We start from the raw sequence: 111,259 nt of genomic DNA, 5'->3' as shown, positions 1-111,259 counted from the left end.
GCAGGTCGAGCGGAAGAGCACTCTCGAGATCGAGCCCGCGCTCTCGCACGTCGCGACGCTCCTCGACGCTGCGCGGACGCGCTCGACCGGCTACCGCGTCGAGCAGTGGACGCTGCCGACGCCGCCGGAGCACGCCGCCGGCTACGCATGGGCGAAGTCGCGGATGTCGACCGACGTGCCGACGGCAGCGCTCGAGATCGACGAGGAGACCTGGGACGTGGAGCGACTTGCACGCCACGACGCGCGCTTCACCGACGCCGGCCAGACGGTGCTGGTGACGGTCGCGATCCACGAGGAGAGCGGCGACGTCGTGGCCTTCAACGAACTCGTGAGCGGCGTGGACGAAACGGCGACGACGCACCAGATGGACACGCTCGTCCTGAAGGAGCACCGGGGACACAAGCTCGGCCAGCTCGTGAAGTGCGCCGGGATCCTCCGCTGGCATGAGATCGCGCCGCGCTCGGGTCGCATCCTGACGTTCAACGCCGAGGAGAACCGTCCGATGCTCGACATCAACGAGGAGATCGGTTTCGTCCCGCGCGCCTACATCGGCGCGTGGAAGAAGACGCTCGACGCCTGACCGCGTCGGGTCGACGCGCACGGATGCAATGGATGCCGCGCGGCACACCGCCGCGTGGCATCCATCCCCGGCGTGTCACGGACGATCCATTGCGTTCGTGCCGCGCCGGGGCGCTGGGGTCAGCGTCGGCGCTGGCAGCGCGGGCAGAAGTGGCTCGAGCGATTCGTGAAGCTCACTCGCACGATCGGGGTGCCACAGCGGTGGCACGGTGCGCCGGTGCGGCCGTACGCGTTGAGGGAGTGGGCGAAGTAGCCGGCCTGACCGTTGACGTTCACGTACTGGGCGTCGAAACTCGTCCCGCCCTCGGCGAGGGCCTTGTGCAGGACCGCACGGACTTCGACGAGGAGGCGCGTCACGGTGCGCGTCGCCAACGACCCCGCGACCGTCTCGGGGTGCACGCGAGCGCCCCACAGAGACTCGTCGGCGTAGATGTTGCCGATACCGCTCACCACGGTCTGGTCGAGCAGGACGCGCTTGACCGCGGACCTCGAGCGCCCGAGCGCCGCGCGGAACGCGCCCTCATCGAATGCGGCATCCAAGGGATCCCGAGCGATGTGCGCGACCTGCGACGGAACGAACGGTCGATCGCTCCCCCAGCCACCGGCGGCAGCGTCCGGCGTGGGCAGCAGGTCGTCGACGGCGAGCGACCCGAACGTGCGCTGGTCGGCGAAGACGACGGCCAGATCGCCGTGCAGCGGATGACGGATGTCGAACCGGACCCGTTCGTGACGCTCCGCCGGGGCACCGGAAGCACGGAGCAGCATCTGCCCGCTCATCCCGAGGTGTCCGACGATCGCCCGCGCGGAGTCCTCCAGCGGAAGCCACAGGAACTTTCCCCGCCTGACGACCGCCGAGACGCTGCGGCCGGTCAACGCTGTCGCGAAGGATGCAGCGGATCCGGGATGCCGCGTGAGCGCACGCTCATCGGCGACCGTGACCGCCTCGATCCGGGCGCCTGCGAACGCGGGTGCGAGGCCCGCTCGGACGACCTCGACTTCGGGGAGCTCAGGCACCAGCGCTCACGCGCGTGCCGAGAGCTCGCGCCAGACGGCGAGGGCGCCTGCCATCTCGGCCTGCTTCTTGCTCGAACCGACGCCTTCGCGGGCGATGTCGCCGACTGCGACGGTCGCGGTGAACACACGGTGGTGATCGGGTCCGGCGGCAGCGACGGTGTACGCCGGCGGCGGGAGCTCCATCCGCGCCGCAAGCTCCTGCAGGCTCGTCTTCGGATCCATCGCCGCGCCGTATCGCTCAGGGTCGGCCATCAGCGGTTCGACGAGACGGAGGACCAGCGCCGTCGCCGCATCCGGTCCCGCGGAGAGATAGGTCGCCCCGATCAGTGCTTCGGTCGTGTCGGCGAGGATCGAGTCCTTGTCGCGTCCACCGGTCTGGTCCTCGCCGCGGCCGAGGCGAAGATACGGACCGAGGTCGATGCCGCGCGCCACCTCAGCGAGCGCGATCGTCGACACGACGCTGGCCCGGCGCTTCGCCAGTGACCCTTCGTCGAGATCGGGGTGCCGTCGGAACAGGTGGACGGTGACCGCCTGGCCGAGAATCGAGTCGCCGAGGAACTCGAGCCGCTCGTTGTGGGCGATTCCACCGTTCTCGTAGGCGAAGGAACGATGCGTCAGGGCAAGCGACAGAAGCTCGGGGTCGATATCGACCCCGAGCTTGTCGGTGAGTGCCGAAGCACCGGTGGCGTCAGTCACGACGCGCCGATCAGATGTCGGCGACCTTGCGGCCCTTGTACTCGAGGAACAGCTCCGTGCCCTGCGAGTCGGTGACGACCTTCGCCTGGTGCGGACGGCTGTAGACGACCTTGCCGTTCTCGATGGTCTTGACGAGCGTGGGGGCCTCGGCCTTCCACTGCGCGCGACGCGAACGAGTGTTGGAGCGGGAGACCTTCCGCTTCGGGGGGTTACCTGCCATGGTCAGCTCTTCTCTGTGTTATCGGCGGCGGGGCGCGCTGCCTCGTCGTCGTGGTCTGGGGTGTGGGCCGTCAAGGCGGCCAGCGCATTCCAGCGCGGGTCGATCTCCGTCTCCGGCACAGCGTTTTCGGTCAGCTTCTCGCCCGTTCTCGGGTCGAGGCCCGGGCAGTCCGGCTGACACACCGGCTGGAACGGAAGCGACAGGACGATCGCATCCCTGACCAGAGTTTCAAGATCCACGTGGTCGTCTTGAACCTGGAAGTCAGTCGCTTCGTCACCAGAATACCCGAAGAGCTCCTGAAACTCGACTTGGAGGGGGCGTGTCACGTCGGTGAGGCAGCGGCTGCACACACCCTCGTAGGCGGTGTCGACCTCCGCGGAGACGAGGATCCCCTCGTGGACCGACTCCAACCGGACGCCCACTTCGATGTCGTGGTCGGCCGCGACGTACACGAGGCCTTCACCCCAGCGCTCGGGGGCGGGGACGACGAGATCGAACTCCCGCATCTCGCCGGGCTTCCGGATGAGGTCGCGGACGGGGAGGACGAACGGACCGCTCACATGCTTTCTCACCACACCACCATGGTACGCGGCGCGTGCGACGGTCAGGCCGAGCGATTCCCGGTGTCGAGGAAACGTGCGACCGCAGGCGGGACGAACGGCGACACGTCTCCGCCCAGTGACGCGACCTGCCGGACGAGGGAGCTGGAGACCAGCGCGTGTGCCGGATCAGGGAGGAGGAACACGGTCTCGACGTGCGCGAGATGGCGGTTCACGATCGCCATCGGCGTCTCGTACGCGACGTCGACCTGCGAACGGATCCCCTTCACGAGCACGCCGGCGCCGACATCGGTGGCGTAGTCGACCAGGAGCCCCATGCTCCACGCAGCGACCACGACGTCGCCGTCGATGTCGCTTTCGGCGATCGACTGCTCGAGCAGCGAGAGCCGCTGCGCGATCGGGAGCATCGCCTCTTTGCCCGGGTTGTGGACCACCAGCACGTGGAGCTGGTCGTAGAGCCCCGCCGCCCGACGGATCACGTCCAGGTGACCGAGCGTCGGCGGGTCGAAGGACCCGGGGACGACTGCGATGCGATTGCTCATGCGCCGAGCCTAATCGCGGCGCCCCCATTCGCGGCGAGGGGCTTCCGCTCAGTTCTTGGCGAGTGCCGCGCGCTCGGCGCTGCTCACCCGTGCCGAGATGGATGCCGCGAGCCCCGGGTGCTGCTTCAGCGTCGGGTCACGCTCCAGCACACGCTCGGCCTCGGCGCGGGCGATCGCGATGAGGTCGGCGTCCGCGACGACGCGGAGGAGCCGTAGTGACGATCGCACGCCGGATTGCGCATCCCCGAGGACGTCGCCCTCGCCGCGGAGGTCGAGATCGATCTCAGCGAGCTCGAAGCCGTCCGAGGTGGCCGCGACCGCTTCGACTCGCGTGCGGGCGGGTGTGTAGGGGTCGGCCTCAGTGACGAGCAGGCACAATCCGGGCACGCTGCCTCTGCCGACGCGACCGCGGAGCTGGTGCAGCTGCGAGACACCGAACCGGTCGGCCTCGAGGATGACCATCGTGGACGCGTTCGGCACGTCGACACCGACCTCAACCACCGTGGTGGCGACGAGCACGTCGATCTCGCCGCGCGCGAATGCCTGCATCACGGCATCCTTCTGCTCACCGGGCATCTTGCCGTGGAGGATCTCGACGCGGATGCCGGCGTAGTCGGGGTGGGACGCCAGGAGCTCGGCCGCCTGCACGACCCCCCATCGCGTGCGTCCCTCCCCCGCCTCCGCGTCTTCGGCGGGTGCCTCTTCACCCGCGGGCTTCGACGCGTCGATCGCGGGACAGACCACGAACGCCTGGTGGCCCTTCGCGACTTCCTCGGCGACGCGGGCCCAGACGCGCGCGAACCACGCGGGCTTCTCCCCCACCGGTGCGACGAAGCTCTCGATGCCGGGCCTGCCTGCGGGCAACGTGCGGATCGTCGAGACGTCGAGGTCGCCGAAGACGGTCATCGCAACGGTGCGCGGGATGGGCGTCGCCGTGAGCACCAGGACGTGCGGCGACGTGCCCTTCGCGCGGAGCGTCTCGCGCTGCTCGACGCCGAAGCGGTGCTGCTCGTCGACGACGACGAGACCGAGATCGGAGAACGTCGTCGATTCGCTCAGCAGCGCGTGGGTACCGACGACGATCAGTGCCTGCCCGGCGGCTGCTCGCAGCGCGGCCTTCCGTCGCTGGGCTGCAGGGAGCTGGCCGGTGAGGAGCGTCGGCATGAGCTCAGGTGCCAGCTGCGGTCCGAGCATGCGGGTGATCGAGCGGAGGTGCTGCGCGGCGAGCACCTCGGTCGGGGCGATGAGCGCGGACTGGCCACCGCTGGCTGCGACCTGCAGCATCGCGCGGAGCGCGACCAGCGTCTTGCCCGAGCCGACCTCACCCTGCACGAGCCGGTTCATGGGCCACGCGCCGACGAGGTCCGCCGCGATGCGGTCGCCGACCGTGTGCTGGTCGGGCGTCCGCTCGAACGGCAGCGCCGCGTCGAACGCCTCGAGCTGCCGGCCCGCGGGACGCGGGACCGCCGCCATCATGCGGACGAACTGCCGCTGCTGCAGCAGCGCCGCCTGCAGCACGAACGCCTCGTGCATCCGGAGAGTCCGCTGCGCGGGCGCCACCTGATCGGGGAAGTCCGGCGCGTGCACCCGGACCAGCGCCGTACGGGCGTCGAGGAGCTCCTGCTCCTGTCGGAACGCCTCCGGGAGCGGATCGGGAACGGGGCCGAGGTGACGGAGCACCTGATCGACGGCGCGCTTGACCATCCAGCTCGGGAAGGTGCTCGTGGCGGGGTAGATCGGGATCGGCATGTTGCGCCACGCCTCGGCGTTCATGCGCGCCGATGCCTCGTCGTCGAACAGGTCGTAGTCGGGGTGCGCCAGTTGCAGGGTGCCGCGATACTCCCCCACCTTGCCCGAGAAGACGCCCTGCCGACCGGGTTGCAGATCCTTCAGCCGCCACGCCTGACCGAAGAAGGTCAACGACATCGTGCCCGCGCCGTCCGAGATCACGACCTCGAGGAGTTCGCCGCGACGGCCTCGCATCTGCCGCGAGCTCGCCGAACGCACTTCGGCGACGATCGTGACCATCTCACCGACCGGAAGCGAGTCGATGGGCGTGAGCTGCCCGCGGCTGGCGTAGCGCCGGGGGTAGTGCCCGAGCAGCTCTCCGACCGTCTGCACCGAGAACGCACGCTGGAGCGACTTCGCGACCTTCTCACCGACGGCCTCGACGAGGAGGGTGTCGAAGGTGAACTGCGGCATGCCCCGAGTCTACGAGCGACCACCGACGCGGACGCCGGTATCGTGGCGGGGTGACGAGGATCATCGCGGGAGCCGCCGGATCGCTGACCCTCGGGGTCCCCGACGCAGGCACCCGGCCGACGAGCGAACGGGTACGCGAGTCCCTGTTCGGCGCGCTGGACGCCGCGGATGCCGTCTCGGATGCCGCGGTCCTCGACCTCTACGCCGGCTCCGGCGCGCTCGGGCTCGAGGCGGTCAGCCGCGGCGCGGCATCCGCTGATCTCGTGGAACGCGCGCCGAAGGCGGCCAAGGTCGCGGAACAGAACGCGCGCGCAGTGGGTCGGAGCGTGCCGCAGGCCGCCCTCCGCGTGCACCGAGCCGCCGCCGATGCGTTCCTCCGCCAAGGCGCCACGCGCTGGGATCTCGTCTTCATCGATCCGCCGTACGACCTCAGCGACGATGAACTCACCGCGACGCTCACGCTCTTGACGCCTCGACTGACCCCGGACGCGCTGGTCGTGCTCGAGCGCTCGAGCCGGTCGCCCGAACCATCACTCCCCGCCGGACTCGTCGTGGAACGCTCGAAGCGGTACGGCGACACGACGCTGTGGTGGGTCGGGGCCGGCTGAACGCGGTCAGCCTCGCGCCGCGTCCCAATCGCGGTACGGATCCCAGCCGCCGCGTCCGGTCGGGACGACGCCACCGACGGTGACGGACGCGCTCGCCCGCGGGCGCACAGCACCGATCACACGGAAGCCGGCCGGCACGTCCGCGGCGGCGAACGTGGCCAGCAGTGCGTGGTCCTCGCCACCGGTGAGCGCGTCAGCGTCGAGCCTCGACGACAGCTCGAGGGTCACTCCCGAGGCATCCGCCATACGGGTCGCGTCGAGCACGAGCCCGTCCGAGACATCCATCATCGCCGTCGCTCCCGCCGCGGCTGCGATCGGCCCGAGCGAGATCGGCGGCGCCGGGCGAAGCTGGGCGGCGAGGTCAGCGCGCTCACCGGCCGAGAGTGTGTCCAGGTCGACGGGCACCGGTGTCCCTGTCGCGTCACGGAAACGCCCGAACAGGATCTGCAGCCCGCGGGACGCAGCCCCGAGCGCCCCCGCCACGGCGACGACGTCGCCGGGGCGAGCGCCGGAACGGCGGACGGGCTCGCCCTCGAGGACGCCGAGCGCGGTCACCGCGACCGTGAGCGTGTCCGAAACGGTGAGGTCGCCGCCCTCGATCGCGCAGCCGGGCGCCAGTTCATCGCAGGCGGCGCGGAGTCCGCCGGCGAGATCCTCGACGAACGAGACCGGCATCGATTCCGGCACCGCGAGCGCCACGAGGAGCGCAGTGGGCCGAGCGCCCATCGCCGCGACGTCGGCGAGGTTCACCGCGGCTGCCTTGAAGCCGAGGTCGGTGCCGCTGGACCACGCCAGGCGGAAATCGGGCCCGTGGACCAGGGTGTCGGTCGTGGCGACAACACGCTCTCCCGGCGTCCGGAGCACCGCGGCGTCGTCCCCGGGGCCGACGATCGCGGCCGACGAGCCCTCCAGCACCGCGAAGATCCGACGCAGGAGCGTGCCTTCGTCGACGTCACCCACGCGCTGCTCGCTCACGCTCCCACGGTAGCCTGGAGCGATGCCCCGCCAGCGCGCCGCCCTCGTTCCACTTCTGCTGGTGCTCGGCGCAGCGCTTCTGTCGGGATGCACCTCGACCGTCGCGCTGGAGCCCGCAGACGATGCCGGCGACCCGCGCTGCGCCGACGTCATGGTGCGCCTCCCCGACGTCCTCGAGGGTGAGGACCGCCGCTGGACCGACGCGCAGTCGACCGCCGCGTGGGGCGACCCGTCCGCGATCATCTTCGCTTGCGGCGTGACACCGTCGGGGCCGAGCACGCTCCCCTGCCAAACGGTCGAAGGCGTCGACTGGATCGTGGACGATTCCGAAGCGCCGCTGTACCGGATCACCACCTACGGCCGGGTGCCCGCGATCGAGATCCTCGTGGACTACGACACGGTGTCGTCCAGCGAAGCGGTCAGAACGGTCAGCGCACTCATCACGGACGACTTCGACGTCGAGTCGCAGTGCACGACCCTCGAAGATGCCACGCCGGTTCCGGACGCGCCGTGACCCGCGTCAGCGTGCGAGGTCGATCAGTTCGCTGATCAGCGCCGGGTAGCTCAACCCGCTCTCGATCCAGCACGTCGGGAACATCGAGATCGGCGTGAACCCGGGCATCGTGTTGACCTCGTTCACGAAGAACTCCGTGCCCGTGTAGAAGAAGTCCACCCGTGACAGGCCCTGCCCGCCGACCGCTTCGAACGCGCGCGCGGCGATCCGCTGCATCTCGGCGAGTTCACCCTCGTGCAGATCAGCCGGGCACACGAGGTCGATGCCGTCCGCGCCGAGGTACTTCGCCTCGAAGTCATAGAAGTCGCGGCCCGACACGACGATCTCGCCGGCGACGCTCACGCGCGGCACGCCGCCGTCCCGTCCCTGCAGCACGCCGCATTCGACCTCACGACCGACGATCGCCTGCTCGACGAGCACCGTGCCGTCTTCGGCGAACGCGGTCTCGAGGGCGGCATCCAATTCGGACCAGTCCGAGACCTTCGACACACCGACGCTCGACCCGGCGCGTGCCGGCTTCACGAACGCGGGGAGACCGAGTCCGCGGATGCGGCGATGCCACAGGTCCGGGGTGCGTTCCAGATCGGCACGGGTCACCGTGACCCACGGCACGACCGGAACACCGGCGGCCTGGAGGATGCTCTTCGTCGTGTGCTTGTCCATGCCGATCGCCGACATGAGGAGGCCTGCACCCACGTAGGGCAGATCGAGAAGTTCGAGGAAGCCCTGGACCGTGCCGTCCTCGCCGAACCGGCCGTGCAGGATCGGGAAGACGACGTCGATGTCGCCGAGCGACTCGACGCTGCCGTCCGGATGCCGCACCTGCAGTTCGCGCGTCAGCGTCGAATCGGGCCAGATGATGCGCGTGCCGTTGTCGACGACCTCGGGAAGCCGCTCGGGATCGAGCGCGAACTTCTCGGGTCGGTCCTCTTCGAGGACGAACGCGCCGTCGCGGGTGATCCCGACGGGGATCACCCGGAAGCGGTCACGATCGATCGCCCGCAGCACCCCGCCCGCGGTTGCGGAACTGATCGAGTGCTCGCTCGATCGACCGCCAAAGAGCAGCACCACCGCCGCCTTGTTCATTCGAAGTCCTCTCGCCGGTGGGCTCGTCGTCGTCTGTCGTGAGGTGGGGCGCGATGTCGCGCGGATGCATGATGCCGTCGAGCACCATCTTCACCTGTTCCACGATGGGCATCTGCACGCCGGCCTCGCGGGCGAGGTGCAGCACTGGCGCGACGGAGGCGAGTCCCTCGGCGGTCTGGTCCATCTGCTTCACGACTTCGTGGAAGCTGTAGCCCTGACCGAGGAGCCGTCCGGCGGTGTTGTTGCGACTGAGGGGCGATTGACACGTCGCGATGAGGTCGCCGAGGCCGGCGAGGCCCTGCAGGGTCTCGGGCTCGGCGCCCTGCGCGACGGCGAAGTCGGTCATCTCGACGAGACCGCGCGTGATGATCGACGCCTTGGTGTTCTCGCCGTACCCGACGCCGTCGACGATGCCGATCGCGACCGCGATGAGGTTCTTGAGGACGCCGCCGAACTCGGTGCCGATCACATCCGTGTTGACGAAGGTGCGGAAGTACTTGTTCCGGGCGCGTCGTGCGACCGCTTCGGCTGTCTCCTGGCTCGACGAAGAGATCACGGCTGCGGTGGGGTGCTGGCGCGCGATCTCGAGGGCGAGGTTCGGACCGGATGCCACCGCGATGCGGTCGGGGTCGCAGCGGAGCTCGTGCTCGAGGACTTGGCTCATGCGCAGGCCGGTGCGCTTCTCGACCCCCTTCATCAGGGAGACGATCGGCGCATCGCTGCCCGTCAGGAGCGGGCGGACGCCCTTCAGGTTCTGCCGGAGCGCCTGGCTCGAGATCGCGATGTAGACCTGCGTCGCGCCGTCGAGTGCTTCGGCGAGGTGATGGGTCGCACTGAGATTGCGCGGCAGGTTGATGCCGGGCAGGTACTGCGAGTTGCGCTTGCCCTCGCGGATCTCGTGCGCCTGCTCCGCCCGACGAGCCCACATCATAACGTCGGCGCCGCCGTCGGCGAGTACCTTGCCGAACGTGGTGCCCCAGCTTCCGGCACCGAGCACGGCGACACGGGGCATCGGCGCGTCGCGCCGATTCGATTCCCTAGGAGTCAAGGCGTCCGGTCTCCTTCTGGCCGTGCTGCGCGGGGTTCCAAAGCGCGGCGGGCGGCGTCTCGCCGCGCAGCTCGCCGAGCAGCGCGGAGATGTCGCGCATGACGACATCGGTGGCCGCAGCGAGCGTGCCGGGCACCGTGCCCGTGAAGGCGCTCAGATCGACGGGTGGTCCGAGCAGCACGCGCACCCGGCGACGTGGCGGCCAGAACCGCAGCTTGCCGTACCGCGGGAGGATCTCCTGCACACCCCAGGTCGCGACCGGGATCACGGGGATCGGCGTCTCCGCGCTCAAGGCGAGTCGCACCGCACCGGTCTTGCCGCGCATGGGCCAGAGGTCCGGATCGCGGGTGAGCGAACCCTCCGGGTAGACGATGACGCCGCGGCGATCCGCGACGAGCGCGCGGGACTGCTCCAGGGTCTGCTTGGCCGCGGACGCCGACGATGCCCGGGCCACGGGGACCATGCCGGTCGCGCGGAGGATGGCTCCCAGCACCGGCACCTTGAAGAGGCTCTCTTTGGCCATGAACCGAGGTGCCCGACCCAGCCGCCAGGTCGCGACCGCGATGATCACCGGGTCGAACTCGCTGTAGTGGTTCGGCGCGAGGACATATGGCCCCTCAATCGGGAGGTGCTCACCGCCCTCGATCTCGATCCGCGCGAACCATCCGGTACCTGGCACCACGATCGCAGCGGCCGGCCAGAACGCGCTCGGCCGGGTCTTCTCCGCGGAGGCACGGCGACGTTCGGTCACGGGGTCAGTCTGTCACGTCGAAGTCGGCACCCAGGGCGGTGAGCTTCTCGAGGAACTTCTCGTAGCCGCGGCGGATGATGCCGATGTTGCGGACCGTCGACTCACCCTCTGCGGCGAGTGCGGCGATGACGTAGCTGTAGCCGCCGCGCAGGTCGGGGACGACGACGTCTGCAGCATGCAGCGGGGTGGGGCCGTTGATGACCGCCGCCTGCTCGAGCGCTCGACGAGGGACCCGGCGGTCCGAGTTCGCGATGCCTTCGGGGTGCACGACGATGTCCGCGCCCATCTGCACGAGCGCCCGGGTGAACCCGAGCCGGTTCTCGTACACCGTCTCGTGGACGATCGACTCGCCTTCGGCCTGGGTGAGTGCGACGATGAGCGGCTGCTGCCAATCCGTCATGAAGCCCGGGTGGACATCGGTCTCGACGGTGACCGGCTTCAGTGCGCCGCCGCGACGGAAGCGGATGCCGTCCTCAGCGATGTCGAAGTCACCGCCGACCTTGCGGAAGACGTTGAGGAAGGTGAGCATCTCCTGCTGCTTCGCGCCGGCGACGAAGATGTCGCCGTCGGTCGCGAGCGCGGCACACGCCCACGAGGCGGCCTCATTGCGGTCGAAGATGCTGCGGTGGTCGTAGCCGCGCAGCGACTCGACGCCCTCGATGAAGATGACCCGATTGGGCTCGTAGGAGATGATCGCGCCCATCTTCTGCAGCACCGCGATCAGATCCATGATCTCGGGCTCGATCGCCGCGTTGCGCAGCTCGGTCGTCCCCTTCGCGCGCACGGCGGTGAGGAGTACCTGCTCAGTCGCGCCGACACTCGGGTACGGCAGCTCGATGTTGGCGCCGTGGAGGCCGTTCGGGGCCGAGAGGCGGATGCCGCTCGGCTGCTTCTCCACGATCGCGCCGAAGGAGCGGAGCGCGTCGAGGTGGAAGTCGATCGGACGGTCGCCGATGCGGCATCCACCCAGGTCGGGGATGAACGCCTGGTGCAGCAGGTGCAGCAACGGGCCGCAGAAGAGGATGGGGATACGCGAGGCGCCGGCGTGGGCATCGATCTCTTCGAAGTTCGCCGAGACCGCACCGCTCGGGTCGAGCTTCAGCACGCCGTCCTCGAGCTCGGTGACCTCGACGCCGTGCACCTCGAGGAGCGAGCGCACCACGTGGACGTCGCTGATCTCGGGCACGTCCCTGAGGATGCTCGCCGTCTCGCCGAGCAGAGACGCCACCATCGCCTTCGTCGCGAGGTTCTTCGCCCCCTTCACGTCCACGCGGCCCACCAGGGGGCGTCCGCCGCGGATCGTCAGCGTCTGGCCGAGGCTGTTGCCTCCGGCCGGCGTCGGTGCCGAGTCGCTCAAGAGTGTGTTCATCGATGAGACCTCATCTGTGTATCGAGGATTCGTCGGGCGCGCTCCGTTGTGCAGGGCGCGATCCGGCTTATCGGACGGGGAGTGTCCGTGGCCGCCACGCCTCTCGGCGCGCCTCGAACTGCGCGATCTTGTCTTCATTGCGCAGCGTGAGCCCGATGTCGTCGAGTCCTTCGAGGAGCCGCCATCTAGTGTAATCGTCGATGTCGAACGTGGCCTGGAGGTCGCCGACCCGCACCGAGCGTGTCTGCAGATCGACTGTGACCTCGCGACCGGGCTCCGCTTCCAGCGCGGCCCAGAGCGCTTCGAGCACCGCCTGCGTCACGACGCCCGTGACGAGCCCCTGCTTGCCGGCATTGCCGCGGAAGATGTCGGCGAACTTGGTGCTCAGCACGACGCGGAAGCCGTAGTCACGGAGCGCCCAGACGGCGTGCTCACGGCTGGAGCCGGTGCCGAAGTCGGGACCAGCGACGAGCACGGATGCCTCGCGGTACGGCTCCTGGTTGAGGATGAAGTCCGGGTCCTGACGCCAGTTGGCGAACAGCGCGTCCTCGAAGCCGGTCTTGGTGACACGCTTCAGGTACACCGCGGGGATGATCTGGTCGGTGTCGACCGCCGACCGGCGCAGGGGCGCGCCGATCCCGGTGTGAGTGGTGAACGCATCCATGGTTCAGACCTCCGTTCCGACGCGCGCGTCGAGATCGCTGGGGCTGGCGAGTCGGCCGAGCACGGCGGTGGCAGCGGCCACCTGCGGCGATACGAGATGGGTACGTCCGCCCTTGCCCTGGCGTCCCTCGAAGTTGCGGTTGCTGGTGGAGGCGCACCGCTCCCCCGGCGCGAGCTGGTCGGGGTTCATGCCGAGGCACATCGAGCAGCCCGCGAAGCGCCATTCCGCGCCGAACGCGGTGATGATCTTGTCGAGCCCTTCGGCTTCGGCCTCCAGGCGCACGCGCGCGGAGCCCGGAACGACCATGACGCGGACGCCCGGCGCCTTCTCGCGCCCTTCGATGAGCGACGCGAACTGGCGCAGATCCTCGATCCGGCTGTTCGTGCAGGAACCCATGAACACTGCGTCGACCGGCACCTCTTTGAGCGGCGTGCCCGGCGCGAGGTCCATGTACTCGATCGCACGCTCTGCAGCGGCCCGCTCGTTCGGGTCGGTGAAGTCCGAGGGGGTCGGGACGACGCCGCTCAGCGACACGCCCTGCCCGGGGTTGGTGCCCCACGTGACGAAGGGCTCCAGCTCGTCGGCATCCAGGAACACCTCGGCGTCGTACACGGCGCCCTCATCGGACGGCAGGGTCCGCCAGTAGGCGACCGCATCGTCCCAGTCCTGTCCGGTCGGCGCGTGGTCGCGCCCCTTCAGGTACGCGAACGTCGTCTCGTCGGGGGCGATCATGCTGGCGCGCGCCCCCGCCTCGATCGACATGTTGCACATCGTCATGCGCCCCTCCATCGAGAGGGAACGGACCGCGGAACCGCGGAACTCGAGCACGTACCCCTGGCCACCGTTTGCGCCGATCTTCGCGATGATCGCGAGGATGATGTCCTTCGCGCTCACGCCCGGCTTCAGCTCGCCCTCGACCGTGATGGCCATCGTCTTGAAGGGCTTCAGCGGCAGCGTCTGCGTGGCGAGGACGTGTTCGACCTCACTTGTGCCGATCCCGAACGCCATCGCGCCGAAAGCGCCGTGGGTCGACGTGTGCGAGTCGCCGCATACGACGGTGACGCCCGGCATCGTGAGCCCGAGCTGCGGACCCACCACGTGCACGATGCCCTGCTCCTTGTCGCCCAGCGAGTGCAGGCGCACACCGAACTCCTCGGCGTTGCGGCGGAGCGTGTCGATCTGCGTCCGGCTCGTGAGGTCCGCGATGGGCTTGTCGATGTCCCACGTCGGGGTGTTGTGGTCCTCGGTGGCGATTGTCAGGTCGAGGCGACGCACCGGACGACCTTCGGCGCGCAGGCCGTCGAAGGCCTGTGGGCTGGTGACCTCGTGGACCAGGTGCAGGTCGATGTAGATCAGGTCGGGCTGACCGTCCTCGCCCTTCACGACGAGGTGGTCGTCCCAGACCTTTTCGGCCAGGGTGCGGGGGCGGTCGGGTACGGAAATGGTCATGCTCTCTCGTTCTCCAGGAAGTGGATCAAGCCCGCACTGCACACCGCGACAGGAGAGGGCTCAGAACGAGGTCCCGTCGCGGCCGCGAAGAAGGAGGCGAGCGATCCGCATGAGGCGACATTACCACCGGCATCGATCTTCGGTTCGCCCTGGCACCGTCACACAATTACGCTATACCGCGCCCCAGCCCGCCCGAAGCGCTGCAGACCATTGGGACGCGAAGTCCATCACGTCATCGACGCGCGCCGCCACACCACCGAGAGCCGATTGCATCGCGTCCATGCTGCGGTGAGTCTGAGAACGCGGCTCGTAGAGCTCAATGCATTGCTCGACTTGAGCGCACATCAATAGGACACGAACCCCGATCTCGAGCGACATGTCATACATGTCCTCAACCCCCCCCGACTGCGGAGACACAAACGAAGGCGCAGACAACAGCGCACGACTGCGTTCGAGGATTGATTGGGCAACCTTGGGACCCTGAACAAGCTCGGGCTGCGGATGTAGGCCGAGATCGTGGTCCAGCAACCGTTGGACGTGGTGACCGATTAGATGCAGCATGCTCAGCGTCGCACTCAACCTATGTGTCAGCTGGAAATCGAGATACGAATTCTGACTGACTGCCCGCGCCTCCGGCTCGGCGACAATGAGCGGGTTGGCAGATTGGTGGCTCAACCGGGATTCAAGAGCCTGCTCCAACTCGCCAATCGTTTGGACACCGAGAGAAACAACGGGACTCACGTCACGCATGCTGATCGCGGCCTGAACTCGGGTAGCGGTGCTCTCGGTATCGAGGAGTTCTCTGACTCTCGCTTCACCAGCGTGACTCGAACGAAGTGGTACTTGACGATCGATCGTCGGCACCAGAACCAAGAAGCGGGCAAGGAGCCGGTGGGCTTTCAGAAGGGCAACGATCCCAATTGAGGTGGAGACGAAAGAACCGCTGACCGAACATATGAAGTCGCCGGAGGACATCGAGTGTCGCTCGGACAGGAGAAGTTCCCGAAGCCACCATGACCCCGGTACGACGTCGGCAGCCCCGTAACTCGCCAGCCAAGCGCCGGAGACGTCCCCTTCCCTCTCCGTTATCGACGAGTGGATAATTCGTCGGTACGTTTCGAGACTTATCCCGGAACCTCCGACAGACAACTGAGCCGCCTTCGTAGCCGACAAGAGGCGAAAGAAGCTCCGGGGCACCGAAATCTTTGCGCCGACTAAGTGGTCCTTCAACAGATGGTCATCGAGTGACCTGCCGTGCACGGCGTCGAACGGCCCAACCCGAGTGGTAAAGCCGTAAACCGTGGCCCCGTGTTCGACGAGTCGAAGCACCGCATCCCTATCTCCGGAAATCCGTTCTTCTGCGTCGCGCCAGGTCTGCGGCTCTTCACCGTGAATCGAAGCTAAAAGGACGTCGTCGAGAGCGCTCACTTGAATCGCCTCGAGAGCGCGCCAGCGCCTAGAAGTGAGACGAGACTGACGGCGAGCACGACTCCGGATCCAATGAGCACACCGTCAATATCCGAGAACCGGATGACTTCGAGTAGACCTCGGCCCTGCGAACCCGCACTGCCTTGGCCAACCACGGTGAATGAGAGGTCAACCAAGCCGATCACAAGACCAAGAGCAGACACAAATGTAAGCGCAAGGAGCACTCCTTCGACCGCCTTCTGATAGCGAGAGACAGCGAGTTGATCTACAACTTGCGCATGCGCCATCGCAGCAGAAATGTCCGACTCTGCCTGCGCCCGTGTGGCCGGGTAGTCCCAGGCAGCCAGGGTCGCGCGGGCGACCGCACGCGGCCGAATGCGGGTGCCATTCGAGACCTGCCCCCACGATAAGGTGTGGCGCTGAAATTCAGCGCTCACTCGCACGAGGCTCTCCAACCGCTTGTGGGCCCCCGCGGCCGACGTACTCGTATACAGGTCGTCGAAATCACCGCGAGCCGTCTCCATCAAGTCGGCCAACTCGCACCAAAGCGCCTGAGCCTCCGCTAGCCCCGCGAGGATCTCAATGTGGATACTCGGCGCAAGCGCGTCCCAGCCGTCAAGGCGCCCGCCTCCCCAACCAATGGCCAGCGACGCACCGTCTCCGATAGAGACCTGCAATCTATCTGCCGCAGGCCACACATCGGACTCAGAATGGTCCATCGAGAGCTGCAGACGCGCTACCCAGCGGAGGGGAGCTTCACTCGAATGCGCTTCACCTGCGACCCGCGCCACCTCGTCGAGGAACATCTCGAGGTGATCCAGATCACGCCTTGTGTCTGCCACGTCGACAACGAGAAACAGCACACGGTAGCCGTGGACAACTGCAACTTCTCTGAAAACGACTGTTACGTGCTCCTCCACCCAAACGCTGGACGTACGTGGCGGCATATCCAACCACTCAACGTGCGGCCGCCTGTTGACCTGCACGCCCGAATACGGCGCGATAAGGAGATATCTCACATCCGAATCGTATCTAGGTCTTCATGACCTCGCGGAATTCGATCACGCCCGCTAGCCAACCACAGGGCTCAGACAGCGTCCTGGGGCGGCGTAACGCGGGGACGCAGTGTATACGCCCCCGCGTTACGACTCAGTGGTCGCTGCGGTTGGATGCCTCGGGGTCGCCGTCTACGGACGCAGGCGTACCCCTCTCGTCGGCCACCGCTGCAGCCGCGTGCACCGGCTCGCGCAGGCCGTCGCGGCGCACCGCGACGAGCGACGCGATCGTGGCGACGGCCATCGACGCGATGATGACACCGAGCGAGAGCCACGTGTTGATGACCGGCACCCATTCGATGTGCTCGCCGCCATTGATGAACGGCAGCTCGTTCTCGTGCATCGCGTGGAAGACGAGCTTCACGCCGATGAAAGCGAGGATGAACGCGATGCCGTAGTGCAGGTACTTCAGGCGATCGAGCAGGCCGCCGAGCAGGAAGTAGAGCTGACGCAGACCCATCAGCGCGAAGATGTTCGCGGTGAAGACGATGAACGCGCTCTGGGTGATGCCGAAGATCGCCGGGATCGAGTCGATCGCGAACAGCAGGTCGGTCATGCCGAGCGCCGCGAACACGATGATCATCGGGGTGAAGAACTTCTTGCCGTCGATGACGGTGCGGACCTTCGCGCCGTCGTACTCGTCGCTGATGGAGATACGGCGACGCAGGAGTCGGACGACGAAGCTGTCCTTCTTCACTTCCTCATCGTGCTCCTCGCCGGGGAAGGCCTGACGCCATGCCGTGTAGATGAGGAAGGCGCCGAAGAGGTAGAACACCCAGCTGAACTGCTCGATGATCGCGGCGCCGAGCAGGATGAAGATGCCTCGCAGGATCAGCGCGATGATGATGCCCACCATGAGCACCTTCTGCTGGGCCGCGCGCGGGACCGAGAACTGACTCATGATCAGCACGAACACGAAGAGGTTGTCGATCGACAGGCTGTACTCGGTGAGCCAGCCCGCGACGAACTGCCCGGCGTACTCACCGCCGGCGAAGATCCACATCAGCAGCGCGAAGATGAGCGCGAGGGTGACGTAGAACACGACCCAAAGCGACGATTCCTTCGTCGAGGGGATGTGGGGGCGCTTGATGATCAGCAGCAGATCGGCGACGAGGATCAGGGTCAGGACGACGAGCGAACCGACCTCGAAGGCGACAGGGAGCTCCATACGAGCCTTTCACGAGGAGGATGCCGAGAGTCTCTCCCCCGCCGGTGTCGGCGGCGCGCGCCCGGACTACCGCAGAGGGAGGTCGTGATGACGGACGCGCGAGGACGGGATACTCCCTCTCGATCATCAATCGTACCGGGCGAGGCGATGTGAGACGATCACCCCGATACCGACACTCCCCTGCCGAGAGAACGATTGAGGACCCGATGGGCGATGCGGTCGAACGCACCGACGCGGAACTGGTCGCTGCCGCTGCCGGCGGCAGCGAAACGGCATTCCGCGAGATCTTCCGCGCCTACGCGCGGCCGGTCTACTGGATCGCGCACGGCCTCGTCGGCAACACGGCGGATGCGGAGGACGTCATGCAGGAGACCTTCCTGGCAGCGTGGCGCAAGATCGGCTCGCTCGACCTCGTCAGTGAGTCGCTCCTCCCCTGGCTGGTGACGATCTGCAGGTTCCAGAGCGCGAACCGGATCCGACGGCAGCGACGCGACCGAACCCACACCGCGGCCGCCCTGGACGAGGCGCTCCCCTCGACCGTCGATGTCGAGGAACAGGTCATCACGCAGGCGCTCGCAGACCGGATCGTCGACGAGCTCGGCACGCTGTCGAGTCTCGACCAGGAGGTGTTCCGGCTCTGCGCGACGGAGGGGTACGCCTACCAGGCCGCCGCCGAGCAACTCGGCGTCTCACACGCCGTCGTCCGGAATCGTCTCTCCCGCATCCGCACCCGCCTCCGCGCGGTCGTCGAACCGGAGGGAACATGAACACCGATCAGCTCGAGCTCCCTGAGCTCAGTGCCGCGCGACTCGACGCGATCGAGCGCGAGCTCTTCACCCGCATCCGGCACGACGCCGCGCAGCAGGGCACCGCACGTCGGACTCGCCGCCGTCGCGCGTGGCTCGGTGCCGGAGCCGCCGCCGCGATCATCGTCGTCGCCGCGGTGATCGGTCCGGCACTCAGCGGTGGGTTGGGGCTCGGCGGGTCCTCGACCGGCGCGGCAGACAGCGCGGCGGAGCCCGCGGTGGGCCAGGAGATGTCCGGTCCGGCCGACGGCGACCTGTCCACGGGCGATGAAGGCGCGAGCGTGTACGAGGGGTCCGCAGGCGGAGCCGAGGCGCCCGCCGAAGAGGAGTCAGCAGGGCGCGAGGTGATCGCCACGGCGTCCGTCACGCTGGAGACGACGGATGCCGCCGCGGCATCCGATCGCATCACGGCACTCGCAACCGATGCCGGCGGATATGTCGAGTCGCTCAGCCTGCAACGCGCGGAGGGAATCGCCGACGAGTCCGCCGGTGACATGGCGATGGAACCGTACGGCGGCGACGCGTGGATCACTGTGCGCGTCCCGGCAGCTCAGCTGACCGAGGTGACCACCGCGCTCGCGAGCATCGGCGAGGTGCGCTCGTCGGAGATCCATCGCGCCGACGTCACGACGGAGGTCGTCGACTTGCGGGCACGCGTCGCCGCGCTCGAGGCGTCGGTGGACCGGCTCCGCGAACTGATGGCGGATGCCGCGTCGACGGCGGATCTCCTGACGGCCGAAGACGCTCTCGCCGAACGCCAGGCCGAGCTCGACTCGCTGCGCGGGCAGCTCGCCGTGCTCGACGACCAGGTCGCCCTGTCGAGCCTCACCGTCTGGCTCACCGAGCCCGCACCCGTCGTCGCCGCTGACCCGACCGGGTTCGGCGACGGTCTCGGTGCCGGCTGGAACACCCTCGTCGCGACGGTGAACGGCATCGTCATCGGACTCGGGTTCCTGCTCCCATGGCTGGTTGCGATCGGCATCGCCGTGGTGCTGGTCACCGTGATCGTGCGTGCAGTTCGGCGTCGCCGCAGTCACGTGGACAGCGCGTCGGCCGAGGTCGAGTGAGGGACGCTCAGCCCTGAAACGACGAAACCCCCGACCGTGATGGTCGGGGGTTTCGTGTTGGTGACCCCAGCGGGATTCGAACCCGCGTTACCGCCGTGAGAGGGCGGCGTACTAGGCCGCTATACGATGGGGCCGTACTTTTTCGCTGACCCCCGGGCTCCGGAGGCAACCGTAAAAGTATGCCACGGCGTCGATGGAGAAACAAAATCGGGCGCCGCTTTCGTGCGTCCGGGCGCGTCGCTTGCCCGGGAGAGGTCACCTCGGTTGACTGAACGCATGCGCGTCACGAAGCACGAACATGCCTGCTTGCGTCTGGAGACCGGCGGGAAGACCCTCATCATCGATCCCGGCGGGTTCACCCTCCCCCTCGACGATCTCTCCGAGCTGGCGGCCGTCGTCCTCACGCACGAGCACCCCGACCACTGGACGCCGAAGCACCTCGAGCAGCTGCTCGCCGCCGCTCCCGGCACGCCGATCTTCGGGCCGGCCGGGGTTGCCGCCGCGGCATCCGAGTTCGACATCACCGTCGTGGCGCCCGGCGAGGCGATCGAGGTCGGCCCGTTCCGGCTCGAGTTCTTCGGCGGCACCCACAATGTGATCCACGCGTCGATCCCCACCATCGAGAACGTCGGCGTGCTGGTGAACGAGACGCTGTACTACCCGGGTGACTCCTACGCGGTGCCCGGCGACCGGGATGTCGCCCTGCTCGCCGCGCCCGTTGGGGCGCCGTGGTTGAAGATCGGCGAGGCGATGGACTTCGTACTCGCCGTCCGCCCCGCGCGCGCGTTCGGCACCCACGACATGACGCTCTCCCGGATCGGCCTCGACATGCACCGGTCCCGACTTCGCTGGGCGACCGAGCAGGGCGGCGGCGAGTTCCTCGACCTCGAGGCGACGGAGTCCGTCGACGCCTGAGCTGTACTCGACGCACAACGACGGATGCCGCGGGGGTTCACCCCGCGGCATCCGTCATTCGGTCGACCGTGCGATCAGGCGTCGTGGTCGGTCTCGAGGAAGGCGACGAGCCCGTCGAGCGCAGCATCGGCGCCCTCGCCCTCGGCCTTGATGGTGACGACCGTGCCCTTGGTGGCGCCCAGACCCATGAGGGTCAGGATGCTGCCGGCGTTGAGGTCGGGGCCACCGGGGACCGCGATGGTGACAGGGATGCCCGTCTCCTTCACTGCCTGCACGAAGAGCTTCGCGGGACGGGCGTGCAGTCCGGAGCTGCTCGCGACGGTTGCGGTCCGTTCGGCCATGGGGTTCCTCCTAGGGGTGTGCTGCGACGACGCGGGATCGCGATGCGGCCGCGAGGTCGCCTTGGGTTCAAGTCTGCCCGAAAAGGTCAGACGGTGACGGCGGCCGCCGGGATCTCGGCGACCGGGGTACGGCGAGCGAAGCGCTTCAGGACGACGACGAGCACGGCGCTGACGATGGTGCCGACCGCGATGGACAGCGCCCAGAGCCAGAAGTTCTCGATCGCGAAGAAGACGAACACACCGCCGTGCGGGGCCTTCGCGGTCACCGCGAAGAACATCGATAGTGCACCCGTCACTGCGCCGCCGACCATTGCGGCCGGGATCACACGGAACACGTCGGCTGCGGCAAACGGGATCGCGCCCTCGGAGATGAACGCTGCGCCGAGGAGCCACGCCGCCTTGCCGTTCTCACGCTCCGCACCGGTGAAGAGCTTCCGCCCGAGCACGGTCGAGGCGAGCGCCATCGCGAGCGGCGGCACCATACCCGCGGCCATGACCGCGGCCATGATCTGGAGGTAGCGGTCGTCGCCGGCGATGCCCGCCGCCAGGTTCGCGGTCGCGAAGCCGTAGGCGACCTTGTTGATGGGTCCACCCAGGTCGAAGCACATCATGAGGCCGAGCACGACACCGAGGATGATGACCCCGGCGCCCGTCAGGCCGCTCAGCCAGGTCGTGAGCACGGTCATGAGCCAGGCGATCGGCCCACCGAGGACGAGCAGCATGAGGCCCGACGCGAAGATCGAGGCGAGCAGCGGGATGATCACGACCGGCATAAGTCCACGAAGCCAGCGCGGGGTGTCAAGGCTGTTCAGCCACCATCCGGCAAGGCCGGCGAGGAGACCGCCGACGATGCCGCCGATGAAGCCGGCGCCCATGAGCCCGGCCACCGAACCGGCGACGAAACCGGGCGCGATGCCAGGGCGGTCGGCGAGGCCGTACGCGATGTACCCGGCGAGGGCGGGGACGAGGAACGCCATCGAGGCGTTACCGATGATGAACGCGACCGAGCCGAGGTACTGGCCCAGCGGACCCATCGGCGAGGTGATGTTCTCGGTGGGAAGGTTCCACAGCGAGTTGCCGAGGACGACGTTCTGCGCGTTGTCCGTGACGTTGTAGCCACCGAGCAGGAAGCCGAGCGCGATCAGCAGACCACCACCGGCGACGAACGGGATCATGTAGCTGACGCCGGTGAGAAGCGCCCGCTTGACGCTGCCACCGAGCGACGGGCGCGCAGCCGCTTCTGCAGACGCGACAGCCGCGGTGCCGCTCACCCGAGTGGCCTTCGGATCGGATGCCGCGGCGGTCGCCTCGGCGATGAGCTGGGCGGGCTGCTCGATGCCGCGCTTCACGCCCGAGCGGACGACCGGCTTCCCCGCGAAGCGCTGCTGCTCGCGCACGTCGACGTCCACGGCGAAGATCACCGCATCGGCGTCGTCGATGATGGCCTGGTCGATGGCCTTGTAGCCGCTCGAACCCTGCGGCTCGACGACGAGGTCGACGCCGGCCGCGGCGCCCGCGGCGGTGAGGGCGTCTGCGGCCATGAAGGTGTGGGCGATGCCGGTGGCGCACGCGGTGACGGCGACGATACGGACCGGACGGGCCTCGGTCGAGGTCGTCGATGCCGCGGCGGCGGCGGCTTCACGGCGGGTCGCCGGAGCGGCATCCGTCGTCGCTGGCTCATCGACGATGGCGCCGCGGACGATCGCGAGCACCTCGTCGGCGTTCGTCGCCGCGCGGAGACCGGCGGTGAAGTCCTCGCGCATGAGGCTGCGAGCGAGACGCGACAGCACCGCCAGGTGCTCCTCGGCGGCCGTGTCGGGCGCCGCGATCAAGAAGACGAGGTCTGCCGGACCATCGGTGGCGCCGAAGTCCACGCCCGGCACGAGGCGGGCGAACGCGAGCGACGCCTGCGTCACGGCGGCACTCTTCGCGTGCGGGATCGCGATCCCGCCGGGAAGGCCGGTCTCGTCGAGCTCTTCGCGGGCCCAGGCGTCGGCTGCGAGGGCCGCGGCGTCATTCGCCCGACCCTGCGTGGCGATGCGCTGGGCGAGCGCCTCGATGACGGCGCGCTTGTCGGCGCCGAGCGGTTCGTCGATGCTGACGAGCTCCGCAGTGATGATGTCAGTCACGGTGACCTCCGGTGGTCGTGGTGGTGTTCGGTGTTTCGAGGGGGACGACCGGCACATCGCCGGTCGGCAGGTCTTCGGGAGTCGGCGCGACGGTGCCGTCCAGTGCCGCGGCGGCGGACCCGTATCGGATGCCGCTCCGCAGTGCGTCGGCGGGCGTCTCTCCGGCGATCGCTGCGAGCAAGTACCCCGCGAGCGAGCTGTCACCGGCGCCGACGGTGCTCCGTACGCGGGTCGGCGGCGGTGTCCCGTGCCATGCGCCGTCGGCGGTGACGAGGACTGCACCGTCGGCTCCAAGGGTCACCAGCGCAGCACCCACACGAGTGGGGACGAGACGGCGCGCGACGGCAAGGACCGCTTCGGGGAGCGGCAACGAGGTGTCGAGCGCAGCACCGACGAGGCTCGCGAGTTCGTCGTCGTTCGGTTTGATGAGGTCGGGGCGCCCGTCCGCAACGACCGCCGCCAATGCGGGGCCTGAGGTGTCGACGGCGATCGCCGGCGAGGCGGTCCCCCAGCGTGACCGCACGGCGCGGATGACCTCGACGTAGAAACCGTCGGGCAGCCCCGGTGCGAGCGAGCCGGCGAGCACGAGCCAGGTGGCTCCCGCGGCCGCCTCGACCACGGCTGCGGTGATGGCTGCGGCATCCGCGTCGGTTCGCACGGTTCCCGGAAGATTCAGCTTCGTGGTGACGCCGTCGGCGTCGGCGATCGTGAGGTTGGCCCGCACAACACCCGCGAGTGGCACGCCGTGGTGTGCGACCCCGGCGTTCGTCAGCAGTGCACCGAAGGGGTCGCCCGGATCGAGTGGGAGGACCGCGAGTGTCTCCGCTCCGGCCGCGGCGAGCACTCGCGCGACGTTGATGCCCTTGCCGCCGGCGTCCTCGCGAGCGCCGAGCGCGTGCTGCACCTCGCCCGTCCGGAGCGGCTCGGCGAGCGACACCGTGCGGTCGAGCGATGGATTGGCGGTGAACGTGACGATCATGCGACGACGACCTCCACGTCGGCGTCCGCGAGCGCGAGCGCGAGCGCACCCTGCGGGGGAAGATCGGTGATGAGCACGTCGACGGCGTCGAGCTGCGCGAACGACACGAGCAATTCGGCGTCGAACTTGTCGGCATCGGCCACGACGACGACACGGCGGGCCGCGGCCACGATCGCGCGCTTGACCGCAGCCTCGTCGGGGTCGGGTGTGCTGAGACCGAAACCGACCGAGAGCCCGTTGGCCCCGATGAAGGCGATGTCAGGTCGGAGTCGCCCGATCGCGTCGACCGTGTGTGCTCCGACGGCGGCAGCGGTCAGGCCGCGCACGCGTCCACCGATCACGGACAGTCCGACGCCGGGGATGCCCGCGAGCGTCTGCGCGACCGTCATGGCATGGGTGACGACCTCGATCCCCGCGCGTGGGCGACCGTCGGTCGCAAGCAGCCTCGCGATGGCGGCGGTCGTCGAACCCGCATCGAGATACACCGCTCCATCGAGCTCCTGCCCGAGTAGCGAGACTGCGGCAGCCGCGATCGCGTCCTTCGCGGGTCCGTGCTGCGACGCACGCTCCGCGAGCGAGGGCTCGAGGGTGCTGGCACGGGATCGGCTCACGGCCCCGCCGTGCACACGACGCACGACGCCTGCGGCCTCAAGAGCGGCCAGATCACGGCGCACAGTCTCGGTGGTCACGCTGAAACGATCAGCGAGATCGGGGACCGACACGCGACCGTCGGTCGCGATGAGCTGCTCGATGAGCTGCTGCCGCTCCGTTGCGTACATGTGGTCCTCCTTGAACAGACCACACATTACAACACATAACAACAGGACCGCAACGGTTGTCGCGGGCGCTGCGGGGCCTGCTTGGAGGACGTCCACAATGGGACTCAGCACCAGCAGGCTGACACTTGGTGCCAGCCGTCAGACTCTCGCGTCGTGTCGTGACGCACGGCATGCCTGCTGTTACCGTCGATCAGCTCGTGAGCGGAGCGCGTCGACGATGACACGCTCACCCGACCCTCGAGTACCCGAGGAGGCGGACCCCCGCCCGATCACCACCTCGCCGGCGACGCTGCCGGTGCGCACCATGCGGGAGCCCTCGATGACGAGATCGCACATCCATCAGCACGGACTGGGAATGAAGGTGATGGTCGGCGTCCTCGCGCTGCTGCTCGTCGCGATCACGACCTTCTCACTCCTCACCATCGCGAAGCTCACCGACGGCGCGGGCCGCCTCGACGAGGGCGCCGCTCTCGCACGAAGCGGGTCGCAGCAGCTCGCGAGCGGCGCAGACGAACTCGCCACCGGCGCCGGAAAGGTGTCCGACGGCGCCGCCTCGTTGGAGGAGGGTGCTGCCACGGCAGCCACCGGCGCGTCAGCCCTGGCGAACGGCGCCGACAGTGCGGCCGACGGAGCCGGGTCGCTCGCGACCGGTGCCGGGACGCTCGCCGCGGGCGCCGTCACCCTCGCCGATGGGACGACCGCGAACCGTGACGGCGCCGCGAAGCTCCGTACCGGCGCGACCGAAGCGGCCACCGGCTCGACGCTCCTGGCCGACGGCGCCGCCGACGTCTCGGACGGCATCGACGCCGCGAAGGACGGCATCCAGCGCCTCGACGCCGGCGCGGCGACGCTCGCAGACGGCGCTGCCGCGGCCGGTGACGGCGCAGCGCAGCTGTCAGCGGGCCTCGGCACGGCGTCCAACGGGGCCGGCCAGCTCGCCAGCGGCATCGGCACCGCAGCATCCGGCGCAGGTCAGCTGGCCGCAGGCCTCGGCTCGGCCGCGAGCGGCGGCGCATCGCTGAAGGCCGGCGCCGCCACCGCCGCCACCGGCGCCGCGAACCTCAGCGCGGGTGCGGCGTCGCTGCGGGATGCCGCTGTCGGAGCGGTCAGCTCCACAGCAGCCCTTCCCGGCGGCGCCAGCGCGGTCGCCGCCGGCGCAGACAACCTCGCGACGAACCTGACCGCGCTCGCGGCGACGGTCGCCGACCCGGCCCTCAAAGTGCAGCTCGAAGGGCTCGCTGCCGGCGCCGACGATCTGGCCACCAGCGCGGGCACCGTCAGCGGGGGCGTTGCGTCCCTCCACGGCGCGCTCAGCAGCGTGACGACGAACGTGACTTCGCTCGCGAACGGCGCCTCCTCCCTCGCCGCGGGCGTCGGCGCGGTCTCCACCGGCGCGAGCGACCTCTCCGCAGGCCTCGACACGCTGGCGACCAAGTCCGGTGAGCTCGCCGGCGGTCTCTCGACGGCGGCGACGAAGTCCGGTGAACTCGCGGCCGGCCTGGACACCGCGGCGACGAAGTCCGGCGAGCTCGCCGCCGGTGTCAGCCGTATCTCCGCCGGCGCCGGCGAACTGTCCACCGGCCTCGACACCCTCGACCGGAAGACCGACGCGCTCGTCGCGGGCGGTGCGCGGCTCGCAGGAAAGGCGGGCGACCTTCGCGACGGTCTCTGGACGATCCAGGCCGGGACGCAGCGCCTGTCCGACGGTTCGCTGCGGCTGCATTCGGGCGCGCACAACCTCGCAACGGGTGCCGGCACCCTCGCCGAGGGCGCGGACTCGCTCGCGACCGGGACGACGAAGCTCGCGACGGGGGCGGGTGACCTGTCGGCCGGGCTCTCCGACCTCTCGGCCGGTGCGGGGGAACTCGCCACCGGCACGACGACGCTCTCGGACGGGGCGTCGACGCTCGCCGAAGGTTCGGGATCGCTGAGCGACGGCAACGCCCAGTTGGCCGACGGTACCGGCGAGCTGGCCGCAGGCACGTCGAGCCTCACCCCGACGCTGCTCCCCTGGCTGTTCGGTGCGGTGATCGTCGGAATGATCGCGATCGTCCTGTGGATGTGCCACCGGATCGCGCACAAGCGGCGCCTCGCCACCGCGTGAAGAAACGACGACGCCCCCGGCCGCGATCGGCCGGGGGCGTCGTCGTGCGCGGGTGAGGCTCAGGCCTCGCTCATCGCGAGGACCTCGCGCTGACCACGTGCCGCGAGCGCGGCGCGGCGAGCTTCGATGCGACGCTCCTGCTCGGCCTGCGCGGCGTCGATGGTCTCCTGGTCGAGCGGCACGCTCTCGACCTTGTTCACGCCGTTGTACTTCTCGATGTAGGCGTCGAGCTCGGGGCCCGACTCCCACGACGTGATGAGGCAGTACCGGGGCTCGTCACCCGGGTGGTACGCGGCGTGCCAAAGGCGCTGCGTGTCGATGACCAGCTGTGCGCCGGCGGGCAGCGCGATGCGGGTCTCCTCGCTCGGGTCGGTGCGGTTCTCACGCAGGACGAAGAAGCTGTCCTTGTCGTCGGTGAGGTTGAAGAAACTCCGCACCACCCAGCCGGTCCCGTCGGGGTTCAGGCGGTTGTTGTCGTCCTGGTGCAGGTTGTACAGGCAGTCGGCGTACGTGTTCGGCTGCAGCTCGATGATGCGGCAGCGTCCCACGTTGGAGCCGGGCTCGAGGGCGCGCTCGGTGAGCGTGGGCGCCTTCGCGGTCTGTTCGGGGATCCAGACCCCGTCCTTGTCGGTGCGCGGCGGCTGGTGGTTCCAGAACCCGTTGCACTCGATCTCGCCCTTGGCGGATGCCAGGGGCGCGAACCGGGTGTCACCGGACGACTTCCAGTCGACGTACTCGATCGAGAGCCACTCCTGCGGATCGATCTCCTTGCCATAGCTGTCGAGGACGACGTAGCCGGTCTCCTCGAGTGCAGCGCTCTTGATGTAACCCATGCGGATCAACCTTTCCGTCGGGCGAGCGAAGTTTTTACAGGCCCGACTGAGGCAAGCCTACAAAGCGCTCCTCCGGCTGTCCTGGCACCGGGCCGTGAAAACCTGCGGCCGATAGGATCGATGGCGCTGCGAGGGAACGATCCGGAGAACATGAGCACTGCCACGAACGTCGAAGCCACCGCCGTCAACACGATCGGTTGGTTGTCCGCCCCCGAAACGACCATCGTTGTCCCCGTCTACCAGCGGCAGTACCGCTGGGACATCGGCGGGTGCGAGCAGCTGCTCGGCGACATCCGGGCCGTCGCGGAGAGCGCCGCATCCGACACCCACTTCATCGGATCGATCCTGTCGACGGCGAGCACCTCCGCGGCGGACGACGCGCACCTCGTCCTCATCGACGGCCAGCAGCGCATCACAACGCTGATGCTCCTCATCGCAGCGCTCCACCACACCCTTCGCGACGACGACCCCGAACTCGCCGTCGAGCTCGAGCGGGTGCTCCTGCGCCATGACGATCCGACCCGCACGAAGCTTCGCCCGCACGAGGCGTGGGCGGAGGTGTTCGAGGACGTGATCCGCGGTCGCTCTGCGGCGGACGGCGCGCTCCGCGAATCGCGGTTCGACGACAACTACGCGTTCTTCCGCAGCCAGATCCGCCCCGACGAGGCGGCATCCATCTGGCATGGCCTCCGCAAGCTCGAGCACGTCTCGATCTCGCTCGGGCAGGATGCCAATGCACAGCAGACATTCGAGAGCCTGAACTCGACCGGTGAACCGCTCCGCGACCACGAGCTCATCCACAACTACGTGCTGATGGGGCTCTCGCACGCCGAACAGCGCGAGATCGAGACCGAGTACTGGCTCCCGATCGAAGCCTGCACGGGCGAGCAGATCGGCGCGTTCTGGCGCGACTACCTCGTCATGCTCACCGGCCGCGAGGTGCTGGTCGAGGGCGAACGCGGTGTCTACGACGCCTTCCGCCACGAGTTCCCCCGGCTCGGGCTGGCCACGCTCCGCGAGCATGCCGCGCAGTGGCGCGAGCTCGCGGAGATCTATCGCACGCTGCTCATGCCGTCTGAAGCACCGGATGCCGCGGTCGGCGCGCACTTCGCCGCACTCAACGTGCTCGGGCGCGGCATGTACCCCCTCGCGATGCGGCTCTCCCGCGACCTCCGCGACGGCGAGATCTCGGCCGACGACTTCTCCGCCTCGCTCGACGACGTCGAGTCGCTCCTCCTACGCCGCACAGTCATCGGGATGCCGACCGACCGACTCGTCGCACGCTTCTGCCGCGCCGCCGACGAAGGTCGCGATGCCCTCCGCCTGGCGATCGCGCGCATCACCCCGTCGGACGAGCGCACCCGCGTCGGCCTCCGCTACGGGGAACTCCCCCACGCCCCCTACGTGCTCGCGAAGCTCGCGGGCGTCTCGCTCGACGATGAGCTCGACGTCGATCACGTCCTCCCCGCAACGCCCGCCGACGATTGGACCGGCGACGGCGAACGGCGGTGGGGCGACTACACCGACGACGAGCAGAACGCCCACCGTGCACTCGCGCAGACGCTCGGCAACCTGACGCTCCTCGAGCCCGCGCTCGCCGAGCAGGCGTTCGACGCGCCCTTCCCCGCGAAGCGCGCCGTCTTCGGCCGCAGCGACGTCGCCCTGACTCGCGAACTCGCAGCGACCGACACCTGGGGCACCGCCACCATCTCCGCCCGGACCGAAGACCTCACCGCCCGGTTCATGCAGACGTGGCGCCGTCCGGCGATCGTCGGCATCGACGACGACAACCTCACGCCCGTCCTGGACGCCAGGAAGCGTCGCGGCTGGCCGCGCGGCTGGCAGCGGGAGTTCGACTACGTCGAGTACCGCGGCGAGCACTGGGAGGTGCCGGACGTCAAGTACCTCTTCAACCGCATCTTCAAGCGGCTCTGGAACGACTCCCGCGAGAGCGTCGTCGACTTCAGCGCGCGGCGCGGCGGGCCGGTCTATCCGGCCAAGGCGTGGAACGGGCAGTGGGACGAGCTCGCGCCCGGCCAGTACCTCTACATGGGGTGGGACTCGAAATACATGCTGAGCGCCGTCCAGGGCGTCCTCGAGGAGGCCGGCTGGGCGAGCGACGTCTTCGTCAAGTACTCCTACATCGGCGAGGCGATGCGCTGACGGTCAGTCGCCGTCTCCGTCTGCTCCCGCGGCATCCGTCCCGACAGTCTCCGGATGCTGCGGCATCAAGATCTCGATCGACGTCACGCCCGCGGGTGCATCACCGACGAGCTCGGGGCGCCACCGGTCATCCGCGTCGAGGTGGGATGCCGCGCCCTGCCGACGGAGCGGCTCACCGGGCAGCCCGGCCCACTCGGTCGGATCTTCGGGTCGTTGCGTGAAGAGGCCCATGGGGCCATCTTCCCGCACTGCGCCGAATCCGTCACGCGACTCTTGGACAACGCAAAACCCCCGCCGGAGCGGGGGTTTTCACCTTGCTGGGGCACCTGAACCCGAACCAAGAACAACTGAAAGTCGTCTGGGCCTCGACTCCCCCACCCTGCAAGGGCAGGAAACCGCGAGATTTCGCGGGTTTCATGGGTTGAGTCTACTGGCCGGTGCGGAGGCACGCGGGCTCAATCTGGGACTCTCAGGGGGTTTTGGGGTCCCAATCTGGTCCCGCCGGGTGCGAGGCAAGAGCGGACGGCGAGGGGAGCATTCGGTACTGCTGGAGCGCCTACGCGACAGATTCTACGTGGACCATGGCCCCGTTGAGCGCGTCGGCGAGGTTCGCGTCATCGAGGACCACGAACGGCGCGTTGCCTCCGAGCTCCATCGCCGGGCGAACGACCGTCCTCGCCGCCTCCGCGAGCAGAATTCGCCCGACTTCCGTGGAGCCGGTGAAAGAGAGAACCCGAACCCGGTCATCCGCGAGGATTCGTGAGACTGTTCGACCAGCGGAGGTGGTCGGGACGATGTTCACTCGGGTACGCCGTGAACCAGACGTCGGTCGTCTCGATCGCGCGCCGCGCATCGGGGCGGGCGTACGGGTTGCGCCACATCGACGGGTTCGTGCCGTTCGCCTTGCGGGGGTCGGAGGCGAGCCGACGCAAGGATCCCACGCGCATCTGATCGCGCGGGCACAGCCGGCGCGGACGAGCGGGATACCGCTGCCCGTCGTAACTGATCTCGCTCCTCGCCACCCTGGAAGGGGTATCGGCCGAGCACGGGTCGGCGTCGCGCGCGGCCGACCGAGCCGAGCCGCGCTCCGGGGGCTCGCCGAGGACGTTTCGTAAACGTTTGCGCGACCTCGGCACGTTCCGTAGCGTCATGCGACGTAAACCTTTGCGTGCCCTCGGGGCACGCGTGAGGACACGAGGCAGCGCGCAGCCGCACCGCCTCGGGCAGACCCAAGGACGGGAAGGGACGATGGCGACCATCCGCGACGTCGCACGCCACGTCGGCGTCTCTCCGGCGACGGTCTCTCGCGTCATCAACGGCGTGCCCGGCTTCAGCGCCGACACGCGCGAGCGGGTCGAGGCAGCCGTCGCAGAACTCGGATACGAGCCCGACACTCTCGCGCGCGGTCTGCGCACGATGCAGAGCGCCGTGATCGGCGTGCTGGCCACCGCCGTCTCCGATGCCCTCGCCTCGCAGGTGATGAGCGGCATCGAAAGCGCCGCGCGCTCGCGCGGCTACACCGTGATGCTCGGTCGCGCCGGTCTCGGCGCCGAGCACGCGCCGAGCTACCTGCGCAGCTTCAAGACCTATCGCGCTGCCGGCGTCGTGGTGATCTCCTCCGCGATCACCGGCGACATGCGTCGCATCGCCGGCGCCCGGCTGCCGCTGATGGCCGTGGCCATCCGCAACGGCGACGTCTTCCCGAGCCTCGCGATCGACGACGAGCAGGCCGCATATGACGGCACGCGGCGCCTGCTGGAGCTCGGCCACCGCGAGATCGGCCTGCTCGCGGGTGACGAGAGCTCGATGCTCGTGAACGCCCCGCGCGAGCGCGGCTATCAGCACGCCATGGCAGAGGCGGATGCGCCGACCCTCGTCGAGCGCGGCAACTCGCTCTACGACAGCGCTCCCCCCGCCCTCGGGCGCCTGCTCGAACGGGCTCCGCGCCTGTCGGCCGTCTTCGCGCTCAGCGACGAGATGGGCGCCGCCGCCATCAACGAGCTGCAGCGCCGTGGCCGTCGCGTTCCCGAGGACGTCTCGGTGCTCGGCTTCGACAACACCCGCACGTCGCAGCACGTGCACCCCGCGCTCAGCACCGTCGCGCAGCCGCTGGAGCGCATGGGCGAGCAGGCCGTCTTCGGCCTGCTCGACGGCACCTGGCGCTCGCGCATCTTCGAGCACCGCCTCATCGAGCGCGGCAGCACCGCCTCCGCACCTTCTCCCGCCCCATCAAGAAAGAGGAATCTCCCATGATCCAGCGACGCCACGGCCGCACTGTCGCAGCCGCCACCCTCGCGATCGGTTCGATGATCGCCCTCGCCGCCTGCTCCGGCGGCGACGGCGGCGACACCGCCGCGCCCGCCGAAGCCGAACTCACCGGCCGCGGTCCGATCACCTACGTCTCCAGCCCCGACGCCTCCGGCGCCGCGCAGGAGACCATCGACGCCTGGAACGCCGAACACCCCGACGAGCAGGTCGAGTGGATCGAGCTCCCCCTGGACGCCGACCAGCAGCGCCAGCAGATGGTGCAGAACGCTCAGATCGAGTCCGACGCCTACACGGTGCTGAACCTCGACGTCGTCTGGACGTCGGAGTTCGCCGCGAACCGCTGGATCACCGCGCTCCCCGAAGACGACCTGCCCGTCGACGAGATGATCCCGGCGACGGTGGATGCGGCGACCTACGCCGACACGCTCTTCGCCGCCCCGTACTACACCGACGGCGCGCTGCTGTACTCGCGCTCCGACCTTCTCCAGGCCGCCGGCGTCGAGGCGCCGGAGACCTGGGAGGAGCTGCAGGCCGCGTGCGACGCGGTGCTGGCCCTTCCCGAAGCCGCCGGCATGTCGTGCTACGCCGGTCAGCTCGACCGCAATGAGGGCCTCACCGTGAACTTCAGCGAGGCCGTCGCGTCCGCGGGCGGTTCGCTGTTCACCGCCGACGGCCAGCCCGACGTCGACACCCCCGAGGCGCTCACCGCTCTCGAGTGGCTCGCCGACGGCTACGCCGACGGCACCATTCCGCGCGATGCGATCACCTTCCAGGAGGAGCAGGGCCGCGAGGCCTTCCAGTCGGGCAGCCTGGTGTTCCTGCGCAACTGGCCGTACATCTACAACGCGCTGAACGCCGCCGACGGCTCCAGCTCGGTGTCGGGCAAGTTCAGCGTGTCGCCGATCCCGGGCCTGGACGGCCCCGGCGTCTCGACGCTCGGTGGTCGCAACCTCGCCATCTCCAGCTACGCGGAGAACAAGGAGACGGCCCTGGAGTTCATCCGCTTCTTCGTCAGCGAAGAGCAGGAGCGCGCCCGCCTCGACCTCAGCTCGCGTGCCCCGGTGTACTCCGCGCTGTTCGAGGATGCGGCCGTGACCGAGCGCCTGCCGTACCTGCCTACCCTGCTGACGGCCGTGGAGACGGGCCAGCCCCGCCCGAAGGTCGTGCAGTACGGCGCCGTGACCGCAGCGATCCAGGATGCGGTCTACGAGGCCGTGACCGGTGACACCGATCCCGAGGAAGCTCTCGCCGCGCTCCAGACGGAGCTCGAGGGCATCGTCGGCTGATCCCCCCGGGGGTGGCCCGCCTGCGGGTCACCCCCTCCCTCCACGTCCTCCACCCAGGAAGATCCCGATGTCCACGACGTCTCTGGCGCCGGCCACCGTGCCCGCGCGCGACAAGGGACCCCGAGAAGGCCGTCGCGCGGCTCTGCTGCTGTCGCCGACATTCCTCGTCCTCGCCCTCGTCATCCTCTATCCGCTGCTGTCCGCCGTGTACCAGTCGCTGTTCGCGTCCAACTCCGGCCTCGACGAGAGCGGGTTCGTCGTCGAAGGCGACCAGTTCGTCGGGCTCGCCAACTACCTCGACATCTTCGTCGGCTCCGGCAGCGACAGGTTCTACAACGCCCTGTGGAACACGACGTTCTTCACGTTCGTCTCGGTCGCCCTGGAGACGGCGATCGGCGTGACCTTCGCCGTTTTGATGAACCGCGCGTTCAAGGGCCGGGCGTTCCTGCGCGCCGCCATCCTGATCCCGTGGGCGATCCCCACGGCGGTGTCGGGCCTGCTGTGGCGCTGGATCTTCCAGTCCGAGGGCATCGTCAACACCCTCACCGGCCAGGAGGTGCTCTGGACCGCCGACGGTTTCGCCGCCCAGATCGCCGTCATCACCGCCGAGGTGTGGAAGACCGCGCCGTTCATCGGCCTCCTGGTGCTCGCCGGGCTCCAGATCATCCCGGGCGAGGTGTACGAGGCCGCCAAGCTCGACGGTGCCGGCGCCTGGCGCCAGTTCGTGTCGATCACCCTCCCGCTCGTGCGCCCGGCGCTGCTGGTGGCGGTGTTGTTCCGCCTGCTCGACGCGCTGCGGATGTTCGACCTGCCCTTCGTGCTCATCGGGCCGCGCAACCCCTCGGTCGAGACCATGTCGATCCTCGCGTGGGATTCGTCCAACCAGCTCGAGTACGGCACCGCATCCGCTTTCTCGATCGTGCTCGTGGTGTACGTCGCCGTCATCGCGTTCGTCTTCGTCAAGCTCCTCGGCGCGAACGTCGTCGGGTCGAAAGACCGACCCCGCCGCGCCGCCCGATTCCGGAAGCAGGCCCGCGCATGAGCGTCGCCACCCCTTCGCGTTCCCTGACGTCCGCCGACTTGCGCGGCGCCACCCGCCGGCCCTGGCTGGGCGGCACCGGCCGCATCCTCATCATCGCGATCATCGCCGTGTACTGCCTGGCGCCGTTCTACTGGATGGTCGTCTCGAGCCTGCGCGAGCCCTCGGACATCTTCGAGACGACGCTGCTGCCGACCACCTGGACGCTCGAGAACTACGCCGACGTCTTCTCCGGCTCGACGCAGTTCGGCCGCGCCCTCCTCAACAGCCTGATCGTCGCGTCGGTGACGACCGCGCTCGCGCTGGTCGTCGCGATCTTCGCCGCGTACGCCATCGCCCGGCTGAAGTTCCGCTTCAAGACCGCGATCCTGGCGATCATCATCGGCACCTCGATGTTCCCCGGCATCTCCGTCGTCGTGCCGCTGCTGCGGCTGTTCTCCGACATCGGGTGGATCAACACCTACCAGGCGATGATCGTGCCGAGCCTGTCGTTCGCGATCCCGCTCGCCGTGTGGAACCTCACCACCTTCATGAAGCAGCTGCCGTACGACCTGGAGGAGGCCGCCCTCATGGACGGCGCCACCAAGTGGCAGGCCTTCCGCAAGGTGCTGCTGCCGCTGGCCGCCCCCGGGGTGTTCACGACCGCGATCCTGACCTTCATCGAAAGCTGGAACGAGTTTATCATCGCGCTGTCGATGGTGAACGACCCGGCCTACCGCACCGCGACGGTGGCGATCTCGCTGTTCACCGGCGCGAGCGACTTCGAGTCGCCGTACGCGCAGCAGATGGCGGCGGGCGTGATCGTCACCATCCCGTTGGTCATCATGATCCTGATCTTCCAGCGCCGCATCGTCGAGGGCCTCACCTCGGGAGCCGGGAAGTGACTGATACCGACCGGTGGTGGCGGACGGCGGTCATCTACGAGGTGTACCCGCGCTCCTTCGCCGATTCGGACGGCGACGGGGTGGGGGACCTCCGCGGGGTGACCGACCGCCTGCCGTATATCGCCGGGCTCGGCGTCGACGGCATCTGGCTGACGCCCTTCCAGCGCTCCCCCCAGGTCGACCAGGGCTACGACGTCAGCGACTACCTCGACGTCGATCCGATGTTCGGCACCCTCGCCGACTTCGACGAGCTGCTCGCGCGGGCTCACGCGCACGGCGTCCGCATCATCGTCGACCTCGTCCCCAACCACACCTCCGATCAGCACGAGCGGTTCCGGGCGGCGCTGGCCGCGGGTCCCGGCTCGCCCGAGCGCGAGTGGTTCCACTTCGCCGAGGGCGGCCCCGACGGCTCGCCGCCCAACAATTGGCTGAGCGTGTTCGGCGGCTCGGCGTGGACGCGCGCGCGTCCGGATTCCGACACCGACACCGAGTGGTATCTGCACCTGTTCGCCCCCGCGCAACCGGACTGGAACTGGCGCAACCCCGCCGTGGGCGACTACTTCGAGCACGTCCTGCGCTGGTGGCTGGAGCGCGGCGCCGACGGCGTGCGCGTCGACGTGGCGCACGGCCTTTTCAAGGCCGAGGGGCTGCCCGACTCACCGGTGGTGCCGACGGTCATCGACGGCCTGCGTTCGAACCCCCTCGCGATGGACCAGGAGCCCGTGCACGAGGTGTACCGCCGCTGGCGGCGGGTGGCCGAGGAGTACGACCCGCCGCGGCTGCTCGTCGGCGAGGTGAACCTGCCGCCCGAGCGCTCCGCGCGGTACACCCGACCCGACGAGATGCACCAGACCTTCGCGTTCGCCTTCGCCAAGCTCGACTGGGATGCGGCCCAGTGGGCCGCCGTCGGCACAGAGTTGGAGGCGGCGCGCGCGCGATACGGCGCCGCCCCGACCTGGGCGCTGGAGAATCACGACCTCGTGCGCAGCGCCACGCGGTTCGGAGCGGGCGAGCGCGGCGAGCGCCGCGCACGAGCCGCGGTGCTCGCGCTTCTCGGGCTTCCCGGCCCCGCCTACCTCTTCCAGGGTCAGGAACTCGGGCTGCCCGAAGTCGATGTGCCGATCGAGGCGCGGCTCGACCCGATGTGGCACCGCGGCGGCGTGTCTCGCGACGGTGTACGCGTGCCGATGCCATGGACGGCCGAGCCCGACGGCGCCTTCGGCTTCTCCCCGGCGGGGGCCGCGGAACCGTGGCTTCCCGTGCCGCTCGGGTGGGGAACGCGGTCGGTGCAGGTGCAGCAGGACGACCCCGATTCGCTGTTGCACCTCGTGCGCTCCACGACGCGCCTGCGCGCGCAGTTGCTGGTCGAGGGCGGCCTCGACGCCGCCGCGACCTCGACCTGGGCGGTCACGGACGACGGGCTGGTCACCTGCCGGCGGTCGGACGGTGTCGTGGTCGCCCTGGCGATGGGCGCGCAGGCGGTGGCGCTTCCCGAAGGCGAGGTGCTCGCGTCGTCGCATCCCCTCGTCGAGGGCCTGCTCCCGCCCGACACCGCCGCCTGGATCGCCACGTCCTGACCCACACACCTCCGTCCGGCGTCAAGGGTGTGCGACCCGGCCTCGATCCTGCGGTACTCCTGGAGGATCGAGGCCGAGGGAGGGCTCACATGTCACGCATGGAGGATTACGACGCGCGCGGCGCGGCGGGCCGGTCTATCCGGCCAAGGCGTGGAACGGGCAGTGGGACGAGCTCGCGCCCGGCCAGTACCTCTACATGGGGTGGGACTCGAAATACATGCTGAGCGCCGTCCAGGGCGTCCTCGAGGAGGCCGGCTGGGCGAGCGACGTCTTCGTCAAGTACTCCTACATCGGCGAGGCGATGCGCTGACGGTCAGTCGCCGTCTCCGTCTGCTCCCGCGGCATCCGTCCCGACAGTCTCCGGATGCTGCGGCATCAAGATCTCGATCGACGTCACGCCCGCGGGTGCATCACCGACGAGCTCGGGGCGCCACCGGTCATCCGCGTCGAGGTGGGATGCCGCGCCCTGCCGACGGAGCGGCTCACCGGGCAGCCCGGCCCACTCGGTCGGATCTTCGGGTCGTTGCGTGAAGAGCCCCATGCGGCCATCTTCCCGCACTGCGCCGGATCCGGGTATCAGCGAGTCGTCGTACGCCGTCGGACGCGGTTCGCAACCGTGCCTCCGGCGAGCGTCGCGGCGCCCCCGAGGACCGCCAGACCTGTCGTTCCCACTGGTCCGCCGCCGCCCAGGAACACGAGCGGGAGGACGGCGCCGAGGATCATCCCGAACAGCGCCCACGCGCCGATCCGGCCTCCGCGGGACGGAAGCGCACCGAGCAGCGGTGACACCGCCCACGCGATGACCGCCGCCAGCCCGACGAGTACGGCGCTCATCACCGTGACTGCCAACATCGCGAAGGCCGCCCACCCGGCGCGGTCCGGTGCCACGATCGCGCCGATCACCGTGAGCACAATGGCGACAGCCATGATCGTGCCCCATGCGGCGAACGCCCCGGCTACGACGGCTCGCGCGGGGATGAACGTCATCTGCCGTGCGGAACGGTGGCGATCGGCGTCCATGGAATCATGGTTGCGCATCGTCCGCGCAACGCAAAACCCCCGCCGGGGCGGGGGTTTTCACCTTGCTGGGGTACCTGGACTCGAACCAAGAACAACTGAACCAGAATCAGCCGTGTTGCCAATTACACCATACCCCAAGGGGCTTCGACCGAAGTCGTACCGAGGATCAAGCTTAGCCCACGGCAGGCTCCGGTCCAAACCGGCGACGTGTCAGCCGCGTGTCGCGCGGAGCTGCTCGAGGCGCGCGAGCGTCACGTCCTTACCGAGCAGTTCCATCGACTCGAACAGGGGCGGCGACACGCGACGCCCGCTGAGCGCGACGCGCGCGGGGCCGTAGGCGATGCGCGGCTTCAGGCCCAGCCCATCGATGAGGGCACCGGCAAGGGAAGCCTGGATCGCGTCAGCCGTGAACGCGTCAGCGGGCACGGCGGCCAGCGCCTCGGCGGACGCGGCGAGCACCTCGGCGGCGTTCGCCGGGAGGCCCTTGAGCGCGTCTTCGTCGTAGCCGTCCACGTCGCGGAACAGGAAGCCGAGCAGCCCCGGCGCCTCGCCGAGCATCTGCATGCGCTCCTGCACGAGCGGCGCCGCCTGCGCGAGCAACTCGAGCTGCGCGTCGGTCGGCGGCGTGCTGACGACGCCCGCACCCACGAGGTACGGCACGAGCCTCGAGGCGAAGTCGTCCGACGCGAGCATGCGGATGTGGTCGCCGTTGATCGACTCGGCCTTCTTCTGGTCGAAGCGCGCCGGGTTCGGGTTCACGTCGACGATGTCGAACGCCTCGATGAGCTCCTGCCGGCTGAAGACGTCACGGTCGGCCGCGATCGACCAGCCGAGCAGAGACAGGTAGTTCAGCAGTCCTTCGTGGATGAACCCCTTCTCACGCTGGAGGAAGAGATCTGCCTTCGGGTCGCGCTTGGAGAGCTTCTTCGTACCCTCCTCACCCAGCACGAGCGGCATGTGCGCGAAGCGCGGGACGAACGTCGTGACACCGGCATCCACGAGTGCGGCGTAGAGCGCGAGCTGGCGCGCCGTCGACGGCATGAGGTCCTCGCCGCGGAGCACATGGGTGATGCCCATGAGCGCATCGTCGACGGGGTTCGTGAACGTGTAGAGCGGGATGCCACCCGCACGCACGATCACGAAGTCGGGGAACGACCCCGCGGGGAAGGTCACCTCACCGCGGATGAGGTCGACGTAGGTGACGTCCTCATCGGGGACGCGCACGCGCCACGCGGGCTCGCGGCCCTCAGCGCGGAACGCGGCCTTCTGCTCGTCGGTCAGCGTGCGGTCGTAGTTGTCGTAGCCGAGCTGCTTCGCGCGGCCGTTCGCCTCGTTGCGGGCGTCGATCTCTTCGGCGGTCGAGTACGACTCGTACACGGCGCCCGAGGCGATGAGCTTTTCGAGCACGCCGCGGTAGATGTCGTGACGCTGCGACTGGCGATACGGCCCGTGCGGGCCGCCCTTCTCGACGCCCTCGTCCCAATCGATCTCGAGCCAGGTCAGCGCGTCGACGAGCTGGCGGTAGCTCTCCTCGCTGTCGCGGGCGGCGTCGGTGTCTTCGACGCGGAACACGAGCTTGCCGCCGGTGTGGCGGGCGTAGGCCCAGTTGAACAGCGCGGTGCGGACCATACCGACGTGCGGCAGGCCGGTGGGCGACGGGCAGAAGCGGACGCGGACGTCGCTCCCGGAAGCGGTCGTGGTGAGGGGGTGCGGTGCAGCAGACATCACCGTCCAGTCTACGACCGACCGCTCCCCCGCCTCAGCGTCGTGCCGATGGCGCGAGCACGGTAATCGCGATGACGACGACGAGTGCGACGAGCGCGAGACCGCCGTACCCGATGAGCTGAAGAATGCCGCCGGCGAGCACGGCTCCGATGGCCGCACACAGCGTCATCGCGGTGTCGCTGCGGCCCTGCCGCTGCGGCCGAAGCGCCGTGGGGGTCGCCTCAGTCAGCAGTGCTGCTCCCCCGACGGTGGCGGCGCTCCACCCGAGTCCGAGGAGCAGCAACGCGACGAGGACCGCGCCCGGTGACTCCGGTGCCACGGCCGCGAGGACCAGCGATGCCGCAAGGATCGCCTGGCCCGTCAGAATCGTGCGGAGCCTGCCCCACCGGTCGGCGAGGATGCCCCACACCGGCGAGAGCCCGTACATGCCGAAGACGTGCAGCGCGATCGTGACGCCGACGATCGTCGTGACGTTCGACGGGTCGAGGTGCGAGAGGTGCACCGGTGTCATCGCCATGACCGACGCCATGACGACATGGGACCCGGCGACCGCGAACACCGCGTAGCGGGCGACGACCGGTCGGTCGACGTCGACGATGTGGTGCGCGGATGCCGCACCCGAGCGCGCGAGCTGCTGCGCGACCTTCAGCGGGTCCGGGCGAAGTCCGACGAGGTACAGCACGAGCGCGATGCTCTGCGCGACGATCGAGAACGCGTACGAGCCCGTGAGCGGCGGCATCCCGAGCCAGGTGCCGACCACCTCGCCCGGTGTCAGCATGAGCGGCCCGAGGACGCCGCCGACCGTCGTCGCCCAGACGACGGTGCCGAGATCGCGGCCGCGTCGGGTCGAGTGGGAGAGGTCGGTCGCCGCGAAGCGCGACTGCAGGTTGCCCGCGTTGCCCGCCCCGATGAGGATCACGCCGAGCAGCAGCAGCGGGAAGAGCCGCGTCGCCGCCGCGGTGATGACGACGGCGATGCCCACGAACGCGAGCAGGTTCCCGAGCGTCAGGGCGCGCCGGCGACCGTGTGCTGCGGCGAGTCGGGCGAGCGGGATCGCGCACAGCGCAGCGCCGAGCGTGACCGACGCGGTCGCGAGGCCGGAGAGCGACTCCTGCCCCGACAGGTCGGCCGCCAGCAGGGCGCCGAGCGACACGGTCGCACCGAACGCGACACCGCCGAGCACCTGCCCCGCCGCCAGCACGCGGACGGTGCGGCGCTGGACGCGGGCGACCTCCGCCTCGGTGAGCTCCAGGGGCTCAGGCATTCCGCGCGGTGTTGCGCAGGATGCCGAGCCCCGTGATCTCGACCTCGATGACGTCGCCGGCGTCGAACGACCCGATCCCCGCAGGCGTGCCGGTGAGCAGGACGTCACCCGGCAGCAGCGTGAATGCCGCCGACGCGTGGGCGATGATCTCGGGCACCGAGTGCACCATGTCGGAGATCGGCCCGTCCTGGCGGACCTCGCCGTTGACCCGCGTGACGATGCGGGCACCGGCATCCAGGTCGAACTCGGTCTCGATTGAGGGCCCCAGCGGACAGAACGTGTCGAAGCCCTTCGCCCGGGCCCACTGCCCGTCCGACGACTGGAGGTCGCGCGCCGTCACGTCGTTCGCGATCGTGTAGCCGAACACGTACTCGAGCGCCTGCTCGGCGGGGACGTTCTTCGCGACGCGGCCGATCACGACGGCGAGCTCGCCCTCGTAGTCGGTCCGCGACGACTGCGTCGGGCGGACGATCGCATCGTTCGGACCGACGACGGACGTGTTGGGCTTCAGGAACATCAGCGGCTCTGCGGGCGCCTCACCGCCCATCTCGGCGGCGTGATCGCGGTAGTTCTTGCCGATGCCGATGATCTTCGAGCGAGGGATCGACGGTGCGAGCAGCGTGATCTCGGCGAGCGGGATCCGCTCCCCCGTCGTCTCGAACCCGGCGAAGAGCGGGTCGCCGGCGAGCTCGACGACCTCCTTCTCGTCGACGATCCCGTAGCGGATGGACTCCTGTCGGCTGTACCGGACGATCCGCACGGGTCAGCCGTCCAGCCGCTCGAGCCAGCCGTGGGTGTCTTCAGCGCGACCGTACTGGATGTCGGTGAGGTGCTGACGCAGCTCGAGCGCGAGGGTACCCGTGGGCTGCACGTCTTCGAACGTCGCGGTCTTCAGCACACCGATCGGCGTCACGACGGCGGCGGTGCCGCACGCGAAGACCTCGACGATGTCGCCGGATGCCACGCCCTCGCGCCATTCGGCAAGCGAGACCGGGCGCTGTTCGACGCGGTGCCCGCGGTCCTTCGCGAGCTGGAGGATCGACTCGCGGGTGATGCCGGCGAGGATCGACGGGGACTGCGGGGTGACGATCGTGCCGTCCTTCATGACGAACAGCACGTTCATGCCGCCGAGCTCCTCGACGTTGCCGTCCTCGTCGAGGAAGACGACCTGGTCGCAGCCCTGCTCATGTGCCTGCGCCTGGGGCAGGAGGCTCGCGGCGTAGTTGCCGCCGGTCTTCGCGGCGCCCGTGCCGCCCTTGCCGGCGCGCGCGTAGTCCTCGCTGAGCCAGATCTTCACGGGGGTGACGCCACCCTTGAAGTAGGCACCGGCGGGGCTCGCGATCAGGTAGTAGGCCACCTTCTGCGCGGGACGCACGCCGAGGAATGCTTCCTTCGCGAACATGAAGGGGCGCAGGTACAGGCTCTGGTCGTCGCCGCCGGGCACCCATGCGCCGTCGACCGCGATGAGCTCGCGCAGCGACTGCAGGAAGTACTCCTCGGGGAGCTCGGGCAGCGCCATACGGCGGGCCGACCGCTGCAGACGACGCGCGTTCTCGAGCGGACGGAACGTGTGGATCGAGCCGTCGGCGTGACGGTACGCCTTGATGCCCTCGAAGATCTCTTGGCCGTAGTGCAGGACCGCAGCGGCCGGATCGAGCGAGATCGGTCCGTACGGCTGGACGCGGGGACGGTGCCAGCCGCCCTTCGCCGACCAGCAGACGTCGACCATGTGGTCGGTGAAGTTCGTGCCGAAGCCGGGGTTCGCGAGGATCTCGTCACGCTCGGCGGGGCTCTTCGCCGCGAGGTTCTTCGTCACGGCGAACGTAAGCGGGGCGAGGTCGGTGGGGGTGAGGGTCATTGTTTCGTCCTGTTCCTCGCGCAGTGTCGGCGCCCTGCGCATCTGACCAGATTACGCCCGGAGACGTGCGGTGATGGCGTCGCCGACCTGCGCGGTCGTGCGGGTGGAGCCGTCCCGTTCCGCGATGTCCTCCCGCGCGGCGCGGGTGACGCGCTCGGCCTCGTCGTCCAGCCCGAGGTGCTCGAGCAACAGGGCGACGGAGAGGATCGCGGCGGTGGGATCGGCGATCTGCTGTCCGGCGATGTCGGGCGCGGAGCCGTGCACGGGCTCGAACATCGACGGGAACGCGCCGTCGGGGTTGATGTTCCCCGATGCGGCGAGACCGATGCCTCCGGTGACGGCGCCGGCCAAGTCGGTGAGGATGTCGCCGAAGAGGTTGTCGGTGACGATCACGTCGAAGCGGCCCGGGTTCGTGACCAGGAAGATCGTTGCCGCGTCCACGTGCAAGTAGTCTACGGCCACGTCCGGGTGCTCGGATGCCACCTCGTCGACGATCCGCTTCCACATGCCGCCGGCGTGCACGAGCACGTTGGTCTTGTGCACGAGTGTGAGCTTCTTCCGCCGCTTCTCGGCCTGCGCGAAGGCGAACCGCACGACGCGCTCGATGCCGTACGCCGTGTTGACCGACGTCTCGTTCGCGACCTCGTGCGGGGTCCCGGTGCGGATCGATCCGCCGTTGCCGACGTACGGCCCCTCGGTCCCCTCGCGGACGACGACGAAGTCGATCTCGCCGGGCTCCGCCAGCGGTCCGGGCACGCCGGGGTACAGGCGGGAGGGCCGCAGGTTCACGTAGTGGTCGAGCGCGAAGCGGAGCTTCAGCAGGAGGCCGCGCTCGATGTTCGCGTCCTTCAGCCGCGGGTCGCCGGGCATGCCGCCGACCGCGCCGAGCAGGATCGCGTCGTGGGACGCGATCGATGCGAGGTCGGCGTCGGTGAGCGTGTCACCGGTCTCGAGGTACCGTCCCGCGCCGAGCGAGAACGCCGTCTGCTCGAAGGTGACGTCGGAGCCCGCCGTCGCGGCATCCAGTACCTTCGTCGCCTCGGCGATGACCTCGGGTCCGATGCCGTCTCCGGGGATGACGGCCAACTTCACGACGCGCGACATCGCTCTCCTCGTGTGGGGTGGTGTCGCCGCGCGGACTCAGTGGTCGGTCTGCGGCGAGTGGGACCCCTTCAGCGTAGTGGCCGCGATCACGCCGGCGCAGACGACGAGGCCAGCCCCGATGAGCGAGGTGACACCGACGCCCGCGTCGAACGCGTGCGCCGCGGCATCCGTCAGCGCCATACCGATGTCGGCGGGAAGCTGCTCGGCGGCGGTCACCGCACCGGCGAGGGTCTCGCGAGCGGCATCCGCTGCCCCATTCGGCACACCGGACGGGATCTGGATGCCACCGCGGTAGAGCGCCGTGAGGATGCCACCGAGGACCGCGGTGCCGAGGACGGCACCGAGCTCGTACGCGGTCTCGGAGACGGCACTCGCGGCGCCTGCCTTCGCCGGCGGAGCGCTGGCGAGCACGAGCTCGTTCGAGACCGTCTCGGCGGCGCCGATGCCGACACCGAGCAGCGCGAAGGCTGCGATGAGCGGGCCGACAGAGCTGGCATCCGTCGACAGCGCGATCAGGATGTACCCGGTCGCAGACAGGCTGAGCGCCGCCGGTACGACGATCCGCGCCGAGACCCGACGCGAGATCGGCACCACGCAGAGCCCCGCCACGATCATGAGCGCGAGACCGGGCACGAGGGCGAGGCCGGCCTCGAGCGGCGGCATCCCGATGATGAGTTGCAGGTGCTGCGTGACGAAGTAGAGGAACCCGACCAGCGAGACGACGCTCAGCAAGTTGACGAGGAGGGCGCCGCTGAAGGTGCCCCGCCGGAACAGTCGCATGTCGAGCATCGGCGTACGAGCACGCAGCTGGCGGCGCACGAAGAGCCAACCGAAGCAGAGGCCGACGACAGCGAGGACGACCGGCAGCACGCCGAAGCCGTGCACCGCCGCCTCCTTGATCGCGTAGACGACCGGGACCATCGCGGCCATCGACAGCACGATGCTCACGGGGTCGATCGCGCCGGGACGCGGGTCACGGCTCTCGGGTACGAGGATCGGCGCCAGGACGAGCAGGGGCACGAGCACCGGCACAGCCATGAGGAAGACCGAGCCCCAGGTGAACTGCTCGAGCAGGATGCCACCGACGATGGGTCCGAGCGCCGCGCCGGCCGAGAACATCGAGGCCCACACGGCGATCGCGAGCCGCCGCTGGTCGCGGTCGGTGAAGATGCTCCGCAGCAATGACAGCGTCGAGGGCATGAGCATCGCGCCGAAGACACCCATCGCGGCGCGTGCCGCGATGAGGAGTCCGGCCGTCGGCGCAAAGGCCGCGAGGGCCGAGACTGCCGCGAAGCCGGTCGCGCCGATGAGCAGCATCCGTCGACGTCCGAACCGGTCGCCGAGTGAGCCCATCGTGACGAGGAGGCCCGCGAGCACGAGCGGGTACGCGTCGATGATCCAGAGCTGTTCGGCGCTCGAGGGCGCGAGGTCTCGCGCGATCGCCGGGAGCGCGAAGCTCAGCACCGTGTTGTCGACCGACACGAGCAACACCGGGAGCATCAGCACGACGAGCGCAGCCCAGCCGCGCCAGCCCTGCTTCTTGCCGGCCGCGTCGGCCACGCGCAGTTCATCCGTCAACGTCATCATTTCTTTACCGTCCAGCCGGTATAGTAACAGCGGAACGGATGCCGGCGCGAGAGGATCGACCCATGAGCAGACCGCCGCACGCACGGGAGAAGGTGCTGGACGCCTTCGAAGCAGCGCTCATCGACGGCGGCGCGCGCAGCGCCACGATGGACGCCGTCGCCGCCGCCGCAGGCGTCTCCAAGGGCGGCCTGCTGTACCACTTCGCCTCGAAGGACGCCCTCGAGGGCGCGCTCCTCGAGCGGCTCGAACGGCTCGTCGAAGAGGACCTCGACGACATGAGCGCAGACGCGGAGGGCGTCGTCGCGACGTTCATCCGCACGTCGCTGCACACCGACTCGCCGCTCGACCGGGCGATCGTCGCGGCGTCGCGCTTGGCGCAGACCGGGCACGCAGACGCCGCTGCATCCCTCCGACGGGTTCGCACCCGGTGGGAGGAGGCGCTCCGCCCGCACACGCGCGACGAGACGGCACTGCAGCTCGTGCTGCTCGTCAGCGACGGCCTCTACTTCAACAGCGCACTGGGAGAGGGCGCTCTGCCGGGCCCACTCCCCCGCGGCGCCGATCTCGACGCGCTCATCGCCCTCGTCGAGCGCGCCGCGCGCTGACGCCGCGGTCAGATCTCGAGCGTCAGCGAGCCGAACGTCGGTCCGCCGCACGCTTCAGTACCGCCGATGCGGGTCCAGGTGACGTCGACTACCTGATCGACGAGCACCTCGCCCGCGGCATCCACTGCGCGGACCGTCATCCCCTCGGGGAACTCCCCCGTGAAGGTCCAGGTGTCGTCGCTCCGAACCGGCGGCGTCGTGACGATGCCGACTTCGGATGCAGCACCCTCGGTGGCACACACATCATCGAGGCACAGGACGACGTCGTCGACGGATGCCGCAGCCCCCGCGACCCGCACCTCGAGGGTTGCGAAGTATGCAATCGCCGGACACGTGACCTCGGTCGAGGTGCACCCCGTTGCGCCCAGGGCGAGGAACACGGCGATGCCGTGCACCCAATGCCGGCGCGCACCCGCAGGCACTGCCCGCGACCGCGACGCCGACATCTCAGACCTCGGTGAGTTCGATCTGGCGGAAGAGGTCGGCGGCGACGGCCTGACGGAGCTCCTCGAGCATCTGCTCGGGGATCGGCGAGTCGACCGTGAGGACCGAGAGCGCGCGGCCGCTGGCGTCGGGACGCGCGACCTGGAGGCCGGCGATGTTGATGCCGGCCTCACCGAGCTTCTGGCCGTAGATCGCGACGATGCCGGGACGGTCGGCGTAGCGCATGACGACGTGGTACCGGTTGATCGGCACCTCGACCTCGTAACCGTTGATGCCGACGACCTTCGGGACCATGCGGGTGCCGGCGAGGGTGCCCTCGACGGTGAGCACGGTGCCGTCGGCGAGCGTGCCGCGGAGGATCGTGATGTTCCGGTACAGGGGGCTCTCGGACTCGACGATGAGGCGGGTTTCGATGCCGCGCTGCTCGGCGAACAGCGGCGCGTTCACGTACGACACGTTCTCGCTGACGATGTTCGTGAAGATGCCCTTCAGCGCCGCGAGGCGGTAGACGCTCACGTCGTAGTCGGCGAGCTCGCCGCGCACCTCGATGTCGAGGCTCGTGAGCGCGCTCGGCGCGAGGCCGGTGAAGATCTGGCCGAGCTGCTCGACGAGGGCGATGCCGGGACGCACGAAGGGGTCGATGACGCCGCCGGCCACGTTCACGGCATCCGGAACCAAGTCGCCCTCGAGCGCGAGCTTGACCGACTTCGCGACCGAGACACCCGCCTTCTCCTGCGCTTCGTCGGTGGATGCCCCGAGGTGCGGGGTGACCACGACGTTCGGGAGCGACAACAGCGGGAAGGCCGTGCCGTCCTCCTTCGGGGGCTCCGAGGTGAAGACGTCGAGACCGGCACCGGCGATCTGACCCGTGGTGAGCGCGGTGTACAGCGCCTCCTCGTCGATAAGACCGCCGCGCGCGACATTCACGACGTAGGCCGACGTCTTCATGATCTCGAACTGCTCGGCGCCGATCATGCCGGTCGTCTCGGGCGTCTTCGGCATGTGGATCGTCACGAAGTCGCTCGTGGCCAGAAGCTCGTCGAGCGGGAGGAGCTGGACGCCGAGCTGCTGGGCGCGCGCCGGGGTGACATAGGGGTCGTACGCGACGACCGAGACGCCGAATGCCTGCACGCGGGCGGCGATCAGGGCGCCGATGCGGCCGAGGCCGATGATGCCGACCGTCTTCTCGAAGAGCTCGGTCCCGGTGAACGACGAACGCTTCCACGCGCCTGCGGCGAGCGAGGCATGGGCGGCCGGGATGTGGCGGGCGAGGCTCAGGATGTGCCCGACCGTGAGCTCGGCGGCCGAGATGATGTTGGAGGTCGGCGCGTTGACGACCATGACGCCGGCGCTTGTCGCCGACTTGATGTCGACGTTGTCGAGGCCGACGCCCGCGCGGGCGATGACCTTCAGCGACGGCGCTGCGGCGATCGCCTCCGCGTCCATCTTCGTCGCCGAGCGGATGAGCACCGCGTCGGCGTCCGCCAGCGCCGGCAGCAGCGCGGCGCGGTCCGCACCGTCGACCGAGCGGATGTCGAAGTCGGGGCCGAGGGCCTCGATCGTGGCGGGAGAGAGTTCTTCGGCGATGAGCACGACAGGCTTGGGCACGGCAGACCTTCGGGGTACGCGGGGGTGGATCGCCACGATGTCAGACACCCGGCCCGACGTCGGTACGCGGCATCCGCCAGCCTACCGGGCCGAGCGCAGGGCGCCCGACCGTGTGACGCTGGTCAGCCCGCGATGAGCGACTGCCCGGAGGTGAACGCGTAGGCGAGGATATTCAGCCAGAACACCGCAACGAGCCCGAGCCCGGCCAGGAGAATGAGCGCGAACTGCCACAGCGCGCGCCGCCGGCTCAGCGCGACACCGGCGACGAAGACCACGATCGGGAAGACGACCGCGAACAGCAGAACGGCCCAGCCGGCACCGTTCAGGCCGCTGCCCGAGGTGGCCTGGGCGATCAGGAAGCCGATCGCACTCCACACCGCGTAGGCGTAGAACAGCCCGAACGCGCCGGCGACGGCCGGTGTCATCCAGGTGGGACGGGGACGTGAGGAGACGGATGCCGACACGGTTCAGACTCCCATCACGAACGGCCACGGAACGAGCAGGAAGACACCGGCGACGAGCCACACGAACCGGACCCAGACGGCGGCGTGGCGGGTGAGCAGCATCGTCGCGCCGAACCACACCGCACAGGCCCCGATGGCCACCCACACGACCGGAATGACCGCGTATGCGGGGACGAGGAAGACGCCGGCGTCGAACATGCGGATGCCGCCGAGCACCCACCCCACCGTGTAGAGCAGGTAGATGCCGCCGAGCAGCCCCATGCTCACGAGCGCGACGTTGCCGAGCGGCGCGGGCTCCCCCGCCGCCGCCTCCTCGATGGTCTCGCTGCCCTTGCCGACGGCCTGCCAGCCCTCGGCGAGCGGCTCCGCAGCGGGAGCCACGGGCGTCGCTGCGGACTTCTTCACCGGTGTCGAGGGCGCGTCATCGCCTTCCCAGCGGAACGCGTCGTCGTCGCCATGCGGATCGGATGCCATGCCCTCGATCCTATCGACGCCGAAGGCCCGACCCCTGGTCAGGGTCGGGCCTCCGTGGCTTCACGCACCGCTGCGCGATGCAAGCCGTCCTCGGCGGGTCTGCCGAGAGTCACGAGGATCAGCGAGCAGCGGATCCTTCGACGTAGTCCGCGTCCTGCTGCTTCCACGCGAAGAGCGCGCGCAGGTCCTTGCCGACGGCCTCGATCGGGTGCGACGCGGCCTTGGCGCGCAGCTCCTGGAACTCGACGGCGCCGTTGTCCTGGTCGCCGATGAAGCGGTTCGCGAACGCGCCGTTCTGGATGTCGGCGAGGACGGCCTGCATGTTCTCCTTGACGCGCGGGTCGATGACGCGCGGGCCCGAGACGTAGTCGCCGTACTCAGCGGTGTCGGACACCGACCAGCGCTGCTTGGCGATGCCGCCCTCCCACATGAGGTCGACGATGAGCTTCAGCTCGTGCAGCACCTCGAAGTACGCGATCTCGGGCTGGTAGCCGGCCTCGGAGAGGGTCTCGAAGCCGTACTGGACGAGCTGCGAGACACCACCGCAGAGCACTGCCTGCTCACCGAACAGGTCGGTCTCGGTCTCTTCGGTGAAGGTCGTCTTGATGACGCCGGCGCGGGTGCCGCCGATCGCCTTCGCGTACGAAAGCGCGGTCGCCCAGGCGGTGCCGGAAGGGTCCTTCTCGACCGCGATGATGTCGGGGATGCCACGGCCGGCAACGAACTCGCGACGGACGGTGTGACCCGGAGCCTTCGGCGCGACGAGAATGACGTCGACGTCGTCCGGAACCTCGATGTAGCCGAAGCGCACGTTGAAGCCGTGCGCGAAGGCGAGGGTCTTGCCGGCGGCGAGGTGGGGCTTGATCTCGTCGTTGAAGATGCCGCGCTGGTGCTGGTCGGGTGCGAGGATCATGATGAGGTCGGCCCACTCGGCGGCATCCGCCACCGACTTGACCTCGAAACCGTCCTCGGTCGCCTTCGGCGCCGACTTCGACCCCTCCTTGAGGGCGATGACGACCTCGACACCCGAGTCGCGCAGGTTCTGCGCGTGGGCGTGGCCCTGCGAGCCGTAGCCGACGATGGCCACCTTCTTGCCCTGGATGATCGAGATGTCGGCGTCTGCGTCGTAGAGGATCTCAGCCATGTTCGTGTGTGTCTCCTTGTTGATGTCGGTCGAAAAGTATCGGTCAGTCAGCCGCGCAGCACGCGCTCGGTGATGCTCTTGCCGCCACGGCCGATGGCGACCATGCCGGACTGCGCGAGCTCTTTGATGCCGAACGGCTCGAGGGCGCGGAGGAAGGCATCGACCTTGCCGCGGTCGCCGGTGACCTCCACCACGAGGGCGTCGGTCGCGTAGTCGACGACCGACGCGCGGAAGAGGTTGACGACCTCGATCACGTTCGATCGGGTCTGGTTGTCGGCCCGCACCTTCACGAGCATGTGCTCGCGCTGGACGGATGCCGCGTAGTCGAGCTCGACGATCTTGATGACGTTCACGAGCTTGTTGAGCTGCTTGGTCACCTGCTCGAGCGGGAATTCCTCGACGTCGACGACGACCGTGATGCGGGACAGGCCCGGCACCTCGGTGACGCCCACCGCGAGGGAGTCGATGTTGAAGCCGCGACGGGCGAAGAGCCCGGCGACACGGGTCAGCAGACCCGGCTTGTCCTCCACCAGGAGGCTGAGCACGTGCTTGCTCATCGTCACGCCTCCTCGTCGAACGTCGGCGCGTGCTCACGCGCGTACTGGACATAGCTGTTGCTGACGCCCTGCGGCACCATCGGCCAGACCATCGAGTCGGCGCTCACCACGAAGTCGATGACCACGGGGCGGTCGTTCGTCTCGAGGGCGGTCTGGATGGCGGCATCCACCTCGTCCTCCTTCTGAACACGGATCGCCATGCAGCCGTAGGCCTCGGCGAGCTTCACGAAGTCCGGCACCCGAATGGTGTCGTGGCCCGTGTTCAGGTCGGTGTTGGAGTAGCGGCCGTCGTAGAACAGTGTCTGCCACTGCCGCACCATGCCGAGCGACGAGTTGTTGATGATCGCGACCTTGATCGGGATCTTGTTGATGACACAGGTCGCGAGTTCCTGGTTCGTCATCTGGAAGCAGCCGTCGCCGTCGATCGCCCACACAGCACGGTCGGGCTGGGCGACCTTTGCGCCCATCGCAGCCGGGACCGAGTAGCCCATCGTGCCCGCGCCGCCGGAGTTCAGCCACGCGTTGGGACGCTCGTACTTGATGAACTGCGCCGCCCACATCTGGTGCTGGCCGACGCCCGCGGCGTACACGCCCTCGGGACCGGTGAGCTCGCCGATGCGCTGGATGACGTACTGCGGCGCGAGCAGACCGTCGGTCGTCGGCGCGTACCCGAGGGGGAACTCATCGCGCAGGCCGTCGAGGTACGACCACCACTCGGTGATGTCGGGCTTCGCCCCCTCGGAAGCGCCCGCGAAGGCGGCATCCAGATCGACGAGCACGTCCTTGAGATCACCCACGATCGGGACGTCCGCCGTACGGATCTTCGAGATCTCAGCGGGGTCGATGTCGACGTGCACGACCTTCGCGTGCGGCGCGAACAGCGCGGCCTTGCCGGTGACCCGGTCATCGAATCGTGCACCGAGGGCGATGAGCAGGTCAGCCTCCTGCAGCGCGAGGACCGCGGGCACGGTGCCGTGCATGCCCGGCATGCCGAGCTGCTGCTGGTGCGAGTCGGGGAACGCGCCCCGCGCCATGAGCGTCGTCACGACCGGTGCGCCGGTGGCCTCGGCGAGACGGAGGAGCTCTGCGGACGCGCCGGCGCGGACGACGCCGCCACCCACGTACAGCACGGGCTTCTTCGCGTCGACGATCAGCTGCGCGGCGGCCTGGATCTGCTTGCCGTGCGCCTTCGTCACCGGCCGGTAGCCCGGCAGATCGATCTTCGGCGGCCACACGAACGGCACTTCGTCCTGCTGCGCATCCTTCGTGATGTCGACGAGGACGGGACCGGGACGGCCCGTCGACGCGATCTCGAAGGCCGCGGCGATCGCGCCGGGAATGTCCTTGGCGTCCTTCACGAGGAAGGAGTGCTTCGTGATCGGCATCGTGATGCCGACGATGTCCGCCTCCTGGAAGGCATCCGTCCCCATCAGAGTCGAAAAGACCTGGCCGGTGATCGCGACGAGCGGCACCGAGTCCATGTAGGCGTCGGCGATGGCGGTCACGAGGTTGGTCGCGCCCGGGCCCGACGTCGCGATGGCGACGCCGACCCGACCGGATGCCGCGGCGTAGCCTTCGGCCGCGTGACCGGCGCCCTGCTCGTGGCGTACCAGGATGTGGCGGATCTCGGACGTGTCCATGAGCGGGTCGTAGACCGGCAGGATCGCCCCGCCGGGCAGCCCGAAGACGTCGGTGACGCCGAGCAGCTCGAGCGAGCGGACGACGGCCTGCGCTCCGGTCAGGACGGGTGTGGATGCGCCTCCGGCAGGGGGCCGGGGCACAGCGGCGACGGTGTCTGAAGACATGGAGTTACCTCTGCGTGATGGATGACGGGGTGTGTGGGGGCCTAGCCCGTCGTCGCGCCCTCCGCAGCGGAGCGCACGAGCTTCGAGTACTTGGCCAGCACGCCACGGGTATAGCGCGGGGGAAGCGGCTCCCAGCCAGAGCGGCGGGAGGCGAGCTCCGCTTCGTCGACGAGTAGGTCGAGGGAGCGGGCTGCGATATCGACCCGAATCAGATCACCATCGCGCACGAAGGCGATGGGACCTGCGTCCACCGCTTCGGGTGCTATGTGGCCGATGCACAGGCCGGTTGTGCCGCCTGAGAATCGTCCGTCCGTCAAGAGTAGTACATCTTTTCCGAGCCCCGCGCCCTTGATGGCGGCGGTGATCGCGAGCATCTCGCGCATGCCGGGTCCGCCCTTGGGGCCCTCGTAACGGATGACGATGACCGAGCCGGGCTCGATCTCGCCGTTCGCGACGGCGTCCATCGCGGCACGTTCGCGCTCGAACACGCGGGCAGGACCCTCGAAGACAGCGGCGTCGAAGCCGGCCGTCTTCACGACGGCGCCCTCGGGCGCCATCGAGCCGTGCAGGATCGTGATGCCGCCGCTGGCGTGGATCGGGTCGTCGAACGTGTGGATGACCTTGCCGTCGATCGGCTCGGGGTCGAGCTCGCGCAGGTTCTCGGCGAGCGTCTTACCCGTCACGGTGAGGGCATCACCGTGGAGCAGCCCCTCGTCGAGCATCGCCTTCATGACGACGGGGATGCCGCCGTGACGGTCGACGTCGTTCATGACGTACTGGCCGAACGGCTTCATGTCGGCGACGTGCGGGGTCTTGTCGCCGATGCGGTTGAAGTCGTGGAGCGTGAGGTCCACCTCGGCCTCGCGCGCGATGGCGAGCAGGTGGAGCACCGCGTTCGTCGAACCACCGAGCGCCATGACGAGGGCGATCGCGTTCTCGAACGCCTCCTTCGTAAGGATGTCCTTCGTCGTGATGCCCTGGCGGAGCAGGTTCACCACGGCTTCGCCCGAGCGGTGGGCGAAGTAGTCGCGACGGCGGTCTGCTGCGGGCGGGGCCGCCGAACCGGGAAGGCTGAGTCCCAGCGCCTCGCCGACCGACGCCATCGTATTGGCGGTGTACATGCCGCCGCAGGCGCCCTCGCCGGGGACGATCGCGCACTCGATGCGCTTGAGGTCGGCCTCGCTCATCTTGCCGGCACGGCACGCGCCGACGCCCTCGAACGAGTCGATGATCGTGACGTCCTTCTCGGTGCCGTCGCTGAGCTTGACCCATCCCGGCATGGTCGAGCCGGCGTAAAGGAAGACGCTCGAGAGCCCGAGGCGGGCGCTCGCCATCATCATGCCGGGGATCGACTTGTCGCAGCCTGCGAGCAAGACGGTGCCGTCGAGGCGCTCGGCCATGATGACCGCTTCGACCGAGTCGGCGATGACCTCACGCGAGACGAGCGAGAAGTGCATGCCCTCGTGGCCCATCGAGATGCCGTCGGAGACGGAGATGGTGCCGAACTGTAGCGGGTAGCCGCCGCCCGAGTGGACGCCTTCCTTGGCGCCCTGCGCGAGGCGGTCGAGGCTGAGGTTGCAGGGGGTGATCTCGTTCCAGCTGGACGCGATGCCGATCTGGGGCTTGTCCCAGTCCTCGTCGCCCATGCCGACGGCTCGGAGCATGCCGCGGGACGTGGTGGCTTCGATGCCGTCCGTCACCGCGCGGCTGCGGGGTTTGATGTCGATGGTGTCTTCCGGTGCAGGCATTCTCGAAGTCTATTGCCGCGATGCGGACCGGGCGTGCGCGAGCGTCATGAGCAGGTCGGCGAGTCCGGCGATGTCGTCGACGCGGACGGATGCCGCCGTTTCGCCGCCCCCGACCCGGATGCCGAGGTCCGCGTCGCCGAGCGAGCGGAGCGCGTCCTCGTCGGTGACGTCGTCGCCGGCGAAGACCACGGCGGTCGCGCCGCTGAGATCCCGCAGGTGCGCGACGGCGCCGTCCTTCCCGACATCTCGAAAGGCGTACTCACGGAGGTCGTGCCCGACGCGGCGACGCCACGTCGGCGCGTCCGCGGCGACGAGGGCGTCGACGGCGTCACCGAGGGTGGCCGCGTCCGCGGCATCCGTCGTCGTCCGCGTGTGCACCGCGAAACCGAACGCCTTCGGCTCGATCCACGCGCCGTCGACATTGGCGGCGAGGGCTTCGGCCTCGGCACGGAGCCTGTCGCGGAGGGCTGCCTCGTCGTCGGTCGCAGCGCCCGCAGCGTCGTCGTGTTCGGCGAGCTCCGCGGGCAGCCAGAACTCGGCCCCGTGCGATCCCGCGAGCGCGATCGACGAGGCGTCATCGTGCTCCCCGATGACCCGAAGATCGTGCAGGGAACGACCCGACACGAACGCGACGGTCGTCGCGGGTGCGTCGAGGAGCGCGGCGACGGCGGCCTTCGCCGCCGGCGTCGCACGCGCCGTCATCGGTTCGTCCACAAGCGGCGCGAGTGTGCCGTCGAAGTCCAGCGCGACAAGCAGGTGGTCGGTGCGGGCGAGGTCAGCGACCGTCACGCTCATGCGCCGTCCCGACGCGCGGCGGACAGATCGGTGAGGAAGCGCTGCGACCACTTGGCGACGTCGTTCTCGCGGACACGGCGTCGCAGCGCGCGCATCCGCCGATCGAGGTCCCGTGCGGGAAGCTCGATCGACTGGAGGATCGCCTCCTTCAGGCCGACGATGTCGTGCGGATTGACCTTGATTGCGTGCGTGAGTTCGTCCGCGGCGCCGGTGAACTCGCTCAACACGAGCGCTCCCCCGCCGTCGACGCGGCTCGCAACGTACTCCTTCGCGACGAGGTTCATCCCGTCACGGAGCGCAGTGACCAGCATCGCGTCGGCCGCCAGGTAGAGCGCCACCATCTCTTCGCGCGGATACGAGTGGTGGAGGTACTGGATCGCGCTGTAACCCAGCTCGTCCGCGTCGCCGTTGATGCGGCCGACGGTGAGCTCGATCTCATCGCGGAGTTGTTTGTACGTCTCGACACGCTCCCGGCTCGGGCTCGCGACCTGCACGAGGATCACGTCGTGCACCGAGAGCCGCCCGTCGGCGAGCAGCTCGCCGTAGGCCTTCAACCGGTGCCGGATGCCCTTCGTGTAGTCGAGCCGATCCACACCGAGCAGAATCTTGCGGTCGCCGAGGCTCTCGCGGATCTCGGCGGCACGCGCGCGGATGTCGGGGCGTCGCGCGAGGTCCTCGTACGAGGCGACGTCGATCGAGATGGGGTAGGCGCGGGCGATCGCGGTGCGGCGCCCGCCGTCTTCAGTGGGAACCGCGATCGCGCCGGCTTTCGTGTCGAAACCAAGCTGCCGGCGGACCGCGCGAGCGAAGTTTCCGGCGTCGGCCACCCGCTGGAACCCGATGACGTCGGCACCGAGGAGTCCCTCGAGCACCTGACGTCGCCACGGGAGCTGCGCGTAGATGCCGTATGCGGGGAAAGGAATGTGGTGGAAGTATCCGATCGTGAGGTCGGGTCGGAGCTCGCGGAGCATCTTGGGGACGAGCTGTAGCTGATAGTCGTGCACCCAGACGGTGCCGCCCTCTGCGGTGTGTTCGGACGCGGCCTCTGCGAACCGGCGGTTCACCTTCACGTAGGAGTCCCACCACGCGCGGTGGTACGTGGGCGCGGCGATCACGTCGTGATACAGCGGCCAGATCGTGTCGTTCGAGAAGCCCTCGTAGTAGAGCTGGATCTCGTCGGTACTCAGCGGCACCGGGACGAGTCGGAGCCCGTCGAACTCGAACGGTGGCACGTCGAGGTCGGCCTTGCCGCCCCACCCGACCCACGCGCCGTCAGCTGACCGCATCACCGGGTCGAGCGCAGTAACGAGCCCTCCGGGCGACCTCCGCCAGGGCTCAGCGTCGTCGTCGGTGCGATCGACGGGAAGACGGTTGGACACGACGACGAAATCGGCAGCGACAGTCAAGGGGTTCCTCTCGGGTGTCAACCCCAGGCTAACAACCCGACCCGAGCGGACCCTGCGCGCTACCGTGGGTGGTATGCGCAAGTACGTCTTCGGCACCGGCCTGCTTTCCGCGATCACCGGCGGGCTCACGCTCCTCCGGTCGGCTCGGAGCGATGAGCCGTTCACCTGGCGGACGGCGCTCGCGTGGCTCAGTTGGGGCATCACCCTCGCCCTCGCGATCGGCAGCGTCGTCGACACGCGTCGCGCCGCCCGGGCGAAGATGATCCCGCTCGACTCGCCCGTCGCCGACCGTCGTAACGACCTGCTCCGTGAGCGGCTCCGTCGCTGACCTCCATCAGCGCGTCAAGATGAGCGCCTCGCCCTGACCACCGCCACCGCAGAGACCGACCGCCGCCGCCCCCGTGCCCCGACGCGCGAGCTCATGGACGGCATGGACCACGAGTCGGGTGCCTGAAGCACCGATCGGATGCCCCAGGGCGATCCCGCCACCGTGGATGTTCACGATCGCCTCGTCGACCCCCAGCTCGCGCTGCGATTGCACGACGACCGCACCGAACGCCTCGTTGATCTCGACCAGGTCGAGGGATGCGGCATCCATCCCCTGACGTCGCAGCGCCTGCTCGATCGCTCGCGCAGGCTGTGCGTGGAGCGAATTGTCGGGACCGGCGACCTGCCCGGCTGCGCCGACGACCGCGAGCACCGTCCACCCCTGCGCCTCGGCCTCTGCACGCGTCGTGACCACGACAGCGGCCGCGCCGTCCGAGATCTGCGACGCGTTCCCCGCGGTGATCGTGCCGTCCTTCGCGAACGCGGGGCGCAGCCCCGCAAGGGAGTCCTCCGTCGTGTCGGGACGCACCCCCTCGTCGCGAATGACGACCACCGGGTCGCCCTTCCGCTGCGGCACCTGGACCGGCACGATCTCGGCATCGAAGGCACCCTCGGCGGCCGCCGCTGCAGCGCGCTGGTGCGAGAGCGCCGCGACGCGGTCCTGCGCCTCGCGGGTCAACCCGAAGTCCGGATTGCGCCGCTCCGTCGACGTCCCCATCGAGACCTGGTCCGCGGCGTCGGTGAGCCCGTCGTGAGCCATGTGGTCGATGACCTCGACCGAGCCGTAGGCCCAGCCGTCGCGCGAGCCCATGAGCAGGTGCGGGGCGCGGGTCATCGACTCCATGCCACCGGCGATGACGACCGTGGCATCCCCCGAGGCGATCATCCGCTTCGCGTCGATGATGGCGGTCAGCCCGGACAGACAGACCTTGTTCACCGAGCTGGCGGGGACGTTCCAGCCGATCCCCGCGCCGAGCGCCGCTTGGCGTGCGGGGTTCTGCCCCGAACCGGCCGGCAGCACCTGACCCATGATCACCGCGTCGACCGCATCGGCGGGGACACCGCCGCGCTCGAGCGCACCCGCGATCGCGAACGCGCCGAGCTGGGGCGCCGAGAACGACGCGAGCTGACCCTTGAGGCGTCCCTGCGGCGTGCGTGCCGCTGCCACGATGACGATGTCTTCGGTCATGCCGATACTCCTTCACGAACGGTGAGCGGGGCCGCGGTGGCGTCGATGACCTCTTGCACCGAGATGCCGGGGGCCGTCTCGACGAGGACGAGTCCGCCGGGGGTGACGTCGATGACCGCCATGTCGCTGATGATGCGGTCGACCACGCCTCGCCCCGTGAGCGGCAGGGTGCAGTCCGCCACGATCTTCGGGGAACCGTCGCGCGCGACGTGCTCCATGAGGACGATCACCTTCGCAGCGCCGTGCACGAGGTCCATCGCTCCGCCTGGTCCCTTGACCATCTTTCCGGGGATCATCCAGTTCGCGAGGTCGCCGGTCGCCGAGACCTGCATCGCGCCGAGGATCGCGGCGTCGATCTTGCCGCCGCGGATCATGCCGAAGCTCGTCGCGGAGTCGAAGAAGGCAGAACCCGGGAGGGTCGTGACCGTCTCTTTGCCCGCGTTGATGAGGTCGGGATCGACGGCGGATGCCTCGGGGTACGGACCGACGCCGAGGATGCCGTTCTCGGACTGCAGGACGACGGTGACGCCCTCGGGGATGTAGTTGGGGACGAGGGTCGGGAGCCCGATACCGAGGTTGACGTACGAACCGTCGGTGAGCTCCGCGGCCGCACGCGCGGCCAATTCCGTGCGGGACAACACCATGTCAGACTCCTTCGTTCGCGACGGTGCGGCGCTCGACGCGCTTCTCGATCCCGGTGCCGACTTCCACGATGCGGTGGACGAAGACGCCGGGTAGATGGACCTGATCGGGGTCGAGCTCGCCGGGCTCGACGAGCTCCTCGACCTGGGCGATGCACACCCGGCCCGCCATCGCGGCGAGCGGGTTGAAGTTGCGTGCCGCCTTGTTGAAGACGAGGTTGCCGTGCCGGTCGCCGCGGCGTGCGTGGACGAGGGCGAAGTCGGTGACGATGGCCTCCTCGAGAACGTAGTCACCCGTGCGTCCGCCGACGTCGAAGGTGCGCACGTCCTTCGCGGGCGACGCGACGGCGATGCCCCCGGCGCCGTCGTACCGGCGTGGCAGCCCGCCCTCGGCGACCTGGGTGCCGACGCCGGTCTGCGTGAAGAACGCGGCGATGCCTGCGCCGCCGGCGCGGAGCTTCTCAGCCAGCGTCCCCTGGGGCGTAAGTTCGAGCTCCAGTTCGCCGGAGAGGAACTGGCGTTCGAACTCCTTGTTCTCGCCGACGTACGACGAGGTCATCTTCCGGATCCGCTTGGCCTGCAGGAGCACGCCCAGCCCCCAGTCCTCCACGCCGCAATTGTTGGAGACGATCGAGAGGTCGCTCGTCCCCTGCGCGAGCAACGCCTGAATGAGGGCGATGGGGTTGCCGGAAAGTCCGAAGCCACCGACCGCGAGCGATGCCCCGTCCGGAATATCCGCGACGGCCGCTTCTGCCGAGGGGAAGGTCTTGTCGATCACGCTGCACTCCTTCGTGGTGTCGTGATCTCAGCGTGCGCGGCGCGCTGCGCGAGAGCAAGCGGACGCTTGCGATGTGGACCGAGCGGCTCGTAGTGTCCATCATGTGGACACGACGAGCGTGGTACCGGGAGCGCAGGCCATCGCGCGCGCGGCGGCGCTGCTCCGCCTCGTGAGCGCCGGCGGCGATACGGGTCGCGGCATCCAGGAACTGGCGCAGACCACCGGACTGACCCGGTCGACGGCACATCGCCTGCTCAGCGCCCTGCGCGCGGAGGGCCTCGTCGATCAGGACCCGGACACCTCTCGATGGATGCCGGGGCCCGAACTGTTCCTCATGGGCGCATCGGCGGCGGCGCGGTACGACGTCACGCCGCTCGCCCGCGACATCGTGCGGAGCCTCGCGAAGGGCACCGAGGAGAGCGCCTTCTTCTCGGTGCGCCGCGGCGATGAGACCGTGTGCCTCCTCCGCGAAGAGGGCTCGTTCCCCATCCGCTCGTTCGTGCTGAGCGAGGGCACGCGCTTCCCGCTCGGCGTGGCCTCGGCGGGCCTCGCGATCCTCGCGTTCCTCCCCCAACCCGACGTGGACGCGTATCTGGGGCGGCATCCGGCGCTCGCGGCGACCTGGGGCGCGTCCCACGATGCGGATCCGCTCCGCACCCGGCTCGCGCAGACCAGAGACCGCGGGTACGCGGTGAACCCGGGCCTCATCGTGGAGGGGAGCTGGGGCCTCGGCGCGGCGGTGTTCGACCACCTCGGCCGGCCGGAATGGGCGCTGAGCCTCACCGGCGTCGGGTTCCGCTTCGGCCCCGACCGCCTCCCCGCGCTCGGGAGGACGCTCCTCGCACACGCGCACCAGCTGACGACCCGCATCGCCGCGGCACGGGTCGGGACGAGGCGCTGACTCAGTCCTGGAGCGCTTCGAGCCAGCGCAGCCAGACTTCGCTGATCGTCGGATAGGCCGGCACGGCATGCCAGAGCCGGTCGAGCGACACTTCACCGACGACCGCGATCGTGGCGGCGTGGAGGAGCTCGGCGACGTCGGGGCCGACGAAGGTCGCGCCGACGAGCACACGTCGCTCGGTGTCGACGATCGCGCGTGCCGTACCGGTGTAGCCGTCCGCGTGGGTACTCGCGCCGGCGACCCAGCCGAGGTCGTAGTCGACGACGCGAATCGGGATGCCGGCCTCACGCGCGGACCGCTCGGTGTGCCCGACCGCAGCGACTTCGGGATCGGTGAAGACGACCTGAGGGACGGCGCTGTCGTCGGCGGTGGCATCGTACGGGCCCCACGCCCGCGAGACCGGTTCGGCACCGGTCGCGCGACGCCCTATCACGTCGCCGGCGATCCGCGCTTGGTACTTCCCCTGGTGCGTGAGCAGGGCACGGTGGTTCACGTCGCCGACGGCGTACAGCCATTCGCTCCCCCGCACGCGCATCGAGTCGTCCACCTCGAGCCACGAGCCGGGTTCGAGTCCGACGATGTCGAGGCCGATCCCGTCGGTGCGAGGCGTCCGCCCGGTCGCGACGAGCATCTCGTCGGCACGTACCTCATCGCCGTCATCGAGCGCCACGACGATCGTGCCGTCGGCATCCCGGCGCACGCTGCGCGGCTCCACGCCGGTTCGCACGGTCGCACCGACGGCTCGGAGCGCCTCGGTCACCGCGTTCCCTGCGAACGGCTCGAACGTGCCGAGCAGACCGGATCGCGCCAGCACGGTCACCTCCGCCCCCAGCGCCGCGAACGCCGTGGCCATCTCGACGCCGACGACACCGCCACCGAGGACGACGAGGGATGCCGGGACCTCGTGGGCACTCGTCGCCTCGCGGCTCGTCCAGGGCGCAGCATCCACGAGTCCCTCGATGTCCGGGACGAGGGCGGCAGAGCCGGTGCAGACGGCCACTGCGTGCCGCGCGCGGAGGACCCGCGTCGAGCCGTCGCCGGCTTCGACGGTCACCTCTCGCTCGCCGCTCAGCCGCCCGAAGCCGCGCACGAGGTCGATGCCGGCGCTCTGAAGCCACTCGACCTGCGAGGTGTCCTGCCACTCGTGCACGATGCGATCGCGGCGGGCGAGCACCGCGGCGATGTCGATACTTCCTGTGACCGCCTCTGCCGCCCCGGGGACGGCCCGGGCGGCGCGGAGCGCAGCCGGGGCGCGCAGGAGCGCCTTGGACGGCATGCACGCCCAGTACGAGCACTCGCCGCCGACGAGCTCGGACTCCACGATCACCGCGGTCAGTCCTGCCCGCACCGCGCGATCGGCCACGTTCTCGCCGACGGGTCCGGCGCCGATGACGATGAGGTCGTACTCCTGGGTCTCCATGGAGCCACGTTAGCCACCTCGGAGGCCATCAGGGCGGGACGGAAACGAAGAAGGCCCCGGTCACTGGCGAGAGTGACCGGGGCCGTCGTGCACCCCCAGGGACTTGAACCCTGAACCCACTGATTAAGAGTCAGTTGCTCTGCCGATTGAGCTAGAGGTGCGTGATTCGGAACGTTCCGAACCGAGGGTCAACACTACCATCACGATCCGGTTCACCGCCAATCGAGCCACCTCCGCGGGTCGTATCCTGGAGGAGTGAGCTCCCCCACCACCTCCGGAAGCTGGACCGCGCCCTTCGACGGCTCCCTCGAAGACGACCTCGCGCTCGCCCTCCGACTGGCGGATGCCGCCGACGCGGTGTCGATGCTCCGCTTCGACGCGCCCGACCTCGAGGTGCAGACGAAGGCCGACGACTCGCACGTCACGGAGGCAGACCTCGCGACCGAACGCGCCATCCGCGACCTGCTCGCGGCGGAGCGTCCCGACGACGCCGTCTTCGGCGAAGAGTTCGGGGGCTCGGTGACCGCCGAGCGGACCTGGATCATCGACCCGATCGACGGCACCGCGAACTACCTCAAGGGCATCCCGATGTGGGCGACGCTCATCGCGCTCTCGATCGACGGTGTCCCGCGCGTCGGCGTCGTGAGCCAACCCGGCATCGGCCGGCGCTGGTGGGCGGCGAGCGGCCTCGGCGCGTGGACGCTCGACCCGTCCGGCGCACCGCGTCGCCTCGGCGTCTCGCATGTCGCCTCGCTCGACGCCGCGAGCGCGAGCTTCCAGAGCATCGCCCAATGGGACGACGTCGGTCGCACCGACGCGCTCCTGCGTCTCTCGCGCTCGGTCTGGCGCGACCGCGGCTATGGCGACGCCTGGCCGTACATGCTCCTCGCCGAGGGGCGCCTCGAGTTCGTCGCCGAGTTCGATGTCAAGGAGTACGACATCGCCGCCCACGTCCCGATCGTGCTCGAAGCCGGCGGGCGCTTCACCGATATCGACGGCGCCGAGACGATCGCCACGCGCTCGTCGGTCGCGACCAACGGCCGCCTCCACGACGAATTCCTCACCCTCATCCACGGGTCGGACGCGTAGCGGATGCCACGTCGATTCCTCGTCGCAGCCGGCACGTTCGTGCTCGCCGCCCTGATCGCAGGCTGCTCGCCGCAGACACCGGGTGGCACCGCATCGCAGGCCCCGGGCGATGCAGCCCTCGGCGGGCCCGCATCCGACTCGGCGACACCGACTCCCGCGCCGACGGTCGATCCCGCGTCGGTGACGTGCGAGAACATGCTCGCGGCCGACGCCGCCGCGGAGTTCGCAGCGACCGACTGGTCGGTGCGCGAAGACCCCTTCGTGATCCTCGACCTCGAGCTCCCCGACGGTACGGCGTGCACGTGGGGCGACTTCTCGTCGCCGACGAGCGATGACCTGGTGCTCTTCGGCTGGTCGCCGATCGACGACGCGGATGCCGCGTCCGTGCAGACCGCGCTGCTCGAGGAGGGCTGGGTGCGCGAGGACGACGGCGACGACGTCATCCTCACCGAGGACCCGGCGTCCGCGCTGCGTCTCGACGCGGACGGGTATGGGATGACCTATCGCTTCGAGAGCGGCGCCGTCACGGTCTCGGATACGAAGCAGGGGCTGGACCTCATCGACGTCCAGCCCTGACGTGGACCCTGCGGGTGCAGCAACGACGAAAGCCCCTCGATCCCAATGTTTCCAGGGGATCGAGGGGCTTCCTCGTCGCGACAACGGTTCGTGGAGATGGGGGGAATCGAACCCCCGTCCATCGCTGAGAGACGGCGTCTTCTCCGGGCGCAGTCTGTAAAAGGCGTTCTGCTCGGCCCCGACATTCAGTACAGACACATAAGTCGACGGGCCCAGCCTGAAGAAAGTCCCGCGTGACGCTCAGGCGACGTCACGCAGCAAGATCCCTTAGATGACGCCAAGGACCGTGACGGGATCAGTCACGGATTGACGGACTCGGGCTCGCTGCTCAGGCAGCGAGGGCGAAGTCGGACTGCTTCTTTTCGGCAGTTATTGGTTCGCAGAGGTCGTTAACGAGATAACCCTGCATCCTCGGCCCGCTTCCCGCAGAGTCACAGGCGATGTCGAAACCGATCATCCCCGTGGCGCCTGGCGGCGTGTGGACCGTTGTCGCACTGTGGAATTACCAACCCGAGCGGCGAACCGCTCGAGCATTACAGCCTACAACGGATGCCACTCCCCCGCCATTCCCGCACGTGGTCACGCCGGCAGGAAGTACTCCAGCGCGAGCGGTGCGACCTCGAGGGCTGCGGCATCCGCTCGGGACACCCACCGAACCTCGGCGATCTCGGCGGCAGCGGCGGGCGTCTGCTCGCCGATGTCAACGCGGAACACGTCGGCCACGACGAGGAACCCCGGTTCGTTCGCGGCGCTCGCGGTGAACTCCCCCATCGCTTCGACGGATGCCACCGGGATGACGAGACCGAGTTCTTCGGCGAGCTCCCGCACGAGCGTCTCGTCCGGCTGCTCCCCGGCCTCGGGCTTGCCGCCCGGCTGCATGAACGCTGCTGTGCCGGCCTTTCGCACGAGAAGGAGGCGCCCGGCATCGTCCACGATCACCGCGGCGGAGACGCGGATGCTGGCGGTCGTAGAGGCGGCGTCGGGGCTGGTCACCCTGGCACGCTAACAGGGGTCCGTCCCGGCGTAGAATCTCGTGTGCCCGAGAACGAGACCACCCCTGCAGCCGACGCTCCGAGCGGCATCGATCCCGCCGACCTCGCGACGACGCTCCGGGTTCTCGAGGCGCTCGCCGAGGTCGACCAGACGCACCCCGACTACGTCACCGTCCGCCGCGCGACAGCTGCGATGTTCAAGGCGACGAAGAAGGTGCGTCGCCGCGAGATCCGCGACGCGATCGCCGCAGCAGACCGCGCCGTCGTCCACGCCACCGCGACCGGCGCTCCCGACCGGATCGACGACGAGACCCGCGGCATCCCGATCAGCACCCGCACGACGACGCCCTCCGCAGGCACCCTGCTGAAGGCGCGCGGGTGCTACATCTGCAAGCAGCGGTACACCGTCGTCGACGCGTTCTACCACCAGCTCTGCCCCGACTGCGCGGCGATGAGCCATGCCAAACGCGACGCCCGTACCGACCTCACGGGTCGCCGCGCGCTCCTCACCGGCGGTCGCGCGAAGATCGGCATGTACATCGCCCTGCGACTGCTGCGCGACGGCGCGCACACCACGATCACGACCCGTTTCCCCCGAGACGCGGTGCGCCGATTCAGCAGCCTGCCGGATGCCGCGGACTGGATCCACCGGCTGAAGGTGGTCGGCATCGACCTGCGCGACCCGGCCCAGGTCGTGGGGCTCGCCGAGGAGGTCGCCGCTGCCGGCCACCTCGACATCCTCATCAACAATGCGACGCAGACCGTCAGGCGGTCCCCCGGCGCGTATCAACCGCTCGTCGACGCTGAACTCTCCCCGCTCCCGGACGGCCCGCTGCCCGAGCTGGTCACGTTCGGCCACACGAACGACCAGCACCCGCAAGCGCTCGAGCGGTCGGTCACGGCCCACCCGATCCTCGCGGCCGCGGCATCGCGCGCCGAGGAACTCACCGAGCAGGCGATGGCGGCCGGATCGAGTTCGCTCGAGCGTCTCGCCGCCGGCACGGCCATCGACGCCGGCGGCCTCATCCCCGACCTCGACCATTCGAACTCCTGGGTGCAGCGCGTCGAAGAAGTCGACCCGCTCGAGATGCTGGAGGTGCAGCTCGCCAACACCACGGCGCCGTTCCTCCTCGTTTCGAAGCTGCGTCCGTCGCTCGCGGCCAGCCCCGCGCATCGCACCTACATCGTGAACGTGAGCGCGATGGAGGGCGTCTTCAATCGCGGCTACAAGGGACCGGGCCACCCGCACACGAACATGGCGAAGGCCGCCGTCAACATGCTCACCCGCACAAGTGCTCGCGAGATGTTCGAGTCCGACGGCATCCTCATGACGAGCGTCGACACCGGATGGATCACCGACGAGCGCCCGCACCCGACGAAGGTCCGCCTCGCCGAGGAGGGGTTCCACGCCCCACTCGACCTCGTCGACGGCGCCGCCCGTGTGTACGACCCGATCGTCCGCGGTGAGGCCGGCGAAGACCTGTTCGGTGTGTTCTTGAAGGACTATGCACCGGGACAGTGGTGAACCTTCCATCGGCCGGCCGCCGCGTCGTCGTCAGGTACTTGCTCCCCACGGGGCAGGCGACCGACGCGCTCGGCGTGCTCCTCGAGGCGTCTGAGACCGAACTCGTCGTCGATGGCAAGCGCGGACCGGAGCGAATCCCCCGCGGCGCGGTGATCGCGGCGAAGGAGGTCCCGCCGCCGCCCGCACCCCGCCCTCGCGCCGCGCCACCGCGAGCGTAGGGTCAGAGCATGAGCGACATCGTCATCACCGTTCGGGGCGAGCACCACGAGCGGGTCACCGCCGAGCGGGCGAGCGTGCAGGTCTCGGCATCCGTCGACGGTCCCGATCGCGCTGCCGTCGTGGAGCAGGCGACCGCGCTCGCCGCACCGCTGCAGGCCGAGGTCGCCGCACACGCCGATGCAGGCGCGGTCGACGCGTGGAGCAGCGACCGCGTCTCGGTGTGGGCCGACCGTCCGTGGAACGACCGCGGCGAGCAGCTTCCGCTCGTCCACCACGCGACGATCACCGTCGCGGCGACGTTCACGGACGCGACGGTCTTGTCGGAGTGGCTGAGCGACCTCGCGCTCCGTGACGGCGTACAGGTCGGCGGCATCGACTGGTCGCTCTCCCCCGAGACACGCGTGCAGATCGAGCGCGACGTCGCGACGAATGCGATCGGCGAGGCGGTGCGCCGTGCGACGGCGTACGCCCAGGCCATCGGCAGAGCGAGCGTCGAGGCGATCGAGCTTGCCGATGTGGGGCTTCTGGAAAATGGGACCGAGCACGCCTCAGCACCGCGCTACGCGAAGGCGGCGATGATGGATGCCGCATCCCCCGGGATCGACCTGCGACCGGGCGAGATCACCGTCAGCGTGGCCGTCGACGCACGCTTCCGCGCGAGCTGATCACTCGCCGAGGCGGTTGCGACTGCGCATCGCGCGCTCAGCCTCGCGCTTGTCCTCGCGCTCGCGGATCGTCTGCCGCTTCTCGAACTCTCGCTTGCCCTTCGCGATCGCGATCTCGACCTTCGCGCGCCCATCAGAGAAGTACAGCTTCATCGGGATGAGCGTGTAGCCGCCAGCCGAGACGGCGTGCGAGAGCTTCACGATCTCGTCCTTGTGCAAGAGGAGCTTTCGCGTGCGCTTGGCGGAGTGGTTCGTCCAGTGCCCCTGCGAGTACTCCGGGATGTGCACTGCGTCGAGCCATGCCTGCCCGCCGTCGATGAACGCGTAACCGTCGCTGAGGTTCGCGCGACCCTGTCGCAGCGACTTCACCTCGGTGCCGGTCAGCACGAGGCCCGCCTCGTACGTCTTCTCGATCGCGTACTCGTGGCGCGCGCGACGATTGGTCGCGATGACCTGTTCCCCGCGTTCCCTGGGCATGATGACTCCTCCGACGACCAGCGAGCTCCGCATGGCCGGCCCGCCAGTCTAGCCGAGCGGGGCCGGGTCGTGCGTGTCGGTCAGGCGCGCAGCCAGCGACGGATCGCGAAACTCGCGGACGCCGCGGCGAGCACGAGTCCGAGCGCGACGATGACGGGCACCACCAGCGCGGCATCCGCCATGTCCACCCACGACGTGGCGAAGTCGATCTGCCCGCGGAGGTACCCGTGCACACCGAACTGGACGCCGAGGCAGATCGCGACACTGGCCAGCGCCGACCCGAGCAGTGCCGCGAACACGCCCTCGAGGATGAACGGCGTCTGGATGAAGCGGTTCGACGCCCCGACGAGGCGCATGATGCCGAGCTCCTTCCGGCGTGCGTATGCGGAGAGTCGGATCGTCGTCGAGATCAGGAGCACGGCGGCGATGAGCATGAGTGCGGCGATACCGATGGCGATGTATGTCGCGACCGTGAGCGCCGAGAAGAGCGGATCGAGGTACTGCATCTGATCGGTGACCTCTTCGACGCCGTCCATGCCGGTGAACGCCTCGTCGATCACGTCGGTCTGGGTCGGATCGACGAGGTTCACCCAATAGGTGTCGTTCAGCTGCGCGGGGGTGATGAAGTCGACGTAGTCCTCGCCCATGAGTTCGAGGACGTTCTCGTACGCCTCATCGCGGGTCTCGAAGTCGGCACCGCTGACGATGCCCGCGAGCGCGGGGCTCTCGAGCTTCTCGGCGACGGCAGCGAGCTGCTCCTCGTTCGCGACGCCGTCGGCACAGGTGGTGGCTGTCGAGTCCTCGCGGCACATGAACACCGCGACCTGCGCTCGGTCGACCCAGTAATCGCGCATCTCGGCGATCTGCATCTGCATGAGCATCGCGGCACCGACGAACGTGAGCGACACGAAGGTGACGAGCACCACCGACACCACCATCGACGCATTGCGTCGGAGACCGGTGAGCGCCTCACCGAGGACGAGCCCGAGCCTCATACGGTGGGCCCCACTTCATCGTCATCGTCCCCGCGTCCGAGGCCGAGCCGATCAGCTGCGCCGAGTCCTTCGATCGCTCCGAGGTCAACCTCGGTGGGGACGATCGGCACGGATCGAGTGCCGGTGTCCGAGCCGCTCGGCGGGGTCGGCGTCGAATGCACCGGCGAGGAGGCCTCGGACACCGAAGCCACGGGTTCAGCCACCACAGGCACCGCCGGCAACACCGTCTCGGGCTGCGGAGCCGGCGGCACGGCCCGCTCGGGCAGGGCATCTTCGGCGGCGAGCTCGTGCGATGCGATCTGCTTCTGCAGCTCGAGCACCGCGGTGAGCGCGGCCGTCGCGGCCGCACCCTTGACCGTCTCGGGCGCGAGCGTCGGCAACTGCGAGGTGTCCCCGTATCCGCCGTGACGCTCGTCGCGGACGATGACACCGCCGCGCAGCTCGATCACACGCCGCTGCATCTGGTCGACGAACGCGGCCTCGTGGGTGGCCATGACGACCGTCGTCCCGCCCGCGTTGATCCGCGCGAGGAGCTGCATGATGTCGATCGAGGTCGCCGGGTCGAGGTTTCCCGTCGGCTCGTCGGCGAGGAGGATCTGCGGCCGGTTGACGATGGCGCGCGCGATCGCGACGCGCTGCTGCTCACCGCCGGAGAGTTCGTGCGGCAGTCGCTTCTCTTTCCCCTCGAGGCCGACCAGGGCGAGGGCCTCGGGCACGGACTGCTGGACGAACGCACGGCTCGAACCGATGACCTGGAGCGTGAAGGCGACGTTCTGGAACACCGTCTTGCCGGGCAACAACCGGAAGTCCTGGAACACCGACCCGATGTGGCGGCGGAAGTACGGCACCTTCCGGGTCGTGAGCGTCCGCACGTCCCTTCCGAGCACGACGACACGACCCTCCGACGGGGTGTCCTCGCGGAGGATCAGGCGCAGACACGAGGACTTGCCCGAACCGGACGCGCCCACAAGGAACACGAACTCCCCGCGCTGCACGTCGAACTCGACCTCGCTGAGCGCCGGCTTGTTCGTCCCTCGGTACCGCTTACTGACGTTCTCGAACCGGATCATGACCTGACGAGCCTAAGCGCGCGGGTCGTGGCAGCCGTCAGCGACACTCCCCGCACCGCGGGTCAGTCGTCGTCATCCTTGCGCTTGCGCCAGCGGATGCCGGCCGCGATGAAGCCGTCGAGGTCGCCGTCGAACACGACCGCGGGGTTGCCCACCTCGTGTCCCGTGCGCAGGTCCTTCACGAGTTGCTGACCGTAGAGGAAGTACGAGCGCATCTGGTCGCCCCAGCTCGCGGTGATGGTGCCGGCGAGCTCCTTCTTCTTCGCCGCCTCTTCTTCCTTCTGGAGGAGCATGAGGCGGGTCTGCAAGACGCGCATGGCGGCCGCGCGGTTCTGGATCTGGCTCTTCTCGTTCTGCATCGACACGACGATGCCGGTCGGAAGGTGCGTGAGCCGCACGGCCGAGTCCGTCGTGTTGACCGACTGACCGCCAGGGCCGGACGAACGGAAGACGTCGACGCGCAGGTCACCCTCGGGGATGTCGACCTCCTGGGCCTCCTCCATCACCGGGATCACCTCGACGGCGGCGAAGCTCGTCTGCCGCTTATCGGCCGAGCCGAACGGACTGATGCGCGCGAGGCGGTGCGTGCCTGCTTCGACGGACAGGGTGCCGTACGCGTAGGGGGCGTCGACCTCGAAGGTCGCCGACTTGATGCCCGCGCCTTCCGCATAGGACGTGTCGAGCACCTTCACCGAGTACTTGTGGCGCTCGGCCCAGCGCAGGTACATGCGCATAAGCATCTCGGCGAAGTCGGTGGCGTCGTCGCCGCCGGCACCGGAGCGGATGGTGACGACCGCGCCTCGGTCGTCGTACTCGCCGTCGAGGAGCGTCTGCACCTCGAGCTGACTGATGACCTTCTCGAGGTCGACGATCTCGCGGCGCGCCTCGTCGGCGGCATCCTCGTCGTCCATCTCGTGGGCGAGCTCGACCATGACGTCGAGGTCATCGAGGCGCTGCTCGATCTCGGTCACGCGCTTGAGCTCCGCCTGGCGGTGGCTGAGCGCGCTGGTGACCTTCTGCGCCTTCTCGACGTCGTCCCAGAGGTCGGGCGCGCCGGCCTCTTCGGACAGTCGCGCGATCTCGGTGTGCAAGGCGTCGACGTCGACGACCGCCTTGATTTCACCGAAGGTGGAACGGAGGGCCTGGATGTCGGCAGACGGATCGAATTCGAGCATGACACTCCAGAGTAACGTGGATGCCGATGTCCGACCGCCCCGACTCCCCCACCGCCCGGGAAGTCCTCTGGCGATTCGGTCCCATGGTCTACGCACCGACCGTCCTGTTCGCGATCGGCGAGGGGTCGGTGATCCCGCTCATCCCGATCATCGCCGGTGGTCTCGGCGCTGACGTGGCGCTCTCTGCCCTCATCGCGTCGCTCCTGGTGATCGGGCAGCTGATCGGCAACATCCCCGCGGGGTGGGCGGTCGCGCGCTTCGGCGAGCGGCCCACGATGATCGCGGCGGGGAGCCTTGCGCTCGTCACCGCGGTGACCGCGGCGCTCATTCCGGCATTGTTCGCCTTCGCGGCCGCTGTCTTTCTCATCGGCTTCTGCGCGGCGGCGTTCGGGCTCGCCCGCCACTCGTTCATGACGACACGGGTTCCCCTCGTCTTCCGTGCCAGGGCCCTGTCGCTCCTGGGCGGCACCTTCCGCTTCGGGATATTCACCGGGCCTTTCATCGCCGCCGCCCTGATCGGTCTGTTCGGCGAGGAACGCTCGACGATCTGGTTCTTCGCCGTGTGCCTGGTCGCGCTCATCGTCCTCGTGAGCTTCGGCCCCGACCCCGAACGAGAGTTCGCGGCGGGGGCCCCGCGCCCTCGCGATGTGGAGGATTCCGGTGAACCGGTGTCGGGCTCGATCCCCGTCGTCGAACGTCGTGGCGTCTTCCGCACGCTGTGGCGCCACCGCGCGGTGCTGTCCCGGGTGGGGGTCGCGGCCGCGGCCCTCTCTGCCGTGCGATCCGCGCGCCAGGTCGTGCTCCCGCTGTGGGGAGTGTCCATCGGGCTCGACGCGCAGAGCCTCGCCCTCGTCGTCGGTGTCTCCGGCGCGATCGACTTCGCCCTCTTCTACGCCAGCGGCCAAGTCATGGACCGGTTCGGACGCCTGTGGGCGGCGCTGCCGGCCATGATCCTGATGTCCGCCGGGTTCCTCGCGCTGTCGACGACGCACGATGTCGGTACCGCCGAGATGTGGTTCGCGCTCTTCGCCGCGGTCCTCGGCGTGGGCAACGGGCTGTCCAGCGGCATCCTGCTCACGATCGGCGCCGACCTCGCGCCGGCCGACGATCCCGCACCCTTCCTCGGGTCGTGGCGCACGCTGACGGATGCCGGTGGCGCCACCACCCCGCTGCTGGTGACCGCCCTCACCGCTGCCTTCTCCCTCCCGATCGCCGCCGCGGCGGTCGGCCTCGTCGGCGTGCTCGGGGCCGGGGCCTTCCTCCGCTGGCTGCCGCGGTTCGTGCCGCACGCACGGCCCTGAGGCGCACAGCCGACTCATATCGAAGCCGCGACACGCTCCGCAACCACTTCCCGGGTCGCCTCGCCCGATGGCAAGCTGACGGAGCGACCGAAGGGAAACTGATGGTTGTCGAGACGACACTCCAGCGCGACGGAACCCGCCGCGAGAACGAGCGCCTCGCCCAGGCGGCGGCTCGACGGCTGGCGCTGGTCCGTGTGATCGTGCTCCTCGCCGCCGTGTCCGGCATCAACTACGTGACGTGGCGCTGGCTCGCCTCGGTGAACTGGGAAGCCTGGTGGATCGCGGTCCCCCTGGTCCTCGCCGAGACCTACAGCTTGATCGACTCGCTGATCTTCGCTCTCGGCGCGTGGCGGCTCCGCGAACGTCACGATTCGCCGAGGCTCACGCGTGACGTGACCGTCGATGTCCTCATCGCCACGTACAACGAGCCGCTCGACCTCGTCATGAAGACGGCGCGCGCGGCGAAGGCCATCACCTACCCGCACGCGACGTGGATCCTCGACGACGGCGACCGCGAGGAGCTGCGCGCCCTCGCCGAGGCCGAAGGGATCGGCGTCATCACCCGCTCGCAGGCCTGGCGCGACCGTCCGCGTCACGCGAAGGCGGGCAATCTCAACAATGCGCTCATGGTGACCGAGGGCGAGTTCTTCCTCATCCTCGACGCCGACCAGGTGCCCTCTCCGCACATCCTCGACCGCACGCTCGGCTGGTTCGAAGACGAGCGCGTCGCCCTCGTCCAGACGCCGCAATGGTTCGTGAACGTGCCCGTCTCCGACCCGCTGGGCAGCCAGGCTCCGTTGTTCTACGGACCCATCCAACAGTCGAAGGACGGCTGGAACGCTGCCTTCTTCTGCGGCTCGAACGCGATCCTCCGGCGTGAGGCGCTGATGCAGCTCGGGGTGTCGCGCTATGTCGATGAGGTGACGCTCGCGGTGAACCGCGGGGTTCGCTCCTCCCGTCGGGTACTCGCCCGCGCGCGGCGCGACCACGGGGCCGATCCCCGCATCGCCGCAGCTCTCGACACCGTCGCCGAGGCGCTCGATCAGGTCAAGGTGGAGATCGCCCGTGGCGACGCACTCGCCGACGTCACCTTCGCGTTTCACGCACGCATCGACCGGGTACGCCGGGAGCTCAGCGACCAGGACATCACCGACCTTCACGCGGAACTCCGCGGGTTGGCCGACGTGACCGCCGACGCGGCGTCGCTGGCGGCCATCGACGAGGTCACCCTCGAGTCCCTCGGCGACCGGTCGTTGTCTCCGCTTGCCGCCCTCGAATCCATCTCGCTCCTCGTCTCGTCGTTCGACGTCGGTCGCGACGAGGAGGCGCAGGCGGTCATGCCGCTGGCGACCATCTCGGTCACCGAGGACATGGCGACGTCGATGCGTCTGCACGGTCTCGGCTGGAGGTCGGTCTATCACGACGAGGTACTGGCGAAGGGCCTGGCGCCTGAGGACCTGTCGACGATGCTCACGCAGCGTCTGCGCTGGGCGCAAGGGACGATGCAGGTGATGTTCCGGGAGAACCCGCTCGTCCAGAAGGGTCTCGGGTGGGGTCAGCGCATCATGTACTTCGGCACGATGTGGAGCTACCTCGCGGGCTTCGCGGCACTCGTCTACGTCGCCGCGCCCATCCTGTATCTGTCGTTCGGCGTCATGCCCGTCCAGGCCTGGAGCGTGGACTTCTTCGTTCGGTTCATCCCATTCTTCGTCCTCAACCAGATCCTGTTCCTCGTCGTCGCGAAGGGGCGCCCGACCTGGCGCGGAGCTCAATACTCGCTGGCCCTCTTCCCCGTGTGGATCGCGTCGGTCAAGACCGCGTTCGACAACGTGTATCTGGGGCGCCCTCTCGGCTTCTCTGTGACACCGAAGACGCGGGTCGCCGAGGGTCGCCCTCGGTGGGACCTCGTGCGTCCGCAGCTGATCGTCATCGGCGCGCTCCTGCTCTCACTCGTGGCGGTGTCCATCCGCTACGCCGTCGGGCAGGCCGAGGGGATCGCCCCGCTCATCAACATCGCGTGGGTGCTCTACGACCTCGCCGTGTTCAGCATCATCATCCGCGCGGTGCTCTACTCCCCCGCGAACCACCCCGAACTGAAGGAGACCTGACCATGCAGCTCGCGTTCGACACCCGGCCCGGCGGCGAAGTCGTCACCCCACAGGGCCGATTGACGATGGTCTCCGCCCGCGCCTTCCGCGAGCAGGTCAGCGCACACATCCAGGCCAACACCGGCAGCGTCATCGTCATCGACCTCTCCGAGGTCTCGTTCATCGATTCGTCAGGACTCGGCGCGCTCGTCGCGTGCCTGAAGACGGCGCGGCAGGCCGGCGGCGATCTGCGACTGGCAGCACCGAGCGAACAGGTGAGCATGATCCTCACCATGACCAACCTGGACCGCGTGCTCAAGCCGCGTCCCACTGTCGAGGAGTCGTTCGGTGACTGAATCCGCAGCCCGCACGCTCGAGGCGGATGTCGCGCTCGAGAGCCTCGACCTCGTCCACGACACGCTCACCGCGTGGTGGGAAGAGGTCGGCGAGGTCGACCTCCGCACCCGCTTCGCGTTCGAGACCGCCGTCATCGAGATCGCCGGCAATGTGATCGAGCACACCATCGCGGCATCCGCGGCACAGGGACGCCGTTTCACGCTCGACCTCGTCGCCGATGCCGCGCTCACCGCGACCTTCCGCGACGACGGCCTCCCCGTCGCCCTCGACCTCAGTGCGGTCACGATGGCCGACGAGGACGACGAGAGCGGCCGCGGACTCGCCCTCGCGCTCGCTGCAGTCGACCGGCTCGACTACCAGCGCATCGACGGACGGAACGTCTGGACCCTGGAGTGCGCCCGCGGATGAAGCGGCTCCTGCGTCACCTGCTCACCGGTGCGGCGATCGCCGTCGCCGCTGCCGCCGGCGCTGCGGCACCTGCCGGCGCGGTGACGCAGCAGGAGGGTGGCGTCTGGTTCGGCCCCGAGCTCGATTGGCTCGCCGACAGCCCGGAAGGGTATGCGGACCGCCTCGGAGCAACACCCGCGACGTATCTCCTCCGCCTCGGCTATCCGATCGACGACGACGCGGCAGCGCGGTGGGAACGCGCTGCGTCAGATGTCGCGGCGCAGGGCGCGGTCCTCGCGCTGGTCCTCGAGCCGACCATCGACCTCGAAAACCTGGACAGTGGCGACGCCGACGCGTTCAACGCACGCCTGCAATCGCTCCACGACCAGTACGGGACGTTCCACCGCATCCGATTCGCCCCGGAAATGAACGGTTCGTGGACGGAGTGGGGGCAACAACCCACGGCGTACGTCGATGCATTCGAGGTCGTTGCGCAGGCAGTCCACGATGGTGACTCCACGGCCGAGATGGTGTGGTCGCCGTCGTACGGCGCCGGGTATCCGTTCGAACGCGCCGATGGGCGACTCGAGGATCTTACGTTCACTGATCTCCAACGCCTCGACACGGACGGCGACGGCTCGGTGACGGAGGCTGACGACCCGTACGGCCCGTACTTCCCAGATCCTGCTTCGGTGGATCGCGTCGGGCTCACGATGTACTACTTCGGCAAGGGCGAGGCGGGTGCGGCGGCGGGCCGGGACGTGCCACTCGAGCGCAACAAGGCTCCGGAGACCGGTGAGGTCTCCGAGCGCCTGCAGGAACGCTGGGGGTACACGACCCCCCAGGACGAGACCTTCTACGAGCGGTTCGCGGTCGGCGAGGACAAGCCGTTCACCCTCGACACCGGCGCGCTCTACGACCAGTCGCTCGAGGGCGACAGCGAGATCGAGGTCAAGCGGGACTGGTGGCGCCAGGTGCTCGCCGAGCTCCCCGACTATCCGAAGCTGACCGCGCTCACCTGGCTCGAAGTGGTGCGCGAAGAGGCGGAGGCAGGTTCCGAAGAGGTCGACTGGCGCGCCACGGACGACGACGAGCTGGCATCCGATCTGCTGGACGACCTCGAGGGCACCGGGGTGATCCGGTGGTCGCCGATCACCGACGTCGTCACGCCCGACCAGGGGTACGCCAGCACCGTGCAGGTGCGCGAGGGCGGCGACGAGATCAAGTGGATCACCGGCTCGGCCGCGGTGCTCGCCCTGGCCTACCTCCTGTCGGGGGTCGTCGGCAAGCTGCTGCCGAAGTGGCGCTACAGCGACGACTCGTCTACACGCGACCTCCGCATCGACATGGTGCGCGGCTTCGTCATCATCGTCGTCGTGGTGACGCACATCGAGGTGCTGAGCCCGTACTCGCTGGCGTCCCTCAAGGTCATCGGCGCGATCACCGGAGCAGAACTGTTCGTGCTGCTCAGCGGCATCGTGCTCGGCATGGTGTTCCTGCCGTCGGTCAAACGCGTCGGCGAATGGCCGGCAGCCCTCGGCGCCTGGGCTCGCGCACGAAAGCAGTACCTCGTCGCGCTCGCGGTCATCCTCCTGATCTTCATCCTCAGCTTCGTGCCGTTCATCGACGCGAGCGCCATCATGACCTTCACCGACCGCGGCACCGGTGAGGACGGCGAGACAACGACCGGTCGGGTCTACAACCTGTATCCGAACGCCGAACGACTGCTCGACTACCCGCCGCCCTGGTACGCGGTGCGGCAGTTCCTCCTGCTCGAAATGGGCCCGTGGCCGTTCAACATCATGGGGCTGTTCGTTGTCCTGAGCCTCGCCTACCCGGCCCTGATGTGGCTCATCAAGCGGAAGCTGTGGTGGGTCCTGCTGATCGGCAGCTGGGGCCTGTACCTCGTGCACGACTTCTTCCCCGGCTTCGCGCCGCTGCCGTCGCAGTTCAACGCGGTGTTCCCGCTCTTCGCTTGGCAGGTGCTGTTCACGCACGGACTCGTCATCGGCTACTACCGGCGGCAGATCATCCGCGCACTCACATCGATCCCGGGCAAGATCCTCGCCGGGGTCTTCGTCCTCGGGTACGCCGGCTTCCTGGTGTACCTCTGGGCGGGTGACACGTACGGCTTCACGCCGACGCCGTTCCCCGCCGACCTGTACGGCCAGCTCTACGACAACGGATACCAGCGCATCGACCTCGACTGGGGTCGCCTCGTCGATCTGCCGCTCGTCATCATCTGCAGCTACGCCGTCCTCACGGTGGCGTGGAAGCCCTTGAACGCGCTGATGGGCTGGCTGTGGGTGCCGCTCGGACAGGCGAGCCTCTACGTCTTCACCGTGCACGTGTTCTTCGCGCTCGCCGTCGCGAACATCCCGGGACTCGATCGGCAGAGCTTCTGGCAGGGCACGATCATCCACACGGTCGTGATCGCACTGATCTTCCTCATGGTGAAGAAAAAGTTCCTCTTCTCGGTGATCCCCAGATAGCGCGCGGGTCACCGCAGCGCGGTGCGGCTGGTCGCAGTCGCCTCGATCCGCACACCGTCCGGCACGAAGATCGTCCCGATCACCGGATGCCACGTCGTCGCGACCGTCACTCGCGCCGACACCCCGTCGGGCGTCTCCGCGTCCACGACGACCGCGCCACCGGATGCCGCAACGATGGCCGTCGCCTGCTCCGACACACCGGCATCGGTCAGCTCGGCCACCGGCTCGCCGCCCTCCACCTGCAGTGTGAAACCGTCCGCGCCCGCGAGTGCCGCCGCGTCGGCGGTGGACTGGATGCGCTTTTGCGCGAGGTACAGGCTCGTGGCATCCACGCAGACGAACACCAGCGCGAGTGCGAGGAGCGCGTAGCCGAGCGTCAGCAGCAGGATGCTGCCGTCATCGTCGTCGACCGCCAACCTGCGCATCAGGGCTCGCTCCAGTACCGCGACACCTTCTGGACCGCGGATGCCTCGACGCCCACGCGGGCGAGCTCGTCGAGCCCGAGCACCGGCGGCACGAGGGGCAGCGCGACCTCCGACGACACGGTCACGCGGATCGTCGCACCGGGTTCGGGACAGGTGGTGTGGGCACCGACGCAGGCGAGCTCGACCGAAACGGCGCCCGGGTCGATGTCGTACTCCGCAACGATCCCGTCGAGCACTCGGTCGGCCCGGCTCTCCGCGGCATCCGCGCCCGCGGCCGTCCCCACACCGCGGGCGACATGTCGAGCCGCCTGCTCGACGCCGAGCGCCTGCGCCTGGATCTGGCCGAGCGTGACGATCAGGTAGACGATCGGCACGAGCAGGATCACGCCGCCGACGATGAACTCAAGGGCGCCCGAACCCCGCTCGTCCTGCCAGAGCTCAGTCCAGCGTTTCCGCAGGTGCATGGACGGTCACCTCCCACCCGCGGGGAATGCCGATGAGCCCGATGAGGGGCAGTCGCGTCGTCACCGTGACCGCAACAGTTTCATGGCCGAGCTCGACGGACTCCCGTGCGGACACCTCGTCCACGAAGCCCTCGCCGACGGCACCAGCCACGACGTCCAGGGCTCGGGCGGCGCCGGCCCGCGTGTCGACGTCGGCCAGTGCGCCGTAATAGGCGCCCTCGACGGCCGCGTCGTGCACGACGTTCCGGACATAGACGGCGAGACCCAGCTGCAGCACGGCGACCGTCAACGTGGTCAGCAGCACTCCGACGAGCACGAATTCGACAGGCGTCGAGCCGCGCTCGTCGTTCAGCAGGCCTCGCACGGCGAAGTCAGAAGCTGGAGACCTGGTCGATCGCCTGCTCGAACAGCTGCGCGAGGGCAGGTCCCGCGAGCGCCCAAATCACGACGACGAGCCCGGCGGTCATCAGCGTGATGAGCACCCACCCTGGGACATCGCCGCGCTCCTCCCGGAGCGGGCGTCCGAGGACTGCACCCCACGCTGTGCGCAGCCGCTGGATGGTCTTTGCGTTCATGTCGGCATCCCTTCTCTTCATCTCCGTCGTCTCCGCCGTCACCCGACACCGAGGCGGAGCATCACGATCCCGGGGAACACGGCGAACAGCACGCTCATCGGCAGCAGAAGGAACACGATCGGGAAGAGCATCGCGATCTCCTTCCGTCCCGCTTGCTCGATGAGCGACCGCTTCGCGTCCTCTCGCGCGTCCACCGCCTGCGCTTGCAGCACGGCCGCGAGCGGTGCACCCCGGTCGATCGCCGCCACGAGGTGATCGACCGAACGGGAGAGCGACGGCGTGTCCAGTCGCTGGCCGAGATCGGTCAACGCATCGGACAGGCTCGCGCCGGTACCGCTGTCGAGCACCGCACGCCGGATCTCGCTGGTCAGCTCCCCCGAGCCGATGTCTCCCACGCGTCGCAAGGCGTCGCGGAGGCCCTCGCCGGCAGCGAGACACAGCGCGACGAACTCGAGCAGCGTCGGAAGTTCCTCCTCGACCCGTGCTCGACGCCGCTTCGCCATCACGGTGAGCCGCAGATCCGAAAGGGCCGCACCGATCGCCCCGCCCACGATGGGGAGCAACGCGACCGGTGCCGTGAAGCGGCCGGTCAACGCGAGGACGACGACGACCACGCCGCCGAGCGCCGCACCGGCCAACAACCAACCGAGCTGCCGCGCCCGGAACCAGGCGGCATCCTGACCGATCCCCGCCTGCCGAAGTCGGCGCTCCACGCCGGCGGCGCCGCCGAGCGCGGCGACGAGTCCGTCGAGGCGTCCGCGCAGGCTCCCGGTCGCGCGATCGAGCGGCGTGAGACCGCGGGGGTCGGCGATGTCGCGCACGTAGGGTGCGATGCGCCTCGACAACGACGGTGCGGCAAGGCGTGGGACACGGGTCGCGACCAGCACGAATCCTGCCGCCAGGATGCCGCCCAGCACGACAGCGGTCGCGACGTCGGTGATCGCGGTCATGCGAACCACCGCCGCGGCTCGGGCAGTCGCCCGAGCCCGACCATCAGCCGGAAGGCGACGGCCGAAATGCCCGCGCCGATGAGGATGACGGCGCCGCCCTCGGGCGTCGCGTACGCAGCGGCGCCCTCGGGGCGCAGTGCCAGCATCGCGAGGATCACCCACGGCGCGACGACACCCAGGACGGCCGCGCCGCGGATCCACGATTGACGCGCCTCGATCTCCGCACGCAGCGCCGCTTCGGCCCGCACCGATGACGACAGCGCGCGGAGCACGGATGTGAGCTCGGTGCCACCGACCTGCCGAGCCATGCGGAGGGCTTCGATGATGCGATCGGCGACAGGATCGGAGAGTCGAGCCTTGAGTCGCAGTGCACCGGAATCGAAGTGGCCCGACGCCGAGACATCGGTCGCGAAGGCGGTGAACGCCGGCCGAAGCGCGGCGGGACCGACCTCGCCGAGCGCACCGACAGCGTCCGGCAACGACATACCGGCGCGGACGGATGCCACGAGCAAGTCGCACACGTCCGGCCACAGCGCCCGCCGCGACTTCTGCAGGCGGCGCGCCCGCCCGCGCAACCATGTGATGGGCGCGACGGCGCCGGCCACCGCGGAGACCGCAGCGAACGCCGGCAGCGCCGTGAGCAGCCACACCACCGCGCCGGCGACCGCCGCGACGATCATGCTCACGACGACGACGTGGCTCGGCGTCGCGTGGCTGTAGCCGGCGGCCGCGAGCACACGCGCGATGTGACCGGGCGCTGCTACGCGGGTCGCCCCGGCCCCGCGAACCCACAACCACGGCGAGAGGAGCAGCAGCAGTCCGGCTGCGAGCGTGAGTCCGAGCATGGTGGTCATGACGCCGCCCGGTACAGCGTGCGGATCTCGATCTCCCCGGCGACCACGCTCGTCGGGGCGACCACCTCAGTCACGCGGCGTCGGCCGTCCGGGACGCGCTCGCAATGGACGACGAGGTCGACCGACGATGCGATGGCGGGGAGCAGGAAGTCGCGATCGATGTTTCGTCCCGCGAGCAGCGGGAGGGAGCTGAGCTTGCGGAGGGCATCGGTCGCGGAGTTCGCGTGGACGGTCGCCGCGCCCGGCACACCCGTGTTCAAGGCGAGGATCAGGTCGAGCGCCTCCGCGTCTCGAACCTCGCCGACCACCAGGCGATCGGGACGCATCCGGAGCGCCTCTTTGACAAGCCGGCGGAGGGTCACCTCACCCGTGCCTTCGAGGCTCGGCTGGCGGCCCTGCATCGCGACGACATCGGGAGCACCGATCACGAGTTCGAAGGTCTCCTCCACGGTCACGACGCGGTGCTCAGCCGGTCCCGCCGAGATCAGTGCGCCGAGGAGCGTCGTCTTCCCTGCGTGGGTCGCACCGGACACGATGACGCTCCGCCCGTCACGCATTGCCGCCGCGAGCGTGTCCGCGAGTGTGGGAGGCAGCGAGCCAGCCTGCACCAGGTCGCCGAGTTCCCGATAGCGCGTCAGGAACTTCCGGATATTGACGACCCAATGGCGGCGGGTGACGTCCGGGATCGCGACATGCAGCCGGGACCCGTCCGGCAGCGACGCGTCGACGAACGGTTGGCTGAGGTCGACGCGGCGACCCGTGGCCTGCAGCATCCGCTCGACCAGATCCCGTACCGCGGTCTCGCTGAGGACGATCGGGGCACGCTCGCTGCGACCATCGCGCGCGACGTACACCCGGTCGGGCGCGTTGATCCAGATCTCCTCGACCTCCGGGTCGTCCAGCAGCGCCTGGACCGGACCGAAGCCCGCGACCGACGACAGGATCACTCGCGCCGATCCCGCTTCGTCGTCGATGACGTCGATGCCTCGGGCCAGGGCGAAGTCGTTGTGGCGCCGGATCTCGGCGCGTGCGATGAACGCGGCACGCTCGGGATCGTTCGCCGGATCCACGTGTTCGTCGCGAAGCCTCGTACGCACGCGCTCGGCGACGACGGCGAGGCCGCCGGGCGTCGTCAGGGTGGATGCGAGGCTCATGGTCAGCGATCTTCGCAACGCCCGCCGCGACGCGATCGAAATTGTCCACAGGGGTGTCACAGCATCGGCATCCAGTCCCCGTCCGTGGCGCCGCCTAGACTGATTTCACTCGCGGGAGTGGTGAAATCGGCAGACACGCAGGATTTAGGTTCCTGTGCCTTCGGGCGTGGGGGTTCAAGTCCCCCCTTCCGCACGAGGCAGCCCGCTGCGTCACCCCTTGCATCCCACACCGTCGCAACCGGCGACACGTGCCGTCACCGAGGACTCCCTTGCACTCCTTCGCTCTGATCCCCTGGCTCGACCCCGCGACGATCATCGACGCCGCCGGCCCCTGGGCGTTGCTCGTCGTCTGCTTCATCGTCTTCGCCGAGACGGGTCTGCTCGTCGGCTTCCTCCTGCCGGGCGACACCCTGCTGATCATGGCGGGCCTGCTGTCGAACCCGGAGACCCACGCACCGAACGGCGTGTTCGGTGTGAACGTCTGGATCGTCGGTCTCCTCATCGGACTGTCGGCGTTCGTCGGCGGCGAAGTCGGGTACCTCATCGGTCGCAAGGGCGGCCCGGCGGTCTTCGAGCGCAAGGAATCCGGCCTGTTCAGCCGGCGCAACGTCGAGCGCACGAACGCCTTCTTCGAGCGGTACGGCGGCGTCACCGTCATCCTCGCCCGCTTCGTGCCGATCGTCCGCACGTTCGCGCCGGTCGCGGCCGGCGTGGGCAAGATGGCGTGGCACCGCTACACGCTGTACAACCTCATCGGCGCCGTGATCTGGGGCTTCGGCCTCACGGTCGTCGGCTACCTGGTGAGCCTCATCCCGGGCGTCGGCCCGTTCGTCGCCGAGTACATCGACGTCATCCTGCTCATCGCGGTCGTCGGGACGATCATCTTCATCGTGTGGCACTACTTCGCCGAGAAGCGCAAGGTGAAGCGCGAGATGGCCGCAGGCCCGGATGGTGTGACGGATGCCGCCGAGGCGCAGGAACTCGTCCTCGACGAGCGCGCCTTCGACGACCGCAGGGGCGACGCCGACACCGCGCGCTGATCAGGACGCTTTCGAGGCCTTCTTCGCCGGCTTCTTCTCGGCGCTCTTCGCTCCGGATGCGGCATCGTTCGACGACGCACCGCGCGCGGCGCGGCTCTTCTCGACGCTGGCCCGGAGCGCCTCCATCAGGTCGATGACCTCGCCGCCGTCGGCGTCGGCCTTCGCGCCGAAGGTCTCGGCGGTGTCAAACGCGTCGCCCTGCTCGAGCTTCGCCTCGATGAGGGTTCGCAGCTCCTGCTGGTAGTCGTCGGTGAACGCGGTCGGATCGAAGTCGCTCGAGAAGCTGTCGACGAGGGATGCCGAGAGCTCGAGTTCCTTGCTCGAAATCTTCACGGGTTCGTCGAGAGACGGGAACGCGACCTCGCGCACCTCGTCTGCCCAGAGGAGCGTCTGCAGCACGAGGACGTCGCCGCGCACCCGGAGGGCCGCGAGCCGGGTCTTCTGACGCAGCGCGAACCGCACGATCGCGGTGCGGTCGGTCTGCTCGAGCGTACGACGGAGCAGCACGTAGGCCTTGGGCGACTTCGAGTCGGGTTCGAGGTAGTACGCCTTGTCGAGGGTCAACAGGTCGATCTGCTCGGTCGGGACGAACTCGACGACCTCGATCTCGCGGCTGCGCTCCGACGGCAACGCCGCGAAGTCGTCGGAGGTGAGCACGACGGTGCGCTCCCCGTCGTCGTACGCCTTGTCGATGTCGGCGTACGGCACGACCTCGCCGTCGATCTCACAGATGCGCTGGTACCGGATGCGACCGCCGTCGGCGGCGTGCACCTGGTGCAACGACACGTCGTGGTCCTCCGTCGCGGAGTAGACCTTCACGGGGACGTTCACGAGCCCGAAGGTCAGCGCGCCTTTCCAGATCGCTCTCATCACACCAGTACACACCCGTCACACACCCCAGCACTACCCAGCGACACCAGCACTATCGTGGGGGCCATGCCCGGTGCGCAGGAGGTCGTCGTCGACGGCCGTCGCCTGCGGCTGACGAACCTCGACAAGGTGATGTACCCCTCGACGGGTACGACCAAGGGCGAGGTCATCGACTACCTCACCCGCGTCGCGCCGGTGTTGCTCCCCCACCTCGACCGCAGGCCTGTCACCCGCATCCGGTGGCCGGACGGGACAGGCGCGGACTCGTTCTTCGCGAAGCACCTCGAAGCAGGTGCACCGGCGTGGGTGCCACGCCAGCCGATCGAGCATTCGTCGGGTGCGAAGGACTACCCGCTGGTCGACCGGCTCCCGACGCTCGTGTACCTCGCACAGGTCGCGTCCATCGAGTTACACGTGCCGCAGTGGCGCTTCGATACCGCCGGCGCACGGCAATTTCCGGATCGGCTCGTGCTCGATCTGGACCCCGGGCCCGGCGTCGGACTCGCCGAGTGCGCCGAGGTCGCTCGTTGGGCGCGCGGCATCCTCCTCGACCTCGGCATGGACCCGGTGCCGGTCACGAGCGGCAGCAAGGGCATCCACCTGTACGCACCGCTCGACGGCAGCCGGTCGAGCGACGAGATCAGCGCCTTCGCGAAGGAACTCGCACGGCTCCTCGAGTCCGACCACCCCGACCTGGTCGTGAGTCAGATGTCGAAGTCCGTTCGACCCGGCAAGGTCTTCCTCGACTGGAGCCAGAACAACGGCTCGAAGACCACGATCTCGCCGTACTCATTGCGTGGTCGCGAGCAGCCGACGGTTGCAGCGCCACGAACGTGGGACGAACTCGACGACCCTGCACTCCGGCATCTGCTGTTCGACGAGGTGCTCGAGCGCGTGCAGATGCACGGCGACCTCTTCGCAGCACTCGCACCGTCGACGGTCGGCCCGCTCGCGCCGTACATCGCGAAGCGCGACGCGGCCCGCACCCCCGAGCCGGTCCCCGACTCCCCCGCCGGGGCGACCGATCCGGACGGGGCGCGCTTCGTGGTGCAGGAGCACCATGCGAGCCGGCTGCACTACGACCTGCGCCTCGAGCGCGACGGCGTGCTCGTGAGCTGGGCGGTGCCACGCGGCATCCCGGAAACGACCGAGAAGAACCATCTTGCGGTCATGACCGAACCGCACCCGATGAGCTATCTCGACTTCGCAGGCGAGATCCCTGCGGGCGAGTACGGCGCCGGCACGATGACCGTCTGGGACACCGGGACGTACGACCTCGAGAAGTGGCGCGACGATGAGGTCATCTTCACGCTCAACGGAGCCGACGGCGGCCCGCTCGGATCGGTGCGGCTGGCATTGATCCGCACCGAGGGCGACGGCGAGAAGTCGCAGTGGTTGCTGCATCGGATGAAGACGGACGCCGCGCCGCGCCGCGCCGCGCCGGTGCTGGCCGCCGCGCCGCCGACGCCGATGCTGGCCACCGCGTCGACGCCACCGCTCGCGCGGCTCGCCGCGGAGCGGTGGGGGTCGTGGGTCGAGTTCAAGTGGGACGGCATCCGCGCCATCGGAATCTGGGACGGTGAACGCCTCCGACTCCGCGCGCGCAGCGGCACCGACATCACCGCCCGGTACCCCGAGTTCACCGCGTCGGACGCGGGCTTCGGCCCGGTCCCGTGCATCGTTGACGGCGAGATCGTGGCGATGGATGCCGCGGGCCGCCCGAGCTTCAGCCGCCTGCAGCACCGGATGCACCTGACGAGGCCCGCCGAGATCGAACGCGAGGCCGCGCGCATCGGCGTCTCGTACCTCCTGTTCGATGTGCTCGAGATCGATGGTGTCGATGCCTCGCGCACACAGCTGACCGATCGTCGGGAGGCGCTCGAGCGACTGGCGGCCGACACCGTCGCGGGCATCGTCGTGCCACCGGTCGCGGACGACCTGAACGACGCGCTCGCGACGGCCGCGACGCTCGGACTCGAGGGCGTCGTCGTGAAAGATCCGCGGTCCACCTACCGCCGAGGCGCACGCAGCGAACAGTGGCTCAAGGTGAAGCTCACGCGGACGCAGGACGTCGTCATCGGCGGCATCCGTCCCGGCAAGGGCGGGCGGGACGGTTTGATCGGCTCACTGCTCATGGGTATCCCGGGACCGGATGGCCTCCGGTACGTGGGGCGCGTCGGGTCGGGGTTCAGTGAGGCGACGCTCTCCCGGTTGAGCGCGCTCTTCGAGCCGCTGCGCAGCGACGAGAACCCGTTCGTGGGCATCGGTGCCGTCGAGGCATCCGACGCGCTCTGGGTGCGCCCGGAGGTGGTCGGTGAGGTCGAGTACGCCGAGGCGACACCGTCGGGCACGCTGCGGCACGCCCGCTGGCGCGGCATCCGCACCGACGTCAGACCCGAGGACGTGCGGCCGGAGTAGGACGAGCGGACGTGCCGCGAACCTCACGCATGCGCGTCGTGCTCGACGTGCCCCGCCGGCTCGAGTTGGAACGTCGAGTGCTCCACGTCGAAGTGCCGCGACAAACAGCCCTGGAGCTCCGACAGCAGCAAGCCCGCCCGATCGCCCTCGAACACCTCGGGGGCCACGACGACGTGCGCGGTGAAGACGGGCGCGCCGCGCGTGAGCTGCCAGACGTGGACGTCATGGACGTCGACCACCCCATCGGTGCGCAGAATGTGCGCTCGGATGTCGGGCACCCGCGTCCCCTTCGGTGCGCGCTCCCCCAGCACCGCCACGACCTCGCGCAGCAGCGTGACGGCTCGCGGCACGATGAGCACCGCGATCGCGAGCGATGCCAGCGCATCGGCCGGCATCCATCCCGTGAGCCAGATCACACCGGCAGCAAGGAGCACCATGACCGAGCCGACCAGGTCCCCGAGCACCTCGAGGTACGCGCCGCGCACATTGATGCTCGTCCGCTGCGCCGCGCTCAGCAGATACAGCGAGACGCCGTTCGCGCACAGGCCGATGAACGCGACCACGAGCATCGGCAGCCCCTGCACCTCGGCGGCATCCGGTTCGAGCAGTCGACGAACGGCTTCGACGGCGATCCAGATGCACAGCGCGACCAGGATCACGGCGTTCACGAGCGCGCCGAGCACCTCGGCCCGCTGGTAGCCGTAGGTGTGCCGGTCGTCGGCCGGACGCGCCGCGACGGATGCCGCGACGAGGGCGACCACCAGCGCCGAGCTGTCGGTGAACATGTGCCCCGCGTCGGCGAGGAGCGCGAGCGATCCGGTGAGCACCGCACCGACGACCTGGACGACGAGCACCGTCGCGGTGATCGTCAGGGAGATCGCGAGGAGTTTCCTCGGTCCCCCTGAGCGGATGCCGCTCGGCGCGTGATCGTGCATGCTTCGAGGCTAGGGCGCGCCCTGGCCGATTCGGTGAGCGACATCGAACTCGGGAATGAGTCCGATTCTCAGGCTCAGCGCCCCGAACACGCAGCGGGGTTCAGAGCGTTTCGAGGAGCGGTACCAAGGCTCGAAACGCACGCGCCCGGTGCGAGAGCGCGTTCTTCTCGGCGGGCGTGAGCTCCGCGGCGCTGCGCCCGTCGCCGTCGTCGGGCAGGAAGACCGGGTCGTAGCCGAAGCCGTTCACCCCGGCCGGCGCCGTGGCGAGCCGGCCGGGCCACACGCCCTCGACGACGTGCTCCGCACCGCCCGGCACGACGAGCGCGATCGTCGACACGAACTGCGCGGCGCGATGCGGGTCGGCGATGTCCGACAGCTGGTCGAGCAACAGCTCGTAGTTCGCGACGCCGTCCTTGCGGTGGCCGGCCCAGTACGCCGAGAACACGCCGGGCGAGCCGCCGAGCACGTCGACGCTGATCCCGGAATCGTCCGCCATCGCGGGGAGCCCCGTGTGCGCGGCGGCCGCGCGAGCCTTGATGAGCGCATTTGCGGCGAAGGTCACACCGTCCTCGACCGGCTCGGGACCGTCGTAGCCGATCACCTCGAGGTCAGGTCGGGTCGCTGCGACGATCGCGCCGAACTCCTCGACCTTGTGCGCGTTGTGCGTCGCGAGGACGACCTGCCGCCGAGGCGCTGCATCCGTCATCAGGATCCCGCCAGCGCAGCGGTCTGCTCGTCGCGGAGCGAACCACAGCCCGCGACGCCGAGCTCGAGCAGTGCGTCGAGCTCCCGCTTGTCGAAGGGTGCACCCTCGGCGGTCCCCTGCACCTCGACGAAGAGACCGCGGCCCGTGACGACGACGTTCATGTCGGTCTCGGCGCGGACGTCCTCGACGTATGCCAGATCGAGCATCGGCTCGCCGTCGATGATGCCGACCGACACGGCTGAAACGGAATCGATCAGCGCCTTCGCGTTCTTGCCGACGAAGCCCTTCGCGCGGCCCCACTCGATCGCGTCGGCCAGCGCGACGTACGCGCCCGTGATCGCCGCGGTGCGGGTGCCGCCGTCGGCCTGCAGCACGTCGCAGTCGATGACGATCGTGTTCTCACCGAGTGCCTTGGTGTCGACGACGGCGCGCAGCGCGCGGCCGATGAGGCGCGAGATCTCGTGGGTGCGTCCGCCGACCTTGCCCTTGATCGACTCACGGTCGTTGCGCGAGTTCGTCGCGCGCGGGAGCATCGCGTACTCGGCCGTCACCCAGCCCTTGCCCTTGCCGGTCAGCCAGCGGGGCACGCCGTTGGTGAACGACGCCGTGCACAGCACTTTGGTGCCGCCGAACGAGATCAGCGCCGAGCCTTCGGCGTGGGCGCTCCAGCCGCGCTCGATCGTGACGGGACGGAGCTGGTCGACGGTACGACCGTCGGCACGCGTGGTGTCGCTCATGAGATTCCTTTCGGGAGGTCGATGGCGCCGGTCTGCACGAGGCGCACGGCGCTGACGCCGCGGCCCATCAGCCGGTCCGCGAGGCGGAGGAAGTCGTCTGCCGACGCCCCCGTCGCCTCGTACACGTGGGTGGGTTCGGCGTCGGGGCCCGCGAGCAGGTCACGCGAAACGAGCTGGCGGTACACGTCCTTCGCGGTCTCGGTGTCGCTGGAGACGAGCGAGACGCCCTGGCCCATGACGTAGCTGATGGCCCCCTCGAGGAAGGGATAGTGCGTGCAGCCGAGGACGACGGTGTCGACGCCGGCATGGCGCAGCGGCGCGAGGTACTCCTCGGCGACCCGCAACACATCGGGCGTATCGGTGATGCCCGCCTCGACGAAATCGACGAACCGCGGGCATGCCTGCGCGAACACCTCGAGCCTGGGGTCGACGCCGAACATGTCCTGATAGACGCCGGAGCCGATCGTGCCTGCCGTGCCGATGACGCCGATCCGGCCGTTGCGGGTCGTCGCGACCGCCGTGCGGACGGCTGGGCCGATCACCTCGACGACGGGGACGTCGTACCGCTCGCGCGCGTCCCGAAGGAGGGCGGCGGATGCCGTGTTGCAGGCGATCACGAGCATCTTCACGCCCTGCTCGACAAGCGTGTCCAGGATCTCGAGGCCGTATCGGCGGACGTCCGCGATCGGCTTCGGGCCGTAGGGCGAGCGCGCGGTGTCACCGATGTAGAGCACCGACTCGCGCGGCAGGAGCTGCGAGACGGCCCGCGCCACGGTGAGTCCGCCGACGCCCGAGTCGAAGATCCCGATGGGTGCGGTCGTCACGATGGACCAGCCTACTCCGGACGCCGGATAGGGTGACCGCATGAGCACCTCGACGGCGCTGCTGACCGACCGCTACGAGCTGACGATGTTGGATGCCGCGCTCCGCGACGGCACCGCGCACCGTCGCTGCGTCTTCGAACTGTTCGGTCGCAGACTCCCCGGCGGCCGTCGGTTCGGCGTCGTCGCCGGCACGGGCCGCCTCCTGGGACTGCTGCGCGACTTCCGCTTCGACGAGGCCGAACTCGCCTTCCTTCGCGACCACGCGGTGGTCAGCCCCGAGACCGTGCGCTTCCTCGAGGGCTACCGCTTCAGCGGAACGATCACGGGCTACCGCGAAGGCGAGCTGTACTTCCCGGGCTCGCCGATCCTGACGGTGGAGGGATCGTTCGCCGAAGCCGTCATCCTCGAGACGCTCGCCCTCAGCGTGCTGAACCACGATTCCGCGATCGCGACAGCCGCAGCCCGCATGAGCATCGCCGCCGGCGACCGCCCGCTCGCCGAGATGGGCTCGCGTCGCGCTGCCGAGCGCTCCGCGGTCGCTGCGGCCCGCGCCGCGTACATCGCGGGCTTCTCTGCGACGAGCAACCTCGAAGCGGGACGCGAGTGGGGCGTCCCCACGATGGGCACCGCCGCCCACGCGTGGACGCTCCTCCACGACACCGAGGAGGATGCGTTCCGCAGCCAGATCGCGGCGCTCGGCACCGACACGACACTCCTGGTCGACACGTACGACATCCGCGAGGGCGTGGCCACCGCGATCCGGGTGGCGGGGACGGAGCTCGGCGGCGTCCGCCTCGACTCCGGCGACCTGCCCACCGTCGCGGCATCCGTTCGGGCACAGCTCGATGAGCTCGGGGCCACCGGCACCAAGATCACCGTAACGAGCGACCTCGACGAGTTCGCGATCGCGGCGCTCGCGGCCTCGCCGGTCGACGCCTACGGCGTGGGCACGTCCGTGGTCACCGGCTCCGGCTCCCCCACCGCAGGGATGGTCTACAAACTCGTCGCCCGGCAGGCGAGCGACGGTTCGTGGGTCCCCGTCGCGAAGGCATCGGCCTCCAAGGCGTCGATCGGTGGCCGCAAGACGGCCTTCCGCACCCGCTCGGCGAACGGCGTCGCCACGGCGGAGCACGTGGTGGTCGCCGACGGCTTCGAGCAGCCCACGGCCGCCGTCGATCGTCCCGATGCGCGGGCGCTGCAGGTCGTGCTGGTGCAGGACGGGCAGACGGATGCCGCGTACGAGGGCCCCGCCGGTGTGGCATCCGCTCGCGAACACCACCTCACGGTGCGCGAGGAATTGCCGATCGCCGCATTGGCCCTCAGCAAGGCCGACCCGGCGCTCCCGACGACCTACGAGGACATCGAGGCGTAGATCTCCTTGCAGGTCGGGCACACCGGGAACTTCTCGGGGTCGCGACCGGGGGTCCACTTCTTGCCGCAGAGCGCACGCACCGGCTTGCCGGTGATCGCCGACTCGAGGATCTTGTCCTTCTTCACGTAGTGCGAGAAGCGCTCGTGATCGCCGGGCTCGATGTTCTCCTCACGGATGAGCTCCTCGAGCTCGCGGTCGAGGAGGCTGAGGCCGCCCTGGTCGGGGCTGTCGATCGGCGTGCTCATGCCCCTGAGTGTAATCGGGCCCCGGCCACCGTGGCCCGATCACATCGTTTCGGCGAACTCCATGAGCCGGCTCGCCCGGCGGTCGTACACGGCGCCACCGACGACGACACCGGCGATGAGGATGCCGCCGCCGATGGCGACCCCGCCCCAGAGCGCCGTCCAGGCGTACTCCTGGTTCGTCGTGGCGGTGAGCCACCCCCACCAGAGTGCCGGCACCGCGGCGACAACGGCCCCGAGGAGCACGAGTCCCTGCGTCAGTGCTCCGCCGGTACGCTGCGGCTGCTCGAATGGCCCGTCGCCCGGTCGCGCGACCGGATACGGCGCCGCCGCGGAGGCGATCGAACCGAAACCGAGGCCTGCAGCGAAGAGCGCGGCACAGACACCGATCAGCGCCGGCAGCAGCGCCCACCGTCCGTTGATCCAGATGGCGGCGGTGATCGTCGCCGCGAGCACCGGGACCGCCAGGAGAACGACGGGCGCGAGGCGTCCGAGCCGATCGGTGACACCACGCACGCCAGCCGCGAAGTGCAGCCAGACCGCCGTCCCGTCGTACGCGAGGTCGTTGTGCGCGACCCAACCGAAGAAGAGGGCCATGAGCGGCGCCGGAACGAGCACGACGATCTCGAGCGGCACACCGACGATGAGGAGGGGCGCCATGACGAGGAGCGAGGCTATCGGGATGATGACGATGTTCGCGAGGTGGCGGGGGTCGGCGAACCAGTAGACGACGCTCCGCGCCGCGATGGCGCCGCCGGGCAGCCCGGGCATGACGGCGAACCACCCGAGGCCGCGACGCTCGCGGACCGGCACCGGGCGTTGGGTGGTCGTGAGCGCACGGCGCACGAGCCAGTGCCACAGCACCGCGAGCCCGCCGACGGTAACCACCGCGACGACGATCGAGCGCACCAGATCATCGTCGGCGCGCAGGGGCATCGCCCAGACGGCGCCGAGCGGGCTGATCGCGAGTGCCGACGCCGCCTCGACGAGCGAGGTCGGGACACCGTCGCCCCACTCCAACGAGAAGAGGAAGACGCACGCCGGGATCACGATGACGGATGCCGCGACGATGAGGACGCCGGTCAGCTGAGGCGTTCGGCGGTCGCGGAGCGCCAGCGCGCCGATCGCCATCGCGCAGCGTGCGGCGAGCAGGCAGGTGGCGACGCCGAGGGCCGCGCTGAGGACCACGAGCACAGCAGGTGCGCCGAGGCCCGACCATGCGAGCGCGAGCGCCACCACGAGGGCAATGAGCGCGAGGCCTGGCACACCGATCACCGACCCGGTGAGGACGATCCATGCGAGCGGACCGGGCTCGACACCCAGCGTCGCGAACCGCCGCGGGTCGAGTGGGTCGTCTGCTCCGGAGAAGAGCGGCACGAGCGCGAACCCGGCAACCAACAGCGATCCGAGCACCACGATCAGGGTCGATGCAGTCTCGTCGGTCGCCGCGCGCAGACGCGACACCGCCGCGAACACCGAGACGATGACGACCGAGAGGAGCACCAGACCGACGAGGCGTCGGACGAGTACCGCGGGGCGCGCGCGCAGCGCACCGATGAGGAGGTCGAACCTCAGTCGGAGTACGTGTGCAACCATTCGAGGCCCTCCACGTCGCTGCGGCTTCCGGCGAGCTGCACGAAGCGCTCCGCGAGCGTGTGGTCACCCCGCACCTGGTCGACCGTGCCGCGCGCCAGGACCTTGCCGGCGACGATCACCGCGACGCCGTCGCACACGCGCTCGACGAGATCCATGCCGTGGCTGGAGAGGATCACCGTGCCACCGGATGCCACGTACCGGCTGAGGACGTCCAGGATGGCGGCGCTCGAGACGGGGTCCACAGCTTCGAATGGTTCGTCGAGGACGAGCAGTCGCGGCGCGTGGATCATGGCCCCCGCGAGGAGGAGCTTCTTGGTCATTCCGGCCGAGTAGTCCGACACCGGGCGGCTCAGCGCAGAGGACAGATCGAATGCCTGCGCGAGATCGGCGGTGCGCTCGGCCGCGACGGCGGGCCGGAGCCCGCGGAGCACCCCGTAATAGTGCAGGAGCTGGCGACCGGAGAGTCGGTCGAAGGTGCGGAGCCGATCGGGCAAGACGCCCATCAGTGCTTTGGCCGCACGCGGGTCGCGCCCGAGGTCGACACCGACGATCTCGATCGTTCCGCCGTCCGGTCGGAGGAGCCCTGCGATCATCGAGAGCGTCGTCGTCTTTCCGGCGCCGTTCGGTCCGACGAGCCCGAAGAACGAACCGGTCGGGATCTCGAGGTCGATCGCGTCGACCGCTCGCGTCTGCCCGAACGACTTCGTCACCCCGCGCAGCCGGAGGCCCACGTCCGCATCGGTCTCCCCGATCGGTGCGAGGAACCCATCGAGGTCGGGGATCGGCTCCGGCCCCAGGTCCGAGACGACCATCGCCTCCTCGGTGAGCGCGTGCTCGTCGTCGGCCTCCGCCGCCACGACAGGGACGTCCACGTCGACGTCATCGGCAGCCGCCACCTCGATGGCAGGCTCGGCCGAGACCAGCTCCCCCGAGTCGGTCTCCTCGACGATCGGCTCCTCGACGACGGCGACCTCTTCGGCGTCGGCGGATCCGATGGCATCGAGCCACTGGTCGAAATCGGCGACTTCGACGACACCATCGTCCGTGTCCGCCGTGTCCTCGTCCACCGGCTCCGGTTCGGGCTCCTCGAGCGGATCTTCCTCGACAGGTGCGACCGCTTCGACGGGTGCCGCCGCTTCGACGGGCGTGGGCTCTTCGACAGGTGCGACCTCTTCGACAGGTGCGACCTCTTCGACAGGTGCGACCTCTTCGACGGGTGCAGGCTCCACCGGCTCGTCGTCCTCGATATGCCAACTCGACGCCGCGACATCTGCGGGCAGAGCGGGCTTCTCCGGGACGACCGGGACCGAGGGCAGGTCGGCGATCGCCAACTTCGCGCGCGCCTCCGCCGCTTCGGCTGCGGAGCCCAGGGGCGGGGGCGGCGGTGGCAGAGCTGTCACCCCACAAATCTAGCAAGGCATATGGGACACTCGTCTGGAGCGAGGACGGGTGCCGGAATGTCACGAAACGACAACGGCAGCGGGTGTGTTCGGCCGACGTTCAGGTGCCGTCGCTAGCATGTTGGGCGGCACGATGAGGTGTCCAGTACATGAACGGACAGTGACCAGATCGTCAGGAGTGAACCTGTGACCACGCAGATCGTCATCCTCGCCGCAGGCATGGGCTCGCGCCTCGGACGCAGCCTCCCCAAGCCGCTCACCGCACTCAGCGACGGCCGCACCATCATGGGCCAGCAGCACGACAACATCCGCGCCGCCTTCGGACCGGCCGCCAAGATCACCACCGTCGTCGGCTACCGCGCCGAGACCATCGTCGACGCGTTCCCCGACGCGCAGTACGTCTACAACGACCGTTACGACCAGACGAACACGTCCAAGAGCCTGCTGCGCGCCCTCAAGGCGACGGGCAAGGGCGGCGTGCTCTGGATGAACGGCGACGTCGTGTTCGACCCCCGCGTCCTGGGTCGCGCGCTCGCGCTCATCGAGGCAGACACCTCGTTCGTGACCGTCAACACGTCGAAGGTCAGTGACGAGGAAGTCAAGTACACCGTCGATGCCGACGGCAGCATCGCGGAGCTCTCGAAGACCGTCGTCGGTGGCCTCGGCGAAGCCGTGGGCATCAACTACATTTCGCGCGCCGACAAGCCCGCGCTCATCGCGCAGCTCGGACGCGTCGACGACCAGGACTACTTTGAGCGCGGCATCGAGCTCGCGATCGCCGAGAATGGCGTGCGCGTCCAGCCGCTCGACATCTCGGACCTGTACGCCGTCGAGGTCGACTTCGCCGAAGACCTCGAGCGCGCCAACCTGTACGTCTGACGCACGCACCTGATGGGCGTGGCGCCGCACAGCGCCCGCTCAGCGGTGCCCAATAGCATCGCCGTGTCATGACCGAGGTACCGCGCATCCACTCCCTCCCCGACGACGCACCGTGGAACGGTGGGCTGCCGCCGGTGGGTTCTCCGGAGCACCCCCGTGCAATCCGCGCGCTCGACCGCGTCCTCGCAGTCCAGCGTCCGCTGGTCGTCGCACACTTGCGCGGCATCCGACTCCGTCATCCCGACGCGAGCACAGCCGAGATCTCCCGCATCCTCGAACGCCGGTACTTGGCCGCAGTCACCACCGGCGGCGCGGCAGTCGGCGCGACCGCGGTGATCCCCGGCATCGGCACGGGCGTGACGCTCGCGCTCAGCGGGGTCGAGACCGTGGGTTTCCTCGAGGCAACGGCGATGTTCGCGCAGTCGCTCTCTGAACTCCACGGCATCCCGGTCGAGAACCCCGATCGGGCTCGCGCGCTCGTGCTCACCCTGATGGTCGGCAAGGAGGGCGTCGACCTCGTCTCGCAGTTCGCACGCCAGGCCGGCGGGTCCGGGCCGGCACGGTCTGCATACTGGGGTGACCTCGTCACGTCGTCGCTCCCCCGCGCGATGGTCGGACCGCTCGTCGACCGGCTGAAGAATGCGTTCATCCGCCGGTTCGCGGCGCAGGGCAGCGCCTCGATCATCGGCAAGGCGCTCCCGTTCGGCGTCGGCGCCGTGATCGGCGGCACCGGCAACCACATCCTCGGTCGTCGCGTCGTCGTCGGCGCGCGGCGCGCATTCGGGCAGCCGCCAGTGGACTTCCCCGCCGACCTCGAACCCGCACCTGGCGCGAACCCGATCGAACGGAGCGGGGCCCGAGCGCTCGGTCGGCTGCGCCGCCGCGCACCCGGCGAGGCGCCTAGGCTCGAGCAGTGACCACGCTCCTCATCGTGCTGCTCCTCGTGGGCGCTGCGTTCAACGTGCTCGTCTGGCCGAGCTTCTTCCGCCGCGTCTCGCGCGACCCGCGCGCCCGCACCGAGGACGGCCGCCCGACGCGCTTCCTGCTCGTCCACGCCGCGCTCGTCGGCATCGCGCTGCTGATCGCGGCGGCATCCGCCGTCGCCGCGTTCATCGCGATGGGGTCCTGACGAGGGTCAGTCCTCGTCGAGCTCGGCCTCTTCGGCCTCGTCGGCCGGCGCATCCGCGGTCGTCGCGTGCCAGCGGTCCCACTCGAGCATGAGCCGCGCGATCGCGTCGTGGAACCGAGCGGATGCCGCCCCCGGGGCCGTGTCACCGAAGTAGTGGCGCACCCAGTGTTCGAGCCGCGAGACGGCATCGGGGTCGGTGCGCACGCGTTCGACGGCGGCGAGCTGCTGCTCAGGCGTCCCCGCGTCGAGCCACTCGGCATCGCTCAGGTATCCCCCGGTGTCGACCGTCGCCTCGGGCGCGACCGGACGCGTGACCATGAGCGGCAGACCTGCCGCGAGACGGTCGTAGACCATTGCCGAGATGTCGACGACCGCCACGTCTGCCGCAGAGAGCTGCCAGCCGAGCTCTGGCCCGTTGTCGTAGACGTGCTGCGCCGAACGATCAGCTGCGTTGGCCGCCTCGATCGCTGCGACGATCCGGCGGTGGGCGGCCCCGTACTCGTCGTCGACGACGCCCGAGCGTGGATGCGGCCGGTAGACGAGCCGGTGCCGCGGCGAGGCGAGTACCGCTTCGGCGAGGGCCTCACCGTGAGAGCGGATCGAGCCGTAGAAGGCAGACGGGCGATCGCCCTCCCACGTGGGTGCGTAGAGCACCACGACGCGGTCGTCTGGCGTGTACGGCAGGTCACCCGAGAAGTGATCCGCCTGCGGTCGTCCGATCTGGATCGTGCGTGCGTCGAGGTCGTAGTTCCACAACACCCGTGACAGCCGCGACCGCGCGGCATCCCCTGCGATCAGTGCGTAGTCGTACGCCTTGAACTGGTTCGTGGTCATGTACATCTTGTCGGACTCGCCGTGGTTGATGAAGACGTGCCAGCGGTGCCCGTACCGGAACATCTGGAAGTTCTTCGTGTTCTGGTTCACGTAGAGCACGACGCGGATGTCCTGCGTGGCGATGTACGACTCGAGGTCGCGGACGGTGGGGACGAACGCGACGGGCAGTCCGGCGTCCTCGAGGAGCGCGAGGGCACCGGTCGGATTCCGACTGAGGACCACGACGGGCCACGATGCCGCGAGCTGCTGCAGCGGCTTGTACCACTGCCGTACTTGGTACATGTTCACGTCGCCGTCGGCGAAGTAGACCGCGACGCGGAAGTGATCGGCGCGGTGCGGCACGGTCCGCGCGAGGCGGTGACGGACATCCCTGACGGCCAGGCGGTTGGCGAGTGCCTTGGCGACGAGCGCGCGCACCTTTCGGAGGTCGGCGATCGCGATCATCCCTCCAGTTTACCGGCGGTTCACCTTCGTCCACGTGACATGATCGACGGATGCACGACGTTCGCCCGGCTCCGCGGGATGCCTCTGTCCCGGCGCCCGGGGTGACGTACGTGATGCCCGTCCTCAACGAGGTCGACTACCTCGCGCGCGCCGTCGAGAGCGTGCTCGAACAGGAGGTCGATGGTCCGACCGAGCTGCTGCTCGCACTCGCCCCCTCCACCGACGGGACCACCGAATTGGCCGAGCGGATCGCCGCCGCCGACCAACGTGTGCGGGTGATCCACAACCCGCGCGCCGATATCCCCGTCGGTCTCAACCTCGCGATCGCCGCCGCCGCGTACGGGACGATCGTGCGAGTCGACGCGCACTCCGAACTCGAGCCCGGCTACACCCGCCAGGCGCTCGCGACGCTCGATCGTGTGAAAGCTGCGAACGTGGGTGGCGTGATGCGCGCCGACGGCCGGACGCCCTTCCAGCGGGCCGTCGCGCGAGCGTACAACTCACGAATCGGCCTCGGCGGAGGTGCGTATCACGGCGGAGCCGTTGAGGGCCCGGCCGAGTCGGCGTACCTCGGGGTGATGCGCGCCGACGTGCTGCGCGAGGTCGGCATGTTCGACGAGACGATCCGTCGGGGCGAGGACTGGGAGCTCAACCTCCGGATCAGGGCCGCGGGCTATCGCGTCTGGTTCGACCCGCGGCTCGCGGTCACCTACTGGCCGCGTGAGCGCTGGGGTCGTCTGGTCCGTCAATTCATGGCCACCGGTACGTGGCGGGGGGAACTCGTCCGCCGCTTCGGGCGTCGAAACTCGCTTCGGTTCTTCGCTCCCCCGGGCCTCGTCGTGAACACGGGTCTCGCGGCCATCGTCGGCGTGTTGCAGGCGCTCGGCGTCCTGACGGGGGTCGCTGCCGTCATCGCCTCGGTCGTCTACGCCCCGCTCGCCGTCTACACCGCGACGGTCATCGTCATCTCCGCCGCAGTCAAGGCGCCGCTCGCCGAGCGCGCGTGGTTCGCGGTCGTGCTGCCGTCGATGCACCTCGCGTGGGGGCTCGGCTTCCTCGGCGGCATCCTCCGCGGTGCGCGCGGCACCGTGGACACCTCACGGCTCGTGCGCAACACGCCGCTGCCCTGACATCTTCCTCAATTCAGGCATCGCCTCAATTCAGGCATCTCCTCAGGACGAGCGTTTCGTCTCGCTTCGCTCGCTCAACGACCGCTACGGATCATCCCCTGGTCGAGCAGACGTGCGACGACGCGCTCCGCGGCTCGACCGTCGTCCCGGGCGTTGAATCGCGCCCGCCACGCGGCGGCCCGCTCGGCGAACCGGGTCGGCACCGCGGCATCCGTCAACGCAGCCGTGAGTTCGTCATGCGTCGCCGTCATCGGGCCTGGAACGCGCTCGGCGAGGTCGAAGTAGAACCCGCGCAGTTCGCCGCGGTAGTGCTCGAGGTCGGGGGCGAACACGTAGATCGGTTTGCCGGTGGCGCTGTAGTCGAACATGACCGAGGAGTAGTCGGTGATGAGCCCGTCCGCGACGAGCAGGAGTTCGGCGATGTCGGGGTACCCCGTCACGTCGATCACCCGGGCGCCGCGCGCGTCGGTGCCGGGGATCAGCGTCCGAGAGTGGCCGCGCACGAGGACGACCGCGTCAACATCGCGTGCCAACCGCTCCACGTCGAGAAAGTCGACCATCTGCTCGCGGTCGTCGCGCCACGTCGGAGCGTAGAGGAGGACGCGCTGCTCGTGATCGATACCGAGGGCGTCGCGGACTGCCCGACCGTCCCCGTCGATGAGCACATCGTTGCGCGGGTACCCCTCGACCCACACCGGGCGACCGACGAACGCGTAGGCACGCGCGAGGATGCCGGCCGCGAACGGGTTCTGCGCGAGCAGCACGCTCCACCGCAGGCTCTCGCGGACGATCGCGACCGATCGACGCGGATCGAAGCCCGCCCGGTGCAGCGCGAGACGCTTCAGCGGTGTGCCGTGCCAGGTCTGCAACACCCGCTGCCCGCGGCGACGCACGAACCCGTGCCGGAGCCAGTCGTTCACGACCAGCAACCGCGATGTGGATCGCGCCCGATGCCAGGCCGCACTCCCCTCGATGACCGGGACGGCGCCGTCGGGCACCGCGACCGAGTGATCGACGACGCTCCAATACCGGGTCACGTCCGGCGCCAGCCGCGCGAGCTCGGCATCGATCGCCCGCGGATTGCAGCTCGCGTTGCGACCGTAGAAGCTCTCGAAGAACACCGTGTCGCGGAGCGGACCGAATCCACGCGGCCCAAGGACGCGGTCGAGGATGCCGCGTGGCGGCAGTGGCGCGTCGTCCGCGGGCGCCGACACGCTGACGCGCCCGTCGACGACCTCGGCATCCATCTCCCCGAGCGCGACCCGCGGGTGCGACGTCGCGATCTCGGTGGGCGCGCCGTCGAGCATGAGCTCGTAGCGTCCGCTCGGCAGTGGCAACACCGGACCGCCCCAGCGCGACACGTGCAGCGGAACCTTGGCACGCCATGTGTCACCGGTCGCGGACACCGAGCCGACAGCGATCGCACGCCGCCCCTGCAACGCGACGGAGGTCGGCCGAAAGCCGTCAGCGGTGACCACGAGCATCGGCACGGCACCCGCCGTGAACTCGAGTTGCATCATCGTCGTCCTCCTCGAGACGCCTGCAGGATCGCGGCGGTCACGCGCGCCGCGCTGCGCCCGTCGCGGAACGCATGCACCCTCTCGCTCACCCCGCGGGCGAGGGCGCGGCGCCGCGCCGCCTCGCTCGGGTCGGTCAGCACCGCGGCGATCTGCGACGCCGCGGCGGTCCAGTCGGTGGCGACGCCGTCACCGGCGACATCGCGGTAGCGCCCGTAGAAGCCCCGTTCGCGCGCGTACGCGGCCACGTCGGGCGCGAGGTACACGACCGGCATCTCGAGCAGCGCGGTGTCGAAGGCGAGCGACGAGTAGTCGGTGACGAGTACGTCGATCGCGGGCAGCACCGGCGTCACGTCCGCGAGCAGCGACGCAGGCAACGCGCGCACGAGGTCCGTCGACGCCGGGGGTGCGTAGTCGCCCGCGCCGAGGGGGTGCGACCGGACGAGCAGCGTGGCATCCGCTGCGCGGAGCACGTCGAGGATCGCCGACCACTCCGCGGCCGAGGGCACCGCAGGGTCGGGCGCACCATCGCGCCACGTGGGCGCGTAGAGCACGACCGGTCGCTCGCCCAGGTCACCGACCAGCCGATGCAGCTGCTCGCGAGCGGCGGCGCGGCGCTCGTCGGGCGACCCCGCGAGCAGGACATCCGTCCGCGGTTCGCCGGTCACCGGAACGCGCGCGTCGTCCAAGCCGAAGGCCGACTCGAGGCGACCTCGCACGAGGTGCGACGCTGCCGGCAGCAGCCGGATCCGCCGCTGCGTTCGCCGGTACGCGGCGCGGAGCAGACGCGCGAGTCCGGGGATCGGGAGCGGGCTGCGGGCGGTCGCCGGCGAGTCCAGTCCCAGGCGCTTCAGCGGGATCCCGTGCCACAGCTGCACCAGGAACGACCCACGCGTCGCATATCGGTTCACGTCGCCGGCGCCGTGGGTCACGACGACGACCTGGGCCCGGGCAGTCAGCCAGAAGCCGCGCAGCCCTCGCTTCGATGCCGAGCGGATGCCACGCCGCGCGGCATCCGCTGCTTCGTCGGCCGACGCCACGAGCCAGACGGACTGCACGCCGGCGGCATCCGCTTCGTGCCACACCGCGAGCGCACCCTCGCCGACGCCGGTGGCGCAACCGAAGACCCACGTGCCGGGGACCCGAGGGATGACCGTCGTCACTGCAGCACCGAGGAGGTGCAACGGAATGCGGAGCAGCTGGGCGGCATTGCCCGACCGGAACGAGAACGACCCCACCCCGCGAGCCTATCGCGGGGTGGGGTCGGAACCCTGGGTCTCCTCCGCCGACTCAGTCGGTCAGTTCACCGAGCGTCACATCGGCCGAGAGCGTCTCGCCGTCTCGGACGTAGACGAGCGACGCGTCGGCGCCGGCAGCGAGTGCGCGGACCTGCGCGGTGAGGTCGGTCGCATCTGCGATCGGCACACCGTTGAACTCGGTCACCACGTCATCGGCTCGCAGGCCGGCCGCGGCCGCTGCGCCTCCGTCGGTGACTTCGCTGATCAGCGCACCCGTCGTGGAGCTGCCCTCGGCGTCCGCGGCGTTGCCGACCATCGCGCCGAGGAGGCCGTGGGTGGCCTCGCCGGAGTCAATGAGCTCGTTCGCGATCCGCTCAACGACGTTCGACGGGATCGAGAACCCGACACCGATGGAGCCGGCCGCCTCGCTCGACGACGTGCCCCCGGCCGTCGCGATGGCGACGTTGACGCCGATCAGCTTGCCCTCGTCATCGACGAGTGCACCGCCCGAGTTGCCCGGGTTGATGGCCGCATCGGTCTGGATGACCGCGATCGAGATCGTGCCGGTCGAACCGCTCTGGCCCTGTCCCTGGCCGAAGTCGAACTCGAACGGGGACTGCCCGCCCTGCTGGTCGTCTTCCTGCTCACCGCTGTCGGGGACAGCCGAGGAGGCGATCTGGATCGACCGGTTCAGCGCACTGACGATCCCGGTCGTGACCGTGTTGGAGAGCCCGAGCGGCGCACCGACGGCGACTGTCGTGTCGCCCACGTTCAACGAGGACGAGTCCGCGAACTCGATCGGCTGCAGACCCGACGCGTCCTCGAGCTTGATCACCGCGAGGTCGTACATCGGGTCGGTGCCCACGATCTCTGCGTCGTACACCTTGCCGTCGGACGTGGTGACCCGCAGCGTCGGCGCACTGGTCGCGCCGTCCAGGGTGACGACGTGGGTGTTGGTGACAACGTAGCCGTCCTCCGACAAGACCACACCGGACCCGGTGCCCCCGCCGTCCGAAGAGGATGCCGAGATCGTGACGACGCTCGGCAGCGTCTTCGCGGCGATGCCGGTCGTCTGATTCACCGAGTCGGTGTCATTGACCGTCACGTTCTGCGGCGTCGACTGGACGACGGTGCCGCTCGAGCTCTCGAACATCGACGAGCCGATGAAGGCACCGCCGAGTCCCGACACCGAACCGACGATCGCTGCCGCGACGAGGACCGCGACGATCTTTCCGGCACCGACCTTCGCGTCGGTGGACGGCTCAGCCGCCTCGGGCTCGGGCTGCTCGTGCAACGGCTGACCGGGGGCCTGTCCTGCCCACCCGTATCCGTGCGGCTGGGTCGGAGCGGCAGCGAAGCTGGACGTCTGCGGCAGCGGAGGGCGCGGCGGCACCGCGGCGTGTTCAGCGCCGGGCACCGGGGTGGTTTGGGCGTTCGGGGCGGCGCTGTTCGCGGCCGTGTCATTCGCGGTCGAGTCGGTGGGGCCGGTGTGGCCGGCGGCGCCGGACTCGTTCGCACCGGGGGTGTGCGGTTCGCTCATGGGATGCTCCTTCTTCGAGGCGTTTCCAGCGTGCAGCGCCACTCTGTGGATCAGCTATGTCGGCCCTCCGATCAGCCTATGCGTCCGTGCGGAGCCGCCCCAGACCCGCCTGTAATCTGGGGCGGTGCTGCACATCCCCGGTGCCTGGCAACGCGCGGCGCGCGGTGCCGGCCTCCTCGAACCCGACGGGACGGCTTCGCCGACGATCTTCGCGGAGATCACCGCGCTGGCCGTCGCGCACGACGCCATCAATCTCGGGCAGGGCTTCCCCGACGAGGACGGGCCGCAGGAGGTGCTGGATGCCGCCACAGCGGCCATCCGCGCCGGCGTGAACCAGTACTCCCCCGGTCGCGGCCACGCCGAATTGCTCGCCGCCGTCGCCGAGCACCAGCAGCGCTGGTACGGCCTCGAGATCGACCCTGCGCGGCAGGTGCTCGTGACTGCGGGGGCGACCGAAGCGCTCGCGGCGACGTTGCTCGCCCTCATCGACGGCCCCGACGACGAGGTCGTGGTGTTCGAGCCCTACTACGACTCGTACGCCGCGTGCGTGGCGCTCGCCGGCGCGACGCTCGTGCCGGTACCGCTGCGTTGGCCGAATCTGGAACCCGATCTCGACGATCTGCGGGCAGCCGTCTCGGACAGGACCCGGCTGATCGTCGTGAACGACCCGCACAACCCGACCGGCACCGTCTTCTCCGACGATGTGCGCCGGGAGATCGTCCGACTTTCGCACCACCATGACGCCCTCATCGTGACCGACGAGGTCTACGAGCACCTCGTGCTCGACGGGCCGCACGTCCCGATCGCGACCCTCCCAGATGCCGCCGAGCGGACGCTCTCGATCTCCTCCGGCGGCAAGACCTTCCGCACCACCGGCTGGAAGGTGGGTTGGATCACCGGACCCGCCGCGCTCATCGATGCGGTGCTGGCTGTGAAGCAGTTCTTGACCTATGTGAACGGGGCGCCGTTCCAGCCGGCCATCGCGGCCGGACTCCGCCTTCCCGACGAGTACTTCCAAGACCTCGCCGCCACCCAACGCCTGCGCGCCGACCTGCTCGGTGCCGGACTGACTGCCGCGGGATTCACGGTCTCCAATCCGGCAGGGTCGTACTTCACGGTCGCCGATGCGTCGGCGTTGCTCGCGGACGGTGAGGATGCCTCCGACTTCTGCCGCACGCTCCCGGCGCGGATCGGCGTCGCAGCCATTCCGCTCACCGCGTTCGTGTCGCGGCAGCATCGCCGTGACTACGCCACCCTCGTCCGCTTCGCCGCGTGCAAGCGCACGGAGGTCATCGAAGCCGCATCGGCTCGGTTGGCGGCATCCGCTCGCTGACCGATGTTCAGCGGAGGCGTCAGTCGCGCGGAACGACGCCGAAGCGACGCAGCTCGAGTGCGGGGTTCACGCGGCGAACCCGCTCGACCGCCGCGGGGTCGACATGGGCGACTGCGACATCGGTGCCCGTCCCGACGGCTGCGATCTGCACACCCTGCGGATCGATGACGAGGGAGTGCCCGACGCCGAGCGGCGGCGGGTGATCGGCGCCGGCCACGTACAGCGTGTTCTCGATCGCACGCGCATGCAGGAGCGTCCGCCAGTGGTGCTCCTTAAGCGGCCCGCGAACCCACTCCGCCGCCACCAGGACGGCGTGGGCGCCCGTGTCGGCGAGCAGCCGAGCCACCTCGGGGAACCGGAGGTCGTAACAGGTCATGAGGGCGAACCGGACTCCGCTCACGTCGAAGGTCTCGGGCGCGGCGATGACACCCGGCTCGACCCAGTCGGACTCGCGCTGCCCGAACGCGTCGTACAGGTGAAGCTTCCGATACGTCGCCACGACCCCGCCGGGGCCGACGGCGATCACGGTGTTCCGCACCCGGTCGCCGTCACTCGCGCGTTCCAGGAGACCCGCGACGACATGGATGTCCAGCCGGGACGCCAGTGCCGCCAGTGCCGCTGCGAATGGGCCGTCCACCCCCTGCGCGCGCTCGCGGAGCGACGCGTCGAAGGGATCGACGAAGTAGCTGGAGTACTCGGGGAACACCACGACCTTGGCACCCCGCGACGCCGCGCGCTCGGCGAGCTCGGCGATCGCGTCGAGGTTCGCGGCTTCGTCGGCGCTCGGCGCGAACTGCGCGACGGCGACGCCGATCGACGTGTCGGTCATGGTGCTCCTCGGGACGTTCGGCGTTGTGCTGCGCGGGCGGTGGTTCCAGGATGCCGCACCCGCGCCGCGGGCGTCGACCCACCCGGTCACACGCGCTGGGACACTCCCGGCGGACGACCTCGGTTCGACCACGCCCGAACCACGTGCTAGAGTTTTCTCTTGTGCCGCGGGGTGGAGCAGCTCGGTAGCTCGCTGGGCTCATAACCCAGAGGTCGCAGGTTCAAATCCTGTCCCCGCAACAAACGGAAGGCCCCGGATCGCGAGATCCGGGGCCTTCTGCATGTCCGATTGACGCCGTCGCCGCCCTCGTGGTGCGCGTCGACTGCCGGCATCAGGGCTCGAGCATCGCGACTTCCATGTCCGCGAGGAACCGCACGACCGTCCGCAGTTCCGCGTCGTCGAAGGCGGTCATCACCTCGCGCATCGCGCCGAGACGTGCGCCGAAGTGGCGGAAGAACTCGGCGCGGGCGGCATCCGTCAACACCACGATCCGCGACCTGCGGTCGTCGGGGTGTGCTTCCCGCCGAAGATATCCCCCGGCAGAGAGCCGATCGAGGAGCTTGGTCGTCGATGCGGTGGAGATCGCAAGGTGTCGCGCGATGTCATGGGGCTTCACCACCTCGCCGTGACGCTCCCGGATGACGAGCATGCGAATCGCGGCGAGGTCGGTCGTATTCATGTCCATGTCGCCGCGCATCCCGGCGTACATGCGATCCATCGCATCCGAGAACGTCTGCACGGATTCGAGCGCTCTGAGCACGAGCGCGAGTCGCTCCGAGTCCTGCGCCGTGTCGTCGTGCACTGTTGGACACCCTTCGTTTCCGTGAGTACGATGACGAATGTCGCTAGATAATCTAGCAATAAACGAGGTGAGAATGTCATCAGTCGAACAGGTCGTCCTGGTGGATGAGGACGGGCGCGAAATCGGCACGGCCCCGAAGGCAAGTGTGCATGGCGCCGCGACAGCGCTCCACCTCGCATTCTCCTGCCACGTCTTCAACGAAGCCGGCGATGTGCTCGTCACGCGCCGCGCGCTCGGGAAGTCGACATGGCCCGGCGTCTGGACGAATTCCTTCTGCGGCCACCCCGCACCCGCGGAATCGGTGCCCGACGCCGTGCATCGTCGTGCCGAGCACGAGCTCGGGATGACGATCGATCGGCTCGAGCTCGTCCTGCCGCTGTTCCGATATCGCGCGGTCGACGCATCGGGCATCGTCGAGCACGAGATCTGCCCGGTGTACACCGCACGTGCGGTGAGCGAACCGACCCCGAACCCCGACGAGGCGATCGAGTACCGCTGGGTCGACCCCGGCGAGCTCGGCGCCTCGCTCCGTGCGACGCCGTGGGCGTTCAGCCCATGGCTCGTCCTCCAAGCCGACCAGCTCCCGGTGTTCGGCGGCGCCCCCCAGCGGGTCGCGTCATGATCCCGCTCCCGCCGGTGGCCCACCGCGAGATCGACGACGCCCTCGAACTGGCGCTCGGGCGCCTTCGCGCCCGCTCGGCGGCGCTCGGCGAGTCCGCCGGAGCCCTGGGCGTCGCGACCGCTGCGGCCGCCACCGGGGGCAAGCGCGTACGGCCGGCGCTCGTCGCCGCGGCGTTCAGCGCTTTCGGCGGTGACCTCACCCGTGCTCCCGGGCTCTGGCGCGTGGCCGCGGCTTTCGAACTCCTCCACGCCGCATTCGTCGTCCACGACGACCTCATCGACGGTGACGTCGAACGACGTGGCGTCCCGAACGTCATGGGTGCCTTTCGCGACCGAGCGCGAGCACGCGGCGGTGACGACGACGCGGCGGGCATGCTCGGTGCCGCCGCAGCCGTGCTCGCGGGCGACCTGCTCCTGTTCGAGGCGACGCGGCTGATCGCGACGGCACCGGTCGCCGCGCCGCAGCGCGCCGCACTGTTCGTGTTGCTCGACGACGCACTGCTCGTCTCGGCGGCAGGCGAACTCGCAGATGTCGAGCAGACGATCGGCGACGCCCTCCCGGCGACCGAGTCGCTCCTGCGCACGGCCCGCGACAAGACCGCCTTTTACTCGTTCCAGGCGCCCCTCGCCGCCGGGGCGCTGCTCGCCGGTGCGACCGATGACGAACGCGCCGCGCTCGAAGCCGCCGGCGCCGACATCGGCATCGCGTTCCAGCTTGCCGACGATCTCATCGGCACGTTCGGCAGCCGCGACGAGGCCGGGCGTGAACCCGGCGCGGACCTCCGCGCTTCCAAGCGCACGCCGGTGATCGCACTGGCCGCCGAGAGCGAGGCGTGGCCGCAAGTGGCATCCGCCCTCGCGCTCGCACCCACGGGCCCCATCGCGATCCGGCGCGCCCAGCACGAGCTCACCGCGAGCGGCGCACGGGAACGCACCGTCGAGCTCATCCGGACGACCCTCGATCGGGCGCGCACCCGCGCGGATGCCGCGGCACTGCCCGCCGCCGCGCACCAACTGCTCGAGACCCTCGCCGACGCCGTCGACCGGCGGATCCCCCGATGACCGCGTCGCTCTACGACGACACGGCCCGGGCGGCGGCGGCATCCGTCATCCGCGCCTACTCGACCTCGTTCGGGCTCGCGACCCGCCTGCTCGGCCCGCGGGTGCGCGGTGACGTCCGCACCGTGTACGCGCTCGTCCGGGTCGCCGACGAGATCGTCGACGGCGCCGCCGAAGAAGCCGGCCTCGCGGCGCCTGCGCAGCGCACGGCGCTCGACGCCCTCGAGATCGAGACGCTCGACGCCATGGCGAGCGGGTTCAGCGCCAACCTCGTCGTGCACGCCTTCGCCCTCGTGGCACGCGCATGCGGCATCGGGCCCGACCTCGTGACACCGTTCTTCGCGTCGATGCGCACCGACCTCGAGCGCACCGACCACGACGACGCATCGCACGACACGTACGTCTACGGTTCAGCCGAGGTCGTCGGGCTCATGTGTCTGCAGGTCTTCGTGAACGCGGGCAGGCCGGACGCGCCGATCGCCGCGCCCGCCGAGCTCGTCGGCGGTGCGCGTCGCCTCGGCGCGGCGTTCCAGGACGTCAACTTCCTGCGCGATGTCGCCGACGACGCCGGGAGGCTCGGTCGCGACTATCTCGGCGTCGACGGGGCAGCCGACCGCGTCGCCGTCCTCGATCGGATCGACGCCGATCTCGCCGCAGCCGCGATGACGATCCCCCGACTCCCAGCGGACTGCCGAGCTGCGGTCTGGGCGGCGCATGACCTGTTCGCGTCGCTCGCGATGCGCCTGCGAGCTTGCGACGAGCCCAACGGGCGAGTGCGGGTGCCGGATGCCGCGAAGGCGGCGATCGCGCTCCGGGCGGCCGTCCGCGTGGCTGTGGAACGGCGCGCACGATGAGCCGCGTCGCCGTCATCGGCGCGGGGATCACCGGACTGGCTGTCGCGGCGCTCCGCGCGGATCGTGGTGACGAGGTCGTCGTCCTCGAAGCGCTTCCGGCGATCGGGGGTCGCGCCGGCTCGTGGGAGCGAGACGGGTTCCGGTTCGACACCGGACCGAGCTGGTATCTCATGCCCGAGGTGTTCGACCACTTCTTCGAGCTGCTCGGCACCACCACCGACGCGGAACTCGATCTCGTCGATCTCCAGCCCGCCTACCGGGTCTACGGCGAAGGCGAGCCGGAGCCCATCGACATCGTCTCCGGCCGCGCATCGGCGGTCGCGACGTTCGAGGCGCGCGAGCCCGGCGCCGGCGCGCGACTCGAGGCCTATCTCGACTCGGCCGCCGAGGTGTACGACCTCGCCGTGTCGCGGTTCCTGTACGACCCCTACACGTCGCTCGCCGGGCTCGCACACCGCGACGTGCTGCGGCGGCTCCCGACGCTCGCGCCGCTGCTCGCCCGCTCGCTCGCCCGCCACGTGGAGCAGCGATTCGACGATCCGCTCCTCCGGCAGATCCTCGAGTACCCGGCGGTGTTCCTCGGCACGTCGCCATACGAGGCGCCGAGCCTCTACCACCTCATGAGTCATCTCGACCTCGACGACGGTGTCCGGTACCCGCGCGGAGGCTTCACCGAGGTCATCGCAGCCGTCGCTCGTCTTGCGACCGCACGCGGTGTGCACATCCGCACCGACGCGCGGGTGACCCGCATCCTCACCGACGGCGATCGAACCTTGGGCGTCCAGTTGGCGGACGGCGAGATCATCGAAGCCGACCACGTCGTCTCCACAGCGGACATGCACCACACCGAGCAGCTGCTCCTCCCGTCCGAATCGCGCACGCGCTCCGACCGGTGGTGGGACACGCGGGTCTCCTCACCCGGTGCGCTCCTCCTGCTCCTCGGCGTCGAGGGCGAACTCCCCCAGCTCGCACACCACACGCTGCTCTTCACCGCCGATTGGGCGACCGGCTTCGACGCCATCTTCGGCGCCGAAGCCCGCAGCAACCCGGTCATCCCCGACCCGGCATCCCTCTACATCTGCCGGCCGAGCGCGACGGATGCCACGGTGGCGCCCGCCGGACACGAGAACCTCTTCGTGCTCGTCCCCATGCCCGCAGCCCCCGAGCTCGGACACGGCGGCGAGGACGGCGCAGGTGACCCGCTCATCGAGGCGGCCGCGGATGCCGTCATCGCGCAGATCGCCTCCTGGACCGGCATCCCGGACCTCGCGGAGCGGATCCGGGTGCGTCGCACCATCTCCCCCGCGGACTTCGCCGCCGACTTCGGCGCCTTCCGAGGCGGTGCCCTGGGACTTGCGCACACGCTGCGGCAGTCGGCGATGTTCCGCCCTGGCAACCGCTCCGCCCTCGAGAACCTCCACTACGCCGGGCACTCGGTTCTCCCCGGCGTCGGGCTGCCGATGTGCCTCATCTCGGCGGAGCTCGTCGTGAAGCTGATGGACGGCGACACCGGCACCGGCAGGCTTTCCGTGCCCGAGCGCGCGGAGGGCTGAAATGCCGGGGCTGTATCTGCTCTTCCTGGCGATCTCGGCAGCGGGCATCGCCGCGCTCGACGTACGCCACCGCCTCGCGATGCCGGTGGCGCCGATCCGGTCGACCGTCGCCGTCGTCGCCGGCACCGTCTTCTTCCTGGCGTGGGACGCCGTCGGCATCGCCACCGGCGTCTTCGTCCGCGGCGACAGTCCGCTGCTCCTCGGCATCGATCTCGCCCCGCACCTGCCGATCGAGGAACCGGTCTTCCTCGCGTTCCTGAGCTATCTCGCGCTCGTCGTGTGGTCGGCGGCCGTACGGGGTCGGCTGCGGAAGGCGGACGCGCCGTGACCTACCCCCTCATCGTCATCCCGTTCGCGCTCCTCACCGCAGCGTTGACGCTCGCGACGATCAGGCGCCCGCGATTCGGGTCGCGCATGCGCGCCTCCGCGATCGCCGCCGGCGTGCTCGTCATCCTCACCGCGGTGTTCGACAACCTCATGATCGCCGCCGACCTCTTCACGTACCCGGAGCACCTGATCAGCGGCATCCGCATCGGCCTGGCCCCCATCGAGGACTTCGCGTATCCGATCTGCGCCGCCTTCGCCGTGCCCGCGCTCTTCACGCTGCTCACGCCGCGGGAGCCGGCACGATGAACGGCATCACGTTCGCGCGACGCCTGCTCCTGTCATCGCGGCCGGTCAGCTGGATCAACACCGCGTACCCGTTCGCCGCCGCCTATCTGGTGACGACGCGCGAGATCGATCTCATCCTCGTCATCGGGACCCTCTTCTTCCTCATCCCCTACAACGTCGCGATGTACGGGATCAACGACGTGTTCGACTACGAGTCCGATCTCCGGAACCCCCGCAAGGGCGGCGCGCACGGCGCGATCCTCGATCCGGCGCTCCACCGACCGACGCTGTGGGCGTCGGCACTCCTGTGCACGCCGTTCCTGGTGTTCCTCGTCGCCGCCGGCTCGCCGCAGTCCTGGCTCGTGTTGGGTCTCAGCATGCTCGCGGTGGTCGCCTACAGCGCGCCGCCACTGCGGACGAAGGAACGCCCATTCGCCGACTCGGTGACCAGCAGCATCCACTTCTTCTCCCCCGCCGTCTACGGCCTGGTGCTCGCGGATGCCGCGTGGTCGTGGCCCCTCGTCGCGGTGATCGCCGCGTTCGCCCTGTGGGGCGTCGCCTCGCATGCGTTCGGCGCCGTCCAGGATGTGGTCGCCGACCGCGAGGCGGGGATCGCGTCGATCGCGACGGTCCGCGGCGGCGCCTGGACCGTGCGCTTCGCGCTCACCTGCTACGCACTGTCGGGGGTCGTCGTCCTCGGCGCCGCGTGGCCGGGACCGCTCGCCGCGGTGGTGATCCTGCCGTACCTCTGGACCCTCTGGCCCTACCGGTCGGTCGCCGATGCGGATGCCGCGTCAGTGACGCGCGGCTGGGACCGCTTTCTCTGGCTCAACCAGTTCGCCGGCTTCGTCGTGACCCTGCTGCTGATCTGGTGGTGGGGGGGGGCCCCCGGGCGGGCCCCCCCCCCCCCCCCGCCGCGGGGGGGGGGGCGCCCCCCCCCCCCCCGCGGGGCCC

General features: G+C 69.4%; 113 protein-coding genes, 5 tRNA genes and 1 other RNA gene (1 of these 119 cut by a window edge). 43 read left to right on the top strand and 76 right to left on the bottom strand.

The window, feature by feature from the left end; translation table 11 throughout:
• On the top strand, window positions 1-580 hold the 3' portion of the coding sequence (locus QNI14_RS04065; RefSeq protein WP_283715036.1) for a GNAT family N-acetyltransferase. It extends 503 nt beyond the left edge of the window; the window shows 580 of its 1,083 coding nt (coding positions 504-1,083); its start codon lies off the left edge, out of view; it ends in the stop codon at window positions 578-580.
• A 119-nt stretch (window positions 581-699) separates the two neighbouring features.
• On the opposite strand, the gene mutM is transcribed toward QNI14_RS04065, so the two are convergent.
• The 6 genes from mutM to QNI14_RS04035 are packed head-to-tail and all read right to left on the bottom strand — an operon-like array spanning window position 700 to window position 5,813.
• Window positions 700-1,593 (bottom strand): bifunctional DNA-formamidopyrimidine glycosylase/DNA-(apurinic or apyrimidinic site) lyase, encoded by an 894-nt coding sequence (gene mutM / locus QNI14_RS04060; RefSeq protein ID WP_283715035.1) that lies wholly within the window; start codon window positions 1,591-1,593, stop codon window positions 700-702.
• A gap of 6 nt (window positions 1,594-1,599) precedes the next feature.
• Window positions 1,600-2,289, bottom strand: coding sequence for a ribonuclease III (rnc, locus tag QNI14_RS04055; protein WP_283715033.1), 690 nt, complete (start codon window positions 2,287-2,289; stop codon window positions 1,600-1,602).
• A 10-nt stretch (window positions 2,290-2,299) separates the two neighbouring features.
• On the bottom strand, window positions 2,300-2,509 hold the full coding sequence (gene rpmF / locus QNI14_RS04050; protein WP_018188062.1) for a 50S ribosomal protein L32: 210 nt from the start codon (window positions 2,507-2,509) through the stop codon (window positions 2,300-2,302).
• A gap of 2 nt (window positions 2,510-2,511) precedes the next feature.
• Window positions 2,512-3,069, bottom strand: a complete 558-nt coding sequence (locus QNI14_RS04045) for a YceD family protein (protein ID WP_283715177.1) — start codon at window positions 3,067-3,069, stop codon at window positions 2,512-2,514.
• Window positions 3,070-3,113: 44 nt separating this feature from the next.
• Complete coding sequence (gene coaD / locus QNI14_RS04040; protein WP_283715032.1) at window positions 3,114-3,611, bottom strand: pantetheine-phosphate adenylyltransferase; 498 nt, start codon at window positions 3,609-3,611, stop codon at window positions 3,114-3,116.
• A 48-nt stretch (window positions 3,612-3,659) separates the two neighbouring features.
• A complete protein-coding gene (locus QNI14_RS04035) occupies window positions 3,660-5,813 on the bottom strand; it encodes an ATP-dependent DNA helicase RecG (protein WP_283715031.1) in 2,154 nt (717 codons plus the stop codon).
• A gap of 50 nt (window positions 5,814-5,863) precedes the next feature.
• On the opposite strand from QNI14_RS04035, the gene rsmD reads away from it, so the two are divergent.
• The gene (rsmD, locus tag QNI14_RS04030; RefSeq protein WP_283715030.1) at window positions 5,864-6,421 is read left to right on the top strand and encodes a 16S rRNA (guanine(966)-N(2))-methyltransferase RsmD; all 558 of its coding nucleotides are present in this window, start codon (window positions 5,864-5,866) and stop codon (window positions 6,419-6,421) included.
• A 6-nt stretch (window positions 6,422-6,427) separates the two neighbouring features.
• Here the strand turns inward: rsmD and thiL are convergent, their stop codons facing one another.
• Window positions 6,428-7,396: a thiamine-phosphate kinase gene (thiL, locus tag QNI14_RS04025; RefSeq protein WP_283715029.1), complete on the bottom strand. Its 969-nt coding sequence runs from the start codon at window positions 7,394-7,396 to the stop codon at window positions 6,428-6,430.
• Between the two features lie 22 nt (window positions 7,397-7,418).
• On the opposite strand from thiL, the gene QNI14_RS04020 reads away from it, so the two are divergent.
• Window positions 7,419-7,910, top strand: a complete 492-nt coding sequence (locus QNI14_RS04020) for a DUF3515 family protein (RefSeq protein ID WP_283715027.1) — start codon at window positions 7,419-7,421, stop codon at window positions 7,908-7,910.
• Between the two features lie 6 nt (window positions 7,911-7,916).
• Here QNI14_RS04020 and QNI14_RS04015 read toward each other — a convergent pair whose 3' ends face one another.
• From QNI14_RS04015 to QNI14_RS03975, 9 genes are all read right to left on the bottom strand, one after another.
• The gene (locus QNI14_RS04015; RefSeq protein WP_283715026.1) at window positions 7,917-8,996 is read right to left on the bottom strand and encodes a D-alanine--D-alanine ligase family protein; all 1,080 of its coding nucleotides are present in this window, start codon (window positions 8,994-8,996) and stop codon (window positions 7,917-7,919) included.
• Window positions 8,896-10,008 carry an NAD(P)H-dependent glycerol-3-phosphate dehydrogenase gene (locus QNI14_RS04010; RefSeq protein WP_283715025.1) on the bottom strand — a complete coding sequence of 371 codons (1,113 nt, stop codon included), beginning with the start codon at window positions 10,006-10,008 and terminating at the stop codon, window positions 8,896-8,898. The genes QNI14_RS04015 and QNI14_RS04010 overlap by 101 nt, the downstream gene beginning before the upstream one ends.
• A 25-nt stretch (window positions 10,009-10,033) precedes the next feature.
• Window positions 10,034-10,795, bottom strand: a complete 762-nt coding sequence (locus QNI14_RS04005) for a lysophospholipid acyltransferase family protein (protein WP_283715024.1) — start codon at window positions 10,793-10,795, stop codon at window positions 10,034-10,036.
• Between the two features lie 4 nt (window positions 10,796-10,799).
• Window positions 10,800-12,164: a UDP-N-acetylglucosamine 1-carboxyvinyltransferase gene (gene murA / locus QNI14_RS04000; protein WP_283715023.1), complete on the bottom strand. Its 1,365-nt coding sequence runs from the start codon at window positions 12,162-12,164 to the stop codon at window positions 10,800-10,802.
• Window positions 12,165-12,231: 67 nt separating this feature from the next.
• The gene (leuD, locus tag QNI14_RS03995; protein ID WP_283715022.1) at window positions 12,232-12,828 is read right to left on the bottom strand and encodes a 3-isopropylmalate dehydratase small subunit; all 597 of its coding nucleotides are present in this window, start codon (window positions 12,826-12,828) and stop codon (window positions 12,232-12,234) included.
• Window positions 12,829-12,831: 3 nt separating this feature from the next.
• Window positions 12,832-14,277, bottom strand: coding sequence for a 3-isopropylmalate dehydratase large subunit (gene leuC / locus QNI14_RS03990; protein WP_283715021.1), 1,446 nt, complete (start codon window positions 14,275-14,277; stop codon window positions 12,832-12,834).
• 171 nt (window positions 14,278-14,448) lie between these two features.
• Entirely contained in the window at window positions 14,449-15,705 is a 1,257-nt protein-coding gene (locus QNI14_RS03985; protein ID WP_283715020.1) for an aromatic amino acid lyase, read from the bottom strand.
• On the bottom strand, window positions 15,702-16,724 hold the full coding sequence (locus QNI14_RS03980) for a hypothetical protein (RefSeq protein WP_283715018.1): 1,023 nt from the start codon (window positions 16,722-16,724) through the stop codon (window positions 15,702-15,704). Before QNI14_RS03980 ends, QNI14_RS03985 begins: the two co-directional genes overlap by 4 nt.
• A 130-nt stretch (window positions 16,725-16,854) precedes the next feature.
• Complete coding sequence (locus tag QNI14_RS03975; protein WP_283715017.1) at window positions 16,855-17,928, bottom strand: TerC family protein; 1,074 nt, start codon at window positions 17,926-17,928, stop codon at window positions 16,855-16,857.
• A gap of 206 nt (window positions 17,929-18,134) precedes the next feature.
• Between QNI14_RS03975 and QNI14_RS03970 the strand changes: the two genes are divergently transcribed.
• Both QNI14_RS03970 and QNI14_RS03965 read left to right on the top strand, forming a co-directional pair.
• Complete coding sequence (locus QNI14_RS03970; protein ID WP_283715016.1) at window positions 18,135-18,695, top strand: RNA polymerase sigma factor; 561 nt, start codon at window positions 18,135-18,137, stop codon at window positions 18,693-18,695.
• Window positions 18,692-19,801, top strand: coding sequence for a DUF4349 domain-containing protein (locus QNI14_RS03965; protein WP_283715015.1), 1,110 nt, complete (start codon window positions 18,692-18,694; stop codon window positions 19,799-19,801). The genes QNI14_RS03970 and QNI14_RS03965 overlap by 4 nt, the downstream gene beginning before the upstream one ends.
• A gap of 58 nt (window positions 19,802-19,859) precedes the next feature.
• Here QNI14_RS03965 and QNI14_RS03960 read toward each other — a convergent pair.
• Window positions 19,860-19,935 (bottom strand) — tRNA-Glu (locus QNI14_RS03960).
• Between the two features lie 142 nt (window positions 19,936-20,077).
• On the opposite strand from QNI14_RS03960, the gene QNI14_RS03955 reads away from it, so the two are divergent.
• Window positions 20,078-20,716, top strand: coding sequence for an MBL fold metallo-hydrolase (locus QNI14_RS03955; protein WP_283715014.1), 639 nt, complete (start codon window positions 20,078-20,080; stop codon window positions 20,714-20,716).
• 74 nt (window positions 20,717-20,790) lie between these two features.
• Here QNI14_RS03955 and QNI14_RS03950 read toward each other — a convergent pair whose 3' ends face one another.
• From QNI14_RS03950 to QNI14_RS03935, 4 genes are all read right to left on the bottom strand, one after another.
• On the bottom strand, window positions 20,791-21,057 hold the full coding sequence (locus tag QNI14_RS03950; RefSeq protein WP_283715013.1) for an HPr family phosphocarrier protein: 267 nt from the start codon (window positions 21,055-21,057) through the stop codon (window positions 20,791-20,793).
• A gap of 86 nt (window positions 21,058-21,143) precedes the next feature.
• Entirely contained in the window at window positions 21,144-23,186 is a 2,043-nt protein-coding gene (locus tag QNI14_RS03945) for a PTS fructose transporter subunit IIABC (RefSeq protein ID WP_283715012.1), read from the bottom strand.
• Window positions 23,179-24,165, bottom strand: coding sequence for a 1-phosphofructokinase family hexose kinase (locus QNI14_RS03940; protein ID WP_283715010.1), 987 nt, complete (start codon window positions 24,163-24,165; stop codon window positions 23,179-23,181). Before QNI14_RS03940 ends, QNI14_RS03945 begins: the two co-directional genes overlap by 8 nt.
• Complete coding sequence (locus QNI14_RS03935; protein ID WP_283715008.1) at window positions 24,162-24,944, bottom strand: DeoR/GlpR family DNA-binding transcription regulator; 783 nt, start codon at window positions 24,942-24,944, stop codon at window positions 24,162-24,164. Before QNI14_RS03935 ends, QNI14_RS03940 begins: the two co-directional genes overlap by 4 nt.
• A 319-nt stretch (window positions 24,945-25,263) precedes the next feature.
• Between QNI14_RS03935 and QNI14_RS03930 the strand changes: the two genes are divergently transcribed.
• Window positions 25,264-27,048: a beta strand repeat-containing protein gene (locus tag QNI14_RS03930; protein WP_283715005.1), complete on the top strand. Its 1,785-nt coding sequence runs from the start codon at window positions 25,264-25,266 to the stop codon at window positions 27,046-27,048.
• 59 nt (window positions 27,049-27,107) lie between these two features.
• Here QNI14_RS03930 and QNI14_RS03925 read toward each other — a convergent pair whose 3' ends face one another.
• A complete protein-coding gene (locus tag QNI14_RS03925) occupies window positions 27,108-27,881 on the bottom strand; it encodes a hypothetical protein (protein ID WP_283715004.1) in 774 nt (257 codons plus the stop codon).
• Between the two features lie 150 nt (window positions 27,882-28,031).
• Between QNI14_RS03925 and QNI14_RS03920 the strand changes: the two genes are divergently transcribed.
• A complete protein-coding gene (locus tag QNI14_RS03920; protein WP_283715003.1) occupies window positions 28,032-30,044 on the top strand; it encodes a DUF262 domain-containing protein in 2,013 nt (670 codons plus the stop codon).
• 3 nt (window positions 30,045-30,047) lie between these two features.
• Here the strand turns inward: QNI14_RS03920 and QNI14_RS03915 are convergent, their stop codons facing one another.
• From QNI14_RS03915 to QNI14_RS03905, 3 genes are all read right to left on the bottom strand, one after another.
• On the bottom strand, window positions 30,048-30,275 hold the full coding sequence (locus tag QNI14_RS03915; RefSeq protein ID WP_283714996.1) for a hypothetical protein: 228 nt from the start codon (window positions 30,273-30,275) through the stop codon (window positions 30,048-30,050).
• A gap of 325 nt (window positions 30,276-30,600) precedes the next feature.
• Window positions 30,601-30,846, bottom strand: a complete 246-nt coding sequence (locus QNI14_RS03910; protein WP_347177826.1) for an aldehyde dehydrogenase family protein — start codon at window positions 30,844-30,846, stop codon at window positions 30,601-30,603.
• Window positions 30,788-30,985, bottom strand: coding sequence for a hypothetical protein (locus QNI14_RS03905; RefSeq protein ID WP_283715181.1), 198 nt, complete (start codon window positions 30,983-30,985; stop codon window positions 30,788-30,790). The genes QNI14_RS03910 and QNI14_RS03905 overlap by 59 nt, the downstream gene beginning before the upstream one ends.
• A 307-nt stretch (window positions 30,986-31,292) precedes the next feature.
• On the opposite strand from QNI14_RS03905, the gene QNI14_RS03900 reads away from it, so the two are divergent.
• From QNI14_RS03900 to QNI14_RS03880, 5 genes are all read left to right on the top strand, one after another.
• A complete protein-coding gene (locus QNI14_RS03900) occupies window positions 31,293-32,297 on the top strand; it encodes a LacI family DNA-binding transcriptional regulator (protein WP_283715001.1) in 1,005 nt (334 codons plus the stop codon).
• A complete protein-coding gene (locus QNI14_RS03895) occupies window positions 32,294-33,598 on the top strand; it encodes an ABC transporter substrate-binding protein (RefSeq protein WP_283715000.1) in 1,305 nt (434 codons plus the stop codon). Before QNI14_RS03900 ends, QNI14_RS03895 begins: the two co-directional genes overlap by 4 nt.
• A gap of 67 nt (window positions 33,599-33,665) precedes the next feature.
• Window positions 33,666-34,640, top strand: a complete 975-nt coding sequence (locus tag QNI14_RS03890; RefSeq protein WP_283714999.1) for a carbohydrate ABC transporter permease — start codon at window positions 33,666-33,668, stop codon at window positions 34,638-34,640.
• Window positions 34,637-35,521, top strand: a complete 885-nt coding sequence (locus QNI14_RS03885; protein ID WP_283714998.1) for a carbohydrate ABC transporter permease — start codon at window positions 34,637-34,639, stop codon at window positions 35,519-35,521. Before QNI14_RS03890 ends, QNI14_RS03885 begins: the two co-directional genes overlap by 4 nt.
• Window positions 35,518-37,098, top strand: coding sequence for a glycoside hydrolase family 13 protein (locus QNI14_RS03880; RefSeq protein ID WP_283714997.1), 1,581 nt, complete (start codon window positions 35,518-35,520; stop codon window positions 37,096-37,098). The genes QNI14_RS03885 and QNI14_RS03880 overlap by 4 nt, the downstream gene beginning before the upstream one ends.
• 313 nt (window positions 37,099-37,411) lie before the next feature.
• Here QNI14_RS03880 and QNI14_RS03875 read toward each other — a convergent pair whose 3' ends face one another.
• From QNI14_RS03875 to QNI14_RS03835, 9 genes are all read right to left on the bottom strand, one after another.
• Window positions 37,412-37,639, bottom strand: a complete 228-nt coding sequence (locus QNI14_RS03875; RefSeq protein WP_283714996.1) for a hypothetical protein — start codon at window positions 37,637-37,639, stop codon at window positions 37,412-37,414.
• A gap of 35 nt (window positions 37,640-37,674) precedes the next feature.
• Complete coding sequence (locus QNI14_RS03870; protein ID WP_283714995.1) at window positions 37,675-38,118, bottom strand: hypothetical protein; 444 nt, start codon at window positions 38,116-38,118, stop codon at window positions 37,675-37,677.
• Between the two features lie 65 nt (window positions 38,119-38,183).
• Window positions 38,184-38,255 (bottom strand) — tRNA-Gln (locus QNI14_RS03865).
• A 73-nt stretch (window positions 38,256-38,328) separates the two neighbouring features.
• Window positions 38,329-39,843 (bottom strand): glutamate--tRNA ligase, encoded by a 1,515-nt coding sequence (gltX, locus tag QNI14_RS03860; RefSeq protein ID WP_283714994.1) that lies wholly within the window; start codon window positions 39,841-39,843, stop codon window positions 38,329-38,331.
• 34 nt (window positions 39,844-39,877) lie between these two features.
• Window positions 39,878-41,107, bottom strand: coding sequence for an MFS transporter (locus QNI14_RS03855; protein WP_283714993.1), 1,230 nt, complete (start codon window positions 41,105-41,107; stop codon window positions 39,878-39,880).
• Complete coding sequence (locus QNI14_RS03850) at window positions 41,100-41,867, bottom strand: fumarylacetoacetate hydrolase family protein (protein WP_283714992.1); 768 nt, start codon at window positions 41,865-41,867, stop codon at window positions 41,100-41,102. Before QNI14_RS03850 ends, QNI14_RS03855 begins: the two co-directional genes overlap by 8 nt.
• A gap of 3 nt (window positions 41,868-41,870) precedes the next feature.
• On the bottom strand, window positions 41,871-42,965 hold the full coding sequence (locus QNI14_RS03845) for a branched-chain amino acid aminotransferase (protein ID WP_283714991.1): 1,095 nt from the start codon (window positions 42,963-42,965) through the stop codon (window positions 41,871-41,873).
• Between the two features lie 51 nt (window positions 42,966-43,016).
• On the bottom strand, window positions 43,017-44,069 hold the full coding sequence (locus QNI14_RS03840; protein WP_283714989.1) for a 3-isopropylmalate dehydrogenase: 1,053 nt from the start codon (window positions 44,067-44,069) through the stop codon (window positions 43,017-43,019).
• 36 nt (window positions 44,070-44,105) lie between these two features.
• Window positions 44,106-45,653 (bottom strand): MFS transporter, encoded by a 1,548-nt coding sequence (locus QNI14_RS03835; protein WP_430539240.1) that lies wholly within the window; start codon window positions 45,651-45,653, stop codon window positions 44,106-44,108.
• Between the two features lie 65 nt (window positions 45,654-45,718).
• Between QNI14_RS03835 and QNI14_RS03830 the strand changes: the two genes are divergently transcribed.
• A complete protein-coding gene (locus tag QNI14_RS03830; RefSeq protein ID WP_283714986.1) occupies window positions 45,719-46,261 on the top strand; it encodes a TetR/AcrR family transcriptional regulator in 543 nt (180 codons plus the stop codon).
• An 8-nt stretch (window positions 46,262-46,269) separates the two neighbouring features.
• Here the strand turns inward: QNI14_RS03830 and QNI14_RS03825 are convergent, their stop codons facing one another.
• From QNI14_RS03825 to QNI14_RS03780, 10 genes are all read right to left on the bottom strand, one after another.
• On the bottom strand, window positions 46,270-46,656 hold the full coding sequence (locus tag QNI14_RS03825; protein ID WP_283714985.1) for a hypothetical protein: 387 nt from the start codon (window positions 46,654-46,656) through the stop codon (window positions 46,270-46,272).
• A 52-nt stretch (window positions 46,657-46,708) separates the two neighbouring features.
• Entirely contained in the window at window positions 46,709-48,313 is a 1,605-nt protein-coding gene (gene serA / locus QNI14_RS03820; RefSeq protein ID WP_283714984.1) for a phosphoglycerate dehydrogenase, read from the bottom strand.
• 122 nt (window positions 48,314-48,435) lie between these two features.
• The gene (locus tag QNI14_RS03815) at window positions 48,436-48,777 is read right to left on the bottom strand and encodes a M48 family metalloprotease (protein ID WP_283714983.1); all 342 of its coding nucleotides are present in this window, start codon (window positions 48,775-48,777) and stop codon (window positions 48,436-48,438) included.
• A gap of 3 nt (window positions 48,778-48,780) precedes the next feature.
• Window positions 48,781-49,251: a DNA polymerase III subunit gamma/tau gene (locus QNI14_RS03810; RefSeq protein ID WP_283714982.1), complete on the bottom strand. Its 471-nt coding sequence runs from the start codon at window positions 49,249-49,251 to the stop codon at window positions 48,781-48,783.
• Window positions 49,252-49,369: 118 nt separating this feature from the next.
• Window positions 49,370-50,395, bottom strand: a complete 1,026-nt coding sequence (gene ilvC, locus QNI14_RS03805; RefSeq protein ID WP_283714980.1) for a ketol-acid reductoisomerase — start codon at window positions 50,393-50,395, stop codon at window positions 49,370-49,372.
• Between the two features lie 47 nt (window positions 50,396-50,442).
• The gene (gene ilvN, locus QNI14_RS03800; protein WP_283714979.1) at window positions 50,443-50,952 is read right to left on the bottom strand and encodes an acetolactate synthase small subunit; all 510 of its coding nucleotides are present in this window, start codon (window positions 50,950-50,952) and stop codon (window positions 50,443-50,445) included.
• Between the two features lie 2 nt (window positions 50,953-50,954).
• Window positions 50,955-52,757: an acetolactate synthase large subunit gene (locus QNI14_RS03795; RefSeq protein WP_283714978.1), complete on the bottom strand. Its 1,803-nt coding sequence runs from the start codon at window positions 52,755-52,757 to the stop codon at window positions 50,955-50,957.
• A 41-nt stretch (window positions 52,758-52,798) separates the two neighbouring features.
• Entirely contained in the window at window positions 52,799-54,505 is a 1,707-nt protein-coding gene (gene ilvD, locus QNI14_RS03790) for a dihydroxy-acid dehydratase (RefSeq protein WP_283714976.1), read from the bottom strand.
• 9 nt (window positions 54,506-54,514) lie between these two features.
• Entirely contained in the window at window positions 54,515-55,300 is a 786-nt protein-coding gene (otsB, locus tag QNI14_RS03785; RefSeq protein ID WP_283714975.1) for a trehalose-phosphatase, read from the bottom strand.
• Window positions 55,297-56,706: an alpha,alpha-trehalose-phosphate synthase (UDP-forming) gene (locus QNI14_RS03780; RefSeq protein WP_283714973.1), complete on the bottom strand. Its 1,410-nt coding sequence runs from the start codon at window positions 56,704-56,706 to the stop codon at window positions 55,297-55,299. The genes otsB and QNI14_RS03780 overlap by 4 nt, the downstream gene beginning before the upstream one ends.
• A gap of 73 nt (window positions 56,707-56,779) precedes the next feature.
• Here QNI14_RS03780 and QNI14_RS03775 point away from each other — a divergent pair, with 73 nt between their 5' ends.
• Window positions 56,780-57,034, top strand: a complete 255-nt coding sequence (locus QNI14_RS03775; protein WP_283714972.1) for a hypothetical protein — start codon at window positions 56,780-56,782, stop codon at window positions 57,032-57,034.
• Window positions 57,035-57,040: 6 nt separating this feature from the next.
• Here QNI14_RS03775 and QNI14_RS03770 read toward each other — a convergent pair whose 3' ends face one another.
• The 3 genes from QNI14_RS03770 to QNI14_RS03760 are packed head-to-tail and all read right to left on the bottom strand — an operon-like array spanning window position 57,041 to window position 59,641.
• On the bottom strand, window positions 57,041-58,222 hold the full coding sequence (locus QNI14_RS03770) for an acetyl-CoA C-acetyltransferase (protein WP_283714971.1): 1,182 nt from the start codon (window positions 58,220-58,222) through the stop codon (window positions 57,041-57,043).
• A complete protein-coding gene (locus QNI14_RS03765; RefSeq protein WP_283714969.1) occupies window positions 58,219-58,866 on the bottom strand; it encodes a 3-oxoacid CoA-transferase subunit B in 648 nt (215 codons plus the stop codon). Before QNI14_RS03765 ends, QNI14_RS03770 begins: the two co-directional genes overlap by 4 nt.
• Before the next feature lies 1 nt (window position 58,867).
• Window positions 58,868-59,641, bottom strand: coding sequence for a CoA transferase subunit A (locus QNI14_RS03760; protein ID WP_283714967.1), 774 nt, complete (start codon window positions 59,639-59,641; stop codon window positions 58,868-58,870).
• 103 nt (window positions 59,642-59,744) lie between these two features.
• Between QNI14_RS03760 and QNI14_RS03755 the strand changes: the two genes are divergently transcribed.
• Window positions 59,745-60,542: an IclR family transcriptional regulator gene (locus QNI14_RS03755; RefSeq protein ID WP_283714965.1), complete on the top strand. Its 798-nt coding sequence runs from the start codon at window positions 59,745-59,747 to the stop codon at window positions 60,540-60,542.
• Window position 60,543: 1 nt separating this feature from the next.
• On the opposite strand, the gene QNI14_RS03750 is transcribed toward QNI14_RS03755, so the two are convergent.
• Window positions 60,544-61,962 carry a dihydrolipoyl dehydrogenase family protein gene (locus tag QNI14_RS03750; RefSeq protein ID WP_283714963.1) on the bottom strand — a complete coding sequence of 473 codons (1,419 nt, stop codon included), beginning with the start codon at window positions 61,960-61,962 and terminating at the stop codon, window positions 60,544-60,546.
• Between the two features lie 88 nt (window positions 61,963-62,050).
• Window positions 62,051-62,123, bottom strand: a tRNA-Lys gene (locus tag QNI14_RS03745).
• A gap of 94 nt (window positions 62,124-62,217) precedes the next feature.
• Here QNI14_RS03745 and QNI14_RS03740 point away from each other — a divergent pair.
• Together QNI14_RS03740 and QNI14_RS03735 are read left to right on the top strand one after the other, a co-directional pair.
• Complete coding sequence (locus QNI14_RS03740; protein WP_283714961.1) at window positions 62,218-63,051, top strand: inositol monophosphatase family protein; 834 nt, start codon at window positions 62,218-62,220, stop codon at window positions 63,049-63,051.
• A 3-nt stretch (window positions 63,052-63,054) separates the two neighbouring features.
• Complete coding sequence (locus tag QNI14_RS03735; protein WP_283714959.1) at window positions 63,055-63,627, top strand: hypothetical protein; 573 nt, start codon at window positions 63,055-63,057, stop codon at window positions 63,625-63,627.
• Between the two features lie 88 nt (window positions 63,628-63,715).
• Here QNI14_RS03735 and ssrA read toward each other — a convergent pair.
• Both ssrA and QNI14_RS03725 read right to left on the bottom strand, forming a co-directional pair.
• Window positions 63,716-64,088: a transfer-messenger RNA gene (ssrA, locus tag QNI14_RS03730) on the bottom strand.
• Between the two features lie 118 nt (window positions 64,089-64,206).
• Window positions 64,207-64,620, bottom strand: coding sequence for an NUDIX hydrolase (locus QNI14_RS03725; RefSeq protein WP_283714957.1), 414 nt, complete (start codon window positions 64,618-64,620; stop codon window positions 64,207-64,209).
• Window positions 64,621-64,662: 42 nt separating this feature from the next.
• On the opposite strand from QNI14_RS03725, the gene QNI14_RS03720 reads away from it, so the two are divergent.
• From QNI14_RS03720 to QNI14_RS03710, 3 genes are read left to right on the top strand one after another with little or no spacing between them, the layout of a single operon-like run.
• On the top strand, window positions 64,663-66,144 hold the full coding sequence (locus QNI14_RS03720; RefSeq protein ID WP_283714956.1) for an SDR family oxidoreductase: 1,482 nt from the start codon (window positions 64,663-64,665) through the stop codon (window positions 66,142-66,144).
• Entirely contained in the window at window positions 66,141-66,362 is a 222-nt protein-coding gene (locus QNI14_RS03715; protein ID WP_283714954.1) for a putative acetyltransferase, read from the top strand. The genes QNI14_RS03720 and QNI14_RS03715 overlap by 4 nt, the downstream gene beginning before the upstream one ends.
• A gap of 9 nt (window positions 66,363-66,371) precedes the next feature.
• A complete protein-coding gene (locus QNI14_RS03710) occupies window positions 66,372-67,028 on the top strand; it encodes an SIMPL domain-containing protein (RefSeq protein WP_283714953.1) in 657 nt (218 codons plus the stop codon).
• On the opposite strand, the gene smpB is transcribed toward QNI14_RS03710, so the two are convergent.
• From smpB to prfB, 4 genes are all read right to left on the bottom strand, one after another.
• Window positions 67,029-67,505 (bottom strand): SsrA-binding protein SmpB, encoded by a 477-nt coding sequence (smpB, locus tag QNI14_RS03705; RefSeq protein WP_283714951.1) that lies wholly within the window; start codon window positions 67,503-67,505, stop codon window positions 67,029-67,031.
• A gap of 80 nt (window positions 67,506-67,585) precedes the next feature.
• On the bottom strand, window positions 67,586-68,500 hold the full coding sequence (ftsX, locus tag QNI14_RS03700; RefSeq protein ID WP_283714949.1) for a permease-like cell division protein FtsX: 915 nt from the start codon (window positions 68,498-68,500) through the stop codon (window positions 67,586-67,588).
• The gene (ftsE, locus tag QNI14_RS03695) at window positions 68,497-69,570 is read right to left on the bottom strand and encodes a cell division ATP-binding protein FtsE (protein WP_283714947.1); all 1,074 of its coding nucleotides are present in this window, start codon (window positions 69,568-69,570) and stop codon (window positions 68,497-68,499) included. The genes ftsX and ftsE overlap by 4 nt, the downstream gene beginning before the upstream one ends.
• 62 nt (window positions 69,571-69,632) lie before the next feature.
• On the bottom strand, window positions 69,633-70,745 hold the full coding sequence (gene prfB, locus QNI14_RS03690) for a peptide chain release factor 2 (RefSeq protein ID WP_283714945.1): 1,113 nt from the start codon (window positions 70,743-70,745) through the stop codon (window positions 69,633-69,635).
• Between the two features lie 26 nt (window positions 70,746-70,771).
• On the opposite strand from prfB, the gene QNI14_RS03685 reads away from it, so the two are divergent.
• The 5 genes from QNI14_RS03685 (at window position 70,772) to opgC (ending at window position 77,369) form a co-directional block, all read left to right on the top strand.
• Window positions 70,772-72,046 carry an MFS transporter gene (locus QNI14_RS03685; protein WP_283715176.1) on the top strand — a complete coding sequence of 425 codons (1,275 nt, stop codon included), beginning with the start codon at window positions 70,772-70,774 and terminating at the stop codon, window positions 72,044-72,046.
• 101 nt (window positions 72,047-72,147) lie between these two features.
• Entirely contained in the window at window positions 72,148-74,154 is a 2,007-nt protein-coding gene (locus tag QNI14_RS03680; protein ID WP_283714944.1) for a glycosyltransferase family 2 protein, read from the top strand.
• Window positions 74,155-74,156: 2 nt separating this feature from the next.
• The gene (locus QNI14_RS03675) at window positions 74,157-74,489 is read left to right on the top strand and encodes an STAS domain-containing protein (RefSeq protein WP_283714942.1); all 333 of its coding nucleotides are present in this window, start codon (window positions 74,157-74,159) and stop codon (window positions 74,487-74,489) included.
• Window positions 74,482-74,898, top strand: coding sequence for an ATP-binding protein (locus QNI14_RS03670; RefSeq protein ID WP_283714940.1), 417 nt, complete (start codon window positions 74,482-74,484; stop codon window positions 74,896-74,898). The genes QNI14_RS03675 and QNI14_RS03670 overlap by 8 nt, the downstream gene beginning before the upstream one ends.
• Window positions 74,895-77,369, top strand: a complete 2,475-nt coding sequence (opgC, locus tag QNI14_RS03665) for an OpgC domain-containing protein (RefSeq protein WP_283714938.1) — start codon at window positions 74,895-74,897, stop codon at window positions 77,367-77,369. The genes QNI14_RS03670 and opgC overlap by 4 nt, the downstream gene beginning before the upstream one ends.
• An 8-nt stretch (window positions 77,370-77,377) precedes the next feature.
• On the opposite strand, the gene QNI14_RS03660 is transcribed toward opgC, so the two are convergent.
• The 7 genes from QNI14_RS03660 to QNI14_RS03630 are packed head-to-tail and all read right to left on the bottom strand — an operon-like array spanning window position 77,378 to window position 81,791.
• Window positions 77,378-77,794, bottom strand: a complete 417-nt coding sequence (locus tag QNI14_RS03660; RefSeq protein WP_283714937.1) for a pilus assembly protein TadG-related protein — start codon at window positions 77,792-77,794, stop codon at window positions 77,378-77,380.
• Complete coding sequence (locus QNI14_RS03655; RefSeq protein ID WP_283714936.1) at window positions 77,794-78,258, bottom strand: TadE/TadG family type IV pilus assembly protein; 465 nt, start codon at window positions 78,256-78,258, stop codon at window positions 77,794-77,796. The genes QNI14_RS03660 and QNI14_RS03655 overlap by 1 nt, the downstream gene beginning before the upstream one ends.
• Window positions 78,233-78,622 (bottom strand): TadE/TadG family type IV pilus assembly protein, encoded by a 390-nt coding sequence (locus tag QNI14_RS03650; RefSeq protein ID WP_283714935.1) that lies wholly within the window; start codon window positions 78,620-78,622, stop codon window positions 78,233-78,235. Before QNI14_RS03650 ends, QNI14_RS03655 begins: the two co-directional genes overlap by 26 nt.
• Before the next feature lie 7 nt (window positions 78,623-78,629).
• Window positions 78,630-78,833 carry a hypothetical protein gene (locus QNI14_RS03645; RefSeq protein ID WP_283714934.1) on the bottom strand — a complete coding sequence of 68 codons (204 nt, stop codon included), beginning with the start codon at window positions 78,831-78,833 and terminating at the stop codon, window positions 78,630-78,632.
• A gap of 38 nt (window positions 78,834-78,871) precedes the next feature.
• Window positions 78,872-79,783, bottom strand: a complete 912-nt coding sequence (locus QNI14_RS03640) for a type II secretion system F family protein (protein ID WP_283714933.1) — start codon at window positions 79,781-79,783, stop codon at window positions 78,872-78,874.
• On the bottom strand, window positions 79,780-80,637 hold the full coding sequence (locus QNI14_RS03635; RefSeq protein ID WP_283714932.1) for a type II secretion system F family protein: 858 nt from the start codon (window positions 80,635-80,637) through the stop codon (window positions 79,780-79,782). Before QNI14_RS03635 ends, QNI14_RS03640 begins: the two co-directional genes overlap by 4 nt.
• Window positions 80,634-81,791, bottom strand: a complete 1,158-nt coding sequence (locus QNI14_RS03630) for a TadA family conjugal transfer-associated ATPase (RefSeq protein ID WP_283714931.1) — start codon at window positions 81,789-81,791, stop codon at window positions 80,634-80,636. Before QNI14_RS03630 ends, QNI14_RS03635 begins: the two co-directional genes overlap by 4 nt.
• A gap of 111 nt (window positions 81,792-81,902) precedes the next feature.
• Between QNI14_RS03630 and QNI14_RS03625 the strand changes: the two genes are divergently transcribed.
• Window positions 81,903-81,984: transfer RNA gene (locus QNI14_RS03625), tRNA-Leu, on the top strand.
• 76 nt (window positions 81,985-82,060) lie between these two features.
• Window positions 82,061-82,831 (top strand): DedA family protein, encoded by a 771-nt coding sequence (locus tag QNI14_RS03620; RefSeq protein ID WP_283714929.1) that lies wholly within the window; start codon window positions 82,061-82,063, stop codon window positions 82,829-82,831.
• Here the strand turns inward: QNI14_RS03620 and ku are convergent, their stop codons facing one another.
• Complete coding sequence (gene ku / locus QNI14_RS03615; protein ID WP_283714928.1) at window positions 82,832-83,701, bottom strand: non-homologous end joining protein Ku; 870 nt, start codon at window positions 83,699-83,701, stop codon at window positions 82,832-82,834. It lies immediately after the preceding gene.
• Between the two features lie 66 nt (window positions 83,702-83,767).
• Between ku and QNI14_RS03610 the strand changes: the two genes are divergently transcribed.
• Complete coding sequence (locus QNI14_RS03610; protein WP_283714927.1) at window positions 83,768-86,119, top strand: ATP-dependent DNA ligase; 2,352 nt, start codon at window positions 83,768-83,770, stop codon at window positions 86,117-86,119.
• A 23-nt stretch (window positions 86,120-86,142) separates the two neighbouring features.
• On the opposite strand, the gene QNI14_RS03605 is transcribed toward QNI14_RS03610, so the two are convergent.
• From QNI14_RS03605 to murI, 4 genes are all read right to left on the bottom strand, one after another.
• On the bottom strand, window positions 86,143-87,054 hold the full coding sequence (locus tag QNI14_RS03605) for a cation diffusion facilitator family transporter (protein WP_283714926.1): 912 nt from the start codon (window positions 87,052-87,054) through the stop codon (window positions 86,143-86,145).
• Between the two features lie 100 nt (window positions 87,055-87,154).
• Window positions 87,155-87,760, bottom strand: a complete 606-nt coding sequence (rdgB, locus tag QNI14_RS03600) for an RdgB/HAM1 family non-canonical purine NTP pyrophosphatase (RefSeq protein ID WP_283714925.1) — start codon at window positions 87,758-87,760, stop codon at window positions 87,155-87,157.
• Entirely contained in the window at window positions 87,760-88,497 is a 738-nt protein-coding gene (rph, locus tag QNI14_RS03595; RefSeq protein WP_283714924.1) for a ribonuclease PH, read from the bottom strand. Before rph ends, rdgB begins: the two co-directional genes overlap by 1 nt.
• Window positions 88,494-89,321 carry a glutamate racemase gene (gene murI / locus QNI14_RS03590; RefSeq protein ID WP_283714923.1) on the bottom strand — a complete coding sequence of 276 codons (828 nt, stop codon included), beginning with the start codon at window positions 89,319-89,321 and terminating at the stop codon, window positions 88,494-88,496. The genes rph and murI overlap by 4 nt, the downstream gene beginning before the upstream one ends.
• A 40-nt stretch (window positions 89,322-89,361) precedes the next feature.
• Here murI and QNI14_RS03585 point away from each other — a divergent pair, with 40 nt between their 5' ends.
• The gene (locus tag QNI14_RS03585) at window positions 89,362-90,693 is read left to right on the top strand and encodes a nicotinate phosphoribosyltransferase (RefSeq protein WP_283714921.1); all 1,332 of its coding nucleotides are present in this window, start codon (window positions 89,362-89,364) and stop codon (window positions 90,691-90,693) included.
• On the opposite strand, the gene QNI14_RS03580 is transcribed toward QNI14_RS03585, so the two are convergent.
• Genes QNI14_RS03580 through QNI14_RS03570 form a run of 3 tightly spaced genes read right to left on the bottom strand, consistent with a single transcriptional unit; the run spans window position 90,672 to window position 93,931 of the window.
• A complete protein-coding gene (locus QNI14_RS03580) occupies window positions 90,672-90,938 on the bottom strand; it encodes a DUF3039 domain-containing protein (protein WP_283714920.1) in 267 nt (88 codons plus the stop codon). The two genes, QNI14_RS03585 and QNI14_RS03580, sit on opposite strands and share 22 nt — an antisense overlap.
• A 39-nt stretch (window positions 90,939-90,977) precedes the next feature.
• Window positions 90,978-92,531, bottom strand: a complete 1,554-nt coding sequence (locus QNI14_RS03575) for a hypothetical protein (protein WP_283714919.1) — start codon at window positions 92,529-92,531, stop codon at window positions 90,978-90,980.
• Window positions 92,507-93,931 (bottom strand): ABC transporter ATP-binding protein, encoded by a 1,425-nt coding sequence (locus tag QNI14_RS03570; RefSeq protein ID WP_283714916.1) that lies wholly within the window; start codon window positions 93,929-93,931, stop codon window positions 92,507-92,509. The genes QNI14_RS03575 and QNI14_RS03570 overlap by 25 nt, the downstream gene beginning before the upstream one ends.
• Window positions 93,932-94,117: 186 nt before the next feature.
• Between QNI14_RS03570 and QNI14_RS03565 the strand changes: the two genes are divergently transcribed.
• The 3 genes from QNI14_RS03565 (at window position 94,118) to QNI14_RS03555 (ending at window position 95,939) form a co-directional block, all read left to right on the top strand.
• Window positions 94,118-94,810 (top strand): phosphocholine cytidylyltransferase family protein, encoded by a 693-nt coding sequence (locus QNI14_RS03565; protein ID WP_283714914.1) that lies wholly within the window; start codon window positions 94,118-94,120, stop codon window positions 94,808-94,810.
• A 68-nt stretch (window positions 94,811-94,878) separates the two neighbouring features.
• Entirely contained in the window at window positions 94,879-95,727 is an 849-nt protein-coding gene (locus QNI14_RS03560; RefSeq protein WP_283714912.1) for a hypothetical protein, read from the top strand.
• Entirely contained in the window at window positions 95,724-95,939 is a 216-nt protein-coding gene (locus QNI14_RS03555) for an SCO4848 family membrane protein (RefSeq protein WP_283714911.1), read from the top strand. Before QNI14_RS03560 ends, QNI14_RS03555 begins: the two co-directional genes overlap by 4 nt.
• A 6-nt stretch (window positions 95,940-95,945) precedes the next feature.
• Here the strand turns inward: QNI14_RS03555 and QNI14_RS03550 are convergent, their stop codons facing one another.
• On the bottom strand, window positions 95,946-97,217 hold the full coding sequence (locus tag QNI14_RS03550; RefSeq protein ID WP_283714909.1) for a hypothetical protein: 1,272 nt from the start codon (window positions 97,215-97,217) through the stop codon (window positions 95,946-95,948).
• Between the two features lie 50 nt (window positions 97,218-97,267).
• Here QNI14_RS03550 and QNI14_RS03545 point away from each other — a divergent pair, with 50 nt between their 5' ends.
• Window positions 97,268-98,347 (top strand): glycosyltransferase, encoded by a 1,080-nt coding sequence (locus tag QNI14_RS03545; protein ID WP_283714908.1) that lies wholly within the window; start codon window positions 97,268-97,270, stop codon window positions 98,345-98,347.
• Between the two features lie 74 nt (window positions 98,348-98,421).
• Here the strand turns inward: QNI14_RS03545 and QNI14_RS03540 are convergent, their stop codons facing one another.
• The 3 genes from QNI14_RS03540 to QNI14_RS03530 are packed head-to-tail and all read right to left on the bottom strand — an operon-like array spanning window position 98,422 to window position 102,642.
• A complete protein-coding gene (locus QNI14_RS03540; protein WP_283714906.1) occupies window positions 98,422-99,867 on the bottom strand; it encodes a CDP-glycerol glycerophosphotransferase family protein in 1,446 nt (481 codons plus the stop codon).
• Complete coding sequence (locus QNI14_RS03535; protein ID WP_283714905.1) at window positions 99,864-101,102, bottom strand: CDP-glycerol glycerophosphotransferase family protein; 1,239 nt, start codon at window positions 101,100-101,102, stop codon at window positions 99,864-99,866. Before QNI14_RS03535 ends, QNI14_RS03540 begins: the two co-directional genes overlap by 4 nt.
• Window positions 101,103-101,154: 52 nt before the next feature.
• Window positions 101,155-102,642, bottom strand: a complete 1,488-nt coding sequence (locus QNI14_RS03530) for a S1C family serine protease (RefSeq protein WP_283714903.1) — start codon at window positions 102,640-102,642, stop codon at window positions 101,155-101,157.
• Window positions 102,643-102,766: 124 nt separating this feature from the next.
• Here QNI14_RS03530 and QNI14_RS03525 point away from each other — a divergent pair, with 124 nt between their 5' ends.
• On the top strand, window positions 102,767-103,975 hold the full coding sequence (locus QNI14_RS03525) for an aminotransferase class I/II-fold pyridoxal phosphate-dependent enzyme (RefSeq protein ID WP_283714901.1): 1,209 nt from the start codon (window positions 102,767-102,769) through the stop codon (window positions 103,973-103,975).
• A gap of 19 nt (window positions 103,976-103,994) precedes the next feature.
• Here QNI14_RS03525 and QNI14_RS03520 read toward each other — a convergent pair whose 3' ends face one another.
• Window positions 103,995-104,804, bottom strand: a complete 810-nt coding sequence (locus QNI14_RS03520; protein ID WP_283714898.1) for a carbon-nitrogen hydrolase family protein — start codon at window positions 104,802-104,804, stop codon at window positions 103,995-103,997.
• Between the two features lie 165 nt (window positions 104,805-104,969).
• Here QNI14_RS03520 and QNI14_RS03515 point away from each other — a divergent pair.
• A tRNA-Met gene (locus tag QNI14_RS03515) sits at window positions 104,970-105,043 on the top strand.
• A 92-nt stretch (window positions 105,044-105,135) separates the two neighbouring features.
• Here the strand turns inward: QNI14_RS03515 and QNI14_RS03510 are convergent.
• Window positions 105,136-105,606 (bottom strand): MarR family winged helix-turn-helix transcriptional regulator, encoded by a 471-nt coding sequence (locus QNI14_RS03510; RefSeq protein WP_430539238.1) that lies wholly within the window; start codon window positions 105,604-105,606, stop codon window positions 105,136-105,138.
• A gap of 73 nt (window positions 105,607-105,679) precedes the next feature.
• Here QNI14_RS03510 and idi point away from each other — a divergent pair, with 73 nt between their 5' ends.
• The 7 genes from idi to QNI14_RS03475 all read left to right on the top strand — a co-directional run.
• Window positions 105,680-106,228 carry an isopentenyl-diphosphate Delta-isomerase gene (gene idi, locus QNI14_RS03505; RefSeq protein ID WP_283714896.1) on the top strand — a complete coding sequence of 183 codons (549 nt, stop codon included), beginning with the start codon at window positions 105,680-105,682 and terminating at the stop codon, window positions 106,226-106,228.
• On the top strand, window positions 106,225-107,289 hold the full coding sequence (locus QNI14_RS03500) for a polyprenyl synthetase family protein (protein WP_283714895.1): 1,065 nt from the start codon (window positions 106,225-106,227) through the stop codon (window positions 107,287-107,289). The genes idi and QNI14_RS03500 overlap by 4 nt, the downstream gene beginning before the upstream one ends.
• Window positions 107,286-108,140, top strand: a complete 855-nt coding sequence (locus QNI14_RS03495) for a phytoene/squalene synthase family protein (RefSeq protein ID WP_283714894.1) — start codon at window positions 107,286-107,288, stop codon at window positions 108,138-108,140. The genes QNI14_RS03500 and QNI14_RS03495 overlap by 4 nt, the downstream gene beginning before the upstream one ends.
• Complete coding sequence (crtI, locus tag QNI14_RS03490) at window positions 108,137-109,693, top strand: phytoene desaturase family protein (protein ID WP_283714892.1); 1,557 nt, start codon at window positions 108,137-108,139, stop codon at window positions 109,691-109,693. Before QNI14_RS03495 ends, crtI begins: the two co-directional genes overlap by 4 nt.
• A 1-nt stretch (window position 109,694) precedes the next feature.
• Window positions 109,695-110,021: a lycopene cyclase domain-containing protein gene (locus QNI14_RS03485; protein ID WP_283714891.1), complete on the top strand. Its 327-nt coding sequence runs from the start codon at window positions 109,695-109,697 to the stop codon at window positions 110,019-110,021.
• Window positions 110,018-110,326, top strand: a complete 309-nt coding sequence (locus QNI14_RS03480; protein WP_283714890.1) for a lycopene cyclase domain-containing protein — start codon at window positions 110,018-110,020, stop codon at window positions 110,324-110,326. The genes QNI14_RS03485 and QNI14_RS03480 overlap by 4 nt, the downstream gene beginning before the upstream one ends.
• Window positions 110,323-111,259, top strand: a 937-nt coding sequence (locus QNI14_RS03475; protein WP_283714888.1) for a prenyltransferase, incomplete at its 3' end; no start/stop codon positions are given. The genes QNI14_RS03480 and QNI14_RS03475, both read left to right, overlap by 4 nt.

This window comes from Microbacterium dauci, from assembly GCF_030065535.1.
Lineage (GTDB): Bacteria > Actinomycetota > Actinomycetes > Actinomycetales > Microbacteriaceae > Microbacterium > Microbacterium dauci.
This window is presented reverse-complemented; position numbering and strand designations above follow the sequence as displayed.

What these genes read in the sequence shown, in the direction of transcription:
- QNI14_RS03890 (WP_283714999.1), top strand. Translation starts at nt 33,666, where the DNA reads ATGTCCACGACGTCTCTGGCGCCGGCCACCGTGCCCGCGCGCGACAAG.
- QNI14_RS03835 (WP_430539240.1), bottom strand. Translation starts at nt 45,653, where the DNA reads ATGACGTTGACGGATGAACTGCGCGTGGCCGACGCGGCCGGCAAGAAG.
- QNI14_RS03810 (WP_283714982.1), bottom strand. Translation starts at nt 49,251, where the DNA reads ATGGCATCCGATCCGCATGGCGACGACGACGCGTTCCGCTGGGAAGGC.
- crtI (WP_283714892.1), top strand. Translation starts at nt 108,137, where the DNA reads ATGAGCCGCGTCGCCGTCATCGGCGCGGGGATCACCGGACTGGCTGTC.
- QNI14_RS03895 (WP_283715000.1), top strand. Translation starts at nt 32,294, where the DNA reads ATGATCCAGCGACGCCACGGCCGCACTGTCGCAGCCGCCACCCTCGCG.
- leuD (WP_283715022.1), bottom strand. Translation starts at nt 12,828, where the DNA reads ATGGATGCGTTCACCACTCACACCGGGATCGGCGCGCCCCTGCGCCGG.
- QNI14_RS03770 (WP_283714971.1), bottom strand. Translation starts at nt 58,222, where the DNA reads ATGACCGAAGACATCGTCATCGTGGCAGCGGCACGCACGCCGCAGGGA.
- QNI14_RS03795 (WP_283714978.1), bottom strand. Translation starts at nt 52,757, where the DNA reads ATGTCTTCAGACACCGTCGCCGCTGTGCCCCGGCCCCCTGCCGGAGGC.
- QNI14_RS03640 (WP_283714933.1), bottom strand. Translation starts at nt 79,783, where the DNA reads ATGACCGCGATCACCGACGTCGCGACCGCTGTCGTGCTGGGCGGCATC.
- QNI14_RS04015 (WP_283715026.1), bottom strand. Translation starts at nt 8,996, where the DNA reads ATGAACAAGGCGGCGGTGGTGCTGCTCTTTGGCGGTCGATCGAGCGAG.
- QNI14_RS03610 (WP_283714927.1), top strand. Translation starts at nt 83,768, where the DNA reads ATGCCCGGTGCGCAGGAGGTCGTCGTCGACGGCCGTCGCCTGCGGCTG.
- QNI14_RS03950 (WP_283715013.1), bottom strand. Translation starts at nt 21,057, where the DNA reads ATGGCCGAACGGACCGCAACCGTCGCGAGCAGCTCCGGACTGCACGCC.
- smpB (WP_283714951.1), bottom strand. Translation starts at nt 67,505, where the DNA reads ATGCCCAGGGAACGCGGGGAACAGGTCATCGCGACCAATCGTCGCGCG.
- QNI14_RS03970 (WP_283715016.1), top strand. Translation starts at nt 18,135, where the DNA reads ATGGGCGATGCGGTCGAACGCACCGACGCGGAACTGGTCGCTGCCGCT.
- QNI14_RS03560 (WP_283714912.1), top strand. Translation starts at nt 94,879, where the DNA reads ATGACCGAGGTACCGCGCATCCACTCCCTCCCCGACGACGCACCGTGG.
- QNI14_RS03845 (WP_283714991.1), bottom strand. Translation starts at nt 42,965, where the DNA reads ATGACCCTCACCCCCACCGACCTCGCCCCGCTTACGTTCGCCGTGACG.
- QNI14_RS03540 (WP_283714906.1), bottom strand. Translation starts at nt 99,867, where the DNA reads ATGATGCAACTCGAGTTCACGGCGGGTGCCGTGCCGATGCTCGTGGTC.
- QNI14_RS03635 (WP_283714932.1), bottom strand. Translation starts at nt 80,637, where the DNA reads ATGACCACCATGCTCGGACTCACGCTCGCAGCCGGACTGCTGCTGCTC.
- rph (WP_283714924.1), bottom strand. Translation starts at nt 88,497, where the DNA reads ATGAGCGACACCACGCGTGCCGACGGTCGTACCGTCGACCAGCTCCGT.
- QNI14_RS03830 (WP_283714986.1), top strand. Translation starts at nt 45,719, where the DNA reads ATGAGCAGACCGCCGCACGCACGGGAGAAGGTGCTGGACGCCTTCGAA.
- ftsX (WP_283714949.1), bottom strand. Translation starts at nt 68,500, where the DNA reads ATGAGGCTCGGGCTCGTCCTCGGTGAGGCGCTCACCGGTCTCCGACGC.
- QNI14_RS03485 (WP_283714891.1), top strand. Translation starts at nt 109,695, where the DNA reads ATGCCGGGGCTGTATCTGCTCTTCCTGGCGATCTCGGCAGCGGGCATC.
- QNI14_RS04010 (WP_283715025.1), bottom strand. Translation starts at nt 10,008, where the DNA reads ATGCCCCGTGTCGCCGTGCTCGGTGCCGGAAGCTGGGGCACCACGTTC.
- QNI14_RS03870 (WP_283714995.1), bottom strand. Translation starts at nt 38,118, where the DNA reads ATGGACGCCGATCGCCACCGTTCCGCACGGCAGATGACGTTCATCCCC.
- QNI14_RS03685 (WP_283715176.1), top strand. Translation starts at nt 70,772, where the DNA reads ATGTCCGACCGCCCCGACTCCCCCACCGCCCGGGAAGTCCTCTGGCGA.
- QNI14_RS03775 (WP_283714972.1), top strand. Translation starts at nt 56,780, where the DNA reads ATGCGCAAGTACGTCTTCGGCACCGGCCTGCTTTCCGCGATCACCGGC.
- QNI14_RS04020 (WP_283715027.1), top strand. Translation starts at nt 7,419, where the DNA reads ATGCCCCGCCAGCGCGCCGCCCTCGTTCCACTTCTGCTGGTGCTCGGC.
- QNI14_RS03520 (WP_283714898.1), bottom strand. Translation starts at nt 104,804, where the DNA reads ATGACCGACACGTCGATCGGCGTCGCCGTCGCGCAGTTCGCGCCGAGC.
- coaD (WP_283715032.1), bottom strand. Translation starts at nt 3,611, where the DNA reads ATGAGCAATCGCATCGCAGTCGTCCCCGGGTCCTTCGACCCGCCGACG.
- QNI14_RS03935 (WP_283715008.1), bottom strand. Translation starts at nt 24,944, where the DNA reads ATGTACGCAACGGAGCGGCAGCAGCTCATCGAGCAGCTCATCGCGACC.
- QNI14_RS04035 (WP_283715031.1), bottom strand. Translation starts at nt 5,813, where the DNA reads ATGCCGCAGTTCACCTTCGACACCCTCCTCGTCGAGGCCGTCGGTGAG.
- QNI14_RS03580 (WP_283714920.1), bottom strand. Translation starts at nt 90,938, where the DNA reads ATGAGCACGCCGATCGACAGCCCCGACCAGGGCGGCCTCAGCCTCCTC.
- QNI14_RS03530 (WP_283714903.1), bottom strand. Translation starts at nt 102,642, where the DNA reads ATGAGCGAACCGCACACCCCCGGTGCGAACGAGTCCGGCGCCGCCGGC.
- ilvC (WP_283714980.1), bottom strand. Translation starts at nt 50,395, where the DNA reads ATGGCTGAGATCCTCTACGACGCAGACGCCGACATCTCGATCATCCAG.
- ku (WP_283714928.1), bottom strand. Translation starts at nt 83,701, where the DNA reads ATGAGAGCGATCTGGAAAGGCGCGCTGACCTTCGGGCTCGTGAACGTC.
- QNI14_RS03885 (WP_283714998.1), top strand. Translation starts at nt 34,637, where the DNA reads ATGAGCGTCGCCACCCCTTCGCGTTCCCTGACGTCCGCCGACTTGCGC.
- QNI14_RS03965 (WP_283715015.1), top strand. Translation starts at nt 18,692, where the DNA reads ATGAACACCGATCAGCTCGAGCTCCCTGAGCTCAGTGCCGCGCGACTC.
- rpmF (WP_018188062.1), bottom strand. Translation starts at nt 2,509, where the DNA reads ATGGCAGGTAACCCCCCGAAGCGGAAGGTCTCCCGCTCCAACACTCGT.
- otsB (WP_283714975.1), bottom strand. Translation starts at nt 55,300, where the DNA reads ATGAGCGTGACGGTCGCTGACCTCGCCCGCACCGACCACCTGCTTGTC.
- QNI14_RS03550 (WP_283714909.1), bottom strand. Translation starts at nt 97,217, where the DNA reads ATGATCGCGATCGCCGACCTCCGAAAGGTGCGCGCGCTCGTCGCCAAG.
- idi (WP_283714896.1), top strand. Translation starts at nt 105,680, where the DNA reads ATGTCATCAGTCGAACAGGTCGTCCTGGTGGATGAGGACGGGCGCGAA.
- QNI14_RS03840 (WP_283714989.1), bottom strand. Translation starts at nt 44,069, where the DNA reads ATGTCGCGCGTCGTGAAGTTGGCCGTCATCCCCGGAGACGGCATCGGA.
- prfB (WP_283714945.1), bottom strand. Translation starts at nt 70,745, where the DNA reads ATGCTCGAATTCGATCCGTCTGCCGACATCCAGGCCCTCCGTTCCACC.
- leuC (WP_283715021.1), bottom strand. Translation starts at nt 14,277, where the DNA reads ATGACCATTTCCGTACCCGACCGCCCCCGCACCCTGGCCGAAAAGGTC.
- QNI14_RS03630 (WP_283714931.1), bottom strand. Translation starts at nt 81,791, where the DNA reads ATGAGCCTCGCATCCACCCTGACGACGCCCGGCGGCCTCGCCGTCGTC.
- QNI14_RS03900 (WP_283715001.1), top strand. Translation starts at nt 31,293, where the DNA reads ATGGCGACCATCCGCGACGTCGCACGCCACGTCGGCGTCTCTCCGGCG.
- QNI14_RS03680 (WP_283714944.1), top strand. Translation starts at nt 72,148, where the DNA reads ATGGTTGTCGAGACGACACTCCAGCGCGACGGAACCCGCCGCGAGAAC.
- QNI14_RS03930 (WP_283715005.1), top strand. Translation starts at nt 25,264, where the DNA reads ATGACGAGATCGCACATCCATCAGCACGGACTGGGAATGAAGGTGATG.
- QNI14_RS03915 (WP_283714996.1), bottom strand. Translation starts at nt 30,275, where the DNA reads ATGGGCCTCTTCACGCAACGACCCGAAGATCCGACCGAGTGGGCCGGG.
- gltX (WP_283714994.1), bottom strand. Translation starts at nt 39,843, where the DNA reads ATGTCTGCTGCACCGCACCCCCTCACCACGACCGCTTCCGGGAGCGAC.
- QNI14_RS03605 (WP_283714926.1), bottom strand. Translation starts at nt 87,054, where the DNA reads ATGCACGATCACGCGCCGAGCGGCATCCGCTCAGGGGGACCGAGGAAA.
- QNI14_RS03765 (WP_283714969.1), bottom strand. Translation starts at nt 58,866, where the DNA reads ATGGTGTTGTCCCGCACGGAATTGGCCGCGCGTGCGGCCGCGGAGCTC.
- QNI14_RS03660 (WP_283714937.1), bottom strand. Translation starts at nt 77,794, where the DNA reads ATGCGCAGGTTGGCGGTCGACGACGATGACGGCAGCATCCTGCTGCTG.
- ilvD (WP_283714976.1), bottom strand. Translation starts at nt 54,505, where the DNA reads ATGCCTGCACCGGAAGACACCATCGACATCAAACCCCGCAGCCGCGCG.
- ilvN (WP_283714979.1), bottom strand. Translation starts at nt 50,952, where the DNA reads ATGAGCAAGCACGTGCTCAGCCTCCTGGTGGAGGACAAGCCGGGTCTG.
- QNI14_RS03735 (WP_283714959.1), top strand. Translation starts at nt 63,055, where the DNA reads ATGCCACGTCGATTCCTCGTCGCAGCCGGCACGTTCGTGCTCGCCGCC.
- QNI14_RS03710 (WP_283714953.1), top strand. Translation starts at nt 66,372, where the DNA reads ATGAGCGACATCGTCATCACCGTTCGGGGCGAGCACCACGAGCGGGTC.
- QNI14_RS03940 (WP_283715010.1), bottom strand. Translation starts at nt 24,165, where the DNA reads ATGATCGTCACGTTCACCGCCAATCCATCGCTCGACCGCACGGTGTCG.
- QNI14_RS03545 (WP_283714908.1), top strand. Translation starts at nt 97,268, where the DNA reads ATGCACGACGTTCGCCCGGCTCCGCGGGATGCCTCTGTCCCGGCGCCC.
- ftsE (WP_283714947.1), bottom strand. Translation starts at nt 69,570, where the DNA reads ATGATCCGGTTCGAGAACGTCAGTAAGCGGTACCGAGGGACGAACAAG.
- QNI14_RS03750 (WP_283714963.1), bottom strand. Translation starts at nt 61,962, where the DNA reads ATGGAGACCCAGGAGTACGACCTCATCGTCATCGGCGCCGGACCCGTC.
- QNI14_RS03585 (WP_283714921.1), top strand. Translation starts at nt 89,362, where the DNA reads ATGAGCACCTCGACGGCGCTGCTGACCGACCGCTACGAGCTGACGATG.
- QNI14_RS03575 (WP_283714919.1), bottom strand. Translation starts at nt 92,531, where the DNA reads ATGGTTGCACACGTACTCCGACTGAGGTTCGACCTCCTCATCGGTGCG.
- QNI14_RS03955 (WP_283715014.1), top strand. Translation starts at nt 20,078, where the DNA reads ATGCGCGTCACGAAGCACGAACATGCCTGCTTGCGTCTGGAGACCGGC.
- QNI14_RS03495 (WP_283714894.1), top strand. Translation starts at nt 107,286, where the DNA reads ATGACCGCGTCGCTCTACGACGACACGGCCCGGGCGGCGGCGGCATCC.
- QNI14_RS03925 (WP_283715004.1), bottom strand. Translation starts at nt 27,881, where the DNA reads ATGGGTTACATCAAGAGCGCTGCACTCGAGGAGACCGGCTACGTCGTC.
- QNI14_RS03920 (WP_283715003.1), top strand. Translation starts at nt 28,032, where the DNA reads ATGAGCACTGCCACGAACGTCGAAGCCACCGCCGTCAACACGATCGGT.
- QNI14_RS03875 (WP_283714996.1), bottom strand. Translation starts at nt 37,639, where the DNA reads ATGGGGCTCTTCACGCAACGACCCGAAGATCCGACCGAGTGGGCCGGG.
- QNI14_RS03645 (WP_283714934.1), bottom strand. Translation starts at nt 78,833, where the DNA reads ATGAACGCAAAGACCATCCAGCGGCTGCGCACAGCGTGGGGTGCAGTC.
- QNI14_RS03500 (WP_283714895.1), top strand. Translation starts at nt 106,225, where the DNA reads ATGATCCCGCTCCCGCCGGTGGCCCACCGCGAGATCGACGACGCCCTC.
- QNI14_RS03855 (WP_283714993.1), bottom strand. Translation starts at nt 41,107, where the DNA reads ATGCCTGAGCCCCTGGAGCTCACCGAGGCGGAGGTCGCCCGCGTCCAG.
- QNI14_RS03675 (WP_283714942.1), top strand. Translation starts at nt 74,157, where the DNA reads ATGCAGCTCGCGTTCGACACCCGGCCCGGCGGCGAAGTCGTCACCCCA.
- rdgB (WP_283714925.1), bottom strand. Translation starts at nt 87,760, where the DNA reads ATGACGGATGCAGCGCCTCGGCGGCAGGTCGTCCTCGCGACGCACAAC.
- QNI14_RS03975 (WP_283715017.1), bottom strand. Translation starts at nt 17,928, where the DNA reads ATGGAGCTCCCTGTCGCCTTCGAGGTCGGTTCGCTCGTCGTCCTGACC.
- opgC (WP_283714938.1), top strand. Translation starts at nt 74,895, where the DNA reads ATGAAGCGGCTCCTGCGTCACCTGCTCACCGGTGCGGCGATCGCCGTC.
- QNI14_RS03655 (WP_283714936.1), bottom strand. Translation starts at nt 78,258, where the DNA reads ATGCACCTGCGGAAACGCTGGACTGAGCTCTGGCAGGACGAGCGGGGT.
- murA (WP_283715023.1), bottom strand. Translation starts at nt 12,164, where the DNA reads ATGAACACACTCTTGAGCGACTCGGCACCGACGCCGGCCGGAGGCAAC.